At 31.7% G+C, this 115,343-nt stretch carries 106 protein-coding genes (2 of these 106 only partly in view); 82 read left to right on the top strand and 24 right to left on the bottom strand.

What is annotated here, in order from left to right; genetic code table 11:
* The 4 genes from pheS to rny form a co-directional block, all read left to right on the top strand.
* Positions 1-736, top strand: partial view of a phenylalanine--tRNA ligase subunit alpha gene (gene pheS, locus SYO3AOP1_RS08610; RefSeq protein ID WP_012460338.1) — the 3' portion only. Its footprint begins 299 nt before the window's first position; only the last 736 of its 1,035 coding nucleotides appear in the window; its start codon lies beyond the left edge, outside the window; it ends in the stop codon at positions 734-736.
* Positions 733-3,144: a phenylalanine--tRNA ligase subunit beta gene (gene pheT / locus SYO3AOP1_RS08605; protein WP_012460337.1), complete on the top strand. Its 2,412-nt coding sequence runs from the start codon at positions 733-735 to the stop codon at positions 3,142-3,144. Before pheS ends, pheT begins: the two co-directional genes overlap by 4 nt.
* Before the next feature lie 286 nt (positions 3,145-3,430).
* Positions 3,431-3,979 carry a 5-formyltetrahydrofolate cyclo-ligase gene (locus SYO3AOP1_RS08600; protein ID WP_012460336.1) on the top strand — a complete coding sequence of 183 codons (549 nt, stop codon included), beginning with the start codon at positions 3,431-3,433 and terminating at the stop codon, positions 3,977-3,979.
* Between the two features lie 2 nt (positions 3,980-3,981).
* Positions 3,982-5,676 carry a ribonuclease Y gene (rny, locus tag SYO3AOP1_RS08595; protein ID WP_012460335.1) on the top strand — a complete coding sequence of 565 codons (1,695 nt, stop codon included), beginning with the start codon at positions 3,982-3,984 and terminating at the stop codon, positions 5,674-5,676.
* A gap of 425 nt (positions 5,677-6,101) precedes the next feature.
* Here rny and SYO3AOP1_RS08590 read toward each other — a convergent pair whose 3' ends face one another.
* The 10 genes from SYO3AOP1_RS08590 to fabG all read right to left on the bottom strand — a co-directional run bounded on the left by SYO3AOP1_RS08590 (position 6,102) and on the right by fabG (position 14,340).
* Positions 6,102-6,335, bottom strand: a complete 234-nt coding sequence (locus SYO3AOP1_RS08590; RefSeq protein WP_012460334.1) for a hypothetical protein — start codon at positions 6,333-6,335, stop codon at positions 6,102-6,104.
* 54 nt (positions 6,336-6,389) lie between these two features.
* Complete coding sequence (pilO, locus tag SYO3AOP1_RS08585) at positions 6,390-7,070, bottom strand: type 4a pilus biogenesis protein PilO (protein WP_012460333.1); 681 nt, start codon at positions 7,068-7,070, stop codon at positions 6,390-6,392.
* Positions 7,070-7,684, bottom strand: a complete 615-nt coding sequence (locus SYO3AOP1_RS08580; RefSeq protein WP_012460332.1) for a PilN domain-containing protein — start codon at positions 7,682-7,684, stop codon at positions 7,070-7,072. Before SYO3AOP1_RS08580 ends, pilO begins: the two co-directional genes overlap by 1 nt.
* Positions 7,681-8,637 carry a pilus assembly protein PilM gene (locus SYO3AOP1_RS08575; protein ID WP_041674615.1) on the bottom strand — a complete coding sequence of 319 codons (957 nt, stop codon included), beginning with the start codon at positions 8,635-8,637 and terminating at the stop codon, positions 7,681-7,683. Before SYO3AOP1_RS08575 ends, SYO3AOP1_RS08580 begins: the two co-directional genes overlap by 4 nt.
* A 106-nt stretch (positions 8,638-8,743) precedes the next feature.
* Complete coding sequence (gene glmS / locus SYO3AOP1_RS08570) at positions 8,744-10,558, bottom strand: glutamine--fructose-6-phosphate transaminase (isomerizing) (protein WP_012460330.1); 1,815 nt, start codon at positions 10,556-10,558, stop codon at positions 8,744-8,746.
* Positions 10,559-10,590: 32 nt separating this feature from the next.
* Positions 10,591-11,322, bottom strand: coding sequence for a pyridoxine 5'-phosphate synthase (locus SYO3AOP1_RS08565; RefSeq protein ID WP_012460329.1), 732 nt, complete (start codon positions 11,320-11,322; stop codon positions 10,591-10,593).
* A 5-nt stretch (positions 11,323-11,327) separates the two neighbouring features.
* The gene (gene rnc / locus SYO3AOP1_RS08560) at positions 11,328-12,077 is read right to left on the bottom strand and encodes a ribonuclease III (protein WP_012460328.1); all 750 of its coding nucleotides are present in this window, start codon (positions 12,075-12,077) and stop codon (positions 11,328-11,330) included.
* Positions 12,078-12,087: 10 nt separating this feature from the next.
* Complete coding sequence (gene fabF / locus SYO3AOP1_RS08555; RefSeq protein ID WP_012460327.1) at positions 12,088-13,332, bottom strand: beta-ketoacyl-ACP synthase II; 1,245 nt, start codon at positions 13,330-13,332, stop codon at positions 12,088-12,090.
* A gap of 5 nt (positions 13,333-13,337) precedes the next feature.
* Complete coding sequence (gene acpP, locus SYO3AOP1_RS08550) at positions 13,338-13,571, bottom strand: acyl carrier protein (RefSeq protein ID WP_012460326.1); 234 nt, start codon at positions 13,569-13,571, stop codon at positions 13,338-13,340.
* Positions 13,572-13,599: 28 nt separating this feature from the next.
* A complete protein-coding gene (fabG, locus tag SYO3AOP1_RS08545; protein ID WP_012460325.1) occupies positions 13,600-14,340 on the bottom strand; it encodes a 3-oxoacyl-[acyl-carrier-protein] reductase in 741 nt (246 codons plus the stop codon).
* Positions 14,341-14,921: 581 nt separating this feature from the next.
* On the opposite strand from fabG, the gene SYO3AOP1_RS08540 reads away from it, so the two are divergent.
* The 45 genes from SYO3AOP1_RS08540 to SYO3AOP1_RS08315 all read left to right on the top strand — a co-directional run bounded on the left by SYO3AOP1_RS08540 (position 14,922) and on the right by SYO3AOP1_RS08315 (position 63,662).
* The gene (locus tag SYO3AOP1_RS08540; RefSeq protein WP_012460324.1) at positions 14,922-18,251 is read left to right on the top strand and encodes a helicase-related protein; all 3,330 of its coding nucleotides are present in this window, start codon (positions 14,922-14,924) and stop codon (positions 18,249-18,251) included.
* 202 nt (positions 18,252-18,453) lie between these two features.
* Positions 18,454-22,083, top strand: coding sequence for an Eco57I restriction-modification methylase domain-containing protein (locus SYO3AOP1_RS08535; protein ID WP_012460323.1), 3,630 nt, complete (start codon positions 18,454-18,456; stop codon positions 22,081-22,083).
* Between the two features lie 279 nt (positions 22,084-22,362).
* Positions 22,363-22,728: a holo-ACP synthase gene (acpS, locus tag SYO3AOP1_RS08530; RefSeq protein WP_012460322.1), complete on the top strand. Its 366-nt coding sequence runs from the start codon at positions 22,363-22,365 to the stop codon at positions 22,726-22,728.
* A gap of 123 nt (positions 22,729-22,851) precedes the next feature.
* Positions 22,852-23,580, top strand: coding sequence for a FliA/WhiG family RNA polymerase sigma factor (locus SYO3AOP1_RS08525; RefSeq protein WP_012460321.1), 729 nt, complete (start codon positions 22,852-22,854; stop codon positions 23,578-23,580).
* Positions 23,577-24,062: a hypothetical protein gene (locus tag SYO3AOP1_RS08520; protein ID WP_012460320.1), complete on the top strand. Its 486-nt coding sequence runs from the start codon at positions 23,577-23,579 to the stop codon at positions 24,060-24,062. The genes SYO3AOP1_RS08525 and SYO3AOP1_RS08520 overlap by 4 nt, the downstream gene beginning before the upstream one ends.
* Positions 24,063-24,158: 96 nt before the next feature.
* Complete coding sequence (hisA, locus tag SYO3AOP1_RS08515; protein ID WP_012460319.1) at positions 24,159-24,878, top strand: 1-(5-phosphoribosyl)-5-[(5-phosphoribosylamino)methylideneamino]imidazole-4-carboxamide isomerase; 720 nt, start codon at positions 24,159-24,161, stop codon at positions 24,876-24,878.
* Between the two features lies 1 nt (position 24,879).
* Entirely contained in the window at positions 24,880-25,254 is a 375-nt protein-coding gene (locus tag SYO3AOP1_RS08510) for a RidA family protein (RefSeq protein WP_012460318.1), read from the top strand.
* A gap of 253 nt (positions 25,255-25,507) precedes the next feature.
* Entirely contained in the window at positions 25,508-28,942 is a 3,435-nt protein-coding gene (gene rgy, locus SYO3AOP1_RS08505) for a reverse gyrase (protein ID WP_012460317.1), read from the top strand.
* A 56-nt stretch (positions 28,943-28,998) separates the two neighbouring features.
* Positions 28,999-30,651, top strand: coding sequence for a methyl-accepting chemotaxis protein (locus SYO3AOP1_RS09395; RefSeq protein WP_012460316.1), 1,653 nt, complete (start codon positions 28,999-29,001; stop codon positions 30,649-30,651).
* A 436-nt stretch (positions 30,652-31,087) separates the two neighbouring features.
* Positions 31,088-32,110 (top strand): flagellar motor switch protein FliG, encoded by a 1,023-nt coding sequence (fliG, locus tag SYO3AOP1_RS08490; RefSeq protein ID WP_012460314.1) that lies wholly within the window; start codon positions 31,088-31,090, stop codon positions 32,108-32,110.
* A gap of 28 nt (positions 32,111-32,138) precedes the next feature.
* Positions 32,139-33,107 (top strand): FliM/FliN family flagellar motor switch protein, encoded by a 969-nt coding sequence (locus SYO3AOP1_RS08485; protein ID WP_012460313.1) that lies wholly within the window; start codon positions 32,139-32,141, stop codon positions 33,105-33,107.
* Complete coding sequence (gene fliN / locus SYO3AOP1_RS08480; RefSeq protein ID WP_012460312.1) at positions 33,091-33,675, top strand: flagellar motor switch protein FliN; 585 nt, start codon at positions 33,091-33,093, stop codon at positions 33,673-33,675. Before SYO3AOP1_RS08485 ends, fliN begins: the two co-directional genes overlap by 17 nt.
* Before the next feature lie 3 nt (positions 33,676-33,678).
* Positions 33,679-34,389, top strand: a complete 711-nt coding sequence (locus SYO3AOP1_RS08475) for a flagellar hook basal-body protein (RefSeq protein WP_012460311.1) — start codon at positions 33,679-33,681, stop codon at positions 34,387-34,389.
* 21 nt (positions 34,390-34,410) lie between these two features.
* A complete protein-coding gene (flgG, locus tag SYO3AOP1_RS08470) occupies positions 34,411-35,211 on the top strand; it encodes a flagellar basal-body rod protein FlgG (protein ID WP_012460310.1) in 801 nt (266 codons plus the stop codon).
* Between the two features lie 259 nt (positions 35,212-35,470).
* Positions 35,471-35,983 (top strand): flagellar basal body P-ring formation chaperone FlgA, encoded by a 513-nt coding sequence (flgA, locus tag SYO3AOP1_RS08465; protein WP_012460309.1) that lies wholly within the window; start codon positions 35,471-35,473, stop codon positions 35,981-35,983.
* A gap of 4 nt (positions 35,984-35,987) precedes the next feature.
* Positions 35,988-36,659, top strand: coding sequence for a flagellar basal body L-ring protein FlgH (locus tag SYO3AOP1_RS08460; RefSeq protein ID WP_012460308.1), 672 nt, complete (start codon positions 35,988-35,990; stop codon positions 36,657-36,659).
* 436 nt (positions 36,660-37,095) lie between these two features.
* Positions 37,096-38,187: a flagellar basal body P-ring protein FlgI gene (locus SYO3AOP1_RS08455; RefSeq protein WP_012460307.1), complete on the top strand. Its 1,092-nt coding sequence runs from the start codon at positions 37,096-37,098 to the stop codon at positions 38,185-38,187.
* Between the two features lie 13 nt (positions 38,188-38,200).
* Entirely contained in the window at positions 38,201-38,629 is a 429-nt protein-coding gene (locus SYO3AOP1_RS08450; RefSeq protein ID WP_012460306.1) for a rod-binding protein, read from the top strand.
* A 2-nt stretch (positions 38,630-38,631) separates the two neighbouring features.
* On the top strand, positions 38,632-40,713 hold the full coding sequence (flhA, locus tag SYO3AOP1_RS08445) for a flagellar biosynthesis protein FlhA (protein WP_012460305.1): 2,082 nt from the start codon (positions 38,632-38,634) through the stop codon (positions 40,711-40,713).
* Complete coding sequence (gene flhF, locus SYO3AOP1_RS08440) at positions 40,703-41,902, top strand: flagellar biosynthesis protein FlhF (protein WP_012460304.1); 1,200 nt, start codon at positions 40,703-40,705, stop codon at positions 41,900-41,902. Before flhA ends, flhF begins: the two co-directional genes overlap by 11 nt.
* On the top strand, positions 41,902-42,765 hold the full coding sequence (locus SYO3AOP1_RS08435) for a MinD/ParA family protein (RefSeq protein WP_281340739.1): 864 nt from the start codon (positions 41,902-41,904) through the stop codon (positions 42,763-42,765). Before flhF ends, SYO3AOP1_RS08435 begins: the two co-directional genes overlap by 1 nt.
* Positions 42,766-42,994: 229 nt before the next feature.
* Positions 42,995-43,636: a sigma-70 family RNA polymerase sigma factor gene (locus SYO3AOP1_RS08430; RefSeq protein ID WP_012460302.1), complete on the top strand. Its 642-nt coding sequence runs from the start codon at positions 42,995-42,997 to the stop codon at positions 43,634-43,636.
* A 3-nt stretch (positions 43,637-43,639) separates the two neighbouring features.
* Complete coding sequence (locus tag SYO3AOP1_RS08425; protein WP_012460301.1) at positions 43,640-45,025, top strand: hypothetical protein; 1,386 nt, start codon at positions 43,640-43,642, stop codon at positions 45,023-45,025.
* The gene (locus tag SYO3AOP1_RS08420) at positions 45,022-46,959 is read left to right on the top strand and encodes a hypothetical protein (RefSeq protein ID WP_012460300.1); all 1,938 of its coding nucleotides are present in this window, start codon (positions 45,022-45,024) and stop codon (positions 46,957-46,959) included. The genes SYO3AOP1_RS08425 and SYO3AOP1_RS08420 overlap by 4 nt, the downstream gene beginning before the upstream one ends.
* The gene (gene flgB / locus SYO3AOP1_RS08415) at positions 46,959-47,327 is read left to right on the top strand and encodes a flagellar basal body rod protein FlgB (RefSeq protein WP_012460299.1); all 369 of its coding nucleotides are present in this window, start codon (positions 46,959-46,961) and stop codon (positions 47,325-47,327) included. The genes SYO3AOP1_RS08420 and flgB overlap by 1 nt, the downstream gene beginning before the upstream one ends.
* A 13-nt stretch (positions 47,328-47,340) precedes the next feature.
* A complete protein-coding gene (gene flgC / locus SYO3AOP1_RS08410) occupies positions 47,341-47,751 on the top strand; it encodes a flagellar basal body rod protein FlgC (protein ID WP_012460298.1) in 411 nt (136 codons plus the stop codon).
* An 18-nt stretch (positions 47,752-47,769) separates the two neighbouring features.
* The gene (gene fliE, locus SYO3AOP1_RS08405; protein WP_012460297.1) at positions 47,770-48,054 is read left to right on the top strand and encodes a flagellar hook-basal body complex protein FliE; all 285 of its coding nucleotides are present in this window, start codon (positions 47,770-47,772) and stop codon (positions 48,052-48,054) included.
* A 14-nt stretch (positions 48,055-48,068) separates the two neighbouring features.
* Positions 48,069-49,679 carry a flagellar basal-body MS-ring/collar protein FliF gene (fliF, locus tag SYO3AOP1_RS08400; RefSeq protein ID WP_012460296.1) on the top strand — a complete coding sequence of 537 codons (1,611 nt, stop codon included), beginning with the start codon at positions 48,069-48,071 and terminating at the stop codon, positions 49,677-49,679.
* Entirely contained in the window at positions 49,676-50,353 is a 678-nt protein-coding gene (locus tag SYO3AOP1_RS08395) for a FliH/SctL family protein (protein ID WP_012460295.1), read from the top strand. Before fliF ends, SYO3AOP1_RS08395 begins: the two co-directional genes overlap by 4 nt.
* A complete protein-coding gene (locus SYO3AOP1_RS08390) occupies positions 50,313-51,626 on the top strand; it encodes a FliI/YscN family ATPase (protein WP_012460294.1) in 1,314 nt (437 codons plus the stop codon). The genes SYO3AOP1_RS08395 and SYO3AOP1_RS08390 overlap by 41 nt, the downstream gene beginning before the upstream one ends.
* Positions 51,623-52,279 carry a flagellar hook capping FlgD N-terminal domain-containing protein gene (locus tag SYO3AOP1_RS08385; RefSeq protein ID WP_012460293.1) on the top strand — a complete coding sequence of 219 codons (657 nt, stop codon included), beginning with the start codon at positions 51,623-51,625 and terminating at the stop codon, positions 52,277-52,279. The genes SYO3AOP1_RS08390 and SYO3AOP1_RS08385 overlap by 4 nt, the downstream gene beginning before the upstream one ends.
* A 13-nt stretch (positions 52,280-52,292) precedes the next feature.
* The gene (locus SYO3AOP1_RS08380) at positions 52,293-53,534 is read left to right on the top strand and encodes a flagellar hook protein FlgE (protein ID WP_012460292.1); all 1,242 of its coding nucleotides are present in this window, start codon (positions 52,293-52,295) and stop codon (positions 53,532-53,534) included.
* Between the two features lie 41 nt (positions 53,535-53,575).
* Entirely contained in the window at positions 53,576-54,085 is a 510-nt protein-coding gene (locus tag SYO3AOP1_RS08375) for a flagellar basal body-associated FliL family protein (RefSeq protein WP_012460291.1), read from the top strand.
* A gap of 15 nt (positions 54,086-54,100) precedes the next feature.
* Positions 54,101-54,364, top strand: coding sequence for a FliM/FliN family flagellar motor switch protein (locus SYO3AOP1_RS08370; protein WP_012460290.1), 264 nt, complete (start codon positions 54,101-54,103; stop codon positions 54,362-54,364).
* Positions 54,361-54,639: a hypothetical protein gene (locus tag SYO3AOP1_RS08365; RefSeq protein ID WP_012460289.1), complete on the top strand. Its 279-nt coding sequence runs from the start codon at positions 54,361-54,363 to the stop codon at positions 54,637-54,639. Before SYO3AOP1_RS08370 ends, SYO3AOP1_RS08365 begins: the two co-directional genes overlap by 4 nt.
* 455 nt (positions 54,640-55,094) lie before the next feature.
* Positions 55,095-55,913, top strand: coding sequence for a flagellar type III secretion system pore protein FliP (gene fliP, locus SYO3AOP1_RS08360; protein ID WP_281340731.1), 819 nt, complete (start codon positions 55,095-55,097; stop codon positions 55,911-55,913).
* A gap of 14 nt (positions 55,914-55,927) precedes the next feature.
* Entirely contained in the window at positions 55,928-56,197 is a 270-nt protein-coding gene (gene fliQ, locus SYO3AOP1_RS08355; protein WP_012460287.1) for a flagellar biosynthesis protein FliQ, read from the top strand.
* Positions 56,198-56,204: 7 nt separating this feature from the next.
* Positions 56,205-56,978 carry a flagellar biosynthetic protein FliR gene (fliR, locus tag SYO3AOP1_RS08350; protein WP_012460286.1) on the top strand — a complete coding sequence of 258 codons (774 nt, stop codon included), beginning with the start codon at positions 56,205-56,207 and terminating at the stop codon, positions 56,976-56,978.
* A gap of 3 nt (positions 56,979-56,981) precedes the next feature.
* The gene (gene flhB / locus SYO3AOP1_RS08345) at positions 56,982-58,034 is read left to right on the top strand and encodes a flagellar biosynthesis protein FlhB (protein WP_012460285.1); all 1,053 of its coding nucleotides are present in this window, start codon (positions 56,982-56,984) and stop codon (positions 58,032-58,034) included.
* A 39-nt stretch (positions 58,035-58,073) separates the two neighbouring features.
* Complete coding sequence (locus SYO3AOP1_RS08340; protein WP_012460284.1) at positions 58,074-59,489, top strand: hypothetical protein; 1,416 nt, start codon at positions 58,074-58,076, stop codon at positions 59,487-59,489.
* Positions 59,486-59,788: a hypothetical protein gene (locus SYO3AOP1_RS08335; protein WP_012460283.1), complete on the top strand. Its 303-nt coding sequence runs from the start codon at positions 59,486-59,488 to the stop codon at positions 59,786-59,788. Before SYO3AOP1_RS08340 ends, SYO3AOP1_RS08335 begins: the two co-directional genes overlap by 4 nt.
* Positions 59,789-59,805: 17 nt before the next feature.
* Positions 59,806-61,341 carry a glutamine-hydrolyzing GMP synthase gene (gene guaA, locus SYO3AOP1_RS08330; RefSeq protein ID WP_012460282.1) on the top strand — a complete coding sequence of 512 codons (1,536 nt, stop codon included), beginning with the start codon at positions 59,806-59,808 and terminating at the stop codon, positions 61,339-61,341.
* 1 nt (position 61,342) lies between these two features.
* Positions 61,343-62,095, top strand: coding sequence for a patatin-like phospholipase family protein (locus SYO3AOP1_RS08325; protein ID WP_012460281.1), 753 nt, complete (start codon positions 61,343-61,345; stop codon positions 62,093-62,095).
* A 166-nt stretch (positions 62,096-62,261) separates the two neighbouring features.
* Entirely contained in the window at positions 62,262-62,795 is a 534-nt protein-coding gene (locus tag SYO3AOP1_RS08320; RefSeq protein ID WP_012460280.1) for a hypothetical protein, read from the top strand.
* A 249-nt stretch (positions 62,796-63,044) separates the two neighbouring features.
* Entirely contained in the window at positions 63,045-63,662 is a 618-nt protein-coding gene (locus SYO3AOP1_RS08315; protein WP_012460279.1) for a hypothetical protein, read from the top strand.
* Positions 63,663-64,000: 338 nt separating this feature from the next.
* Here the strand turns inward: SYO3AOP1_RS08315 and SYO3AOP1_RS08310 are convergent, their stop codons facing one another.
* A complete protein-coding gene (locus SYO3AOP1_RS08310) occupies positions 64,001-64,678 on the bottom strand; it encodes a site-2 protease family protein (protein ID WP_012460278.1) in 678 nt (225 codons plus the stop codon).
* A 174-nt stretch (positions 64,679-64,852) separates the two neighbouring features.
* On the opposite strand from SYO3AOP1_RS08310, the gene SYO3AOP1_RS08305 reads away from it, so the two are divergent.
* From SYO3AOP1_RS08305 to SYO3AOP1_RS08250, 12 genes are all read left to right on the top strand, one after another.
* The gene (locus SYO3AOP1_RS08305; RefSeq protein ID WP_012460277.1) at positions 64,853-65,293 is read left to right on the top strand and encodes an ATP synthase F0 subunit B; all 441 of its coding nucleotides are present in this window, start codon (positions 64,853-64,855) and stop codon (positions 65,291-65,293) included.
* Positions 65,290-65,832 carry an ATP synthase F0 subunit B gene (locus SYO3AOP1_RS08300; RefSeq protein ID WP_012460276.1) on the top strand — a complete coding sequence of 181 codons (543 nt, stop codon included), beginning with the start codon at positions 65,290-65,292 and terminating at the stop codon, positions 65,830-65,832. The genes SYO3AOP1_RS08305 and SYO3AOP1_RS08300 overlap by 4 nt, the downstream gene beginning before the upstream one ends.
* A 1-nt stretch (position 65,833) precedes the next feature.
* Entirely contained in the window at positions 65,834-66,382 is a 549-nt protein-coding gene (gene atpH, locus SYO3AOP1_RS08295) for an ATP synthase F1 subunit delta (RefSeq protein ID WP_012460275.1), read from the top strand.
* A 22-nt stretch (positions 66,383-66,404) separates the two neighbouring features.
* Positions 66,405-67,919 (top strand): F0F1 ATP synthase subunit alpha, encoded by a 1,515-nt coding sequence (gene atpA, locus SYO3AOP1_RS08290; RefSeq protein ID WP_012460274.1) that lies wholly within the window; start codon positions 66,405-66,407, stop codon positions 67,917-67,919.
* An 11-nt stretch (positions 67,920-67,930) separates the two neighbouring features.
* Positions 67,931-68,806, top strand: a complete 876-nt coding sequence (locus SYO3AOP1_RS08285; RefSeq protein ID WP_012460273.1) for a F0F1 ATP synthase subunit gamma — start codon at positions 67,931-67,933, stop codon at positions 68,804-68,806.
* A 20-nt stretch (positions 68,807-68,826) separates the two neighbouring features.
* Entirely contained in the window at positions 68,827-70,251 is a 1,425-nt protein-coding gene (gene atpD, locus SYO3AOP1_RS08280) for a F0F1 ATP synthase subunit beta (RefSeq protein WP_012460272.1), read from the top strand.
* A 425-nt stretch (positions 70,252-70,676) separates the two neighbouring features.
* Positions 70,677-71,783, top strand: a complete 1,107-nt coding sequence (locus SYO3AOP1_RS08275; protein WP_198001832.1) for a TolC family protein — start codon at positions 70,677-70,679, stop codon at positions 71,781-71,783.
* A gap of 46 nt (positions 71,784-71,829) precedes the next feature.
* On the top strand, positions 71,830-72,036 hold the full coding sequence (locus SYO3AOP1_RS08270; protein ID WP_012460270.1) for a hypothetical protein: 207 nt from the start codon (positions 71,830-71,832) through the stop codon (positions 72,034-72,036).
* Positions 72,037-72,094: 58 nt separating this feature from the next.
* Positions 72,095-73,207 (top strand): redox-regulated ATPase YchF, encoded by a 1,113-nt coding sequence (gene ychF / locus SYO3AOP1_RS08265; RefSeq protein WP_012460269.1) that lies wholly within the window; start codon positions 72,095-72,097, stop codon positions 73,205-73,207.
* Positions 73,208-73,659: 452 nt separating this feature from the next.
* Entirely contained in the window at positions 73,660-74,889 is a 1,230-nt protein-coding gene (locus SYO3AOP1_RS08260) for a TolC family protein (protein WP_012460268.1), read from the top strand.
* Positions 74,886-75,926, top strand: coding sequence for an efflux RND transporter periplasmic adaptor subunit (locus SYO3AOP1_RS08255; RefSeq protein WP_012460267.1), 1,041 nt, complete (start codon positions 74,886-74,888; stop codon positions 75,924-75,926). The genes SYO3AOP1_RS08260 and SYO3AOP1_RS08255 overlap by 4 nt, the downstream gene beginning before the upstream one ends.
* The gene (locus SYO3AOP1_RS08250) at positions 75,923-78,955 is read left to right on the top strand and encodes an efflux RND transporter permease subunit (RefSeq protein WP_012460266.1); all 3,033 of its coding nucleotides are present in this window, start codon (positions 75,923-75,925) and stop codon (positions 78,953-78,955) included. Before SYO3AOP1_RS08255 ends, SYO3AOP1_RS08250 begins: the two co-directional genes overlap by 4 nt.
* 542 nt (positions 78,956-79,497) lie before the next feature.
* Here SYO3AOP1_RS08250 and SYO3AOP1_RS08245 read toward each other — a convergent pair.
* Positions 79,498-80,034: a hypothetical protein gene (locus SYO3AOP1_RS08245; RefSeq protein ID WP_012460265.1), complete on the bottom strand. Its 537-nt coding sequence runs from the start codon at positions 80,032-80,034 to the stop codon at positions 79,498-79,500.
* A gap of 142 nt (positions 80,035-80,176) precedes the next feature.
* On the opposite strand from SYO3AOP1_RS08245, the gene SYO3AOP1_RS08240 reads away from it, so the two are divergent.
* Together SYO3AOP1_RS08240 and xth are read left to right on the top strand one after the other, a co-directional pair.
* Positions 80,177-80,467 (top strand): hypothetical protein, encoded by a 291-nt coding sequence (locus tag SYO3AOP1_RS08240; protein WP_012460264.1) that lies wholly within the window; start codon positions 80,177-80,179, stop codon positions 80,465-80,467.
* On the top strand, positions 80,464-81,258 hold the full coding sequence (xth, locus tag SYO3AOP1_RS08235) for an exodeoxyribonuclease III (RefSeq protein WP_012460263.1): 795 nt from the start codon (positions 80,464-80,466) through the stop codon (positions 81,256-81,258). The genes SYO3AOP1_RS08240 and xth overlap by 4 nt, the downstream gene beginning before the upstream one ends.
* A 34-nt stretch (positions 81,259-81,292) precedes the next feature.
* Here the strand turns inward: xth and SYO3AOP1_RS08230 are convergent, their stop codons facing one another.
* Positions 81,293-84,277, bottom strand: coding sequence for an ATP-dependent Clp protease ATP-binding subunit (locus SYO3AOP1_RS08230; protein ID WP_012460262.1), 2,985 nt, complete (start codon positions 84,275-84,277; stop codon positions 81,293-81,295).
* Positions 84,278-84,440: 163 nt separating this feature from the next.
* Between SYO3AOP1_RS08230 and SYO3AOP1_RS08225 the strand changes: the two genes are divergently transcribed.
* Positions 84,441-84,716 (top strand): hypothetical protein, encoded by a 276-nt coding sequence (locus tag SYO3AOP1_RS08225; protein WP_012460261.1) that lies wholly within the window; start codon positions 84,441-84,443, stop codon positions 84,714-84,716.
* Positions 84,717-84,776: 60 nt separating this feature from the next.
* On the opposite strand, the gene SYO3AOP1_RS08220 is transcribed toward SYO3AOP1_RS08225, so the two are convergent.
* A complete protein-coding gene (locus SYO3AOP1_RS08220; protein WP_012460260.1) occupies positions 84,777-86,867 on the bottom strand; it encodes a TonB-dependent receptor in 2,091 nt (696 codons plus the stop codon).
* Between the two features lie 547 nt (positions 86,868-87,414).
* On the opposite strand from SYO3AOP1_RS08220, the gene SYO3AOP1_RS08215 reads away from it, so the two are divergent.
* The 7 genes from SYO3AOP1_RS08215 (at position 87,415) to hfq (ending at position 96,034) form a co-directional block, all read left to right on the top strand.
* Complete coding sequence (locus SYO3AOP1_RS08215) at positions 87,415-88,125, top strand: 2Fe-2S iron-sulfur cluster-binding protein (protein WP_012460259.1); 711 nt, start codon at positions 87,415-87,417, stop codon at positions 88,123-88,125.
* Positions 88,126-88,603: 478 nt separating this feature from the next.
* Positions 88,604-90,517 (top strand): hypothetical protein, encoded by a 1,914-nt coding sequence (locus SYO3AOP1_RS08210; protein WP_012460258.1) that lies wholly within the window; start codon positions 88,604-88,606, stop codon positions 90,515-90,517.
* A 1-nt stretch (position 90,518) separates the two neighbouring features.
* Positions 90,519-91,007 carry a hypothetical protein gene (locus SYO3AOP1_RS08205; RefSeq protein ID WP_012460257.1) on the top strand — a complete coding sequence of 163 codons (489 nt, stop codon included), beginning with the start codon at positions 90,519-90,521 and terminating at the stop codon, positions 91,005-91,007.
* Positions 91,004-92,920, top strand: a complete 1,917-nt coding sequence (locus tag SYO3AOP1_RS08200; RefSeq protein WP_012460256.1) for a bifunctional diguanylate cyclase/phosphodiesterase — start codon at positions 91,004-91,006, stop codon at positions 92,918-92,920. The genes SYO3AOP1_RS08205 and SYO3AOP1_RS08200 overlap by 4 nt, the downstream gene beginning before the upstream one ends.
* A gap of 161 nt (positions 92,921-93,081) precedes the next feature.
* Positions 93,082-94,815 (top strand): lysine--tRNA ligase, encoded by a 1,734-nt coding sequence (gene lysS / locus SYO3AOP1_RS08195; RefSeq protein ID WP_012460255.1) that lies wholly within the window; start codon positions 93,082-93,084, stop codon positions 94,813-94,815.
* A 2-nt stretch (positions 94,816-94,817) separates the two neighbouring features.
* Positions 94,818-95,765 (top strand): ADP-ribosylglycohydrolase family protein, encoded by a 948-nt coding sequence (locus SYO3AOP1_RS08190; RefSeq protein WP_012460254.1) that lies wholly within the window; start codon positions 94,818-94,820, stop codon positions 95,763-95,765.
* 11 nt (positions 95,766-95,776) lie between these two features.
* Positions 95,777-96,034, top strand: a complete 258-nt coding sequence (gene hfq, locus SYO3AOP1_RS08185; protein WP_012460253.1) for an RNA chaperone Hfq — start codon at positions 95,777-95,779, stop codon at positions 96,032-96,034.
* Positions 96,035-96,381: 347 nt separating this feature from the next.
* On the opposite strand, the gene mnmG is transcribed toward hfq, so the two are convergent.
* Positions 96,382-98,244 carry a tRNA uridine-5-carboxymethylaminomethyl(34) synthesis enzyme MnmG gene (gene mnmG, locus SYO3AOP1_RS08180; protein ID WP_012460252.1) on the bottom strand — a complete coding sequence of 621 codons (1,863 nt, stop codon included), beginning with the start codon at positions 98,242-98,244 and terminating at the stop codon, positions 96,382-96,384.
* A 96-nt stretch (positions 98,245-98,340) separates the two neighbouring features.
* Between mnmG and SYO3AOP1_RS08175 the strand changes: the two genes are divergently transcribed.
* The 3 genes from SYO3AOP1_RS08175 (at position 98,341) to SYO3AOP1_RS08165 (ending at position 100,952) form a co-directional block, all read left to right on the top strand.
* Positions 98,341-98,754 (top strand): hypothetical protein, encoded by a 414-nt coding sequence (locus SYO3AOP1_RS08175; RefSeq protein WP_012460251.1) that lies wholly within the window; start codon positions 98,341-98,343, stop codon positions 98,752-98,754.
* A 3-nt stretch (positions 98,755-98,757) separates the two neighbouring features.
* Entirely contained in the window at positions 98,758-99,777 is a 1,020-nt protein-coding gene (locus SYO3AOP1_RS08170) for an agmatine deiminase family protein (RefSeq protein WP_012460250.1), read from the top strand.
* Positions 99,778-100,316: 539 nt separating this feature from the next.
* Positions 100,317-100,952, top strand: a complete 636-nt coding sequence (locus SYO3AOP1_RS08165) for an SCO family protein (protein ID WP_012460249.1) — start codon at positions 100,317-100,319, stop codon at positions 100,950-100,952.
* Between the two features lie 270 nt (positions 100,953-101,222).
* On the opposite strand, the gene SYO3AOP1_RS08160 is transcribed toward SYO3AOP1_RS08165, so the two are convergent.
* The gene (locus SYO3AOP1_RS08160) at positions 101,223-101,405 is read right to left on the bottom strand and encodes a hypothetical protein (RefSeq protein ID WP_012460248.1); all 183 of its coding nucleotides are present in this window, start codon (positions 101,403-101,405) and stop codon (positions 101,223-101,225) included.
* 58 nt (positions 101,406-101,463) lie between these two features.
* Between SYO3AOP1_RS08160 and SYO3AOP1_RS08155 the strand changes: the two genes are divergently transcribed.
* Both SYO3AOP1_RS08155 and SYO3AOP1_RS09800 read left to right on the top strand, forming a co-directional pair.
* Positions 101,464-102,246: a protoglobin domain-containing protein gene (locus SYO3AOP1_RS08155; RefSeq protein WP_012460247.1), complete on the top strand. Its 783-nt coding sequence runs from the start codon at positions 101,464-101,466 to the stop codon at positions 102,244-102,246.
* Positions 102,239-102,379 (top strand): phosphate-starvation-inducible PsiE family protein, encoded by a 141-nt coding sequence (locus SYO3AOP1_RS09800; RefSeq protein WP_012460246.1) that lies wholly within the window; start codon positions 102,239-102,241, stop codon positions 102,377-102,379. The genes SYO3AOP1_RS08155 and SYO3AOP1_RS09800 overlap by 8 nt, the downstream gene beginning before the upstream one ends.
* A 24-nt stretch (positions 102,380-102,403) precedes the next feature.
* On the opposite strand, the gene SYO3AOP1_RS08150 is transcribed toward SYO3AOP1_RS09800, so the two are convergent.
* Together SYO3AOP1_RS08150 and SYO3AOP1_RS09180 are read right to left on the bottom strand one after the other, a co-directional pair.
* Positions 102,404-103,099, bottom strand: coding sequence for a BsaWI family type II restriction enzyme (locus SYO3AOP1_RS08150; RefSeq protein ID WP_012460245.1), 696 nt, complete (start codon positions 103,097-103,099; stop codon positions 102,404-102,406).
* On the bottom strand, positions 103,074-104,231 hold the full coding sequence (locus SYO3AOP1_RS09180) for a DNA methyltransferase (protein ID WP_012460244.1): 1,158 nt from the start codon (positions 104,229-104,231) through the stop codon (positions 103,074-103,076). Before SYO3AOP1_RS09180 ends, SYO3AOP1_RS08150 begins: the two co-directional genes overlap by 26 nt.
* A 141-nt stretch (positions 104,232-104,372) precedes the next feature.
* Between SYO3AOP1_RS09180 and cysS the strand changes: the two genes are divergently transcribed.
* The 6 genes from cysS (at position 104,373) to SYO3AOP1_RS08115 (ending at position 112,084) form a co-directional block, all read left to right on the top strand.
* Positions 104,373-105,836: a cysteine--tRNA ligase gene (cysS, locus tag SYO3AOP1_RS08140; RefSeq protein WP_012460243.1), complete on the top strand. Its 1,464-nt coding sequence runs from the start codon at positions 104,373-104,375 to the stop codon at positions 105,834-105,836.
* Positions 105,821-106,495 carry a class I SAM-dependent methyltransferase gene (locus SYO3AOP1_RS08135; RefSeq protein ID WP_012460242.1) on the top strand — a complete coding sequence of 225 codons (675 nt, stop codon included), beginning with the start codon at positions 105,821-105,823 and terminating at the stop codon, positions 106,493-106,495. The genes cysS and SYO3AOP1_RS08135 overlap by 16 nt, the downstream gene beginning before the upstream one ends.
* Positions 106,496-106,781: 286 nt before the next feature.
* Positions 106,782-108,680, top strand: a complete 1,899-nt coding sequence (acs, locus tag SYO3AOP1_RS08130) for an acetate--CoA ligase (RefSeq protein WP_012460241.1) — start codon at positions 106,782-106,784, stop codon at positions 108,678-108,680.
* Positions 108,681-108,743: 63 nt separating this feature from the next.
* A complete protein-coding gene (locus tag SYO3AOP1_RS08125) occupies positions 108,744-110,417 on the top strand; it encodes an IS200/IS605 family accessory protein TnpB-related protein (RefSeq protein WP_012460240.1) in 1,674 nt (557 codons plus the stop codon).
* A gap of 10 nt (positions 110,418-110,427) precedes the next feature.
* A complete protein-coding gene (hslU, locus tag SYO3AOP1_RS08120) occupies positions 110,428-111,774 on the top strand; it encodes an ATP-dependent protease ATPase subunit HslU (RefSeq protein ID WP_012460239.1) in 1,347 nt (448 codons plus the stop codon).
* A gap of 13 nt (positions 111,775-111,787) precedes the next feature.
* Positions 111,788-112,084 (top strand): Lrp/AsnC ligand binding domain-containing protein, encoded by a 297-nt coding sequence (locus SYO3AOP1_RS08115; protein ID WP_012460238.1) that lies wholly within the window; start codon positions 111,788-111,790, stop codon positions 112,082-112,084.
* Positions 112,085-112,489: 405 nt separating this feature from the next.
* Here the strand turns inward: SYO3AOP1_RS08115 and SYO3AOP1_RS08110 are convergent, their stop codons facing one another.
* From SYO3AOP1_RS08110 to purT, 6 genes are all read right to left on the bottom strand, one after another.
* Complete coding sequence (locus SYO3AOP1_RS08110; RefSeq protein ID WP_012460237.1) at positions 112,490-112,705, bottom strand: AtpZ/AtpI family protein; 216 nt, start codon at positions 112,703-112,705, stop codon at positions 112,490-112,492.
* Positions 112,698-113,504, bottom strand: coding sequence for a 4-hydroxy-tetrahydrodipicolinate reductase (dapB, locus tag SYO3AOP1_RS08105; RefSeq protein WP_012460236.1), 807 nt, complete (start codon positions 113,502-113,504; stop codon positions 112,698-112,700). The genes SYO3AOP1_RS08110 and dapB overlap by 8 nt, the downstream gene beginning before the upstream one ends.
* Entirely contained in the window at positions 113,497-113,745 is a 249-nt protein-coding gene (locus SYO3AOP1_RS08100) for a hypothetical protein (RefSeq protein WP_012460235.1), read from the bottom strand. The genes dapB and SYO3AOP1_RS08100 overlap by 8 nt, the downstream gene beginning before the upstream one ends.
* A 344-nt stretch (positions 113,746-114,089) precedes the next feature.
* The gene (locus tag SYO3AOP1_RS09795; protein WP_012460234.1) at positions 114,090-114,212 is read right to left on the bottom strand and encodes a hypothetical protein; all 123 of its coding nucleotides are present in this window, start codon (positions 114,210-114,212) and stop codon (positions 114,090-114,092) included.
* A 15-nt stretch (positions 114,213-114,227) separates the two neighbouring features.
* Positions 114,228-114,785, bottom strand: coding sequence for a c-type cytochrome (locus tag SYO3AOP1_RS08095; RefSeq protein ID WP_012460233.1), 558 nt, complete (start codon positions 114,783-114,785; stop codon positions 114,228-114,230).
* Positions 114,786-115,104: 319 nt separating this feature from the next.
* Positions 115,105-115,343 carry the 3' portion of a formate-dependent phosphoribosylglycinamide formyltransferase gene (gene purT, locus SYO3AOP1_RS08090; RefSeq protein ID WP_012460232.1) on the bottom strand. It continues 940 nt past the right edge of the window, so only the last 239 of its 1,179 coding nucleotides appear in the window; the start codon falls outside the window, past its right edge — the gene reads right to left on this strand; the stop codon is at positions 115,105-115,107.

Genomic DNA, 115,343 nt, shown 5'->3' with positions numbered 1-115,343 from the left:
GGCAGAATGGTTTGAGCCTTCTGCTTCTCATCCTGTTTTAACAACGTTAAAAGAGATTACGGAAATCTTTAAATCTATGGGTTTTACCGTAGAAAGCGGTCCGGAAGTTGAATATGAAGATTATAACTTTACAATGTTAAATATTCCGGAGCATCATCCTGCAAGAGATATGCAGGATACTTTTTATACATCTAACGGCATGCTTCTTAGGACTCACACATCGCCAGTTCAGATTAGAAGTATGCTTAAGAAAAAGCCACCTATTGCAATAGTAGCTCCAGGAAGAGTTTATAGAAAGGATATGGACCCAACCCACTCGCCAATGTTCCATCAGATAGAAGGTTTGATGGTCGATAAAAACGTAAGCTTCAAAGATTTAAAAGGTATCTTAAAAATATTCTTAGAAAACATTTTTGGCAAAGATATTCCAATCAGATTTAGACCAAGTTACTTTCCATTTACAGAGCCGTCAGCTGAGGTTGATGTAGGTTGCACTGTTTGCAAAGGTAAAGGATGCAGGGTTTGCAAAAATACAGGATGGCTTGAAATTCTTGGTTGTGGAATGGTTGACCCAAATGTGTTTAAAGCTGTCGGCATAGGCCCAGAGGATTATACCGGCTTTGCTTTTGGACTTGGAATAGAAAGAATAGCAATGCTTAGATATCAAATAACGGACATCAGACTCCTATTTACAAACGACCTAAGATTCAACCTTCAGTTTAGAGGTATAGAATGAAAGTCCCTTACTCGTGGATAAAAGAGTTTATAGATATAGACATTCCAGTCTCAGATGTAGTAGTAAAGCTAAACACTACAGGCATTGAAGCAACTTTTTATAAATTTGGGCAGTATATTCCAAATCTAACGACTGTAAAAGTTTTATCAGTCATAAAACATCCAGAAAAAGATAAGCTTTATATCTGTAAGGTTAGCGATGGCAGTAGAGAATATCAAATCATAACCGGTGCTGATAATGTAAAAGAAAATGATGTTGTAATTCTTGCAAAGGTTGGAGCTTTAATAAAAGGAAGAGAAATAAAGGCAGTATCTTTTGGTTCTTATACTTCAGAAGGAATGCTTCTATCATTGGAAGAGCTTGAGGTAGAAGAAAAATCAGAAGGTATTTTTATATTAGACGAAAACACGCCGGTAGGAGCAGACCCAAATAAGATTCTTGGTCTTGGAGAAGACTATATCTTAGAGATAGAAATTACGCCAAACAGAGGTGATGCGTTAAGTGTTAGAGGGCTTGCAAGAGAGATTGGAGCTATTTTTAATCTAAAAAGAAAAGAAATTCAGCCAAAGCCTGTTTTAACAGACAAAGAAACAGCTATCAATATTGAAACAGACAAAGTTTACAGATACATTGGAACAATTATAAAAAATGTAAAAATTAAAAACTCACCTCTTGATGTTAGATTAAAACTTATCAAATCCGGTATATCTGTAATAAACAACATCGTTGATATTACTAACTATGTATTACTTCAAGAAGGGCAGCCACTGCATGCTTTTGACCTTGATAAGCTTGAAGGTGGTATAACAGTCAGGTATGCGAAAGAGGGTGAAAAAATAATCACCTTGGACGGTCAAGAAAAAGAGTTAAAACCTACCGATGTAGTAATAGCTGACAGTAAAAAAGCCTTAGCTATAGCCGGCGTTATTGGTGGAGAAAACTCCAAGATTGATGAAAATACTAAAAACATCTTGCTTGAGGCAGCAGTTTTTGACCCGGCAAGCGTTAGAAAAACATCAAAAAGACTTGGAATTTTAACAGATTCTTCTTACAGATTTGAAAGAGGTGTAGATGTAGAGCATACATCTAAAGCATCAAACTTTGCTACCCAGTTGATTTTAAACTTAGCCGGCGGAGAAGTTGAAGCTTATAAAGATGTCTACGTTAAACCTTACACACCAAAGACGGTAGTATTAAAGCCGGAGTTTGTAGAAAAAGTTCTTGGTGAAAAAATCAAGGCGTCAGAGATTAAATCTACTTTAGAAAGATTAGAAATACCTACCCAAATTCAAGAAAATCAGATCAACGCTGAAATTCCACCCTTTAGAGCTTATGACTTAGAAAGACCGATCGATTTAATTGAAGAAGTAGCAAGAATTTATGGTTATGACAACTTTACACCAACCTATCCAAGAGTTCCGGTTGAAGCGTATGAAAAATCTTTATACTATGACTTTGATAACAAAGTAAGAACTTACTTTTTAGATAATGGATTTACAGAAGTTTTAAACTACACTTTCACATCAGAAGAAATCTATAATGCTTTAAAACTTCCTATTCCTGAGATTAAAATAACTAACTATATCTTAAAATCCCACAGCATTTTAAGAGATAGGATTGTAGTTAGCCTGCTTGAAAACCTAAAAGAAAACTTAAGATTTGGAAGAAAAGATTTATCTATTTTTGAGCTTTCATCTACATTCTTTAAGGATTTTGAAGAGATAAGAGTAGGATGTTTAGCAGTTGGAAAGCTTGTTGAGGGGTTTAACTACACAGAAAAAGAAAGAAGATTTAGCACAACTCACAGTTGGAACTTTTTAAAGCTAAAAGGTGTAGTAGAAAATCTGCTTAATAAGCTTGGAATCAAAAACTATCAGCTTACAGATGAAAATATAGAAGTATTTTTACATCCATATGGATCTGCAAACATACAGGTCAACGGCTATGACATAGGATTTATTGGAAAAATCCATCCTGAGATAGCACATAAGCTTGAAATACCAAAAGACACTTACGTAGCAGAGTTAAAATTAAGACATGTTCCAAGAGAGATTGAAAAGGAAAGCTTGTTAGATGGATATCTTTTCACATACTATCTTAAAAAAGAGCCGGTAGTATTCCAAGAACTGCCAAAATTCCCATCAGCTTATAGAGACCTTGCCTTTGTAATTGATGAAAGTGTAAAGGTTGGCAAACTTAAAGAAGATATATTAAAAGCTTCTAAATACGTAAAAGAAGTTAAACTTTTTGATGTATATTTCTTATCTGAAAATAAAAAAAGCGTTGCCTTTAACGTTGAGTTTTTCAATCCAGAGAAAAGCTTGTCTGACGAAGAGGTCAATATCATAGTTGAAGAAATTTTAAATAAACTTAAATTAAATTATCCTGATATTAGTTTAAGAACTTAGGAAGGAATCAGGAGCTGAAAGATTTGAAGATAAATTTATTTTATATAAATTACATAAGGCTTACCTGCGGGGTACGATAGGGATGGTGTAGATTTTTCTGGGCTATAGACAAAGAAAAGGGAGGTCTACATTCTGTAAAGACCAGGTAGCTTCTCTACGAAGCTCGAAGGTCTTACAGTGCGACCACCCACTTATTGGGGCTGTGCTCAGAGCATGGCTAACCATCCCGTCGGCTTCTGTGGGGGCCTTTTTCAGCCCTGACCTTCCAAGAAATTGGGAGGTCACATTGAAAGAAGAAATAAGAAAAAAGATACTTACAAAGAGAGAAGTTTATCCAGATTGGGAAGAGGATTCTCTTAAAGTACTAAAAAACCTTCTAACCTTATCATGGTTTTTTGACTATAATGTATTTATGCTCTACTATCCCCACAGAAAAGAAGTTGACACAAAACCTATAATCAACCATCTATTAAATCTTTCTAAAATCGTACTACTTCCAAAAGTTAAAGGACCCGATATTCTACCTATTCAAATTCATGATTTAGAAAATTTGTATATTGGTTACGGCGGAATAAAAGAGCCAAGAGGGAATGTTTATGAAGGAAAAATTGACGTAGTGATCGTCCCGGCTGTAGCCTTTGATATACATGGGTACAGATTAGGCTACGGAAAAGGTTACTATGACAGATTTTTGCCAAAAATTGAACCAGTTATTAAAGTTGGTTTGGCATTTGATTTTCAAATTTTAGACAAAATTCCACATGACCCTCATGATGTTAAAATGGACTATATTATTACACCCACACAAATTTACAAAACAAAAAAGGAGGATTAAAAATGACAGAAATATTAGTTGGTTTATCTTCTGCAATTTTGGCAGGCGGAGCCGGATTTTATGCAAGCAAAATAACAATTGAGAAAAAACTAAAAGAAAAAGAAGAAGAGTACAAAAAAGTATTAGAAAGAAAAGAAGAGATTGAAAAACAAGCAATAACTGAAGCTGAAAGAATCAAAAAAGAAGCTGAAAGAGAAGCTGAAAGAATTTTAAAAGAGATTGAGAAAGAAGCTAAGCTAAAAGCCTCAGAAATAGAAAGGGAGGCTTTAAAGCTTAAAGAACAACAAGAATTCATTATAGAAAAAGAACTTTTAAAGAGAAAGCAAGAGCTTGAAAATGAGCTTAAACAAAAGAGAGAAGAGCTTCAAAACTTGGAAAAACAGCTTTTGATGAGAGAGTCCCAGTTAGAAAAGAGACTTGCAAGAATTGAACATAAAGAAGAGGAAATAACAAAAAGAGAGCAAGAAATACACAAATTAGAAGAAGAGATTAGAGCTTTAGAAAATATTTTAAAAGAAAGAGAAGAAAAGCTAAAAAATGCAGAACAGCAATACATTCTTGAACTTCAAAGAATAGCAAGCATGACAAAAGATGAAGCAAAAGCAGAGCTTATGAAGAAAGTTGAAGAAGAGGCTAAACTTGAAGCTGCTAAATTAATGAGAGAGATAGAAGAAGAGGCAAGAAAACAGGCAGAAAAAGAAGCTAAATGGAACCTTGTGACGGCAATACAAAGATTAGCACCAGAAGTAACAACATCTTATACTGTCTCGGTAGTTGACCTTCCAAGCAATGACATAAAAGGAAGAATCATCGGAAGAGAAGGAAGAAATATAAGAGCTTTTGAGCTTGCAACAGGCGTTGACTTAATCATTGATGATACACCAGATATAGTAACAATATCATCCTTTGACCCATTAAGAAGAGAGATAGCAAAAACAGCTTTAGAAAGACTTATAGCAGATGGAAGAATCCACCCAGGAAGAATTGAAGAAGTTGTTGAAAAAGTGAAAGAAGAAATGGATCAGCATATAAGAAAGCTTGGAGAAGAAACATGTTTAGAACTTGGATTTACTGACGTCCATCCTGAACTTTTCTACTACATTGGAAAATTAAACTACAGAACATCTTATACACAAAACGTACTGCTTCATACAAAAGAGGTTGCATACTTAGCAGGTATGATGGCTGCAATGCTTGGACTTGATGAAAAGAAAGCAAGAAGGGGCGGACTTATGCATGATATAGGAAAAGCAATATCTCATGAAGTTGGAGGTGCCCACTCTAAGGTTGGTGCTGAGATTGCAAAAAGATATGGAGAGCCAGATTATGCAATAAATGCTATCCTTTACCACCATGGAGACGAGCCAGCAAGATACCCGGAAGCTGTATTAGTTGCTGCTGCTGACGCACTTTCTGCTGCAAGACCAGGAGCAAGAAGAGAAGTATTACAATCTTACATAAATAGACTTGAAAAAATAGAGGCTATAGTCAACTCATTTGAAAATGTAGAAAAATCTTTTGCAATTCAAGCAGGTAGAGAAGTTAGAGTTATCGTCAATGCAGAAAAATTATCCGATGAAGAAGCATACTTACTTACAAAAGAAATTGCTAAAAGAATAGAGAATGAGCTTGATTTTCCAGGACAGATAAAAGTCGTAACAATCAGGGAATCAAGATTTGTCGAAGTGGCAAAGTAAAACAGATTAATTTTATTTAATAATATTAGCAAGAAAGTCCCCACCTTACAAAAGGTAGGGGAGGAATTGCTAAAACCGAGACTGTTCTAAAATTTTTGTAAGTTTACCTTTTCTCGTCATCCTGAGGACTTTAGTCTGAAGGATCTCCTCTTTTAAAAATGAGAAATGGAGAAGTGAGAAATGAGAGGTAAGAAAAGAAGGAGATTCTTCGCTTCTCTCAGAATGACAATCAAAAGGTTAATTAATTTTTAAACTTAGTCAAAATTTGGAACACTCTCATACTGGGAATGGCAAAATGACGAATTTCACAAACTTTTTTGTCATCCAATCTTTAGATTTTTTGTTAACGGTTAGAATAAGACTATCAGAACATCCGTTTTAAAGCTGTCTTTTTTAGTATTTTTTCATGTTTTTATTTTCAAAGTTTATTTAACGTTTTTCTCAATCAATTCCTTCGGACTTGTCTTTACTTTTACAAGCTTTGTTCCTTCTGGCGTTTCTACTACCATAAACTTTTCACCATTCTCTTTTTGAATATAACCAACCGTTGCCTCTAATCCTGTAAAAGGTCCTATATCTGGGAGTGGAGGTAAATCCACTTTCCCAGCATAAGAAAATCCTATGTTCAATAATGTTAATAAAATTAAAGTTTTTTTCATAATATATCCTCCATAATTACCTCTCACGTCTTACGTTTCACGTTTTGCTTTAAATCATTCTGGCAAATAATAAATTGCAAGATTCACTACCCCATTTAACATTCCACCCTCTTTTTTTATAGAAACATTCTCTGCACTTATAAATCTTTCAGACTTTGCTATCTCATCTAAAAAGTTTTTTATAGAATTAAAATTTCCAGAAACATTTGCAGTAATGCTGATTTTTTTAAGCTTTATAGCATTTTCTGGAATTTTCTGCTCTTCCTTTTTATCCTTATTTGGCGTAGGATTAAACACCTCTAACCTATCAGTATTTTTATTGTAATATAGGATTACATCTTCTTCTTTTTCAACTTTGAAAGAGTTTAAAGTTAACATACTTTTCTTTGCGCTTAAAGATACAACATCTAAAATATCATCTAAATTTGGTTTTGGCGGGATAATTTTTTTCATTACTTCAAGTTTGTTTTCAATGTTTTTTAGGTTGGCTTTAACCTGTTGTAGTTTTTTTTCTAAGACAAGTTGAATTTGTGGATTTACAGATGATTTTAAAAGCTCCAACTCTTTTTCAAGATTCTGGACATCTTCGCTTAAAGTTTTATACTCATCATATTTTGGGGAAATTAAAATTATGAAGATAAGATATAAAACTGCACCTGTTAACGCAATTAATAAAAAAGCTTTTTGCCATCTTGGAGTTTTTTCCCATTGTTCTTTTATATTCACTAAATCCATTATACTCCCTCTCTTTTTTCTGCAGTTTGATTTTTAAGTTCGAGTGTAAAATTATAGAAAATAATATTTGCTGGTGACGTTTTCTTCTCTGTTGCATTAAAGACGATATCTTTATAAGAACTGCTAAGAGATTTATAGTATCTTGCTATAAGTTCTGGCTTGAGAGAATTTCCAGTAATTTTTCCGGAGTCTTTTGATATTTCAACAGATTCAAGCCATAATCCATCAGGTATTGGTAAAACAACACTATTCAATTTTGGTGTTAAAGATTTTCTTGAATCTGCTAAATATTGAAAAGTTTTAAATCTTAACTCTAACTTATCTTTTTGTTTCTCTTGCTCGGCTATTGCTTTTTTTAGTTGGTTTATTTTGTTTTCTATAGCCTTTAATTTTTCTTTTTCTGCGACAAGTTCTGTTTTTCTTTGATACAGGCTATTAATTTGCAATTCTAAGTAAAAGTAATAAAATAATAAACTCACTATTAAAATAACCGGTAGTAAGATTACGAGAAATTTATTTACATTTTCCAATTTTAAGTATTTTAGACTAATAGATGGTATGGCTACAGCCGATCCTCTTTTTTTCTTTCCTGGATTTAGGTTTATTTTTATCATTCTAACCCTCTATATGCTAAGCTTATTGATGTATTATAAATTTGTATCGGAAAATTACCACTATATTTTATGTTTAATGAAAGAACTGAATCAATATCTTCAAGAATAAACCTTGTACTAAATTTTAACTGTGTATATGCTTTTATTTCTGGATACTTTACAAACAATCCTGAAGTATATATTATTTTTGGTTCTTGTAATGTAAGGAAGAAATAATTTATCTCATTTATTAATCTCATAACTTCTTGCTCTTTTGCGTCTGGATCGAGCATTTCGTAAAGTTTAAAATTCATTTCTATTGGTTGTATTATTACATTATTGTTAGAAAATAACAAATAAGAATCATTTTTATCAAGATGGATCAAACAGATATTTTTTTCTTCCTTGTTCTTATCAACCTTTTCTTTTTGTAAAAATGCCAAGTTTAATAATGCCATTGCTGATGGTTCTATTATATCAACTTCGATCTTAGCATTTTCCGCGACTTCTAATACTCGATTTATTTGTTTATTTTTCGCAATGACAACTACAATATCATAAAAATCTTTATCTTCATGTATTATTGAATAATCGTAAACAGTTTCAGCTTTTAAGTTTTCTATATCTTCTTTAATATTCCATTCTATTGCATCAATCATTTCTTTTTCACTAACTTTTGGGAGTTTTAAATTTTTAATTAAGACCGCTGACACAGGAATGCTAAAATTGGCAATTTTTACATTTAAACCTCTTCTTTCAAGTTCCTGTCTTAAGATAAATCCATCTTGTTCATTATCTCCAGTAAGCTGTATTTCAAATGGCATAATTGAAAATATTAAATCTTCACCATCTTTCTCTAAAATTGACACTCTTGCATAATCTGTATCAAGCTCTATTCCTGTAAACACTTTGTTTTTTTTGGAAATGGGTAAAAACCTATCTAAGGATGGTAATTTAATTTTATCCAATTTCATTTCCTCGAAATTATTATATTTATAATACTATAAATCATTTCGGAAAAATTTTCTTAAAGTTTAAAAAATGAAAGTTAACTGCCTATGTTTTATAACTTATAATTTTTTACTCTACCGTAACAGTTTTTGCTAAGTTTCTTGGTTGGTCAACATCTTTGCCAAGTATAACAGCTATATGGTAGGCAAGTAATTGCAATGGAACTGATAAAACTATTGGATATAGGTTTTCATCTGAAACAGAAGGAATTTTAATAGCTTCATTTGAAAGTTCTTTTATCTCTTTATCTTCTGAATCTGTAAGGGTTATTACGATACCTTTTCTTGCTTTTACTTCTTGAATATTAGAGATCATCTTTTCATATAAGCTATCTTTTGGAGCTAAACATACCACCGGAAGGTTTTCGTCTATCAGTGCAATAGGTCCGTGTTTCATTTCTCCGGCTGGGTATCCTTCTGCATGGATGTAAGAGATTTCTTTAAGTTTTAATGCTCCTTCAAACGCAATAGGATAATTTAAACCTCTACCTAAGAATAGAAAATCCTTAGCATTATGGTATTTATAAGAAATTTCTTCTATGATCTTATCTTCTTTTAAAACTTCGTTTATAAGCACTGGTAAATGGTTTAACTTTTTGTGATACTCTTCAAATTCCGACGCTGTTATATTTCCACTTTCAAGCCCTGATTTTAAAGCAAAAAGTAATAATGTAATTAGCTGAGCTGTAAAAGTTTTTGTTGCTGCAACTCCAATCTCCGGACCGCAGTAGGTGTATAAAACATAATCACTTTCTCTTGATAAAGAACTACCTACCACGTTGACAATAGATAAAACTTTTGCTCCTTTTCTTCTTGCATCGATTGCTGCAAATCTTGTGTCTGCCGTTTCTCCAGATTGGCTGATTGCTATAATCAATGTTTTATCTGAAACCGGAAAGTCTCTGTATCTAAACTCAGAAGCATAATCAACTATAACAGGTATTTTTACATACTTTTCTATCCAGAATTTGCCGACTAATCCTGCATGGTATGATGTTCCACAAGCTATGATCACAATATTTTGAATTTTATCCAACTGCCTAAAAACAGGATTGTCTAAGTTTGAAAAAAATCCTGCAAGCGTATCTGTGATTGTTCTTGGTTGTTCGTATATTTCTTTTAACATGAAGTGTTTATAACCACCTTTTTCAGCAGCAGCTATGTCCCAGTTCACAGTAAATGGCTTTTTTTCTTTTTTATCTCCGTTTATATCGTAAATTTCTACTTTATCTTTTGTTAAAACTGCTATTTCTTCATCATCAAGAGTAATAAATTTCTTAGTGTATTCTAAAATGGCTGGTATGTCGGAAGCTATAAAGTTTTCACCTTCTCCAAGCCCGACGATTAAGGGGCTACCCTTTCTTAGTCCTATTATTTTATCCGGCTCTAAGGTAGAGATAACTCCAATAGCATAAGCTCCTTCAAGCTGTTTTGCCACTTTTAAAACAGTATTTAAAAGATTTCCATCGTATAAATCTTCTATAAGATGTGCGATTACTTCTGTGTCTGTCTGAGATTTAAAAGTATAGCCTTTGTTTATAAGCATTTCTTTTAATGAAGCGTAGTTTTCTATTATTCCGTTGTGAACTACTGCTATAGTTCCACTTTTACTTATATGTGGATGGGCGTTTTCTATAGATGGTGGTCCATGGGTTGCCCATCTTGTGTGTGCTATACCAATCGAACCATTTATATCCTTACCCCATAAATACTCTTGTAAATCCTTTACTTTACCAACCTGCTTTTCAATAATTATCTGTTTTTTATTCTCATCCAAGACAGCAATACCTGCAGAATCATACCCTCTATACTCTAATCTCTGAAGTCCATGAAGTAGCACCGGTACTGCTTTTCTATGTCCTATATAACCAACAATTCCACACATTTACTATTTCCTCCAGGTATCCTCTCACTTTCTCACTCTTTCCTTGCATTTAAGATTATCTCTTTCATCTTTTTTACTGCTTCGTATAATCCCAAGAATACGGCATTTGCAATAATAGAATGTCCTATGTTTAACTCTTCAATTTCTTTTATCTTTGCTATCTCTGAAACATTTTGATATGTTAGACCGTGTCCTGCATACACTTTTAAACCTTTTTCTTTAGCATATTTTGCAGCTTTTTTTATTCTTTCAAGTTCCTTTTCTACATTTTTACCATAAGCATTTGCGTATTCGCCTGTATGTATCTCTATCGCATCAGCACCTACTTCTACAGATGCGTCTATCTGCTCATAGTCTGGGTCTATGAATAGGCTAACTGTAATACCTTGCTGTTTTATTGGCTTAATAAAATCTTTAAGGTAATCTATCATAGAGACAACATCTAATCCGCCTTCTGTAGTAATTTCTTGTCTTTTTTCTGGGACTAAGGTGACGTTGTTTGGCAGTGCTTCTAATGCTATATTTTGCATCTCATAGGTTGGCGCCATTTCTAAGTTTATAGGGATATTTGTGTCTTTTAGTTCACACTTTAATCTAAATAAGTCTTCATCTTGTATGTGTCTTCTATCTTCTCTTAGATGTAATGTTATTTGGTCAGCTCCAGCTTCAATGGCTATTAAAGCTCCTTTTATTGGGTCTGGCTCTGTTGTTTTTCTTGCCTCTCTAAGGGTCGCTATATGGTCTATATTAACTCCAAGTCTCATTTTGCTTACCTTTCTGATTTTAGTTTTTTAAAAGCTTCTTTTGCTGCCTTTGCCTCTGCTTCTTTCTTAGATTTTCCTTTTCCTGTTGTTTTTATCTCTTCAACATGACATTCTACTGTAAATGTTTTATCGTGCTCAGGACCTTCTGATGAGATTAATTTGTATGTTGGTATTTTACCATAAAGTCTTTGGGTTTCTATCTGTAATAGAGATTTATAATCTCTTGGTAGATTTTCCTGCTGTATGTCATTTATGACTATTTCTTTAAAATTTTTGTTGAATATCTCTCTTGGTATATCTAAATTATACTGACAGTCTGTATATATTGCTCCAAAAACTGCTTCAAACACATCACAAAGGAGCGATTCTCTCTCTGCTCCTTTTTGAGATTTTTCACCTTTGCTTATCAAAACGAAATCTTGAAAATATATATTTCTTGCCAATTTTGACAAGTAAGCTTCGCTTACAATAGCAGACCTATACTGAGAAAGTTCTCCTTCTCTTGCATGGGGAAACTGTTTAATGAGAATTTCACTGATGATTAAAGAGATAACCGCATCTCCAAGAAATTCTAAAACTTCATAATCTGGTATTTTTTTATGATATTCAGCTACAAAAGACCTATGAGTTATAGCTGCTAGCAGTAGGGATTTATCTTTAAAAGTATATCCAATAATTTGTTCAAGCTGTTTTACTTTATCTTTAAACTCTCCGACTGATTCGTAATTATCAGCAGATAGATTTCTTTCTTCCATACCATTTTATTTAATCTTCAAAAGCCTTAAATGCTAAGCAGGCATTGGTTCCACCGAATCCAAATGAGTTAGATATTGCAACTTTTACAGAATATTCTATCGCTTTGTTTGGTACATAATCTAAATCACATTCAGGGTCCGGATGTTCGTAGTTTATTGTTGGTGGAATAATTCCATTTTTGATAGTTAAAACGGTTGCAACTGCTTCGACTGCGCCTGCTGCACCAAGAAGATGTCCTATCATTGATTTATTTGAGCTAACTTTTAGTTTGTATGCGTGGTCTTTAAACACTTCTTTTATCGCCAATGTTTCTATTTTGTCGTTTAATGGAGTAGATGTTCCATGAGCATTAATATAATCAACCTCATCTGGGTTGATTCTTGCATCGTTTAGAGCCATTGTTATAACTCTTTTTGCACCGTCTGCATCGGCACATGGAGCTGTGATATGGTAAGCATCACCTGTTAATCCATATCCTACAACTTCTGCATAAATTTTAGCTCCTCTTTTCTTTGCATGTTCTAACTCTTCTAAAACCACTATACCGGCACCTTCACCCATTACAAAGCCATCTCTTTCTAAATCAAATGGTCTTGATGCTTTTTGAGGCTCATCGTTTCTTGTTGATAAAGCTTTCATGTTAGCAAATCCAGCAATTCCAAGTGGTGTAATAGCAGATTCTGTTCCGCCTGCTATCATAATGTCTGCATCGCCTCTTTGAATTATTTTAAATGCATCACCAATGGAATGTGTTCCTGTTGCACATGCTGTTACAACACAAGAGTTGGGACCTTTAAACCCAAACTCTATGGATATATAGCCTGCTGCCATGTTAGAGATTCCAGAAGGGATAAAGAAAGGAGAAACTCTCCTTACTCCTTTTTCCATTACTACCTTCTGTTGTTCTTCAATGTCCCTCAAGCCGCCGATACCGGTTCCGACTATAACACCAGCCTTTGTTAAGTCAATCTTGTCAAGTTCTAATCCAGAGTCTTGTATTGCTTCTTTTGCTGCTATTACAGCAAACTTAACAAAATCACTCATTCTTTTTAGTTCCTTGGAATCTAAAAACTGCTCTGGATTGAGATTTTTAACTTCCCCGGCTATGATTACAGGTAATCCTATAGCAACTGGGTCAAATCTTTTGATTACGTCTATACCGCTAACGCCCGAAACAAGATTTGACCAAAAGTCTTTTACGTTATTACCTATTGGTGTTACAGCCCCTAAACCAGTAACGACGACTCTTCTCATATCTATTACCCTTGTTTTGATTTAATATAGTCTAAAACATCTTTAACAGTTGCAATTTTTTCAGCGTCTTCATCGGGTATTTCAACGCCAAACTCTTCTTCAAAAGCCATGATTAACTCAACTACGTCTAAGGAATCTGCCCCTAAATCATCTACAAATCTTGCTTCAGGTGTGATTTTTTCCATCTCAACACCGAGTTGGTCTGCTATAATCTCTTTTACTCTTTGCTCAACTGACATTTTTATTACCTCCTATATTTAAAATTTTTTAATACATTCCACCGTTTACGTGAATAATTTCACCGGTTATATAACTTGCCAAATCAGATGCTAAAAATAACACAACGTTTGCAACGTCTTCTGGCTTTCCAAATCTGCTTAAAGGTATCTGTTTAAGATACTGAGCTTTAATATCTTCCGGCAGCTCTGCGGTCATATCAGTTTCTATAAAGCCGGGGGCAACTGCGTTAACGGTAATATTTCTTGATGCAAGTTCTTTTGCTAAGGATTTTGTAAATCCTATCAATCCAGCTTTTGTGGCTGCGTAGTTTGCCTGTCCTATATTTCCAATAAAACCAATAATAGAGCTTATATTTATAATCCTTCCGTATCTTTGTTTAATCATTAGTTTTACAACTTGTTGAGTAATTTTAAACGTACCGTTTAGATTTACATTGATAACGCTGTTCCAATCTTCTTCTTTCATTCTGATGAAAAGTGTATCTTTTGTAATTCCTGCGTTGTTAACAAGTATATCAATTTTTCCTTGTGTAAAGCTGTTTATCTCTTCGAAGCTTTTTGAAACATCTCCGGCCAAATCTAAATCTATTCCAAATGCTTTAACGTTATATTCTTTTTCAATATTATTTGCTAAAACTTCAGCTGATTTTCTATCTCTACCAGTAATGATTACATTGGCTCCAAGCTTTGCAAATTCTACTGCAATTGCTTTACCAATACCTCTTGTAGAGCCTGTTATAAGTGCATTTTTACCAGCAAAATTTAGCATTCTAACCTCATTTAATAAAAAATTGTTAATATTTTACCACAAAATGATAAAATTTTAGTCATATTGTGAAATGTTGTGATAGATGACATGTAAAAGACTTTAAAAATACTCGTCACTTCTCACTTTCTAACATCTTTTGAATTTTCAACCGTATATAATATATGTAAAATTTTAATACGTCGGGTGAGAAATTTAACAAAAACATGAGATTTTTCGCCGGCTGTAGAATGACGGAATAGGTTATCCTTCCTTTAATGTTTATCATTCAACCTTTTCCTGTCATCCTGAGGACGTAAGTCCGAAGGATCTCTTTTTTAAAAATTGATGAAAAATGAGATTCTTCGCTGACGCTCAGAATGACAGAATTAGGATGTAAATGAGATTCTTCACAGCCTCAGGATGGCAAGGTAAGAGTAGGAACAATTCATGAATTGCCCTTACAAAAGTAGAGTTCTTTGTATTATAATAAGTGTTTGACAATACATTAAAATAAACATTAAACCGAGCAATTATTTAGTGATTATAACCAAGTCTTAGCAGCAACAAAAATTAATTAGAAAATAATAAAGAGGTTTCCAGCCTTGAGCACATTTATAACCAATCATGGAAACAAAGACCTTAAAAGAAGACTGCAGGAACTTATAGAAATCAGCAGAGAGCTAAAATTTCTCGTTGGGTTCTTTTATTTCTCAGGAATAAAAGAATTCTATGAAACTTTAAAAAATCTCTACGACGAAGGCAAGCTTTCACAGGAGCATATAAAAATCTTAGTTGGATTAAGTGTAGACAAAGACAACTATGGACTCTATGAAGTAGCAACAAAGCTTAAAAGTAAAGACGAGTATTTTCAAGCTTTAATAAACTCTGTAAAGATAGCTTTTACAAGCCAAGAGCTAGATAATGAAGATATACACGAGCAAGTTAATTTTTTTGTAAAACTTTTAGAAGAAAAAATAATAGTCATAAGAAAGACTAGGGAGCCGAATCATTCAAAGCTTTATCTATTTAAAACAAAAGAAATATCAGCACCACATCTTTTTATAACAGGTAGCAGCAACCTAACAAGAGCAGGACTTGTAATCCAAAATGAGTTTAACGTTGAGATAAAAGACTATGGATTTGAAGAAGCAGAAAAGTATTTTGATGATTTATGGAAAGATTCAATAGCATTGTCAGAAGATGATGTGAAAAAGTTAATTAATACTATTAGAAATGAGACTGGGTTAAAAGATGTAGACCCATTTTCAGCTTATGTTTATCTACTAAAAACATACATTGATACTCATAAGACAAAAGACATAAATAAAGACCTTATAGACCTTATGACGAAAAGAGGTTATAAAACATACTCTTATCAGATAGAAGCTGTTTCTCAGGCTATTGCAAACTGTAAATCTCACGGTGGAACGATTTTAGCCGATGTTGTAGGTCTTGGAAAAACCGTTGTTGCATGCATGGTAGCAAAGGCATTAGGAAAAAGAGGTATAGCCATAGCACCACCTCATCTTATTGGACCTGATGACAAATCTACAGGATGGAAAAAGTATTTAGAAGATTTTGAGCTGTATGGCTGGGAAACTTTCTCCGTTGGAAAGTTAGATAAAGCCTTAGAGTTTGTCAGAGAGCATGATAGCATAGAAGTTGTAATAGTTGACGAAGCACACAGATTTAGGAATGAAAATACTCTTAGCTATCATTATCTTAAAGAGATATGCAGAGGGAAAACAGTACTACTTCTAACAGCAACACCTTTTAACAACAGACCTTCTGACATTTTCGCACTTTTAAAACTCTTTACCATACCAAAAAAATCAACCATTGTATTTGACGAAGACCTTAAATCTAAATTTGAAGAGTACGAAAACCTTTTTAATAAACTTTCTTACATAAAAAACCATCATGGCTCTCCAAACAAGAAAAAAAGAGAAAGAGCTTTAAACTACTATAAAGAAATTTTTGGTAAAAATAATGTAGTGGTAGAAATAGACAAAGTAAAAACAGAGACTAAGGAATTAGCAAGACATATAAGGTCAATACTTGAACCGGTAGTAATAAGGAGAAATAGGCTTGATTTAAAGCATTACAAAGAAAAGATTGACCTGCCAGAAGTTAAAGACCCAATAGAGTGGTTCTATAAGCTTACAAAAGAGCAGTCAGAATTTTATGATGAAGTAATATCAGCTTTTAAAGAGGAAGAGCTGGGAGGAAGGTTCAAAGGTGCAATCTATATTCCAATTAAATATGAAAAAGGCATTAAAGATGACGATGAGCCAAAGTTAAAAGAAGAAGAAAGCTTTCTACTTACATATCAAAGAAACCTTTATGACTTTATGAGAAGGCTTTTAGTTAAAAGATTTGAAAGTAGCTTTGGCTCATTCTATGAAAGTATAAAAAGATTTAAAAGCATTCATGAAACAGCTTTAGATTTTATTGAAAAAACAAATAAGTTTATCCTTGATAGAAAACTAATGGAAGATTTAACAGAAAAAGACCCGGATGAGATTTTAAAAGAGCTTGAAAAATATGAGCAAAATTTAAAAGAGCAAAAGACAAACGCTGAATATTACAAAGTTTACGACTTAAGTAAGTTTAAACAAAAAGACAAATTTATAAAAGACATACAAAACGACATAAAGCTGTTTGATGAGTTTTTACAGAAGATGGAAGAATTAAAACTTACGCAAAACGACCCAAAGGTAGATGAGCTTGTAGAAGGTGTTGAAAAGTTTTTAAAAGAAGGTAGAAAAGTTGTCATATTTACAGAATATACAGATACTGCAAAACATTTAGATGAAATACTTAAAAAACATTTTAAAAATAAAGTCTTAGTAGCCTATGGAAGCATAGGAAAAACAACCTTTGAAGAGATAGCAAAAAATTTTGATGCACAGTATAAACATCAAGAAGATAAATATAAAATCCTGCTTACGACGGATAAACTTTCTGAAGGATACAACCTAAACAGAGCAGGAGCGGTTATAAACTACGATATACCGTGGAATCCTGTTAGAGTTATACAAAGAGTTGGAAGAATAAACAGGATAGGCAAAAAAGTATATGATGAGATATACATAGTAAACTTCTTCCCAACAGAACAAGGAGCCGATATAGTAAGGTCAAGACAGATAGCCCAAACAAAGATGTTTATGATTCATAGCATACTTGGAGAAGATGCTAAAATCTTTGACCCATCAGAAGAGCCAGAAGCATCAAAACTCTACAAGAGATTAAACGAATACAGAGAAGATGAAGAAGAAAGCTTCTTTACAAAAGTTAGAGATGAGCTTAGTCAGATAGAAGAAAGCTATCCGGAGGTTATAAAAGAAATACAAAACATGCCTCATAGAGTAAAAACCGCTAAGCAGTCTGACAAAAACGAGCTTATGGTCTTTATAAGAAAAGGCAAAGACTTATTTGTAGGCTATAAAGATTATGCAGAAAGACAACCAAAAACAGTAAGCTTTGAAGAAGTTTATGAGAAGATAAAAGCTACTCCGGAGACAGAAAGATTAAAGATATCAAAGGATTTTTGGACTAATTACAAAATGGTTTTTGATAAAAAAGCATACATAAAAAGAAAACCTAAACCAAGAGCCACAGAAGAAAAAGCTTTTAACCTATTAAACGATTTGAAAAATAGAGACATTGGAGAGTTAAGGTCCTTTGTTTTAGCTTTAATTAAAGATATTGAGGAGTATTCAAGCCTTTCAGAGTATATCTTGCAAAGAATAATCAAGATTGAAAAGCATCTTGATAACATAGAAAAAGTAAAAAAAGAGTTAGAAGAGATTAAAAAAGAGATTGGAGAAGATTTTATAGAGAGAGTAGAAAGTCAGTTAAAATTGTTAGATTTAGAAAATCAAGAAGTTATTATGGCAGTAGAAAATCAGAAGTTTACAGATGAGATGTAGAAGGTGAAAGGTGGAGATTTTTCGCCGATTTGTAGAATGCCACCAGATGAGATCCTTCGGCCTCAGGATGACAAAGAACGACCTAATGGTGTCATTCTGAGCGAAGCGAAGAATCTCTTGTTTTTTATTGATTTTCTCACCAAACGTATATTTAAATGCTATAATATCCTGCATTGAATTAAAAAATTGAGAAAGTCAGCCGATGGATAAGCTTTCAGACCTTGCAAAGGATTTTTCACTTGAAAATTTAGAAAGATACTTATTAGACAAAGGATTTACTGTTGATATAAGCCCAGCTCATTACACTCAAGATATTGAAGAAAAATATAACATATTAGACATAAAAGAAATTGGATACATTAGATTAAAGCAAGATGCAGATTTAGTAGTTTTTGCTATTAAGATTAACAACCTTACAGAAAGGACAAGTAAGAAAAATCAGTTTGATATTGCTAAAAGACTTTTAGAAAGATATCAAAAGTTTTATGGACTATTTGTATTTTATGATGATAATAAAAACTTTAGACTTTCTTTTGTGTTTAAGACTACCCATGGCACAAAGGCAAAGTATAGCCACTACAAAAGATTTACATTTTACGTAAGTCCAAATTTACCAAACAAAACGTTTATAAATCAGCTTAAAGATTGTGATTTTACAGATTTAGACTCTATAAAGCAAGCTTTCAGCGCCCAACCTATCACAAGAGATTTTTACAATGATCTTCAAAACTGGTATTACTATGCACTAGATAAAGTTAAATTTCCTGATGATTATAAATACTCTGATGACCCGGAAAAAGACAGAGAAATCAGAAACGCCCAAAGCTTAATCAGACTTTTAACAAGATTAATGTTTATATGGTTTTTAAAAGAAAAAGGTTTAGTGCCAAATAAGTTATTTGATGAAAAAGAGCTAAAAAACATAGTCAAAGACTTTGGCAAAGGTGATAACTATTACAATGCAATTTTGCAGAATCTATTTTTTGCAACTTTGAATAGACCTATTAAAGAAAGAGGTTGGGCAGAAGATAAAGGCTTTCCTGCAAACAAAAAAGATTTTGGAGTAAAAAGCTTATACAGGTATGAAAATAAGTTTTTGATAAGTAAAGAAGAAGTAATTTCAGAGCTGTTTAAAAATATTCCATTTATAAATGGTGGACTTTTTGACTGTTTGGATAAAGACAAAATTTATATAGACGGATTTTCAAGAAATGAAAAGAAGCAGGCTAAAATCAGTGATGAATTGTTTTTTAGCCAAGAAGAAAAAACAGTTGATTTATCCAAGTATGGTTTAGGCAAAAATGCAAAGGTTAGAGGACTTATTGATATCTTAAAAAGCTATAACTTTACAACAGATGAAGCAACGCCGATAGACCAAGAGATAGCCCTTGACCCAGAGCTGCTTGGAAAAGTATTTGAAAATCTTCTTGCAAGCTATAATCCAGAAACTAATACAACAGCAAGAAAGGCAACAGGCAGCTACTACACGCCAAGAGAGATAGTAGATTACATGGTAGAAGAGAGCTTAAGAGAGTATCTAAAAACAAAAGTGCCAGAAGCAGAAAATATTTTTGATGACCTATTCTCTTATTCTGATAAAGAACCAAACATTTCAGATGATTTAAGAAAAAAACTAATTCAAGCAATAGACCAGATAAAGATAATAGACCCTGCCTGTGGCTCCGGTGCCTTTCCGATGGGCATTCTTCATAAGCTTGTATTTTTACTTCAAAAGCTTGACCCGTCTAATGAAATTTGGAAAGATATTCAATTAGAGAGAACATCCAAGGAAGCAGATGCGGTATTTAGATCAGAAAAAGATAAGCAAGAAAGAGAAAAGCTGTTAGAAGAAATCAATGAAAACTTTGACGAAAGCATAAACTATCCAGACTATGCAAGAAAGCTTTATTTGATAGAAAACTGTATATATGGAGTAGATATACAGCCAATAGCTATACAGATTAGCAAGCTAAGATTTTTTATATCTTTGATATTAGACCAGAAAGTAGATAGAAGTAAACCAAACTTTGGAATTTTAACCTTGCCAAATCTTGAGACCAAGTTTATTTCTGCAAATGCTTTGATTGGACTGGAAAAACCTGCTCAAAAATCTTTAAGAAATCCGGAGATTGAAAAGTTAGAGCAAGAGCTGAAGTTTTTAAGACATAGATATTTTAGAATTAAGTCAAGGGCTGAAAAGATTCAATTACAGAATAAAGATAAAGAGCTGAGAGAGAAGTTAAAGAATGCTTTGATTGGCGATGGTTGGAATGATAAAGTAGCTGAAAAGATAGCTAATTTTGATATTTTTGACCAAAATGCATCTGCTGATTGGTTTGACCCAGAGTGGATGTTTGGAGTAGTTGATAGCTTTGATATTGTGATTGGTAATCCGCCGTATGTAAGACAGGAAAAGATAAAACCAATTAAGCCAATTTTACAAAAACAAAACTACGAAGTCTTTACATCAACAGCAGACCTTTATGTTTATTTCTATGAAAAAGGCTATCATTTGTTAAAAGAGCAAGGAATTTTAGCATACATAACAAGCAACAAATGGATGAGAGCTAAGTATGGAGAGAAGTTAAGAAAGTTTTTAAAAGAAAAGACAGCTATTTTAGAGATTATAGATTTTAGTGGTTATAAAGTTTTTGAGCAAACGGTAGATACTAATATTTTGATTTTTAGAAAGGAAAAGACAAGCAAGGAGCATATTTTTAGGTTTTTAGAGGTTAAAGGTGATATTGAAGATATTGATGAGTATTTGAGACAAGGCAAATCAAAGTTGATTGAGCAAGCTACTGGGAAAGGAGTTGAGTATTTAGATAGTTGGTCTCAGGTAGATACATGGCAAGAGCTTAGAACATGGCAAACGATGTATCAAAGTAAGCTTTCTAATAATGCTTGGACGCTTGGAGATGAAAGTGTTTTGAGTTTAAAAGAAAAAATTGGAAAAGTAGGAAAACCTCTAAAAGAGTGGGACGTAAAGATTTATTTTGGGATTAAAACAGGCTACAACGATGCTTTTATCATAGATACGGAAACACGAAACAGGATTTTGGCAAGTTGTAGGGATGAAGAAGAGAGAAAGAGAACAGAGGAAATTATTAAGCCAGTTTTAAGAGGTAGAGATATTGAGAAATACAGGTATAAATGGGCTGGATTGTGGATTATAGTTATACCTGCTGGTTGGACTAACAAGCATAGAGGAAGAAAAAATCCAGAGGAGTTTTTTAAAGAGAGTTTTTCATCTTTATACAATCATTTTATGAGCTTTTCTAACGTAAAAAACAAAGGTAAGGGGCTTTTTAAACGAGACGATCAAGGTGATTACTGGTGGGAGTTAAGACCTTGCGATTACTACCCAGAATTTGAAAAAGAAAAGATAGTGTGGAAGAGAATAACTAAATCTCCTAAGTTTGCAATAGTTCCTTCGGGATATTATTGTGAAGCAACAACTCACTTTATAACAACAAATGAAGATACCTCCGATATTCGTAAGTATCTCTTGGGTATTTTCAATTCCGAATTTTTTGAATTTGCTTTTTACAAATTCTATATGGGAGGAGGAATAGAAGGCGAAATTAAAGGGGAATTCATAGGAAGATTTCCTCTTCCCCCAATCACAAAAGAAAACCAACCCATAGCAGACCAAATAGTCCAAAAAGTAGACCAAATCCTAACCCTTACCCAATCTGAAGATTATGACACAAACCAAGAAAAACAACAGCATGTAAAAAATCTTGAGCATGAGATAGACCAGCTTGTATATCAGCTTTACAGCCTAACAGAAGAAGAAATAAAGATTATAGAAAATGCATACTTTAGGTGAGAAATTAGGGATTTTCATAGAATTTAAAAAGGAGATCCTTCGGATTTATGTCCTCAGGATGACGGGTATGGTAATGCAAGGAAAGAGATCCTTCGGCTTACAGCCTCAGGATGACAAAGCCACCTTAATCTGTCATTCTGAGCATAAGCGAAGAATCTCCGCCTTTATACTCCTACTCTGTCATTCTGGAGCCGACGAAGAATCTCCTACTTTTATTGAATTTCTCATCCGACGTATAAAGATTATAGAAAATTCGTAAAAACAGGAGAAGCCTAACTAATGGAAATATACATAGGAACCGATATAGTAGAAAACAAAAGAATACAACAAGCCTATGAAAAATACAAAGATAAATTCCTAACAAGGATTTATACACAAAGAGAAATAGAATACTGCCTTAATAAAAAAGAATACATACAATGCCTTTCTGCAAGATTTGCTGCAAAAGAAGCAACCATTAAAGCATACTACCAAGCCTTTAAAGAAATACTTACATTTAAACAAATAGAAATCTTAGGACACAAAAACCAACCTGCAGAAATTTTACTGCATAACATAGAAAACCCTTACAATTTCAAGATAAAACTCTCTCTATCTCACGAAAAAAAATACTCAATCGCTACAGTAATCATATACACTGCATAATTTTAACTGCACTCTTTTTCTACTACATCTTAAATTACAGCATATAATGATTGGCATAGATTTTGCTTATATTTTTATAAAGTAAAAAATTAGTGAAAAAATACTAATTACGGGAGGAATACGATGCAACTAAGAAAAGAGGAAAAAACAAACATAATTAAAGAATTCCTACCTAAAATAAATTACATAGTAAAAGCATTAAAACATCAAAATTTACCGCCAATAGTAGACGAAGAAGACCTTTTTCAAGTTGGAGTATTAGGGCTATATGATGCTCTTGAAAAGTTTGACCCAGCAAAAGGAGTAAAATTCTCAACCTATGCAGAAATCAGAGTAAGAGGATATATCCTCGACCATCTTAGACAGCTTGATTGGATACCAAGAAACATAAGAAATAAAGTAAAAAATCTTGAAAACAAAATCGTAGAACTTGAAACAAAATTAGGAAGAGAAGCAAAGCCAGAAGAGATAGCAGAATATCTCGGTATGAGCCTTGAAGAGTATATGATATATGCAGAAAAAGCAGTTAATAAAATTCTAATATCCTTAGATTCTGATGTTAGTAAAGATGACGATGAAAGCTTGCACCTTTGGGAAGTTATTTCAACAAATGACGATACACCGGAAAAGTATGTAGAAGAAAAACAACTTAAAGAAATTCTTTCTGATATAATAATGAATAAGCTTGATGAAAGAGAAAAATTGATAGTTACGCTTTACTATTATGAAGACTTAAACATGAAAGAGATCGCAGAAATTTTGGGCTGTACAGAATCAAGGGTTTCACAACTTCATACAAAAATTATGTTAAAAATTAGGAAGTTGATTGAGAAATATGTAGGAGGAAGATGATAAGAGACAAAATTGATTTGATGATATACGATGTTGAATCTTTTATCTACTTTGGGCAAAAGAAGATAGATAAGATAGTAAAAGAAGGTAGTATTATATCATTGGAAGATTCAATATTTATTTTAAACAACTTTGCAGAGACTCTAAATAAAATTTCAGAAATCGTTAATAAAATCCCGGAAATAGAAAGTAAAGAAAAAGCTGATGACGTTTGTAATATAGCCCTTAGTGCCCTTGCGTGGATCATTTTTACAATCCCGTCTTTAGAAGTCCATACTCCATTATTTCCGGAGAATTTTACAATTTATGAGAAAGATATAATAGACTTTTTAGCTCAAAGCATGATGGAGCTTGAAAATCTAAAAGAAGATTTAGAAAATCTAAAATCTTTTTCAGTAGATATTGCTAAAAATATCAAAGAAGCGTCTTTATTGTTTGGACATTTATCAAAAACATCAGAAAAAAGCATAAATTTTAATTAGCAATGTGTGATGTGTGATGTGTAAATACTTCCCAGTCTTTACCCACCTCTCACTTATCCACTTACTCACTTTCTCACTTTTAATAAGGAGTATTTGATGACATTAAAAGAGTTTATCATTCCAGCTATTGATATAAAAGGTGGAAAAGTTGTAAGGCTTTATAAAGGTGAGTTTGATAAAGTAAAGGTTTATAACGAAAATCCTATTGATATGGCAAAATATTTTGAGGATGCAGGGGCTGAGCATATTCACGTTGTAGATTTAGACGGTGCATTAGAAGGGCTGCCAAAAAACATAAAAATCTTAGAGAGCATAGTTAGGTCTGTTAATATTCCAATAGAATTTGGTGGAGGGCTTAGAAGTTTTGAAGCTGTTAAAGCTGTTTTAGATTTAGGCGTTGAAAGAGTTGTAATTGGCAGCTTGGCTTATCAAAATCCAGAAGAGTTTTATAAAATAGTTGAAAGCTTTCCAAATAAAGTAATTGTTGGAATAGATGCAAAAGATGGAAAGGTTGCCATTAAAGGCTGGACAGAAAAAACAGAAGTTTCACCATTAGAATTTGCTAAAAAATATGATGATTTAGATATATTTGGATTTTTATTTACAGATGTAAGCAGAGATGGATCAATGATAGGAGCAAACGTAGAAGCAACAGTTGAACTTGCAAAAAATCTAAAACATCCAGTCATTGCATCAGGTGGCGTTGGCAGTTTAGAAGATGTGATAAAGCTTTATGAAAAAAGAGAGTTTGGAATTTTTGGCGTAGTCGTTGGTAAAGCTATATACGAAGGAAAAATAGATCTCAAGGAGATTTAAGATGCAAGCAATATACACAGAAAATGCACCAAAACCAATAGGTCCATATTCTCAAGCTGTTAAGTATGAAAACTTAATATTCTTATCAGGACAAATTGCAATAGACCCAAAAACAAATGAACTTGTAGGCAAAGATGCCGCAGAACAAACAAAAGTCATTATGGAAAATATAAAAGCAATTCTTGAAGAAGCAGGATTAAACTTTAATCATGTAATAAAAACAACGATCTATTTAAAAGATTTAAACGATTTTGCAAAAGTTAATGAAATATATGGTCAATACTTTACTGAGCATAAACCAGCAAGGTCAACGGTAGAAGTCAGCAGACTTCCAAAAGATGCATTAGTAGAGATAGAAATGATTGCCGGATTGTAATAAGAAGCGTTAACATAATACATGGGATATTTAATCTTTACCATTTGAGATGAAATACGCAAAGCTCGTCTAATGAACTGTTATGTACGGGCGATCCGTGAATCGCCCCAACAATTAACACTTTTATACTACTTTTACTTACCTATTTTTAATAATCTTTTATTTCCATCTTTGTTTCCTAAAAGTTTACGATTTGTATATAATTTAATACACAAAACAAAAATTTTAATCAGATCAAAAGAGGTAGAAAATAATGATAGCAAGCATTTTTAAAAACCTCTGTCCTAACTGTGGCGGAGATATTACGTCAGAAAGATTATACAAAGGCTTACCTTGTGATAGATGTTTACCACAAGAGCCAAAAGAAGAAGTTTGTGATGTTTTAAAAAAAGGAAAGTTTAAAATATTATGTGATATTGATGATGAAGTTAGTAATTGGCAAAACTTTTTTAGCAAGCATATAGGTTCTCATCCATGGAGCTTACAGATAACTTGGGCTAAAAGATTTTTTTTAAATTGCTCTTTTGCACTTTTAGCCCCTACCGGCATAGGTAAAACTTCTTTTGGTCTATCAGTTGCATCGTACTTAACACAAAAAAATAAAAAATCTTACATAATCCTTCCAACAAAGCTGTTAGTCAATCAAACTGTAAAAAAACTTACCCAGATATTCAAGCTAAAAGAAGACCAAATCCTATTCTTTGGCGAAGAAAACAAAAAAGAAAAAGAAGCCAAATTAGAAAGACTTAAAGATGGAGATTTTTCTGTACTGATTACAACTTCTATGTTTCTATACAAAAATCATGACAAGATTCCAAAAGATTTTTCTCTTGTGTTTGTTGATGATGTAGATTCCTTCTTAAAAACCGCAAAAAACATAGACAAAGCACTTTATTTACTTGGCTTTGATGAGAAGGATATAAACCTTGCGTTAGAAGTTATCAAACTAAAAGCAAAGCAGAATAAGACAGATGAAGATTGGAACAAAATAAACCAGCTTACAGAAAAGCTTAGAAAGATAGAAGCAAAAAGAAAAGGTGTGCTAATAGTTTCATCGGCAACTTCAAACCCAAAGTCAAATAGAATAAAGCTTTTTAGAGAACTTCTTGGCTTTGAAGTAGGAACTCCAACATTTTACTTGAGAAACATCGTAGATTCTTACGATGATATAGAAAATCACGAATTATCAGAACTTATAAAAAAACTTGGGAAAGGCGGACTTGTATTCATACCTTCTGACAAAAAGAAAGAATATGTTGAAGAAGTTAAAGAATATCTAACAAAAAAAGGAGTTAAGGCTGCTACTTATGAAGAGATTGATGACGAAATCTTAAAGAAATACGAAAATGGAAAGATAGATGTTTTGATTGGCATCTCTTCTTACAGAAACCCATTGGCAAGAGGTATAGACCTTCCTCATGTAATCAGATATGCAATTTTTTATGGCGTTCCAAAAATCGTACTATCATTAAAATTTGAAGCAAATCTAAGTCATCTACTTTGGGCACTTAGTTCTATAAGAGCATACATTTTGAAAAAATTTCCACAGTATGCAATCCAAATTGATAAATGGATAACTCAATTAAAAAAATATCAGTATCTAACAGAAGAATTTTTACAAAACAATCCAAATCTAAAAGAAAAAGTAGACAATCTAAGATTGGAAGTAGGACAGTTTTTAAACTCAGAAGAGATAATAAATCTTTTAAAAGAATCTAACGAAGTTACCCTTAGAAAAGATGAAGATGGATATAAGCTTGTTGTATCTGATGTAACAGGATACTTGCAAGCAAGCGGAAGAACTTCCAGAATGTACAGCGGTGGAATCACGAAAGGATTATCAGTAATTTTGATAGACGATAAAAAAGCCTTTAATCATCTACAAAAGAGAGTCAGATGGTTTAGTGATGATATTGAATTTGTAGATTTTAAGTCAATTGATTTAGCCAAAATTCTTAAAGAGATAGACTCAGACAGAGAAAAGGTAAGAAAGATACTAAAAGGTGAGATTAAGTTTGAGAAAGTAGAAAGCATCTTAAAGCCAGTTTTAATAGTAGTAGAATCTCCAAACAAAGCAAGAACTATAGCAAACTTCTTTGGAAAAGCTGTAAGAAGAAGAGTAAACGACCATGAAATCTTAGAGACATCAATAGATGATAGATACTTAATGATTACTGCCTCCTTAGGTCATATTCTCGACCTTAATAAAGAGCTTGGATATTATGGAGTTTTTGTGAAAGACCATATTGTGCCAGTTTATGAATCAATTGAAGGAAAGGAAGAAATCATAGAAAGCATCAGGTCTGTAAGCTTTGAGAGTTTAGAAGTATACGTTGCATCAGACCCGGACACAGAAGGCGAAAAGATAGGATGGGATGTTGAACTACTTTTAAAACCTTACGTTAAAAATATTCAAAGAATGGAATTTCATGAAGTAACAAAAAAAGCAATCATTAATGCAATCAAAAACCCAAGAGATTTTGATGAAAATTTAGTAAAAGCACAAATAGTTAGAAGAGTGGCGGACAGATGGGTTGGGTTTGAATACTCTCAGCTACTGCAAAAAGCTTTTGGTAAAAATTGGCTTTCGGCAGGTAGAGTTCAAACACCTGTACTTGGATGGATTATAGAAAGAGAAAAAGAAAGAAAGCAAAAAATTTACAGAATAACAATCACACTTCAGCAAGACAGTAAAAAGCTTGAATTGGACATAGACTATCAAAACAAGCAAGATGCAGAAAATATCTTTAATAATTTAAACAACATTGAAATTATTGTAAAGGAAGTTAAAGAAGAAGATAAAAATCCTCTTCCACCATACAGAACAGACACAATGCTAAAAGATGCGAGCGATAGATACAGATTTTCACTCCCAAAAACAATGGAATTAGCACAAGACCTATTTGAGCTTGGATATATTACATACCATAGAACAGATTCAACAAGAGTTTCTGATGTTGGTATAGCTTTAGCAAGAGAGTATATAGAAGAAGCATTTGGAAAGGATTATTTCCAGGCGAGAGTTTGGGGAGAAGGTGGAGCTCATGAATGTATAAGACCAACAAGAGCAATGGAAACAGAAGAGCTAAAATCCATGATTTTAAGCGGTCAGTACGAAGGTTTAACCTTTGACCATATAAAGCTTTACGACCTTATCTTTAAACGTTTCATAGCTTCTCAAATGAGAGCTGTTAAATTTAAAGCGAAAGATGTAATCATAAAAGGCTTTGGATTTGAATTAGAAAAAGTTTTACATACAGATATTATTCAAGATGGATGGAATAAAATATTACCGGCCGAACTTCATCCAGATTTAGAGGGAATAATTGATATAAGTAATAATAAACAATTTAAAATCATGCCAAAGGCATTTCCATTTACCCATGGGGAACTTGTATTTAGAATGAAAGAAAGAGGCATCGGAAGACCTTCCACATATGCAACAATCATTGCTAAACTTCTTGAAAGAAAATATGTAATAGAAAAGAAAGGTTTACTATTTCCAACTTCTATGGGTATAAAAGTTTATCAGTATTTAAACAGCTTAAAGCATGTAAGAGAGTTTTTATCAGAGGAGTTTACAAGAAAATTAGAAGAGCTTATGGATGAGGTAGAAATTGGCGAAAAAGATTATCAAGCTATACTTTTTGAATTGTTTGAAAAAATTAAAATAAGACGTGATAACTGATACGTTAGATTGTAGTAAAATAATCGAATCTTTAAAATGCTTAAGAGGGTAATGCCATGGGAATTAGGGGTAAATTAGCTATTAGGCTAATTATATTTTCAACGATTTTAACAATTTTAACTGCTGTAATGCTTGGATTGGCTACACGGTCTATTGGATTAAATCAGTCAATACATGAAGCAAAATCGATAGCAGAAGCTGTAAGAATCGGATTAAACACGTACATGCTTACAGGAACCATGGATAGAAGAGATAATTTAATCAAAGACATGAAAAAAATCAATGATGACATAAAAGATATTTATGTTTTGAGAGGAGAATCTGTTATTAAACAATTTGGACCGCCAAAGAATAATGAAAAGCCAAAAGATGAAATTGATAAGAGAGTCTTACGGGAGGGCAAATCTTATGATTCTATTATGGAAAGTTTAGGTAACGCAGAATATAGAGTAACCATTCCTTATATCGCAAAAGATTATGGAACTATAAATTGTATGAACTGTCATTTAGTTAAAGAAGGTGAAGTTCTTGGTGCAATAACAATAAAATTTGATATATCAAAGTTTCAAATATATGGTGCTTTTATAAGTTTATTTGGAATTGTAATTTTTCTATTTATTACAGTTATAGGTATTGGATACATATATAAGTTTTTTAATAAATATGTTGATGGTTTATCTAAACTTAGAGAATCTATGAAATTTGCTTCAATTGGTGATTTTACACAGAAAATAAACATAAAATTAAAGGATGAAGTTGGAGAAACTATAGAACGTTATAACTCTTTATTAGAAGCTCTTAATAAAAGTTTTGGTTTTATTAAAACAGGGATGAAAAAATTATCGGAAGGCAATTTAAGCTTTCGCGTAGAAGAAAAGATGGAAGGGGGTTTTGAAGAAATAAGACAAAGCTTTAATAACTCTTTGGAAAGCTTAAGTAAAGTAATTGGCAGTTCTGTTTCATCATTTAATAAAGTTGAAAATAGTCTTATTACTTCTATTGATAAATTCAACGGTATATCCAAAAATATGAAAAATCAAGAACAATTTGTTATTGAAGTAAGAGATAATTTTAAATCATATACACAGAATTTAGAGAGCATTATAGAGAAAATTACAACGATAAGAGAATTATCTAAGAAAGCTCTACTGAGTATAACTCAAGGTTCAGAGCGGATGGAACAATTTTTAGCCACAAGTAATGAAATAAAAGATATAGGTTATGAGATTTCTTCTTTTGTTGAAGGTATTATAGAAATTTCAGAGCAGACAAATCTCTTAGCACTAAATGCTGCAATAGAAGCAGCAAGAGCAGGAGAAATGGGAAGGGGTTTCGCTGTAGTAGCTGATGAAATAAGAAAATTATCAGAAAAAACTCAAAACAGTGCAGGTTTAATTCAAAAATCCGTTAGAAATGTTCAAAAAATTATAGATGAAACATTGACAGCAACTAATGAATTATCTATAAACTTTAGCGATATTAAGAACAGCTATTCAGAAATTTACAATGCTCTTGACCCTCTTTTATCTACAATTCAGTCCCAAATATCAATTGTAGAAAAGATTATGCATAAATTGGATGATCTTGCAAAGATGTTTACTGAAAATACTGATCAAATATCAAAATTAGCTAAAGAGTATGAAGAAATAATTAGAGAATTAAAAGTTGTGGAAGAAGAAATGAAAAAATTTAAAATAAAAGGTAGATAGAAATGATCGAACCTTCTGTATTTAATCAAATGGAAGAGAAGGGAAGTGAGTTATTGATAAGAATTCTTATCCCTTTATGGATTATACTTTCAATAAGTGTAACTATTTGGAGCTATAAATCTACAAGAGCAAGAATTTTTTGGAAAAACTTATATAAAAGTATATTTCCTCCAAGGGATAAAAATAAAAAAAACAGAGAAAAATGGTTCAGAAAGTAAATATTTTATAAGTTAGAATAATATATAACTTGAGTGAGAAATTAGCGATTTTTATAGAATTTAGATAAGGAGATCCTTCGGACTTACATCCTCAGGATGACAAGGAACAATCTAATTTCGTCATTCTGAGCGTAAGCGAAGAATCTCATACTTTTACTGAATTTCTCATCGAAATACATTTTATAAGTCAAAAAATATAACTTTAATGGAGGCTAAAGTTGGCTGAGGAAAAAAGTAAATTAACGGGATTAGAAAAAGCAGCCATATTATTATCTATATTACCAGAAGAAAAGAATGTAAAAATTTTTAAACATCTTAAACAAACTGAACTTGAGAAGATTATCAAAGCATTACTCACATTAGAAGAGCCGACAAAAGAAAATATTAAATCAGTTATTCAAGAAGCATATAAAAATTTATCAGAGGCAGTACCTTTAAAACTTCTTCCGGATAATATAAAAAAGATATTGGAAAAAGCGCTACCTCCAGAAAAAGTTAAAGAACTGTTTGAAGGCTTAGTAATGGCTGAAGAAGGGAAAGCAGTTTTCCAAGAAATTGAAAAACTTCCTGCAAAGGTAGTAGCAAATATAATTAAAAATGAGCATCCTCAAGTTATTGCTTTAATATTAACACAGCTAAAACCACAAAAGGCAGCAGAAATAATCCAATACTTACCAAGAAGACAGGGCATTTCTAACATTCAAGAAGAAGTTATAAAAAGAATTGCATCCTTAGAAAAAGTTTCATCTAATATGATTAAAACCGTTGCTGATTCTTTAGAAGAGGAGCTTTATACAATAGGAGCTGGAAAAGAAGAAATGTTAAGTGGAATTGATGTTTCAGCCGAAATAGTAAACAACTTACCAAAAGATTTAGCTCAAGAAATACTTGATGAAATAAGAAAAGAAGCACCCTCTCTTGCAGACAATATCGAAGAGCGTATGTTTAAATTTGAGGATATTATTAAACTTGATAATAGAGCTATTATGGAAATTCTCAAAGCTGTTGATAAAAATGACCTACTTATTGCTCTTAAAGGTGCTCCACAAGAAATTATTGATAAATTTACTGCTAATATGTCAAAAAGAGCTGCTCAAATGTTTTTGGAAGATATGGAAGTGCTTGGTCCTGTTAAAAAATCTGATGTTGAAAATGCAAGGAAAAAGATTATACAGGCTATTAAAAATCTCATACAGTCTGGCGTTATTGAATACGGAGCAGGTGGTGAAGAAATGCTATAATTAGAATAAGTCAAAAGAGGTGATAGGGATGTCTGACTTTTTATCTCAGGATGAGATAGATGCATTAATAGGTGGAGGTAAATCTTCCGCAACTGCAGAAGAAAAAATAAAAGAAAAGCTATTTGATTTTAATAGACTTGAGAAAATTCAAAAAGGCGGATTTCAAGGATTAGAAGTTTTATTTGAAAAGTGGGTGAAAATCTTTAGAGAAGAAATTAGGACTGAATTTCCTGTGGTAAACATGGTCTCTAAAGGTAAAATAGTAACAATGAGATTTGGAGACTTTATTGGAAAAATTCCACTACCAGCATCATATACAATTTTTAATATGAAGCCTTTGAAAGACTCGTCACTTTTGATTATAGACTCTCGTGTTGTTTTTAACTTAGTAAGTGCTTTGTTTGGTGGAGGAGCAAGACCTTTTAAAATTGAAGGAAGAGAATTTACAAAGCTTGAAATCAGAATAATTGAAAAATTAGTAGACATTGTTTTAGGAAGTTTTGAAAAGATATGGAAAGATGTATATCCTATAGAAATTGAAAGAAAGAGTATAGAGTTTAATCCAATTTTGGTAAGAATAGTATCTCATGCAGAAAAAGTTATTGTAGCAGAAATTATGATAGATATTGAGGGTTTAGAGGTACCTTTAACGTTTGCATTTCCACAGATGCTGTTTTTACCCATCAAAGATATTCTTTTTACTGATACATTCGGCTCTGAAGTATCACCTGAATGGAGAAAAGAGCTTATTAAAAAGTTATTAAAAGTAAACCTTAAACTAATATTGGAATTAGATAAATTTAGTGTCTTAGTAAAAGAATTTTTAAACTACGATGTTGGAACAGAGATAATATTAAACAAAAAACAATCTGAAGAATTGGACTTAAAAGTTGAAGATAAGGTTAAATTTAAAGCAAGCTTAGGTAAATTAGACAAAAAATTCGCTGCAATGATAACAAAAGTAATTAAGGAGAACGATGATGGAGGAAATGGATAAACAAGAAAATAAACCTGAAGATAACCAAGAAGATTTAGCAGCCGCTTGGTCTGAAATGTTAAACCAAGACGAGAAAAAAGAAGAATCTCAAGAAGACTTGTTGGCTCAGTGGTCTGAAATGTTAAATGAAAGTGGGAAAAAGGAAGGGTCGCAGGAAGACTTGGCAGCTCAGTGGTCTGAAATGTTGCATGAAGAAAAAAGTGAATCTGTTGACGCAAATACTCATCAAACGCCGTTAAAAGAATCAGAAAAAAAAGAAAGCTTTACAAAAGAAGAATTTAGTCCAGAAATTTTAAATAAACTTGATATTCTTTTAGATATTCCTATTACAATTACAGTAGAAGTAGGCTCAAAATCTATGTCTATAGAAGAGATTTTAAAACTTGCTCCAAGTTCTGTAATAGATTTAGACAAATATTTAAATGAACCTATAGATTTAAAAGTAAATGGTGTTCTTGTTGCAAAAGGAGAACTTTACCAGGTAGATGATAATTTTGCAATAAAGATAACTGAAATTTTGACGAAAGAAGAAAGGGTAAGACTTGTTTCAAGTCAAATAAGAGGTTAAAAAATGGCAATAAATTTTCAACCAATTTATATTCTTGCTTCAGGTGGAGAAAGAGCTACAGAGCAGCTTGATACAACTACAAACAATATAGCTAACAGCAATACGCCCGGCTTTAAAAAACTTCTCGTTAGAGAAATGAGTCAAAAGATACCTGAAAATAAAGGAAAAGTTGGAGATCTTCTCGTTTTCCCACGTTTTATGGATAGCTCGGTTTTAAACTTTCAAGGACCTTTAATTAAAACAGAAAACAATTTAGACTTAGCGATTGTAAGAGATGGATTTTTTACGGTTGAAAGTGCTATAGGAAGATACTACACAAGAAATGGTCATTTTTCAATAAATCAGGAAGGCTATTTGGTAGATGTAAACGGTGCTTATGTTTTAGATGAGAATTTTAGAAGAATTCAAATTCAGGATAGCAAATTTCAAATAACGCCTAAAGGTGAGATTTATCAAAATGGACAGATTACAGGAAAAATAAGAGTAGTTAATTTGCAAAATTTACAAGCTGTAGGAAACTCATACTATCAAGGACAAGAACAACAAATAACCAACTTTGAGATAAAACAAGGATATCTTGAAGGAGCAAACCTAAACATTGTTAAAGAAATGGTTGAAATGATTAACAATCATAGAAGATTTGATATATACATGAATCTTGCAAAATATCTTGATATGTTAGAAGGTAAAGTTAACGAGATTGGAAAAGCATAAAAAGTTAAGGAGGTTATTAAAATGTTAAGAGCATTATGGACATCAGCGTCGGGGATGGAAGCACAACAGACAAATTTAGATGTGATTTCTCACAACATAGCTAACGTGAATACAGTTGGATTTAAAAGAAGTAGAGCTAATTTCGAAGATTTGATCTATCAAGATGTGAGAGACCCGGGTGTTTTAAGCTCAACTCAGAATAGAGTCCCGGCAGGGATTCAGATAGGTTTAGGTGTGAAAGTGTCTGATGTTGCAAAAATGTTTTCTCAGGGAAGTTTGATGAAAACAGATAATCCTTTAGATGTTGCGATACAAGGTGAAGGATTTTTCAAAATAGAAATGCCTGATGGAAGCGAAGCTTTTACAAGGGCTGGAAATTTCCAAATAGATAACGAAGGATATATAGTAAATCCAGAAGGGTACAGATTAAGTCCAAACATACAAATTTCAGCTCCAGAAACAGTTTTAAATATTTCTATAAGTCCAAATGGAAAAGTTATTGTAGTTAGAAATAGCGGTGGACAACAGACAACAGAAGAAGTTGGAAATATAAAGCTTTACAAATTCATAAACCCAGCAGGACTTAAAGCAATAGGAGGAAATTTATTTAAGTATACAGAAGCTTCCGGACAGCCTATAGAAGGAGACCCAAATACTGATGCTTTTGGAAAGCTTACACAAGGATTTTTAGAAATGTCTAACGTAAATATAGTGGAAGAGATGGTAAATCTAATAGTAGCACAAAGAGCTTACGAAGTTAACTCGAAAGGTATTATTACAGCAGATGAAATGCTTAAGACTGTAAGTACATTGAAAAGTTAATAATTTTTAGATTAATACTTTGGGTGAGAAATTAGCGGTTTTCATAGAATTTAAAAAGGAGATCCTTCGGACTTACGTCCTCAGGATGACAGGAAAAGGTTGATTGACAAGCATCATAGAATTCGTCATTCTGAGCGTCAGCGAAGAATCTCCTATTTTTTATTGAATTTATTACCTGACGTATATTTAGATTAATGAATAATTACTTTGATGAGAAATTAATAATTTTTATAAGATTGAATAAATTAAGGATAAAAAATTGAGCGCAAAACTTTGGAACATAATTTTATTGCTTGTTTTACTTACAATTTTTTATGTAAAAGCCGGTGAAAGGCTTGAAAAAGCTAAAAATATGGCTTTAGAGTATGCAAAGGAAAATTTTAAAGATGTTGAGATAATAGATGTAGTTAAAATACCACAGAGTTATGAAGAGAAGTTAAGTAAAGATTTTAATAAAGTTGAGTGTAAAAGCAAAGGAAAAAGTAGTATTTATCTATATTTAGATTGTACTTATTTGAAAGATGAAGAAATAGTCGCAACTATCCCTATCACATTTAGAATATCAGCTACTACAAAATGGGCAGTTGTAAAAAATCAAAAAGTTAGCATAGTTTATTTAAATAAAAACATAAAAATACAAATGCTTGGTGTAGCTCTTGAAAACGGTAAAGAAGGGGATTACATTAAAGTTAAAAATATATCTACAGGCAAAGAATTGGTAGGAAAAGTTATCTCTAATGATACTGTTTTGATAGAAGCAAGCAGGGAGTAAAAAAATGAAAAGATTAATACTATTATTCGGAATAATAGGTTTTATCACAGCAGGATGTGCTAAAAAAACAGAGTACGGAAAGCCATTTAACCCAAATCCACCAGAGATAGAGCAAGAAAAGGTCGTAAGAACACCCGGCTCTTTATACACAGGCAGCTATAACAATTTATTTTCCGATTCTAAAGCTTTCACGGTTGGAGATGTTATAACAATAAAAGTTGTTGAAAACATAGCTGGACAGACTGCTTCTAATACAAATACACAAGAGCAACAGAAGATGGATTTAAACGTTCCATCGCCAAAGCTAATGGGTAAAGATTTAATAAATAAAACTCCAATAGCCGGCATAACAGAGCAAAACTCAGATACCCATAAAGGATCTGCATCTACAAACAGAAAATCAACTCTAATAGCAACAATTTCTGCAAGAGTTACAAAGGTTTATCCAAACGGAAATTTATTTATAGTGGGGAAAAAGGTTGTTAAAGTTAACGATGATTATCAAACACTTGTAATTTCAGGTATTGTAAAGCCTACCGATATAATGCAAGATAACTCTGTAGATTCTTCAAGAATTTCGGATATGTATGTAGAGTATAATGGAGAAGGTTATATGGCAGATAGCTCAAGACCGGGTTGGTTAGCACAATTCTTAAAAAGAATCTGGCCGTTTTAAGATAATCCTTATAAGTGGCAGTCACATTAAAAATAATATAAAATAACTTTTATACCTTGGGTGAGAAATTAGCGGTTTTTGTAAAATTTAAAAATGAGATCCTTCGGACTTACGTCCTCAGGATGACAGAAAAAGGTTGATTGATAAACATTAGAAAAGGACAACCTTATTTGTCATTCTGAGCGAAGCGAAGAATCTCATGTTTTTGTTGAATTTTTTACCCGATGTATTAAAAATAATTTAAAATAACTTTTATAAAAAGTAAAAAATTCTTTTAAATTGAATAAATGAAAGTGAAAGAGTAGGGGCGATTCATGAATCGCCCTTACGAAAGTAATGTTATCTTTCTAAAGCTGGTGAAGAATCTCCTATTTTTATTGAATTTTTTACCTTACATATCTTTTCAAATATGATGATTATTAGGAGAATTAAAGGGATGTGGAAAAAAGTTTTAATTGCTATAGTTTTTATAACAAGCTTTTCTTTTGCCGCTGAAGTCAAAATCCGGGATGAAGTATATGTTGAAGGCTTTAGACCAAACTATCTTACTGGCTATGGTATAGTTGTTGGTTTAAATGGAACTGGTGATGGGACTACAAGCAGATACACATTAATCAGTATAGCCAATATGTTAAGAAAGCTTGGAATTTACATAGACCCTGCTCAAGTAAGAACAAAAAACGCTGCTGCAGTTATGGTTACTGCAAATTTACCACCATTTGCTAAGCCCGGGATGGCAATAGATGTTCAAGTAGCATCAATCGGTGATGCAAAAGATATCGTCAACGGTCTATTAATAAGAACGCCTCTTTATGGACCGGATGGGAAGATTTACGCCTTTGCACAAGGACCTGTATCAACCGGCGGTGGCTTTTTAGAATCAAATAAAGGTGGAAAGGTTCAAAAAGGATTTCCAACCGCAGGCATTATTCCAAACGGTGCAATCGTTGAAGAAGAGCTACCATTTGACTTTAATTCTATGACAGAGGTGACCTTAAGTCTTAAAAATCCAAGCTTTTCAAAAGCTCAAGAAATTGTAAACGTAATAAATCAAAAATATCCAGGATTAGCAGTTGTTCAAGACCCTACTTCAATAAAAGTTAGACTGCCACAAACAAAAAATAAAACAGAATTTTTAGCAGAGATTTTAGACTTAAAAATAAAAACCGATAAAGACAATATACCAACTATAGTATTTTATGAAAAAACAGGAACTGTAATCATGAGTGGAGATGTAGCCATAGATACTCCTGTTTACGTATCGCATGGAAGTATTTATGTTACAGTAGAAAAAACGCCTGTAATCTCACAACCACCACCTTTATCCGGTGGTCAAACAGTAGTGACCGAAGGAGTAACTACTAAAGTTCAAGAAGAAAAAGGTAGAATTATATCCATAGAATCAGCAAAGCTTTCTGATTTAGTAAAAGCATTGAATGATTTAGGAGTTTCTCCATACGATTTAATAGCAATACTGCAAGCCATAAAAGCTGCAGGTAAATTACACGCAGAAATAAAAGTAATGTAAGGGGGAGATTGAAATGTTTAAAGACCTTCCACCGTTAGAAGATTTGATAAAAGAGCTAAAAGATATAAAAGATGTAGGTATAAAATCTCAAAAGCATAACAACAATAGCTTTGATAAATCTCTGCAGACATATTTAAACCAACCAAAACAAGATGTAATAAAGCCTATAAAATCGTACTTTGACTTAAAATCTATACAAGAATCAAAAACACCGGAGGAAGTTGCAAATACATTTCAAACAATCTTCTTTGAAATGATGCTTAAAGAGATGAAAAACGGCCTTTTTGAATTTTCATCTTCAGATTTTGGAAATAAGATGTATATGGATATGTTTTTTATGCAGCTTGCTCAGGTAATGGCAGATTCTAACCAAATTGGACTTAAAGACTATATACTTAATGCTATTAGTAATTACACTAAAAACTCAAAACCAGAAGGTTAAAATTGGATAGAGTTTTACCTATTTTTGACAAAATAAACCAAAATTCAGATGCAATAATTATTGTTTTTATACTTATAATTCTTGGTTCTTTAGTTTTACCGGTTCCGCCGTTATTGCTTGATATACTTCTTACAATGAGTATCAGTTTTTCCATGCTAATTTTAATGGCTACGGTTTATGTTGATAGTCCTTTAAAAATATCTTCTTTTCCTTCTTTACTTTTGCTTGCAACACTATTTAGATTATCTTTAAACGTTGCATCAACAAGAAGAATTTTACTGCATGGACACGAAGGACCAGATGCAGCAGGTCACGTTATACAGTCTTTCGGGCAGTTTGTCGTTGGTGGTAGTTATGTAGTTGGTATTATAGTGTTTTTAGTGCTTGTAATCATCAACTTTATTGTTATCACAAAAGGTACAGAAAGAATTTCAGAAGTGGCTGCAAGATTTACACTCGATGCTATGCCGGGTAAACAGATGAGTATAGATGCAGACTTAAATAGCGGTCTTATAGATGAGAAAGAAGCTCAAAGAAGACGTCAAGAAATTCAAAGAGAAGCAGATTTTTATGGGGCAATGGATGGTGCAACTAAGTTTATTCGTGGCGATGCTATAGCTGCAATAATCATTACCTTTATAAATATGATTGGTGGAATCATAATTGGAATGGTTCAAAAAGGAATGGATTTCCAATCGGCATTACAAAACTTTACGATTTTAACTATAGGTGATGGATTGGTGTCCCAAATACCGGCTCTTATCACGTCAACAGCTGCAGGTTTAATGGTTACCCGTGCTGCTTCAGAAACAAACCTTGGTAAAGAAATATTTACACAGCTAACAAGCATTCCAAAAGCCTTATGGATGGCGTCAGGTGCTGTGTTTACTATGGGAATCGTTCCGGGTATGCCAACTTTACCATTTTTAATACTTTCGGCAATTCTTGGATTTTCAGGATACATAATGTATCTAACACTTAAAGAGAGAGAAAAAACAGAAAAAGAAGAAAAAGCGAAAGAAGTTATTAAACAGTTAGAAGAAGAGCAACCAGAAAGCTATATATCTCCACCGGAAGTTTTAACTTTTGAGATAGGATACAGATTAATCAAATTAGTTGATGAATCACAAGGTGGTGAGCTTATTAAAAGAATAAAAAATTTAAGAAAACAATTAAGCAAAGAGCTTGGACTGATAGTTCCACCTGTACATATCAAAGATAATTTAGAATTAAAGCCAAATGAGTATAGAGTTTTAATTAAAGGTGTAGAAGTAGCAAGGTACGAAGTAGACCCGGATAAACATCTTGCATTAGATACAGGTTCTATTAGAGAAAAAGTGGAAGGTGTTTCAACAAAAGACCCGGCCTTTGGATTAAATGCTTTATGGATAGATGAAGCCAACAAAGACAGGGCAAAACTAAACGGATACACAGTAGTAGATGTGCCTACCGTAATAGTTACTCATTTATCAGAAATAATTAAAAGATACTCTTACGAAATACTTACAAGAATGCAGGTTAAAGAAATCATTGATAATATTGCAAAAAGTTATCCTATAATAAAGGATATTGTTCCATCACAAGTTCCTTTAAATATACTTCATAAAGTTCTTCAAAATCTTTTAAAAGAAGGAATTCCAATCACAGATATCATTACTATTGTAGAGGCATTAGCGGATAGTATAAATAAAACACAAGACCCGGATATCTTAACTGAATACGTTCGGGGAGCATTAAGCAGAATGATTACTTCAATGTTTGCCAAAAACGGACAACTTACAGCATTAATACTTGGAAATAAAACTCAAGAATATTTAATAAATTTACTTAAAGAGAATGATTGGCAGATGCCACCATTAAATCCTGTTTTTGTTCAAAAGTTGATAACAGAAATATCCAAACATTTAGAAAACTTTATTATTCAGGGCGCAACCCCTGTATTATTAACATCTCCAAATATAAGAAGATATATCAAGCAAATTATTGAAAACTATATACCTAACTTACAAGTTTTGTCTTATTCAGAGATTGATAGTAAAATAAAATTAAATATTATTGGAGTTGTGGAAGTAGATGGAACCTAAAATAAAAATCTTTGAAGGCTATGATTTAAACAAATTGATGCACCAAATAAAAGAAAATTTAGGTGAGGAGTTTAAAATTCTATATCAAAATGAGATAAAAGAAAAAACAAAAATTCCTTTTTTTAAGAAAACAAAATATATCCTCATAGTTGAACCAATAGAAAATAAAATTTCTTTTGAGGATATCTTATCTGAAAATCTAGAAGAGGAAAACAAAAAAGAAGAAGTACAAGTTTATAATCCATTTAAAGCAGAAAATAAACAGGAAATTGTTGAAAAAACTGAATCTGTTATAAAAACTACAGTTCATAATGATTTAAATCAAAAACTAAACATAAAAGAAGAGTATTACGATAATAATATAACATACAAAGAAATCACAGAAGAATTTACAGGAAAAGCTTTAGACTTAATTAATTTACTGATTCAAAAAGACGTTGAGTTAGATGTTGCTAAAGAAATTGTAAGAAATGCTTGTGGATTAGAAATGGGTTCAAATAAGTTAGATTTAAAACACTTTACATATAGAGAATCTCTTATAGAAGGTATTGAAAAAAGCTTTATTTTTAAAGGAGATATTTTTAAAGATTCTGACAGAAGGAGAGTTGTAGCTTTTTTGGGACCAACCGGTGTTGGAAAGACAACAAATCTATTTAAAGTAGCTTCAAAGCTTATTTTAGAAGAGAACAAAAAGGTTGCTGTTGTATCGATAGACACATTTAAAGCAGGAGCAGGAGATCAAGCAAGAAGCTACTGCAACATACTTGGAATACCTTTCCAAATATTATCCGACCCTAAAAAGTTAAGAGAAACTGTAGATGATTTAGATTTTGTAGATGTTATACTAATAGATACTGTAGGAAGAAGCCATTACGACCATTGGAAGCTTGGGGAAATAAAGGAAACTTTACGCTTGATTGATGAAATAGAGTATATGATGGTGGTAAGCTGCAACTGGAAAAATAAAGAAAGTTATAATTTAATTCAAAAATATAGAAAATTCTTTAATATCAGTTATCTGTTTTTTACAAAAATTGATGAAACAGCTTATCCTGGTACGATATTAAATTTAGCATATAAAACTAAACTTCCGTTAACATACATCAGCACAGGTCAGAATGTTCCAGAAGATTTAAAAATTATTACTCCTGAAAGACTTGCTTCATATCTGCTTATGGAGAATGAATGATGGAGCAGCAGTTAAAACAATTAAAAGAACTTGTTAATAAAGCAGGTCCTGAAATTATACAAATGAAAAAAAATCCAAAATTTTTATGCGTGTCAAGCGGTAAAGGTGGAGTAGGAAAAACAAATTTTTCAATAAACTTGGCTTATATACTGGCAAACCATTTTAACAAAAAAGTTCTTCTGATAGATGCTGATATTGGGCTTGGCAACATTCACGTCATATTAAACATACCGTTGATAAAATCTTTAAAAGAATTTTTTGAAGGTAAAGATATAGAAGAGAACATAATAAAAGTTAAAAACTTTGATTTAATACCAGGGTTTTCTGGTATAGACAATATAAGCGATATAGAAAACATAGATTTAAATCATTTGATAAAGAGATTAGACGAAATATCCGGAGAATATGACTACATCATAATAGATACAGCTGCAGGGATTGGTAAAGAAGTAATAAACTTTATCTTTCCTTCAGACAAAACATATATCATAACAACACCTGAACCTACAGCCCTTACCGATGCTTATAGTCTAATAAAATCTGTCTTTAAAATTTATGGCTATTCTAATTTTAAAATAGTAATTAACATGTGTAGAAGTAAAGAAGAAGGACTAGAAACTTTTGAAAGACTTTCAAATTCTTGTAAAAGATTTCTAAATTTAGAATTAAATCTTGCAGGAATATTACCATTTTCTGAAAATCTTAAGAAGAGTGTTATATCAAGAACATTAATTTCTGAAAGTTATAAAACAGACTCCTTTACAAAAAATTTAATTGAAATTGCAAAAAAAGAAACGGGAGAAGATATCAAAAGAGAAAATAAAGAAAGCTTCTTTAAAAAACTGTTTTCTTTTATTAAATAATTAAGTGAATAAGCAGGAAAGCCTTTGGGTGAGAAATTAGTGGTTTTTATAGAATTTAAGAGGAGATCCTTCGGACTAAAGCCTCAGGATGACATTCAAAGGGTGAATGATAAACATTAAAGGAAGAATAATCTTATTTGTCATTCTGAGCGTTAGCGAAGAATCTCCTACTTTTACCCAATTTCTCACCTGACATATAAATAAGTAAATAAGTAAGAAAGAGGCGGATGTGAACTTAAGTAAAGAGCAAAAAAAGCAAATAGTTGAAGAATATATTGGCTTAGTTAAAAAAGTTGCTTCAAAAATATTTTATAGATTGCCGGATTGTGAGATAGAATTTGATGATTTGGTGCAAACCGGCATTGTAGGGCTATTAAAAGCTCTTGAAAATTACAATGAAGATAAAGGTAAATTTTCAACCTATGCATACATCAGAATCAGAGGAGAAATTCTTGATTTTCTAAGACAGCAAGATATTATGCCAAAAACGGAAAAAGATAAAATCACCATAGAGTATGCAGATAAACTTGGAGATGAGCTTCCTATTTCTAAAAATGCAATAATGCTGAGTTTAGATAAAATTATTTCTGAAGATGGAGAAGAATTTTCTTTTATAGATTTATTTGCATCTAAATCTAAAACACCTGAAGAAGAGTATGCACAAAAAGAATTATTAGAAAAAATCTCAGAGGCTATTGATAAATACTTAGATGATATTGAAAAGAAGATAATTCAATATTTATACTTTGAAGAAAAAGATCCGAAAGAGATATCGGAAATTATGAATATAAGCCTTGGGAGGATTTCACAATTAAAATCAAGAGCAGTGGAAAAATTAAAAAAAATTCTGTATGATAATATAGAGGGTTAAAAAATGAAAAATTTAATGCAACCATATATAGAAGGCTTAGGAATAATAAGAGGCAGCAGCAATAAAAAGAAAAAGCAAAATCTAGAAAAAAATATTTTCGATGATATTATTTCTAAATCTATAGATAAAAAAGAAGCAGTTAAAAAGAATAGAGACGTAAAAAACAAAGATAAAGACTTAGAAACAGTCTCAAGTTTAAATATAGCCTTAAGTCATAATGCAGTTAATAATAATGTAGAAAATTTAAAGAATGTTAAAAGTGAAGAAAATAAAATTAAAACCGGCTTAGAAGTTAATAGTTCCACCATTAATAAAAATTCTTATAAAAATCAACTAACTATCACTAAATTCATAGAGTCTATAGTAAATGTAGAAAACTCAAGAAAATTTAAAAACGATAAGGCTTTAGACAAATCCAGCTTAGAAATAAGTAATACTCTAACTGTTAATGAAAATTTAAACAAGCAAATAAATCAAATTAAAGACTTTAAATTGGCTATGGGAAGCTTAGAAATCAGACAACAGAAGATAGAAAGCATTATAAAATCTAATCAATTTCAAGATAAAATAAGTTTGCAAATGAAAAATACTAAACAAGGCATTAAAAGGGAAAATTTAAATGTTATTGAAGAAGAAAACTTACCGAACTTAAAAAGTCCTTTAAAAAAATTAAATAAGATGAATAATCTTGCAATAGATAAAACTAACATACCTTTAGATGATAAAAATAAATCAAATAGTGACGTAAATAATAAATTACAAAAAGATGTCATTTATAATCTTCTAAAGAAAAAAGAAGAATTTGACAAACTTACATCAAAAATTGAAGATAAAAAAACTGGAGAGTTAAAAGAGTTTAATATTCTTAAGTCAAATAAAGAGCCTGAACTTGAAATATCTATTAATAATTTTAATGAAAACTTGAGAGCGGAAGGCTTGCAAAATTCCAATGAAGTTAATTTTTATACTAACAAAAATAATGATGGAAACAATCTGGTTGCTACAAATTATAATGATAACCTACCTCAATCAGTAAATATCAACATTTCAAATTCTAACGATAGCAATTCAAACTATCAAAACAATCAAAACGATAACAATTTTAATAAAAATATGAATGGGCAAAATCAAAATAACAACTCCTTTGTATTCTCATACAATCAGACAAATATATCTGCTAATTTAGCATCAAATGCTTTAAACCTTGTTATTAACACAAAAGACGTTATTTTAGATGATATTACAATTCTTCAAATACAACAAATATTGAAAGATAATGGATTTAAACACCATAATATAACAATCAAAGATAAAGAAAAAGTTTTAAAACTATACGAATATAAAGCAATTAATAATTCTAACACTTCCGGGATAAACCTTGCGGTATGAAAGAAATTTTTATCAAGAAATATGCGTTTATTATTAATATTGTATTTTTAATAAATCTACTTTTTTATTCTCAATCTTTCTCAAAGGAAAATCCAAGAGATTTTATAAATAAAGCCTTGAAAGAATACAATGTAGGTTCTTATTATAGTGCGTTAGAAAATATATCAAAAGCTTTATCTATAGCAGATAAAAAATCAAAAGACTACAGACAAGTATTGTTGCTATCTGCTAAGATTTATCTAAGTATTGGTCAAAAGACCGGAATAAAACAATATTTATGGAATTCAGTATATTTTTTGAATTGGTATATAGCATTTGGCGGAGAAGCTAACAAAGATTATTACTATACTAAAGGTTTAGTTTATGAAAGATTAGGATTTTATGAAAGAGCCCTTAACAATTACAAAATAGCTTTATTTTCCAGCAATAGCAGTAATTTAACTAATAAAATCATTCTCGGTATAATGAGAACTTCTATATTGCTTGGAAACATAGACAATATCACAAAATATATAATTTACTTAACACCATTAGAATCTAAAGAAAGTAAGGAACTATCTTTTATAATGGGAATGAGAGCCTTTTACCTAAAAGATTACAAAACTGCTTTTGAATACTTTAAAGACACAATTACAAACTTTGAAGATTATTTATTAGACAACCCGGAGTTTTATTACACTGTAGCCGAAACTGCTTACAGATTAAAGAATTACAATCTTGCAAAAAGTATTTTTAGAAAAATCATTTCATATGTAAAAAATGATGATGTAATAAGAAAATCTTATTTGAGACTTGGTGATATTGCATCAATTGAAAATGACAAAATGGAAGCTTTTCAAAATTATCTTGTAGTAATAAATAGATTTCCAGAAACTCAAGAGAATACAGTCGCCAGACTAAAAATACTTGCATTAGGATTAAAGTATCCAGAGTTAGAAAATAAAATTAAATCCATAAAACAGCTTGAAGACCCAATAAGATTTATAGTTAGAACCTTAATATCAAACAGAACCAATTATATTGGCAAATATGCTCTTGGTAATTTTGGAGTTTTGGTTTTTCAAAATCCAACAGATTTTTTATTTAATAGGTTATCCTATGAGCTATCGTTAATATATCCTGCTAACTTTACTTACGAACAAGCTGAATATATTGCCAATCTATGGACAAAATATCTTTTAAAACTCTCTCCAGATAAATTAAGAATGTTATATCTGTCAAATCCAAAATTTTTTAAAGATATATTTGATAGAGATGTTTTAGATAAAATTTTGACCAGTCTTTCTGATGAAAAAGATATAAAACAAAAGATCGATTTACTAAAATCCATGGCCGAAAAGTATCAGGAGGATAAATACTATATTGATCTTGCCAAAGCCTTTATCAGCGATAAAAAATATAATTATGCCTTAGATACCTTGGAGAAAGTAAAAAATAAAAATTGTGATTATTATATTTTCACAATTGTTGCAAAATCTAATATGAAAATGGGCTATAAAGAGGAGCTAAATTCAATTCAAAATAAATGCGATATGGAAAATTTACCATTTTATATAGCTTTTGATTATTATTATTCTATAAATAATTATGAGAAACTTACAAAGTTAATCGATAAAAATAAAACTCAATTTATAGAAATGTATGAAAAAAACGAAATATTTAATAACAAAATTAATTTTCTAATAGAGAGTTTATTTAAAATGAAAAAGTATAATGAAGTCGCAAACATCTTAGATAAAATAGATTTTAAAAAATTAAAGAAAGAAAATATCTGCAAATCTGCAAGCATGACCATCATCTCTAAAATAAAAACAAAGAAAACAGAAAACATAGAGTTGTATTATAATTATTTAGCAAGCTGTAATGATGAATTATCAATTATTGCAAGAGAAATATACGAAAGTTCTAAAGTATTACAGGAGGTGGGAAGATAATGTTTGATGAATTGGATAAAATTAATACAATGTCTTCTTTCTATTTTGAAAGGACTAAAGTCATCCAGGGAAACATAGCCAATGCAAACACTCCTTTTTATAAACCGGTAGATTTAACCTTTGAAGAAGTTTTGAATTACCAAACAGTTTTAAAAACAACAGATGAAAGACATATTCAGCCAGAACCTAATAATTTTATAAAAATTAAGCCTTATCAAAACGGTATCATTACAGGATATGACCAAAATAAAGTCAATGTCGAAGAAGAAATGGCTAAACTTGCAGAAAGCTCAATAATGTATAAATCTCTTGTTGAAGTTATGAAAAAAGAACTATCAAAGATGAAATTAGCTATATCAGGAAAATAAGGAGGGATAAAAGATGCTTTTTAAAGGACTTGAAATATCTGTATCCGGTATGCAAGCTGAGAGAGTTAGAATAGATTTAGCTGCAAGCAACCTTGCAAATGTAAATTCTACTCATACTGAAAATGGACAACCTTATAGAAGAAAGGTGCCGGTTTTTGAAGCAGTTTTAGATGCTCAATCTCAAATTCCTGTTTATAAAGTTAGAGTTAAAGATATTCAAGAAGACCCATCGCCGTTTAAATTAAAATTTGACCCGAACAATCCTGATGCCGGACCTGATGGCTATGTTAGACTTCCAAACGTTGACCCAATTAGAGAAATGGTTGACATGATGACTGCGATGAGAACCTATGAAGCAAATTTAACAGCATTCAATACACATAAAGATATGTTAATAAAAAGCTTAGAAATAATTAGAGTATAAAAGTAATGGAGGACTGACATGAGAATTGAAGGACTAAATGGATTGCTACTAAAGTTAGATGTAGAAAAAAAAGAAGAAAGTAATACATCTTTTTCAGATTTGCTTCAAAACTTTATAAAAGATGTTAACAATGATTTGATTAATGCTAAAAATATAGAACAAGACTTATCACTTGGTAAAATCCAAAACATCCAAGATGCGATGTATCAGATAGAAAAAGCCGATATTTCATTTAGACTCTTAACAGAAATTAGAAATAAAGCTTTAGAAAGTTATCAAGAAATTATGAGAATGCAAGTCTAATGGAGTAAAGTCTCTTGGCTATAAATAAAGAAGTAATAATAAACAAAATAAAAGAAATATTTCAGGATAAAGCTAAGCAAAAATACATTATTGGTGGTCTTGTAGGATTATTTTTAATTATTCTTATAGCAATACTGATTACAAAGAATTTGCATAAAGAAGATTATGCTGTTTTATATTCAGGTTTAGCTCCGGATGATGCCGGCAATATTCTTACTGCTTTATCACAAGAAAACATACCTTATAAATTAGAAGGCAATGGAACTATAATCATGGTTCCAAAAGATAAAGTTTATGATGCTCGTTTAAAGTTGGCTGCAAAGGGATTGCCTTCCGGAAAAGTTGTAGGATTTGAGATTTTTGAAGAACCAAAGCTCGGAACAACGCAATTTCAAGAAAACGTTAACTATATAAGAGCAGTAGAAGGGGAATTAACAAGAACGATCAAACAGTTAGATGCTGTGATGGATGCAAAGGTAAATATAGCCCTTCCTAAGGATTCTATTTTTGTCAGGCAAGAAGACGAAGCAAAAGCATCTGTAATTATAAAACTCTGGCCAGACAAAGACTTAACAAAAGAGCAAATTAAAGCTATTGTATTTTTAGTTTCTCGTGCTGTACCGAACTTAAAACCAGAAAATGTAACAGTTGTAGATAATAGAGGTAGGGTTCTTTCTGATTTAATAGATGAAGAATCAGCCAACGAATCCGGAGACAAAACCGTTGACTTAAAAAGAAAATTAGAAAGGCAGCTTGAAAAAGATATTCAGTCTATGCTTGCTAAGGTAGTAGGTCCGGAGAGAGTAGTAGTTAAAGCCAGCGTAGAGCTTGAAACAGGAAAAGTTCATCAAAAAGATGAAATCTATGACCCGGATAAAGTAGCGGTAGTTAGCGAGAGAAAAATTAAGGAATCGGAAACAGAAGAATCTCAAACAATAAACGCACCACCTGGTACACCAACAAACGTTCCCCCTGTAATGAATACGCCTGTAATGGGTGGGGGAGGAAAGAAAAAAGAAAAGAGTGATATAACAACAAATTACGATGTTTCTAAATCAATGATAGAAACACAAAAACCACTGTTTACTATTAAAAAAGTAAGCGTTGGTGTTATGATTGATGGAAAGTATAAAGAAATTAAAGATAAGGATGGCAATATAATAAAACAATTTGAGCCAAGAAGTCAGCAAGAACTACAATCCTATGAAAATTTAATCAAAAGTGCTATAGGATTTGACCCAAACAGAGGAGATCAAGTTACCGTAATCAGCGTTCCATTTGAAGCTACCTCCACGCAGGAAGAAGTATCTACTAAACAGCAAAATTTAATAATGTATGTAATTGCAGGAATATTACTTTTACTTATACTAGGTTTATTAGCGTTTATTTTTATCAAAAAGAAAAAACAGAAAAAAGAAGAAATTATTACTGCTACTACTCTTTCAGCACCATTAGCCGGGGTTGCTGCTGAAGCATTAGCAAAAAAATATGAAGAAGAAAAAAGTTTAGTGTCGGAAATAGAAAAATTACCTGAATATCTAAAAATATTAGAAATAGCCGAAGAAAATCCTCAAATGATAGCTAATATCATAACAAAATGGATTAAAGAAGATGCTAAAAAATGAAGCTGAATTTAACTGATTTTACTCAGCTTAAAAATATTTCTGAAAAATTAGAAGAAAAAGAAAATGACAATAATTTAGAGAAAGAAATTGAAATTTTAAAAAATCAAATTAATCAATTATTAAAACAAATTGAAATAGAGAAGGAGAATGCTTATAAAAAGGGCTTTGAAGATGCTACAAAGTCCTTGGAAGAAAAGTATAAAAATATATTAGAACAAAAAATAAAAGAAATAGAAGCAAGCTTTAATGACAAATCCAGCGCCGAAATTAAACAAGCTCAAGATACTATTGAGAAAATACAAAATAGCTTAAAACAGCATTATCAAATATATTTAGCAAAAATATCGGAAATAATCTCTGACAGTATAGCAGAAATTTTAGAATTTCTGTACATTTATGAAAAAGACCCCGAAAAAGTTGCTGAAAAAATAAATGAGATATTAGAAGAGCTAAGGGAATTTAAAGTATTAAAAATTAAAGTCAGTAAAGACCAAAATTTGGAATTATTACAAAAATTTCTATCTAATGTATCTTTAGAAATAGATGAAAAATTAGAAGGAAATGATTTTATTATTGAGTTTGATAATGGAAAAATAGAAAATAAATTTAGAGAAAAAATAGAGATTGTAAAAGATGAAATTAAAAGAGAGATTAAAAAACTATCCGAAATATAAAGCAATTGGGAAAGTAAAAAAAGTTATAGGCAATACTATAGAAGCAATTATTCCAAAAGTTAGCATTGGAGACAAGTGCATAATAGATAAATCTATAGAATCAGAAGTAATTGGATTTAAAGACGGTACAGTATTGTTAATGAGTTATGAAAATTTGGATGGCATAAAAATTAATAGCCCTGTAGAGGTTTGCTATACAAAGCCGTCTGTCCTTGTAGGCTTGGATTTGCTTGGAACTATTGTAGACCCTTTTGGAAGACCTTTAAATAAAGAAAAAATTAACTATTCCAATAGCTATTATCTTAAACTTGAAACTATAAATCCTTTAGAAAGAGAAAGAGTTACAGAAGTCTTAGATTTAGGAGTTAGAGCAGTAAACGCTTTATTTACCATCGGAAAAGGGCAAAGAATGGGAATTCTCTCTGGTGCAGGTGTTGGAAAAAGCACCCTCTTAGGAATGATTTCAAGGTTTACAGAAAGCGATGTAAACGTAATAGCTTTGATAGGTGAAAGAGGCAGAGAAGTCAGAGAGTTTATTGAAGATAGCTTAAAAGAAGAAGGGTTAAAAAAATCTGTGGTTGTAGTAGCTACTTCCGATATGCCGCCTTTAGCAAAAATAAGAGCAGTTATGACTTCTCTTGCTATAGCGAGATACTTTTCAAATATTGGTAAGAATGTACTTTATCTTTTAGACTCCTTAACAAGAGTAGCTATGGCGCAAAGAGAAATAGGACTATCTGCAGGAGAACCGCCAACAACAAAAGGATACACTCCATCAGTGTTTACACTTCTACCAAGAATTATAGAGCAAGCTGGAAATTTTAAAAATAAAGGAAGTATTACAGGAATATACACAGTTTTGGTTGAAGGTGATGAAATTCAAAATGACCCAATAGCAGATGCTGCTATTTCATTTTTAGATGGTCATATTGTATTATCAAGACAAATTGCAAATAAAAGAATTTATCCCGCTATTGATATTCTAAAAAGTATAAGTAGATTAATGCCCCAGCTTGTTAATGACGAAATAATGTTATACCAATCAAAAATTATAAGCTTAGAGGCAAAGTATAGAGAAATGGAAGACATGATAAACTTGGGACTTTATAAAGAAGGGTCTTCCAAAGAAGTAGATTTAGCAATTAAAATGCATCCGGTTATAGAAGAATTTATTAAACAAGATATAAACGAAAGGATTGATTTTAAAAAAAGTATTGATGATTTAAAAAATGTGTTAAACTATTTTAAAAACATAGGGGGTGAATTAAGATGATAGACACCTCATTAACAACGTTTCCAGATTCAGCTACGTCCAATAAACCAAAGGTTGTTGATGCTAATTATGATAACTCTAAGATGAGTCAGAATGATTTTCTTAAAGTACTTCTTGCAGACTTAAAGTGGCAAGACCCAATGAACGCTAAGGATATCTCGGATTTCATAGACAACAGTGTTAAACTTAGGCAGATGGAATCTTTAGACAGTATACAAAAATTAGTAGATACACTTTCAACGTTTACAAACAGCATAGTAAACGCATCTTCAATGATAGGTAAAAAAGTTAAGTATGAAGGAAATCAGACTTATATATCACAAGGTCAATCAAACATTGAATTTAAATTAAATGCTCCAGCACAAAATGTCAAAGTTTCATTAGTAGATTCTAACGGCAATATAGTTGAGCAAAAAGAATTTACAAATTTAAATGGAAATACTACGTATCCTTTATCAATAGAAAATCAAAATTTAACAGATGGTTATTATAAAGTATTAGTATCAGCCAAAGATTCTGCCGGAAACGATGTCCAAGCAACTATTTACTCAACGGGAATTGTAAATGGTATATTAAAAGATAATAGTAGTTTAAGTGCGAAGATTAATAATGTCAATGTGTCCTTAGATAAAATACTGGAAATAAGTATGTAAAGGAGGGATAGCCATGCTACAGTCATTTTATACAGCAATAACCGGATTAAACGGAAATCAGCAATGGTTAAATGTGATATCTGATAATATTGCCAATGTTAATACAATTGGTTTTAAATCAGAAAGAGTTACTTTTGAAGATTTAGTTGCTCATAGCTTAACAACTTTTGCTAACAATACACCTAAAAATACAGAAATTGGTGGCGGGTCTTTCGTTGCCCTTACTACAAAAGACTTTTCACAAGGATCTTTTATGAATACAAACTCTCCAACAGACCTTGCATTAGATGGAGAAGGATTTTTTATGGTTAAAGATAACCAAGGAACTGTTTACTATACAAGGGCAGGACAGTTTAGATTGGATGCTAACGGAGATTTAGTAAACGTTGACGGAATGAAATTACAAGGATGGACACTTGATAATAATGGTAATATTGCAGGAGCTTTAGATAAAATAAACGTTCCTTATGCTATTAATCCAACGATAACAACAAAAATAAATCTTGTTGAACCAACAAATTTAGACTCAAGATCAAATGTTATATCTGCAACTTTTGATCCAACAAATTCAACTACATTCAATTATGTAAATTCAATGACTATTTATGATTCTCTTGGAAATCCACATACTTTATCTTTCTATTTTCAAAAAACGAATGAAAGTTCGACAGGAAGCACTTGGAAAGTTTATGCGTATAAGGATAACGATTTAACAACACAAGTAGGAAGTTCAACTTTAAACTTTGATACAAATGGAAATTTAACATCAGGTTCTCCGTTTACATTATCTTTAACTTTATCAAATGGAGCAACTTCTCCACAGGTAATTTCTGTTGATGTTTCAAAAATAAAACAAGTAGCTTCAGATTTTATATTCTATGCAAATCAAGATGGTTTTGCTAAAGGAGATTTGCTTGGAGTTGCTGTTACTGAAGATGGTATTGTAAAAGGTATGTATTCAAACGGAAATGTTAAAAATATTGCAAGGCTTGCAGTAGCAACATTTAAAGATAAAGAAATGCTTGTTAGAAAAGGTAATAACTTATATTTACCAAATACCCAAACATTTACTCCAATTATCACACCTGGAGGAATTTTGAGTAAAGTAAGAAGCGGATTCTTGGAACTTTCAAACGTTGACATTTCAAGAGAGTTTATCAACCTTATTACTGCACAAAGAGCTTATCAAGCTAATGCAAGAGTTATTACTACAGATGATCAAATACTTCAAGAAGCAATGAATATCAAGAGATAAAAATCATGACAACTTCACACATCACAATAAAGAGGTAGGTAATGGCTGAGGAGAAGGAAAATCAAGAACAGCAGCAGGAAGAAAAAGGTGGCGGGAAGAAGAAGTTAATCATCATATTAATCCCTGTTTTATTATTAGTATTGGGTGGAGGAGGTTTTTTTGCATATAAAACTTTCTTTGCAAAAGAAGAGAAAGAAAAACCACCGGAGAAAATTGCAAATGAAATAAAAAAAGCTGAAGAGCAAGGAGTAGAGTTAGAAGTTGGAACTTTTGTAGCAAACTTGGCTGATAAAGATGCGGATAGATATATAAAAGTTACTATAATTATGGAAGTTCAAGATGAGAAAGTAAAGGAAGAAGCTACAAAAAGGATGCCTCAGATAAAAGATGCAATTAATACGCTATTATTCACAAAAACAAGCGGAGAACTAAAATCACCGGAAGGAATTGAAAAACTTAAAGAAGAGATAATCAGAAGAACAAATGCTATTTTACCTCTTGGTGGAGTTAAAGATGTTTACTTTACAGAATTCATAATACAAACAAGCTAAACTGGAGAATATATTATGCATAAGGATATGGAAGTAGATGAGATATATAAAAAAATTAGCTTGATAAAAAATATAAATATACCTATTGTAATAGAATTGGCAAGTTTAAAAAAGAATTTTGAGTTTTTGCTTAACTTAAAAGAAGGTGATATTATAGATCTTGAAAAGAATATTGAGGATTTTGTAAATATATATTTTTTAAATGAAAAAGTAGGATTTGGTGAACTTGTTAACGTAAATGAAAAGTACGGAGTAAGATTAGTAGATTTAATAAAATGATAGATTTTTCAATAATTTTTAAGTTAATTTTATCTTTGTTAATAGTAATCGGAACATTATATGGACTTTTATATTTTCTTAAAAAATATTCAATACCATTTAGTAAGGCTAACCAAGAAGATATAAAAATCAGAGATGTTAAATTTATTTCCAAGGACATAGGCTTAATTACAATTGAGTTTGATAATAAAATATTTTTATTAGCATTTCAAAATGGTAAAATAGAAAAAATCAGCGAAAAAGAAACTACTCAAAATCTTGAGGATAAAGAATAGATTATGAATAGATTAAATAATACGTCGGGTGAGAAATTCAGTAAAAGTAGGAGATTCTTCACCGGCTTCAGAATGACAAATGAGGTTATCCTTTCTCTGATATTTATCTACCAACTTTTGACTGTCATCCTGAGGACTTTAGTCCGAAGGATCCCCTTATCTAAATTTAAAAAATCTCTAATTTCTCACCCCAAAGTATAGAGTATAGACTATGAATAGATTAAAAAATAAAAATCTTATGAGATGCATCAGGTGAGAAATTGGGAATTTTTATAGAACCAAAACAGAAATCCTTAGGACACTGTCCTCTATATGACATGACAGACAGGAAAGTTAAAAGTAAAAGATACACATTTCTAAAGCCGGCAAAGATTTTTATTCCTTGGCATTACTATGTCATTCTGAGCATAGCAAAGAATCTACTCTTTTTTTATTCAAAAAAAACATTAAAATATATGATCTTTCAGCTTAATAATCTCGATATAACAAACAAAATAATGGTTCATTCTGAAACCAAAAAAGAATCTGATGATATTTTAAATTTCTCATGCAATGTATATCTCATAATATCTATAATCATTGTTTTAACGCTTTTAAACTTTTCCTTTTCTTATGCTGATACATTTTCAGAGACCTTGGCTGGATTTAACCGTTTAGATACAACCCTAAAAATTTTATTACTAATCACTATCATAAGCATAGCACCGGCATTATTGATAAGCGTGACTGCCTTTGTAAGAATTGTTATAGTATTATCATTGTTAAGACATGCTCTTGGTATTCCAACGGCACCACCAAACCAAGTAATAGTAGGTCTTGCACTTTTTTTAACCATCTTTGTAATGAAGCCAACTTTTGACAAAATAAATGAAGTTAGTATTTCTCCATATCTAAAAAAACAGATATCTGATATACAAGCAATAGAAAACGCAAAAGAGCCTTTAAAAGAGTTTATGCTAAAAAACACAAGAAAAGAAGATTTAAAACTATTTTTAGATTTAGCCAATGAAAAACCATTATCTCCAAAGGATATCAGCATTTCAACCTTGATTCCGGCTTTCATGATAAGCGAAATCAAAACTGCCTTTGAAATTGTTTTTATAATATATTTACCATTTCTTGTTATAGATTTTATAGTTGCAAGCATCTTGATGTCCATGGGTATGATGATGATACCGCCGATGTTTATATCATTACCTTTTAAGCTTATGCTGTTTGTCCTTGCAGATGGCTTTGAACTTTTAGTCAAAGCTCTTGTTAGCAGTTATAAGTAGTGAGAGGTGCAATCATGACGATAGATATGGCAGTTAATTTAACATCTGACATGTTTAAAATTACTATTTTAGTTGCCGGTCCGGTAATTCTAATAACCTTTATTGTTGGACTTTTGATTAGCATATTTCAAGCTGCAACACAGATAAACGAAATGACTATAACATTTGTTCCAAAAATCATCGCGGCGGTGATAGGTTTAATCATTTTTGGCTCATGGATGACAACAAAATTAGTTGATTATACAAAAGAAGTATTGATGATGATCTTAAAGATTGTACAATGAGTGAAAAATGGTACTAATAACACCCGACCAAGCTACAACAGTTGCACTAATATTTTCAAGAATAATTGCGTTTTTTATGGCTTTTCCGCTTATTTCATCTCCAATAATTCCTCACAACGTAAAAGTTTTATTAGTCGTTTCTTTTGCTTACTTTACAATGCTAAATTTCAATATAAAGTTAGAAATAAAAGAATACGATTTGTTAGTATTCCTTACACTAATTCTAAAAGAAGTTTTTATTGGTTTTTCCTTAGGAATAATAGTTAATATATTTATTGGAGCTTTTTCTTACGCTGCAGAAATAATTAGCTATCTCATGGGGCTAACAGTTTTAAATATGTTTAACCCAGCTTTTGGTCAAACTTCTGTGTTATCCGGATATTTTCTTTTTTTATTTTATTTCTTGTTTTTTATATCCGGAGCTTATCAAATTTTTATAGGAGCTTTGTTTAAAAGCTTTGAAGTGATTCCTCTTTCTTCTTTTAATATAAATAACGGAGTGTTTGAATTTATCATCAAAAAAAGTTCAGATATTTTTTTACTGTCTTTTCAGATGGCATTCCCGTTTATTTTAGTCTTACTTGTATTTAATATAGTTTTGGCATTGATAAATAGATTGATCCCTCAAATAAACGTTTTTATGGTTGGACTTCCGGCACAGATTTTTATTGGATTTGTCATACTCATATTTGCAAGTTCATTAATAATAAGCGTAGGTCTTAACTTTATTGATAAAATGACAAATTATTATTTAACTTTAATGGAAATTTTTAGCAGGTAAAACATGGCTAAAGACCCACGTAAAACCGAAAAAGCAACCCCGAAACGAAAGCAGAAAGCCAGAGAAGAAGGACAAGTTCTCAAAAGTATGGACGTATCTATTTCTGCATCATTGTTTGTCATTTTTATTGTCTTGATATTTTATTTACCTTTTGCATACAAATATCTTCTTGGATACTTTAAATATACGTTTTCAAATCCATTATATCTAATTTCAGAAAATGGGAGAATGTTTATTTGGTTTACACTCAAAATATTAGCAATCTTGATACTGCCTGTAATTCTTATTCTTTTTGTGGTTGCGATCGCATCAAATGTTATGCAGTTTGGATTTCTATTTACACTGAAACCTCTTACTCCAAAGCTTGATAAATTAAATGTTATTTCTGGGATAAAAAGAATATTCTCTTTGACTGTTTTATTTGAGCTAATTAAAAATCTTGCCAAACTAACTGTAGCATTGTTTTTATCTTATTTCCTTGTAAAGTATCTATTAAATGACTTTTTAGTTTACATGACAGGCTCTATTAACAATCAAATTTATGTTTTGAGTAAAACGATTATTATCCTTGTAATGTCGTTTGCTTTTTTATCTGTACCAATAGCCATCGCCGATTTTCTTTATAGGAGATATGAATACGAAGAAAACCTTAAAATGACAAAAGATGAAGTTAAAGAAGAAAGAAAATCCTACGAAGGAAACCTGTTAGTCAAGAGAGAGATTAGAAAAAGAATGAGACAACTTGCACTAAAAAGAATGATTGCAGAAGTTCCAAAAGCAGACGTTGTAATCACAAACCCAGAACACTATGCTGTTGCATTAAAGTATGAAAGAGGAAAAATGCATGCACCAAAAGTATTAGCAAAAGGACAAGATTTAATAGCCCAAAAGATTAAAGAAGTAGCAAAAGAACATGACGTTAAAATAGTAGAAGATCCACCATTAGCAAGAACATTATACAGTAGTTGTGAAATTGGAGATTATATTCCAGAAAATCTCTATGAGGCAGTAGCAAAAATATTAGCAGAAATTTATAAATTTAAAAAAGTGGTATAATAATGATATATAAATGTTTTTTTTTAATGTGGAGGCATTATGAATCTTAAAACAATAAAAACACTTTTTTTATTTATTTTACTTATAATTAATATCTCTTTTGCACAAGTAAGTATTAAACCTGGCGAAATATCATACATAGAAGTTCAGTATAACAATATATTGGTAGCTGGGGAAACTTACAATATAACCCTAAAATTCACAGATGCTTTTGGAAACCCATCTAACAATTTTGGTCTTGCATCAAAGATAAAAGTAGTATCTAACGGTCTTGAAATTAGTAAATCTGAGATTTATCCGGGGGATATAAAAAACGGAGAAACCGTTATTACAGTTAAAGGGAAAAAAGCTGGTTTTTATAACTTAACATTCTTTTTAGATGAAAAACCATTGATTCTTAAAGTTTTACCACTTGAGGCCTTAACATCATCTATGAATTTTAGAGTAATAAACAATAAAGCAGAAACAGCAGTAATAGAATCTAAGGATAGTTATTTACCCGGTTATACGTATGAAATAAGAATAAGCTTTTTTGATAGAGAAGGAAATCCAGTATTAGAAAAATCACATATCAACCAAACATTCCTTATTAATGCCAATGGAAGTGCTAAAGAAGTAAATATAAATGATTTTAATGGAAATGTGTACAAATTTGATATACTACCTTTTACAGTTGAAGATTTTAACATTGTTGTCCAGGATAAATCTAATAAAAACATCTTAGCATCAAAAGCTATAAAGCCTGAGATACAAACCATAGGAAAAATTGAGGTAATTGCTCCATCAGAAACCGAAGCCGGAAAACCATTTGCTATAGAAATAAAAGTTTATGATACTCAAGGCAGATTAATAAAAGTATACGACAAAATCGGTAAAGATATAAAGCTAAAAGTTAACGGCTCTGGAAGAATAATTCCTGATATAATTCCAAAAGAAGCGTTTGTTGAAGGCGTAGCCCAAATTCAAGTTATTTATACAAAAAGTGAAACAATCAATATAGAGCCTGTAATTCTTGGATTGAATACAAGTATTGATGTAGAAAAAAAGGCTCAAAAGGAAGAGAAAAAAATAGTAGAGCAACCTAAAAAGGAACAAGAATTGCCAACAGAAAAAAAACCTGAACAAATACCGAAGAAAAAAGAAAAGAAAACCACCACCATAAAATTAAAATTTCCATTAGAACTTGGAATAATTAACAAAGTAAACCTAATTTCTTCAAAAGAAAGTAATTATATATATAAGATTTACTTTTCAAAGAGAAATTTAGAGTATGAAGTAAGAAACTATGAAAAAGATATTTTTATAGGAAAAGAAAATATAGGAAAACTAAACTTCGTTGAAGATAAAGACCATAACATAGTTTTAAATATATCTTTGAAAGATGATTATACAGCAGAAGCTTCATTGTTAAAGGATTCAAAAAATACTATTGAAGTTAAGGTTGTAGAAAAATGATAGAAAAGATAATCCTAATTCCTATTATTCTTAATCTTGTCAATCAGCCAAAAGAGACAATCGAAAATGAAAATGTTATAGAAATTCCTATATATAAGCAGGAAATTTCCATTCCGATTTCTAAAAAGAAAAAGAATTCTTACGTGTCAAGAAAAAGAAAAAATTTAAATTATAAGGTAAATGTTTATAAAGATTCTAATTATCTTCATATAAAAATTTCTATACCAAGAAAATATCTAAAATCTAATCAAACAATAAAACTGCCGCCGAAAAAAGTTGATGTAGAAATAGAAGAATAAAATATAAAGGAGTTAAGATGCATCGAGGAATAGTAATTTTAGATTTTGGTTCTCAATATACCCAGTTAATAGCAAGAAGGATAAGAGAGTTAAATGTCTACAGCGAGATTTTGCCGTTTAACGCATCAGTAGAAGAGATACTAAAACATAATCCAAAAGGAATAATATTTTCTGGTGGTCCTGCTTCTGTTTATGAACCTGATGCACCTAAGCCAGATGAAAAAGTTTATGATTTAGGGTTGCCTATTCTTGGAATTTGTTATGGACTTCAGCTTATAACACATCATTTTGGTGGAGAAGTAATAAAAGCTGATAAGCATGAGTATGGTAAAGCCGAGTTAGAAGTTTTAGATCATGAAGACCTTTTTTATAATATCCCACACTATACACAAGTTTGGATGAGTCATGCAGATAAAGTAATAAAACTACCAGAAGGTTTCGAAGTAATCGGCAGAACGTTCAACGCACCTTTTGCGGCCGTAAGAAACAAAGAAAAGAAAATTTGGGGCGTTCAGTTTCATCCGGAAGTAAGCCATACACTTCTTGGTAAAGAAATGCTGAAAAACTTTGCAGTCAGAATTTGTAAATGTAAACAAGATTGGACTATGGGCAATTTCTTAATGGAAAAACAGGTTGAAATAAGAAAAATGGTAGGTGACAAAAAAGCAATCTGTGCTTTGTCTGGTGGAGTTGATTCGTCCGTTGCTGCGGTTTTGGTTCATAATGCGATTGGAGATAATTTAACTTGCATCTTTGTTGACAATGGACTTTTGAGAAAAGGTGAAAGAGAACAGGTAGAAAAAACATTTAGAGACAATTTCCATATTTCATTGATAGTAGTAGATGCAAAAGATAGGTTTTTAAAGGCATTAAAAGGAATCACAGACCCAGAGCAAAAGAGAAAGATAATCGGTAATCTTTTTATAGAAGTCTTTGAAGAAGAAGCGAAAAAATTAAAAGATGTGGAATACTTAGTTCAAGGCACATTGTATCCGGACGTTATAGAAAGCGTATCAGTTAAAGGGCCATCAGCAGTTATTAAAACTCACCATAACGTTGGCGGATTGCCGGAAAGAATGAACTTAAAGCTTATAGAACCGCTAAGAGAGTTATTCAAAGATGAAGTAAGAGAGCTTGGCAAAGAGCTTGGATTGCCAGAAGAGATTATTTATAGACAACCATTTCCAGGACCAGGTTTGGCTATAAGGGTAATTGGTGAAGTAAATGAAAATGATTTAAATATTTTAAGAGAAGCAGATGCAATAGTTTTAGAAGAAATAAAAAAAGCAGGACTTTATAAAGATTTATGGCAATCTTTTGCAGTTTTACTGCCAATTTATACAGTCGGAGTAATGGGTGATTATAGAACATACGAAAAAGTCATAGCAATAAGAGCAGTAGAAAGTACGGACGGAATGACAGCTGACTGGGCAAGGCTACCGTATGATTTACTTGACACGATGATGAGACGAATAATTAACGAAGTAAAAGGTGTCAATAGAGTAGTTTATGATATCTCTTCAAAGCCACCTGCAACCATAGAATGGGAATAATTTGAAAATAGGAATAGCATTATCCGGCGGTGCAGTAAGAGGACTCGCTCATATTGGAGTTTTAAAAGCCTTAGAAGAGCTTGACATTAAGCCAGATATAGTCTCTGGAGTTAGTGCTGGCTCTATCATTGGTTCTTTTTACTGTGCCGGATATTCTCCCAAAGAGATGGAAGAGATTGCTTTAAAAACCAATTTAAACAGCTTCATACTTCCTTCTATTTCTAAAAAAGCTCTCTTTAGCTTAGATAAATTAGAAAGCTTTTTGGAAAAGTACATTGGGAAGATAAATATTGAAGATTTAAAAATTCCTCTAATAATCGCAGCAACAAATTTAAATAAAGCAACCATAGAATATTTTCAAAGTGGAAGTTTAATAAAAACAGTTAAGGCTTCTTGCAGTATTCCAGTTATGTTTAAACCTGTTAAGATTGATAAATATTTCTATGTTGACGGGGGTGTTATGAATAACCTTCCGGTAGAATCTTTAAGAGAAAAAGTAGATTTTGCAATAGGTGTGGAAGTAAATCCATTTTTAGAAGAAGAAAAAGATTTTAATAATATAATTTCAATAGGAATAAGAAGTTTTTATCTTGCCATAAGGTCTAACACTGAAACAAGCAAAAAGCTTTGCGATTTAGTTATCCAGCCAATAGAACTTGTTAATATTCCATTGTTTGCTACTTGGAAAGCAAAAGAGGCGATAGAAATAGGTTATACTTTTGCAAAAGAGTTAATTAAAGAGCAAATAAGATAAATATATATATAAATGTATAACAAACGTTTTAATCCTTACCTATTTACCTCTAAACAAATACTTTAATCATTTGAAATTATAAATGTATCGATTTTTTAAATCATTTAATTGTGTTAGAATATTACTATACTTGAGCCATCTTTCATATTTTAGGAGGGAAATATTAATGTTGATTAATCGTATTAAAATATTATTATCGTTAATATTTGTCTTTTATTCAACGTATGCATCAGCACAGATAAAAGTTGAATCGGGTAATATATCTTATTTTCAAGTAAACTATAAGAAAACTGTTAGAGCCGGGGAAGAAACCACCATTACTATTACTGCCAAAGACCCTTTTGATAACGATGTTACAGATTTTTCAGGAAAAGTTATATTAAAAATTAATAATAAAGATGAAGTTATTACTTTTTCAAGTGGTGTTGGAAGTTTAAAATTCTATTCTGAAACGGTAGGAAAATACAATTTTAAAATTTATTTAGAAAATGAGCCATTTAAGATAAAAGATTCTTATACATCTGGTTTTCTAAATGAATTTAGTATTTACGTTTTAAACAATAAAATTTCTAAAATTGAAATCATAACTTCTCCTGAATTTTTACCTGAGTATGAAAAAGAATTCTCTATAGTTGCGTATGATAAATATGGGAATTTAGTTAATGATACTTCTCATGGTGAACAATCCCTAATAATTTAAACTAATGGAAGCTTTAAAACTATCATAAGAAACAAAGGACTTGAAAATGGAAGGAAAACAATAAAATTTATTCCTTCTGAATTACACGATATAAAAATAGAGGTTTTCGATGAAAATAAATCTTTACTTGGGTCGAAAACTTTAGCTTTTGTTAGACAAATTCCAAAATATATAAAAATTGCAATGCCGGAGAAAACAAGAGCCGGTGAAGAGTTTGAAGTAAAACTTAGCGTTTATGACTAAAACGGTTTGTTAATAAAAGTCTATGATAAGATAGGAAAACCTGTAAAATTAACTCACAATGGTTCAGGAAGACTAATACCAGATATAGTATACCCTCAGCAATTTTCTAAAGGTATAGCTATAGTAAAGCTGATTTATACAAAAAATGAGCAAATTAAAATTACACCTACAATTGAAGGATATGAAAAAATATCTTATAGCGAAGGGCCAAAAGAACCAGCACAAGAAACTCCAAAAGAAGAAAAAGCACCGGAGATAGTAAAAAAACCAGAAACAAAAGAGAAAATTATTCCGGATAAAATAGTTAGAGCTAAAGAGCCAGACAAAATTTTAAATCTTTTTATACCTAAAAACATTGGAAAGCTTGAGAACGTTGAAACATCGAAAGAAGAAAACGGAATTAAAATCTTAAAGTTAGTTATTTCCAATAGAAATAGAGATATAGAAGTTATAAAAGTAAGCAGAAATATAGAAGTTAACGGAAGAGAAATCGGAAGTTTATCTTTATATGAAAATCAAGAAGGTGAAATTGAGATAGAAATAAAAACTCTACCAAATTACACTGTAAATCCTGTGTTAGATAAAAGCCAAAATTTAATTAAATTAGAAATATATAAAGATTAAAAGTTAGATAATGCCGGGAAAGTTGACATCAAGAATTTGTATTTTTTTAATTTTTTCGACATTGATGAACGATAGAAACTTATTCTCAAAATAAGAAGTCGAGCATGTTTTAAATTTTTTTTTTCGAGTTTTGGAATGAATATGTAGATATAACTTTGCCTTTTTCCTATCATCTTTATGGCTCTGCTCCGAAGACTCTCCTTTTCCTCTTTTAAGAAGAAAAGACGAGGAATTGAGAAATATGAGGTAAGAAAGGAAGAAGATTTTTCGCTTTAGCTACAGAATAACAATCAAAAAGCTAATTAATTTTTAGACTTAGTCAAAATTTGAAAGCACTCTTATTGAATTAAAATACTAATCAAATAACTGTATATAGGAAATATTATTTTATTCAAAACACCTAACATTAAAAGTAGGATTAAAACAAAAAACCCATATTGCTCGTATGGTGCAACTTTTTCATATATACGATTAGGTAATAAGTTTAATAAAATATGTCCGCCATCTAATGGTGGAATTGGCAGTAAATTAAATATTCCAATAATAAGATTTGTCATCACAGCATACTTAAAGAAAATAACCAAAGGAACAACTATAGCTTCAATCAGATTACTAGGTACAAAAGATGCTAAGAATGTTAAAAATCCTTCGTTCCTAAATATCCAATATAAAAGACTAAAAAAAATTGCGAGAAGAAAGTTAGCTCCCGGTCCGGCAAAAGATGTAATTACTAAACCTTGCTTAAAATTAACTTTTCTGAAGTTATATGGATTTATCGGAACAGGTTTTGCCCAGCCAAACAAAAACGGAGAATTAATCAAAATCAAAAGTCCGGGAACTAACAAAGAGCCAAATATATCAATATGAGGTATTGGATTTAAAGTCAGTCTTCCTTCTAATTTTGCAGTATTATCTCCTAACTTGTAAGCAACATACCCATGAGCCACTTCATGAAAGATAACTGCAGTAAGTAAAGCTGGTATCATAAAAATCACATCAACTATATTAAAGCTCATAATCAGCCTCGTTAAATTTAGTTAAATACTAATTTTATCATAATATACATGTGATCTTTCGGACTAAATTCCTATAATATGCTTTTCTTTTTTGAATTATCAAAAACTTTTTGAAATATTGATTATTTTCTGATATGATAATATACAAAATTTTTTAATATAAAGGAGGAATTTATGCACGTAGGGATAGCCTTAGATTACACACTTTTTATTCAACTTATAATATTCCTTGTTTTCATGGTTATCATGAAAAAAATCTATCTCAACCCATACTTAGATGCTTTTCAAGAAAGAGAGAACACAGTTAAAGCCTTGATAGAAGAAGCTAATAAAAACAATCAGCAGGCTCAAGCAATACTTGAAGAGGTAGAAAAACTCTTAAATAAAGCAAAAGAAGAAAGTAAAAAAATCTTAGAACAAGCACATCACGAAACAAATCAGATAGTAGCTGATATTTTGAGAAAAGCCCAAGAGGAAGCAGAAAAAGAAATCCAAGAAGCTAAAAAGGATATAGATAGAGTTGTTGAGATAGAGATGAAAGCTCTTGATACAACTATAAATAAAGTAGCTGAAAAAATAGCTAATAAGATATTGCTCAAGGAGAAGGCGGCATGAAAAAAGTAGTATTATTTACTTTGTTAATAACTGGTTTATCTTTTGCAGGAGAGCAAAAAGAAGCTAATGAAAGCATGATTTTATTTTGGAAAGCGGTAAATACAGTTATCTTACTTGGGTTAGTTTACTACTTCGGCGGAAAGCATATCAAGAAGTTTTTAAATGGCAGAAGAGAAAATGTTGCAAATATGGTTTTAGAAGCACAGAAGATGAGAGAAGATAGCCAAAAAGCTTTAGAAGATGCTAAAAGAAAGTTAGAAGAAGCAAAATATAAACTTGAAGAAAGTATAAAAATATCAAAAGAAACAGCAGAGAGAGAAAGAGAGCATGCTATTATGCAAGCTAACGAAATAGCAGAAAGAATTAAAATGCAAGCCAAAGAAACAATCAATATAGAAATAAGAAAGGCAGAAGCAAAATTAAAGAAATATGCAGCAGAAAAAGCATTAGAAGTATCTAAATCTTTAATAGAGTCTTCAATAAATCCTCAAACGAGCAATGAATTAATTAAAAAGACAATAAAAGGTTTGGAGGCATAAAATGAAGATAGATAAAAAATATTTCAGAAAAGTAGTCAATGAAATAATTGCTAAAACTGATAAGTCTGAAGAAAATCTTTTAAAGATTTCAAGCATTCTTGACATTCTTAACAAGCTCTTTAAAGAAAATCAAACATTTAGAAACATCGTTTTAAATCCAAAAGCTTCCATGGAAGACAAAGAAAAATTAATGGAAAAAGTTTTGTCTGCTCTTGGTGTAGATGCGGAAATTTCAAAATTACTTATAAAAATCGTTAAAGACAAAAAAGCGAATATTTTTAAAGAGTTAAACAAAGTGTTTAAGTTTGAAGTTGAAAAATTCTTTGGAACTGTTCAAGGTGAGATTATTTCAGCTTACAAAATAGATGAAGCATTATTAAATGAAATTAAATCTGTTATAGAGTCCAAGATAGGTAAAAAGGTAGAGTTTACAGTTAAAGAAGATAACAGTTTGATAGGTGGAGCTGTAATAAAAGCAGGAACCTACATTATTGATACATCTGTTAAGTCTTACTTAAAACGTTTAGAAAGTACATTATCAAGATTTTAATATAAAAGGAGGTTAAAGATAGATGTCTGTAATAAGAGCTGATGAAGTATTAGAAAGTTTAAACAAACAAATTGAGGAATTTCAAGTAAGTGCAAACTTAGAAGAGGTCGGAACGGTTATCCAAGTTGGTGACGGTGTTGCTCGTATCTACGGTCTTGAAAAGGCTATGATGGGTGAGATGCTTGAGTTTGAAAGTGGAATCGTTGGCGTTGTGTTCAACCTTGAAGAGGACAACGTTGGTGCGGTTTTACTTGGTTCAGACGTAGCCGTTAGAGAGGGTAGCATAGTTAAAAGAACTGGAAAAATCCTGTCTGTTCCAGTAGGAAAAGGCTTGCTTGGAAGAGTTGTTGATGGACTTGGAAATCCAATTGATGGAAAAGGACCATTAACAGATATAGCATATTATTCTCCGGTTGAAAAAATTGCTCCGGGGGTTGTAAAAAGAAAATCTGTTCACGAGCCACTCCAAACCGGTATTAAAGCTATTGACGCGATGATTCCAATCGGAAGAGGACAAAGGGAGCTTATCATTGGTGATAGAGCAACAGGTAAAACAACAATCGCAATAGATACAATCCTAAACCAAAAGGGTCAAGGAGTATACTGTATTTACGTTGCAATCGGTCAAAAGAGGGCTAACGTAGTTCATATAGTTGAAACATTACAAAAACACGGTGCTATGGAATATACAACTGTAGTTGCTGCTACATCTTCAGACCCAGCAACAATGCAATACATAGCTCCGTTTGTAGGATGTACAATTGGTGAATATTTCAGAGACAATGGAATGCATGCATTAGTTATTTATGACGACTTGACAAAGCATGCTTACGCATACAGACAGTTATCATTGCTATTAAGAAGACCACCAGGAAGGGAAGCTTATCCAGGTGACGTTTTCTACTTACATTCAAGATTGCTAGAAAGAGCTGCAAAACTAAATGATGAGCTTGGGGCAGGTTCTTTAACAGCATTGCCTATCATTGAAACTCAAGCAGGTGACGTTGCAGCTTACATTCCTACAAACGTTATTTCTATTACGGACGGTCAGATATTCTTGGAAGCAGACCTTTTCTATAAAGGTATCAGACCTGCTATTAACGCCGGTATCTCTGTATCAAGGGTTGGTGGTGCAGCACAAATTAAAGCTATGAAGCAAGTTGCAGGTACATTAAGACTTGACCTTGCACAATACAGAGAACTTGAGGCATTCGTTCAGTTTGCTTCTGAACTTGATAAAGCTACACAGGCACAAATTGCAAGAGGACAAAGAATGGTTGAGCTTTTAAAACAACCACCAAACCAACCTGTTCCGGTTGAAAAACAAGTTGCGATTATATATGTAGCCGGACAAGGATATTTAGACGATGTTTCGGTTAATGCAATACAAAAATTTGAAAAAGAATTTTATGTATTCTTAGATACAGAAAAACCGGATATCTTGGAAGCAATCAGAAGAGAAAAAGCATTAACAGATGATATAAAAGCTAAACTTGATGCTGCTGTTAAAGAATTCAAACAAAAGGTAGCATTCTAAGGAGATAAACGATGGCTAAGTTATCACCAAGAGATATTAAAAGAAAAATAAACGGTATAAAAAATACTCAAAGAATTACAAAAGCGATGAAGGCAGTTTCTGCTGCCAAATTAAGAAAGGCACAAGCACTCTTATACGCAACAAGACCATACTCAAATAAACTCTATGAGTTGATAGAAGACTTAGCTGTTTATATTGACAGAGAATCTCATCCACTTCTTGAAAAAAGGGAAGAAAAAAGCGTAGATTTGGTAATTATAACGGCAGATAGAGGGTTGGCTGGTGCATTTAACTCAAATGTTATAAAAACCGCTTGGAGAGAGATTCAAAGGTTAAAAAGTGAAGGCAAAGAAGTTAGCCTTCTCCTAATTGGTAGAAAAGGGGTTAATTTTTACAAAAATAAAGGTTTTAACATAATAGAAGCTTATGAGGATATTTACAGAGACCAAGTAAATTTAACTTACACTGCAAAAGTTGGTGGAATTCTTGCATCAAGATTTATAGACAAAAAATCCGATGCTGTTTATCTAATTAATAATGAACTAATTACTTCTTCTACATATGAGACAAAGATTAGAAAATTACTACCACTTGAATCTACTGCTTCTTCAAAGAAATTAGAAGAAGTATCAGTGTACAACATAGAACCATCAAAAGAAGAAGTTTTAAGCTCCTTACTACAAAGATATATAAATTATCAATTATTTAGAGCTTTGGTAGAATCATCCACTGCCGAACATTCTGCAAGAATGCTTGCGATGGATAATGCTACGAAAAACGCAGGCGAAGCAATCAGAAAATGGACAATTATATTTAACAAAGCAAGACAAGAGGCAATCACTACTGAACTTATTGATATTATTAATGCTGCAGAAGCAATTAAGTAAAAAACTAAGGAGGAATATAAATGGCTAAAGGAAAAGTTATTCAAATAGTTGGACCGGTTGTAGACGTTGAATTCACAGAAGGCGAATTACCGGCTATAAGAAACGCATTAAAAGTACAAAGAACTGCTATTGATGATACTGGAAAAGAATATGTAGAAGATTTATATCTTGAAGTTGCTCAACATCTTGGAGATAACAGAGTAAGAACAGTTGCATATGGTCCTACCGATGGTCTTGTTAGAGGTGTTGAAGTAGAAGATTTAGGTTCTCCTATTAAAGTACCTGTAGGAAAGGCATCTCTTGGAAGAATCTTTAACGTTGTAGGACAGCCAATTGACGAAGCTGGACCGGTTAACGCAGAAGAGTATTGGCCAATATTCAGAGAAGCTCCTTCTTTTGAAGAACAGTCAACAAAAGTTGAACAGTTTGAAACAGGTATTAAAGTTATAGACTTACTCGTTCCACTAATTAAAGGTGGTAAAGTTGGATTATTCGGTGGTGCGGGCGTTGGTAAAACAGTTCTTATGCAGGAATTAATTCACAATATCGCTAAGTTCCACTCTGGATACTCTGTTGTTGTTGGTGTTGGTGAAAGAACAAGGGAAGGAAATGACCTATGGATGGAGATGAAAGAATCAGGCGTTTTACCATACACAGCTATGGTATATGGTCAGATGAACGAGCCACCGGGAGTTAGATTTAGGGTAGCTCAAACAGGTCTAACAATGGCTGAATATTTCAGAGATGTTGAGAAACAAGACGTTCTTATTTTTATAGACAACATATTTAGATTTGTTCAAGCAGGTGCGGAAGTTTCAACACTTCTTGGAAGATTGCCGTCTGCGGTTGGTTATCAGCCAACTCTTGGCACCGACGTTGGTGAAGTTCAAGAAAGAATTGCTTCTACAAAGAATGGTTCTATTACTTCTATTCAAGCAGTTTATGTACCGGCTGACGACATCACAGACCCAGCTCCAGCATCTATTTTCGCACACTTAGATGCTACTATTGTTCTCCAAAGAAGATTAACAGAGCTTGGAATTTATCCGGCTATTGACCCGCTTGAATCTACATCAAGAGCATTAGCTCCAGAATACATTGGAGAAGAACATTATTATGTAGCAAGAGAAACTCAAAGAATTCTCCAAAGATACAAAGAATTACAAGAAATAATCGCAATCCTTGGCATGGAAGAGCTTTCTGAAGAAGATAAAGCAATCGTTGGTAGAGCAAGAAGATTACAAAGATTCTTAGCTCAAAGATTCCACGTTGCAGAACAGTTTACAGGTCAGCCGGGTTCTTATGTTAAGAAGGAAGAAACTATCAGGTCATTTAAAGAAGTTGTTGAAGGTAAATGGGACCACTTACCAGAGCAAGCATTCTACATGGTTGGTGGCATAGAAGAAGCTAAAGAAAAAGCTGAAAAATTAGGCGTTAAAGTTTAACTAAAATTATAGACTCGGGACTCAAATCCCGGGTTTTAAAAATTATTCTTAAATTATTTAATCTATATCAAGTGTTCAAATAAACTGTAAATTAAAATATTTTAAAGAAAAGGGGATCCTTCGGACTTATGTCCTCAGGATGACAGCGAAAAGTTGAATGATAAGCATCAGAGGAAGGATAATCTTATTCGTCATTCTGAGCGTAAGCGAAGAATCTCCTACTTTAATTAAATTTCTCACGCGACGTATCAAACTATTTTAAATAAATCGTAATTAAACCTCTTACATATAATCTTTTAGGCTTTTACATTGATTTGAATTTTTAAAATTTTTCCTTTATTCTTATAATATGATAATTAAAATATTTAAACTTTTAAAATAAAACGAGATTTTTAATGAAGTTGAACATTTTTCTTTTAACTTTGTTGCTCATTTTTAAATTTTCTTTTGCTGAAACTGTAGACCAGCTTATAGAATTAGCTTTAAAAAATAATCCACAGTTAAAAAAGATAGAAAAAGAATTAAAAGTTTTGGAAAGTAAGGTTCATGTTGCAGATAAACTTCCAAACCCATCTTTTTCATTAAGTTTTAGCGATGGAGGCAAAATCACTGTAAGACAATATTTGCCATGGTATGATAAACTCAAAATAAACAAACAAATAGAAGAAAAAAACTACGAAGCACAAATTTATGTATACAAATTAGAAAAGAATAAGATTGTCAGACAAATAAAAGAAAATGCTTATTATGTATGGCTTTATAGAGAGAAAATAAAAACCCTTAATGGTCTTGAAAATTTATTAAAAGACATAATGAATAGAACAAGAGATGAAGATAGATTAAAAATCTTATTATCAAACATCATTTTAGAAAAAATAAACTATCATTCGAATCTTAATAAAAAGATTCAAGAGTTAAAAACAGTTGTAAATTCTGAGTTTAGTGATGTTGAAATAGACTTAAATGAAAATAAAGATTTTTCTATAGATGAAGCTATTTCTAAGGTAGAAACAGCTAGCCCATTGATTAAAAATTTAGAGAATAAATTAGAAAGAGATAGACTGTCTTATAAATTGTCAAGAGAAATATATTATCCAGATGTTACACTTTCTTTAGATTATAAAGCAAAAGAAGATATAAAGAATGCTTTTTCTATGGGCGTTGGTTTAAATGTTTATCTGCCATTTTGGAGAACATTATCTCAAGAGCAATCAGTATTGGCTCAGAAACTATTTGTAATATCTCAACAAGAACAAAAATTAGAACTTCTAATCAATTTAAAATATATTTTATCTATAAACTATGAAGATTATTTATCTGCTAAAGAGAGGTTAAGGATTTTAAAAGATTTTAGTATCAACTACGAAAACAGTCTAAAAAAAGCAATTAATGAATATGCTCAAAACGTTAGTAATTTTCAAAACTTTTATGTTATCTTTAATGAATACAAAAATTATAAGATGTCTATCTTGGAACAAGTTTTGAATGTCTATCTATCAATAGCAAGAATAGAAGAACTAACTTCAGATTAGTTAATCTATGATATAATTGATATTTTAAAGCATCTTCGAGGTTACGATGGAAAAAATTTTAGAAGCTTGTGGAACATTGGTACATTCAGAAGAATATCCGATTTTTTACCATGATAAATCAAGAGAGATTTGGATAACAGGATACAAAGATGGGAAAAAATTTGATTTGTTTATAAAGAAACTTTATGACGGAACATTAAAACTGATATACGAAATACCTGAAGAAAGAAAGGTTGCACTTTTTTTTAGATGAAGATAAGTTAATTAACCGTTTAAAAAACAATATTTGAAAAAGAGGTGGTAGAAGATAAATGAAAATGAATGTCGGTATAGTAGGATTACCTAATGTTGGAAAATCCACAATTTTTAATGCCCTTACAGAAACAGCAAAGGCAGGAGTTGCTAACTATCCATTTTGCACCATAGACCCAAACGTTGGAATAGTTAACGTTCCTGATGAAAGACTTTATAAAATTGCAGAGCTGGAAAAAAGTAAAAACATAGTTCCTGCAACGATAGAATTTGTAGATATAGCAGGTCTTGTTAGAGGAGCAAGCAAAGGAGAAGGCTTAGGTAATCAATTTTTAGCAAACATAAGACAAGTATCAGCTATTGCACACGTCGTTAGATGTTTTGATGATCCGGATATTATTCACGTAGAAGGTTCTGTAAATCCTGTAAGAGATGCTGAAATAATTGAAACAGAACTAATATTAGCAGATTTACAATCAATAGAAAAAAGATATGAAAGGTCAGCGAAAGCTGCAAAAACAGGAAATAAAGAAGCTAAATTTGAAGTTCAAGTCTTAGAAAAAGCTAAAGCTATTTTAGAGGATTTAAAACCACTTAGAACAAATCTTGATAAATTTGAAGAAGAAGAGATACAGTGGCTTACAAAAACACTTTATCCAATAACAATAAAACCGCTTATGTATGTTGCAAACATTCCAGAAGAAGATTTGCCGGAAGGGGAAGGAAACGTATATTTACAGCAACTTAAAGAAAAAGCAAAACAAGAAAATGCACCAGTGGTAGTTTTATGTGGAAAAGTTGAGCAAGAATTAATAGAACTTCCGAAAGAAGAAAGACAGGAATTTTTAAACGCCCTTGGCTTAAAAGAACCAGGATTAAACAGAATGATTAAAACAGGCTATGCACTTCTTGATCTGATTACTTACTTTACAGCAGGAGAAAAAGAAGCAAGAGCATGGACGATTAAAAGAGGGACAAAAGCACCCCAAGCAGCAGGAGAAATTCACTCAGACATAGAAAGAGGTTTTATTGCGGCAGAAGTGATAAATTATGATGACTATATTAAAATTGGCTCAATGCAAAAAGCAAAAGAGCTTGGAATGGTAAGAATAGAAGGAAAAGAGTATGTTGTTAAAGACGGCGATATTATGTATTTCAGATTCAATGTTTAAACGTGATAGGTGAGAGGTGAGAGACTGAAATGCTAACAATTCTCACCATTTCACTATACAGATTTTCATCTTATATTTTTTAGAATTGATAATGAATTTCATAACATTGCTTATTTATCTTTCTTTCAAGACGCATTCTTAATTGAGAATGCTTGGAAAAATCAACATCATCATTTTGCAGCCGGCGAAGAATCTCCTTTTTCAACCCTCTTCCTTTCAAGTAACAATAAAAGAGGGGATCCTTCGGACTTATGTCCTCAGGATGACAGCGAAAAGTTGAATGATAAGCATCAGAGGAAGGATAACCTTATTCGTCATTCTGAGCGTAAGCGAAGAATCTCATACTATTATTAAATTTCTCACCCGACGTATTATTAAAAAATTTTAATGATTTTATCATTCGTGCTTGTATATAATTATCTGATTAAAATTAATGATTAACAAGGATAACTATGAAAAAATTTATAACTGTAATAACTGCATGTATTGGTTTTAATGTATCTTTTAGCTTAGCCGAAGATGTTAATCAAAAAATAACTATAAACGATGCGATCAAGATAATAAAAGAAAACAACTACGATGTAAAAATTGCATCTTATGAAGTTAAAAAAGTCGAAGGTCAATATATTCAGACAAAATTTTATCAAAATCCAACCTTATCAGTAAATTATACAGGTCTTGTGTTTGGTAAGAACATTGTGTACGATACCGGAAATACGATGTTATCCATAAGAGTAGACCAGCCTTTTGAACTTGGTGGAAAAAGAGAAAACAGAATCAAATCTGCTTTCTATCAATTACAATCCGTTAACTATCAAAAAGAAGATACTACAAGGAGCGTAATTTTAAACTTCTTATCTGTTTACTTTCAAACGTTGTCTGATAAAAGTTATTATGAGTATTTAAAGCAGGATTTAGATGATTATGAAAAAATGCTTCAAATCCAAGAAAAGAAACAAAAAGCCGGTTTTTTAAGTCTAATAGACTATATGAAGCTCCAGTTGTACAAAAATGAGCTGGAAAACAGTAAATTACAAGCAGAAAGTACTTATAAAAAAGATTTGCAGGAGATTAAATTTTATCTAAATGGAAATTATGAGCCAGTATCTGTAAATATAGATACTAAAGAACCAAATCTTGATGATTTAGTTCAAAAAGCAACAGAAAAAAGAGAGAGTATAAAAGCATTTCAAGAACAGTTAAACTCAGTAGAACATCAGATTAAATTAATTAAAGTATACTCAATACCGGATGTAAGCCTTGGTGTTGAGTATGACAGCTTTGGAACTCAGTATAAGCCGGGCGTAGGTTTTGGATTTTCTTTAAACCTACCAACCTTTGATAAAAGAAAAGGTGACCTTATTACTGCCATAGCTTTGAAAGAACAAACGTTGGTAGCTCTTTCAAAGGAAAAAGACAGAATAAGAAAAGAGATATCACAAGCTTATGAAGATTATCAAGTTAGCAAAAAAATATACAACTCATACTTAGAAAAAAAGAAAGTTATGGATGATTTGTTAGAAAGGACAAAGAAAGCCTACTCTATAGGTGGTATTTCTACCCTTGATTTCTTAGACACGCTACGGACCTACAAATCTTTTATGAATGCTTATCTACAATCATACTATCAATTTCTAAATAATTATTCATCATTAAAAATACTTTCAGGAGAAGACTTATGATAAGCAGGGTTTTCCTTTATATGATTGTTTTAACTTCTTTTGTTTTATTCTCTTGTAATGAAAAAAGTAAAAGCTCTGATAATGAAAAAAATACAAAAAAGCAAATTCAAACAGTGGAAGTAGTTTATCAAGAAGTACCAGATTACATTGAAGCAACAGGGTTAGTACAGCCAGATAAAGATGGTACTGTAAAAATAACCTCCAAATTGCCAGGAATAATTCAATCGATCAATGTTCAGGTTGGAGATTATGTTAAAAAAGGTCAAGTCTTGGCATCTGTAAAAGCACCAGACACAACAGATTTATACTCACAGAAAGTAGCCTTGTCTGTTCAACTGTCTCAAGCAGAAAGAATTTACAAACTAAAAAAAGAGTTGTACGAAGTTGGAGCAATTCCAAAAGCAGAGTTGATGGATGCTGAAACAAATTACAATGTACTAAAAGCACAGCTGAAAGGCATTGAAGAAAAGATGAAACTTTTAGGTGGAACTCTTGGTTCAAGTGTTATCACTTCTCCAATTGATGGAATTGTGTATCAGATAAACAGTCATGTTGGAGATTCTGTTGACCAAACAACTGAAATATTAAGCTTAGTTAATCCAAACAAAATAATGGTAGTTGCATTAGTTCAGGATAAAGACGTGTTTAAACTTAAAGAAGGTGACGATGTTGATTTTTCTATTGATTTATTCCAGGATAAAAAATTTCAAGGAGTTGTTAAATACATAAGCGACGTTGTAGACCCGGATACTAAAAAAATTAAAGTATTTATAGAACCAAAAGAAAAAGAAGCACTAAAAATAAATATGTTTTTCAATATAAGAATATACACAGGCAAACAGACCCATGCAGTTATCCCGCAAAAAGCATTGATATACAAAGATGGTAAATTTTACGTCTATGTAGAAGAAAATGGAAAGCTAATCAAAAAAGAGGTTAAATTTATCAAAGAACTTGAAAATAACAAAGTATCCGTTGACGGTTTAAATCAAGGTGAAAAGGTTGTTGTTGACCCTTTGTTGGAGGAACATACGTGAAAAAATGGGTAAACTTTGTAGCTGATAATGCTTTAATATTCTTTATTTTTGGCTTTATAATTACAACTGTATCATTATTCTTTGTAAAAAATTTAAACATTGAAGCATTTCCGGACCCGTCTCCACCCGTTATAGAGATTGTGACTATATATCCCGGCAAATCAGCGGAAGAGATAGAAAGACAAGTAACAATTCCATTAGAAATATCCTTAGCCGGAATGAGAGGACTAAAAAGAATAAATACTATTTCTTTATATGGTTTATCTGATATTAAATGCTCGTTTTCTTATGATGTTACTTATAGAGAAGCAAGACAAGAGGTAATAAACAGGCTTGCAAACGCAGATTTACCGCCGGGAGTCTCTCCAAGTATAATTCCAAACCCAATCGGTGAAGTTTTAAGATATGCAGTTATAGGAAATAAAAATCTTATTGACCTTAGAACCATTCAGGATTGGACAGTTGCAAGATACCTTAAAACTGCTGAAGGTGTAGAAGATGTAGCAAGCTATGGTGGTTTTATAAAAGCATACACTGTCGAAGTTAAACCGGAAAATTTGATTAAATACAATGTTTCTTTATCTGATATAGTTCAAGCAATATCTAACTCTAACGTAAACTCTGGCGGAAGGGCAATAGATTTTGGCTCTCAATACTTTCTCATAAGAGGAGTTGGTCTTATAAAAAACTTAGATGATATAGGAAATATTGTTGTTGCTTATAAAAACAATACACCTATTCTTGTGAAGAATATAGCAGAAGTTAAGGTCGGAAATATTCCAAGAACCGGTATAGTTGGACTAAACAACTATAACGATATAGTTATGGGGGTAGTAGTTTTAAGAAGAGATGCTAAAAGCATACCTTCTATAAAGTCTATTAGAGAAAAAATTCAAGAATTGAATCGGCATATTCTTCCAAAAGATGTAAAAATTGTTCCTATTTACGAAAGAGGTAAATTGATCGATACAGTAGTCCATAAAGTGGCAGAGATTGCTTTGGTAGGAATTGCTTTAGTATTTCTGTCTGTTTTTATTTTTCTTGGAGATTTAAGAACTGCGTTCTTAGTTTCTGCAATCGTGCCTATGTCTTTGATAATAGCCCTTGGAGTTATGGCTATAAGAGGTGAATCTGCTAACTTTCTATCTATTGCAGCAATAGACTTTGGTATCTTGGCTGATATTTCTCTATTATTTGTAGAAAGCTATCTTGCAAACTCTACAAAGTTTGGTGTAGGAAGAAGGGCTTTGATGAGCGCAACAGATGACGTTGGTAAGTTTTTGCTTTTATCAATAGCTATAATTGGCATATCATTTATTCCTGTATTTTTAATGGAAGGTGCAGAAAAACGCATATTCTCTCCAATGGTTAAAACTTACCTATATGCCATAACAGCGGTTATTTTCCTTACATTTACATTTTTAATAGCAGCATTAGTCTTATTTATAAAATCTCCAAAGCACGAAACTAAATTTGTAGCTATTTTAGAACATTTCTACGAAAAATTATTACAGGGTTTGATAAAAGTCAAAATCAAAACCATTAGTTTGGTGCTTATAATCATAACAGTTATTACTCTACTGCTAATAAAAAACCTTGGAATTCAATTTATACCAAAGATGGATGAAGGTAATATATACATTCGCATAATCTTTCCATACTCAATTTCACTGTCTCAAACTTATGAGAATGCAAAAAAAGTTAGAGATACTTTAATTAAATATCCGGAGATTAAGACAATAGAGTTCCAAGTTGGAAGACCAGAAGATGGAACTGACCCAACGGGACCTTTTAACTCAGAATATTTCATAGACTTAAAGCCATACGATGAATGGAAAAATTTCCATACCAAGGAAGAGCTTGAAAATGCCATCAGAAGAGATTTAAAAAATTTGTTTCCAAACGCAGATATAAACGTGTCTCAATATATAGAGGATAACTTAGAGGAAGTTTTAACCGGTGTAAAAGGTGAGAATGCCGTCAAGATTTTTGGAGATGATCTATATAAGTTAGAAAGCTTAGCTGAGGAAGTTGAAAAAAGAATTGCTACTATACCTGGCATAGTAGATGTCGGTATTTTCAGAGAGATAGGTCAGCCAAACTTAGTAATAGAAGCAGATAGAGAAAAATTAGCTTTATATGGTTTGTCCGTTGAAGAGTTAATGGATACTGTTTCTGCAGCTCTTGGAGGAAAAGAAGCAACCCAAGTTATAGAAGGAGATAAAAGATTTTCTTTAATTGTGGTCCTACCCGAACAGATAAGACAGAATGTTTCCAACATTGGAGATATTCCGGTAGCTCTTCCTAATGGATCTTATGTAAAACTTTCTTCTGTAGCTAATATTAAATTTGATACCGGAGCTTCTTTCATTTATAGAGAAAACTACAAAAGATACATACCGATTAAGTTTAGCGTTATCTCCGGGGACTTGGCAGGTACAGTAGCAAAAGCACAAGAAAAAGTACAAGATATAAAACTACCAGAAGGGTACTTTATAGAATGGGCAGGACAGTTTAAAAGCTTAGTAGAAGCTCTGCATAGATTAGTTATTTCAGGATTAGTAGCAGTATTTGCATTATTTATTTTCCTTTATATAGTAAATCGATCAATCAGAAATACACTGATTTCAATGCTGGGCATACTTTTTGCATTCTTTGGAGGGTCATTAAGCTTGTTTGCTACTGGTTATCCAATAAGCTTATCTGCAATAGTTGGGTTTGTGTCAATCTTAGGGATTTCCATATTAAACATTTCTTTTATTATGGCATCTTATAAGATGCATATTCTTAATGGAATTAGCGTAGATGAATCAGCAAAATTAGCTTCGAAAGAGAAGTTTAGGGCGGTTCTTTTAAGCAGCTTTACAGCATCCTTAGGACTGCTCCCGACAGCATTATCTCAAGGTATAGGTAGTCAAATCCAAAAACCATTAGCTATAGTTGTAGTAGGTGGCATGCTAATATCTGGATTATTAATAATTTTAATCATTCCGCCACTTTTAAAGTACAGTGAAGTTAAAGAAGTTTAAAAAAATTTATATGAGATTCCTTTCTCGGCTGTAGATTGTTAGAAGGTGATGAATGTTGGAGCAATTCATGAATTGCTCGTACGCAATAGTTAAGGGGTAAGAATTATTCTAAAGTTTTTATCCATCTTTTTGAAAGTCATCCATCAGCAAAGTGAAGAATTTCATAGTTTTTATTTTTTTATATTTTCTCAATCTAATATGACCTGTACAAATAAATGAGGATGTTCTAAAATTCCTGTAGTATAATATATGCATAAAATGAGTTTACCTTTACTGGTTATCCGACAGCGAAGTGAAGGATCTCATGCTTTGATGGTTTTCTAAAGGAATAAATAAAAAAGGAGATTCTTCAACTTACAGCCTTAGGATGACAGGCAAAAGTAATAATATATCATTCTAAAGCTACAGCGAAAAATCTCAATAGTTCTTTTTGAAATCTATTATACATATTCCCATATTTCTTTTAACTTATACACCTTCTGATCGGTCATTCTGAGCGTAAGCGAAGAATCTCATATTTTTTGAATTTCTCGCTCACTGTATTATCTCAAAAATACAAATTTACATTTTTGATTTTCATAATCCCTATCTTCCCATTTAACACTTTTTACCCCTGTCTCTAACTCTCTTACGAATCCTTCTATGAATCCCCATGCATACCAGCATACACTATGCTCAATCGGTCCAAGTCCTCTTGGTTTTAAAGCTCCCTCATAAAATACACAATTACAAATATAAGCTTCGTTACTATTTCTTTCTATTTTATATGCAAAACCAAAAGCATTTAAAGATTTTTCAAGTAAATCTTCCCACTCTTCCTTTGGATGCTTTTCCATTAGAGATTTGGCAACTTCCCTTCCAAGTTGTCTAATTATTGCATATCCACCTTTCTGACCAAACATGTTTTGAACTTCATCTGCAAAAGCAAAAACAATATCTCTTCCAGTACAGTTTTCTTTGTTTTTCTCGTTAGCTAATCTCAGTACATTATTTACAGCATTTTCTCCAATAATACATTTAGTCAAATCTATAAAAGTATCAATAACTTCCTGATTTATCTCGCCTTTTATCTCTACCATGGTAATCTACCTCCGAAAATTATTCCGTAATATTATTTACATAATTCTGTTAAGAAATTTTTAAAAACAAATAAATATTTCTTAAAAACTTTTTATAAGTGGTATAATTTAAATCATAATGGCAATTTTAGGAGGCATAGAGATGGTTGAATTTATACTTCAAAATGTTTTGGCAGTAGGATTACTATTTTTCTTAATCGTAGGTCTTGCTTTGGCATGGAATATTAAACCTATGAGGTATGGGTTAATTACTGCAATAATCATTGTCATTACGATTGCAGGTTTGGTAAATTATGGTGGGCTTACAGTTGAAAAAATGATTGCTAAGTCTGGATACATTGCTTTATTTTTAGTTTGGTTGACTGTTTTGATAGTCTTTGTAGTTGGCATGTATAGGCTTTGGAAAAATTATGGAAATGGTGAAGCAGAATGAAAATTTGTACGTTTAATGTTAATTCTATAAAAGCACGAAAAGATTTGGTTATTGAATGGTTAAATCATAGAAACAACGATATAGATGTTTTATGTTTTCAAGAGATTAAGGTAGAAGATAAAAACTTTCCTTCTGAAGATTTTAAAAAGCTTGGTTATGTATATCAAGATATTTCTGGACAAAAAGGATATAACGGAGTTGCTACTTTATCTAAGCTTGAAATTTCTCATTATCAAAAAGGTTTAAATCACGAATACTTTGATGTTCAAAAAAGGGTTTTAATTGATAAAATCATAGAAAAGGAAATTTTTGTGATTAACACATATGCTCCACATGGAGATTTGAGAGGTGGAGAGAAATATTATTACAAATTGGATTGGTATAAGCATTTTATTAACTTTCTAAAGGAAAATTTTGATTTTGAAAATCAAAAGATAATGTTACTTGGAGACTTGAATATTGCATTAGAAGATATAGATGTTTACGACCCTGTACTACTGACAGATTCAATCGGAACCATGCCGGAAGAACGAGAACTTTTAAGACAGCTTTTAAATCTTGGCTTGATAGATACATTTAGATACTTATATCCAAACAAGCAACAATTTACATGGTGGGATTATATAGGTGGTGCTATTTGGAGAAATGAAGGAATGAGAATAGATTACATATTAGTATCAAAACCGTTTTTGCAGTATGTAAAAAATGTTGAAGTTGATTTGTGGCCAAGAAGAAGAAGGTCGCCAAAACCTTCTGACCATGCTCCTGTAATCTTAGATCTTGAAATATAATATCCCCGAGCCATCAAGACCCGGGGCTGTAAAACTAACTTTGTTTTACAGTAAATACTAAATTTTCACCGGTTTCATCAGCATCTACTATAACGGTGTCGCCTTCTTTAACTTCTCTTCTAAGTATTTTTTCTGATAATGGTGTTTCAAGGTATTTTTGTATAGCTCTTCTCATAGGTCTTGCACCATAAAGTGGGTCATAACCAAGCTTCATCAATACTTCTTTAGCCTTATCTGTAAGCTCAACTTTAATATTTCTATCATGCAATCTCTTATTAAGAGCATTTACCATTAAGTCTATTATTTGTATGATATCTTTCTTGAATAATGGCTTAAATACAATTATTTCATCTATTCTGTTTAAAAATTCTGGTCTGAAGTAGTTTTTAACTTCTTCAAGAACTCTCTTCTTAGCGATTTCAAACTCTTTCTCAATAACCTCTTCCGGAGCATCTACCGGTATAAGTGTTAAGTATTGGCTACCGATGTTAGAAGTCATTATGATTACAGTGTTTCTAAAGTTTACAGTTCTACCTTGAGAGTCTGTAAGTCTTCCATCATCAAGTACTTGTAAGAATAAGTCAAATACTCTTGGATGAGCTTTTTCTATCTCGTCAAGTAGAATAACACTGTAGGGTCTTCTTCTTACTGCTTCTGTAAGCTTTCCACCTTCTTCATATCCTACGTATCCTGGAGGTGCACCGATTAATTTTGCAATAGAATGCTCTTCTTTAAATTCTGACATATCTAATCTGATTAACGCATCTTCATCGTCAAATAAAAGTTCTGCTAATGTTTTTGCAAGCTCTGTTTTACCTACACCTGTTGGTCCTAAGAACATAAATGATGCAAGTGGTTTTCTTGGGTCTGATAATCCTGCTCTTGCTCTTCTAATAGCTTCTGCAACTAGTTTAACTGCATGTTCTTGGTCTATTAAACGTTTATGCATTTCTTCTTCTAAGTGAAGCAGTCTTTCCATCTCTTCTTCTTTCATCTTAGATATAGGAATTCCGGTCCATTCTGCTATAACTTCTGCAACATCATCTTCTGTAACAACTACAGACTCAGCAAGTTTTTGTTGTAGAGCTTTTATCTCTTTTTCTATTTGAGCTTTTTTAATCTTGTATTCAGCTTCTTTTTCATAATCGCCTTTTTGGCTGTAGAACTCTATCTGCTTTTCAATTTCTTCAAGCTGTCTTTGTAATTCTTCAAGTTTTGTTCTTTCGTTTGAAGATTTAGTTTTTAAATCTTTAAGTTGTTTTTCAAGATTTGCTTTTTCTATTTTTAGTTTTGCTTCTTTCTCATAATCTCCATCTAAGGAAGCCTGTATTATCTGTTCGTCTAACATTTTGATTTTTCTTTCAAGTTCAATAACTTCTGGAGATGCATAGACAAGCTTTAGTTTTTTTCTTGCACATGCTTGGTCAAGGGCATCAATCGCTTTATCCGGGAATTTTCTTGCCGGTATGTATCTGCCGGTTAATTTTGCTGCTGCTTCTATTGCTTTATCACTTATTTTTACGTTGTGATGTTTTTCAAGTTTTGGTCTTAAAGCTTTTAGTATTTCTATTGTTGTATCAATATCCGGCTCTTCTACATATACAGGCTGAAATCTTCTTTCTAATGCTGGGTCTTTTTCTATATATTTTCTGTACTCGTCAAGTGTCGTTGCACCTATAACTCTAATTTCTCCTCTTGCAAGGGCTGGTTTTAGAAGTTGTCCTGCATCAGAAGCGCCTTCTCCTTTACCCGCTCCAACGATTGTGTGTAATTCGTCTATAAATAGTATGATGTTAGGGTCTTTTTTTAGCTCATCGATAAGAGATTTCATTCTCTCTTCAAATTCACCTCTGTACTTTGTGCCTGCAACAAGACCGCCAAGGTCAAGAGATAACACCTTTTTATTTTGAAGCTCCTCCGGAACTTCTTTGTTTACTATTTTTTGTGCTAAACCTTCTACAATAGCTGTTTTACCAACTCCAGCCTCTCCAATCAATACTGGGTTGTTTTTAGTTCTTCTGAGTAAGATTTCTATAACTTGTTGAATTTCTCTCTCTCTTCCAATTACCGGGTCTAATTTTCCTTCTTTTGCTAATTTTGTTAAATCAACAGTAAATCTCTCTAATGCAGATTTTTCCTCTTCTGCCATTTCTTGCTGAATATTTTTCTCGTCCATTGCTTTCTTTCCTCCTTCTTTTTTCTCAAAATTTAATATTTCATCTAAAATTTTACCAGCTATTGTGTCTTTACTATCTACCAAAGATGTTGCTATATGAACAATGCCAACTGTATTAGAGCCACTGTTAAATGCAATTTTTTCAGCATTTTCTAAAACTTTAATAAGCTTTGATGAATATACTTTTGAAGTTTTTGAGCCTGTGACATTTTCAATGATTTTTTCTACAAATCTATCCTTAGAAAATCCAAGGTCTTCGATTTGTTTGATTAATGAATGGTTTTCTATAATCTTATATAGGAATGACAAAAGATTTATATCACCGGATAAAAATTTATCAGCAGTGTTAGAATCCGTTAGCTGAGCTAATTGAGATTTTAATGAGTTTAAATTAGACTCAAGCTGTTTTTCGTATATGGTCAATCTTTCAAGCTCTAACCTACTTCCACCACCAAAGAAAAATTCCCTTTCATAAGATAAATCTCTTTTTAATCTCTCTTTTTGAGCCTTTACATTTCTAAGCTCTTTGTATATTTCAAGAGCTTGATTTCTTGCTTGTGTTAACTGGGATTGTAAATTCTTTAAATAATTTGAATAGTCCTCTACAGCTTTATTTATTTGAGAGTAAATGTCATTTAAGTATGATGTAATATTCTCTTTTAAAGCTTTCTTATCAATACCTCTCTTTTCAAGAATCTTTAAAAGTGGTGAATCATCTTTAGATATTAACGCCAAAAGTAAATGGTCTGTATCAACCATTGAGTCATTGTTTTTAAATGCGATACTTTTAGCCTGTTCTAACAAATTTTTTGCTTTTCTTTCTAATAAATTTTCACTAAACATTTTAAATCCTCCATTGTAAAATAATTTTAGTGTAGTATTGTTAAATTAACATAATACATAATGCTAAAATTTTCAATAGTCTTTTGATTTGTGAAAAACATCATTTAAAATTTTATTTTTATGTAGTAATTTTAAAAATAAAATTAAAACAAGGATTGCAAGAATGCAACAGGACATAAAACAACTTACAGTTATACTTGACGGTGTAGATGTATCAGACCCGGCACAGGAAAAAATTGCAAGCGATAAATTTATTGAAGAGATGAAAAAGAACGATTATCTCCCAACGGACAACTATGTTGCTTTAAGAGATAAGAAGATGAGTAATATAAGAGGAAAAAGAATATCAACCCAAGAAGATGTTGAGATCTATGCTTACTCTCAAGTAAAAAGGATTGGTGATAAGGTTCAAACGGTCGTTGTTATGAAGATTGTATAAAAATAAGGGAGCTTAAAGCTCCCTTGAAGACAAAGAGGTTGTTCAAGCAGCAGCAGGAAATTAAAATCTGTAAGAAACGTTTGCGTAAATAAATCTTCCGGGTTCTGGGATTTTGACAGGATTTCCTGATAAAGAAATTCCTCTAAATGGGTCTCTTACATAAGATAGATAGTTATAGTAGAATTTATCAAATACGTTATCAACACCAACACCAACAAATAGTCTATTTGCATATGTATATCCTGCTTTAACGTTTACTATAAACCAGCTGCCGGTTTCTTGCTCTTTTAAATCTGAGTCAACTTTTGATTGTTTTGCAGAGTATATACCTTCTATTAGTCCGTAGAAAGTTCTATCATCGTATTTAACAGCCAATCTTGCTTTTAATGGTGGAATTTCTGCTAAATCGCTGTCTGTGTATAATCCTTTTTTGTCTGTTTTTTTACCAATTTGATAAGCAAGCCCAAGCTCTGTTGAGATTTTGTCGTTTATAGCAACAAATCCGTTAATATCTCCACCATAAATCGCAGCGTTTATGTTTTCATAGGTTATGTAAGTTTTGCCACTATCTGAATACTGACGTAAATAAATATAATCCTGCAGCATGCTATAAAAGATATTGCCTTTAATTCCAACATTATTCATTGGAAATGCTTCAAACCCTGCATCTATTTCATTATTTCTTGTTGGCTTTAAATCTGGATTACCATACCATGGTGCCATACCGCTTAAAGATATAAATCTCTCCTCTGGGTCTGGAACTCTTACAGTGCTACCAAATCCTACGTATACATTATCTTTTTTATTGATATTGTATTTTGCAATAGCATAACCTGATACGTAGTTATCTGTGTTAGAGAATTTGTAGCCATTTTTTTTAATAAATAAATCTCTGTTAGTATTAGCTGTCATAGAATTTGGGTCTGCTTTTGAATACGTATAATCGTATCTTAAGCCGCCGGAGATAGTCCATTTTTCTATATCTTTACTGCTTTTTACAAACAATCCAATGTCTTTAATATCAACATCCGGTATCATACCATCGTTGTAGTTAGGTGTCGATGTAAATGCATTTTGAATATTATCCGCTTTCCAATTTCTTAAATATGTATCAATCCCAACTGTCATGTTAAGTCCAAAAAGATTTAAATCTTTTGAAAGTTTAGTTCCAAACATTTTTGACTCAGCATAAGTTTTCATAGAATATGGATAATTTCCTGCTGTAGTTCTAAAAGAATCTCTCATATCATGTTTTACTTCATTATAGTAGATGCTAAAATTAAGACCAATATCTTTAAGTTTAAAATCTGTGTTAAATCTGTTTGTTCTGTCATACAAAGCATCCATTTTTAAAGCCGGATATAATACATTTCTTGCATTTTCAAAAGCATAAGAAAGTTTAATCTCTGCATTATCGTTTGGAGTAATCAATAACTTTGTCCATACTCTGTCTATATTAAATGCTTTGTCGTTAATGTATTGGGATTTATACTTTCCTGCTGTTGGTCCAGCTGGTGTAGAATAGACTGCATACTCTGTAACCTTTTTACCCTCTCCGCTTTCATAAGGCTTAGAGTATTGATTTGATGCACCAACTAAAACCTTGATAAACTTATTTCCAACATTTCCCCATACGTAGCCAGTCCTATAGCTCCAACTTCCATAGGTTCCCCCTATCTCTCCCCCGATTCCTTCCTTAGGGTCTTTTGTTTTTACGTTTACAACCGCAGCAAGAGAACCTGCATTTTCAACATCAAATGGACCTTCTTTTATGGTTATATTCTCAATCTGAGGAGATGAAACGTGAAAAGAAGGGGGGTCCATTCTGTTTGGACATGCACCATAGATTTTAGAACCATCGATCAATACATTAATGTTATCTTTTGCAAATCCTCTAATGTATAAATCATTTGCAATTCCTGCCTTTCTCATGTACCAAACTTCTGGATAAAACTCTGATAAAATCTCTCCAAGGTCAATCTGTCTTGTAACTTTAGCCTCTTCTTGTGTAAGTTCTTTTTTTGTGCTTACTTCTTCCTCAGCTTTTTTCTCTTCAACTGTAACTTTTTCAATTCTAATGCCTTCTACTGCATGTGAATAACTTAACATCACGTAAGTAGATAATAAAACCATTGATGCAAGCTTTTTCATGTCTTCCTCCTGTTTATGATTAATATAAGTTTTAGAATTTTAATATAATTATATGTTAAAATCAAGATACAAATTTAACATTTTAACTTATGAGCCGGGTGAGAAATTCAATAAAAGTATGAGATTCTTCGCACGGCTTTAGAATGACGCCATTGGATCGTTCTTTGTCATCCAGCACCGAAGTGAAGGTCTCCTCTTTTAACGTCTTTTTAATATAGAAGAAGACAAAAAGGTCGGAGATTCTTCGCTAATGCTCAGAATGACACCATTGGGTTGTCCTTTGTCATCCTGAGGACGTAAGTCCGAAGGATCTCCTTTTTTAATGTCTTTAATAGCTAAGAAGGCAAAAGGAGATTCTTCACAGGCTTTAGAATGACGGAGTAGTGACATAATGATAGCATGTTAAATCTTAAAAATTTTTTAGCAGCACTCTTGTGAGAGGTGAGAAGTTAATAAAATTTCTCTTATTTCACTCTCTCACTTTAATCATAGAAAATGATTTAAAATTTTGTTAAATTTAAAACAAAACAGTTAAAGAGGTTCCTATATGATTATTAAGATAAACAGAAATGGTAATTATCAGACTTATGAGATAAATAACATTGAAGATAGAACTACTATTTTAGAAGTTTTGGAGCAAATTAAAAATTATCAGGATTCGAGTTTATCATACAGAGCCCAATGTAGAGCTTCCATTTGCGGAACTTGCGCAGTAAAAGTTAATAATCAAACAGTCTTAGCATGTAAAACAAAAGTAAAGGATTTAGCGGTTAATGATGAAATAGTGATAGAGCCTTTATCCAACATGCCTGTTATAAAAGATTTGGTTGTGGACCATGATGAATTTTTAAATAAATTAAAAAAAGCCAAGGCATGGTTTATTCCAAAAGAACCTTTTGAAAAGGTTTATCCTGAGGATTTGGCAACGTATGATAGAGAAACAGATTGTATTTTGTGCGGAATTTGTTATAGTGTTTGTCCGGCTTTTGCAAATGATAAAGATTTTGGCGGTCCTATAAACTTTGTTAAAATTTTTAGATTTTGGAAAGATAAAAACGATGCGTTAAATGATGGAAGAATACAAATAGCCGCTGAAAATAATATAACTTCATGCATACATTGTAAATACTGCACTTTTTCATGTCCAAAACAAATTCCAGTAGAAGGAGACATCTTACAATTAGAATTCTATGGAAAGCAAAAAGGTATAATCAAAAAGCAAGAAGACTTTGGATTTAACTTTGGATTTGGATTTTAGTAAAGCGTTAAAGGTAAGATGTAAGACTTAATATATTTAACTCTCCCTCTCTTCTGATTTTTTCTGCTTTTCGCTCATAACGTATCTTACTATAATGTTATTACAAAAATCTAATTAAACATCACAAAACATTTATGTTAAAATTCAAATGTGCAAAAACATGTCGGGTGAGAAATTCAATAAAAGTATGATATTCTTCGCACGGCTTCAGAACAACAAATAAAGCCACCATTTAACTGATGCTTATCATTCAACCTTTTCCTATCATCTTGAAGACTTTAGTCCAAAGGATCTCCTCTTTTAAAGAAAGTGAGTAAGTGAGTAAGTGAGAGGTAAAAAGGCGGAGATTCTTCGCTTACGCTCAGAATGACAGGTAAGATAATATCTTTATCAAAATTTTCTTGAAACAACCTCAAAAATGAATATGTTAAAATTTTAATATTTAGCAAATTAAGAAAAAATACTAATAGGACAGGTCATGATTATCAACAAAAATAAAAGATTAATAATAACTTCTATGTTAGCTTTAAACTCTTTTACCGTCTTTGGACAAGAAAATATATCAACATTATTATCTACATATGAAGAATCTATGGACTTAACCAATAAAACAAGAGTTGAAAGCCTTGGTCATTATATCCTCATTACAAGAAAAGAAATTGAAATGATGCAGGCTAACAAACTTTCAGATATACTTAAATCATTAAAGCTACACACATTTATACAAAATAGTTTTGGAGTTTACCAATTAACATCAGCCGGTGGAGGAGTTGGAGTTACAACTTCATACAGATTGTTTATAAACGACCATGAAGTAAGCTCATTGCATACAGATAATCCATTCCTTATATACGACAACTATCCATTAGATAGTATAGACCATATAGAGATTTGTATGGGGGCAGGTGCTGTTAGAATTGGAAATGAACCATCAATAATATTGATTAAACTATACACAAAACAGCCCGACAGAGAAAATGCCTCCGTATTTAAAACATTTGTATCAACAACAAAAGATTATGGATTTAGCTTTACAGATGCAAGAAAGCCAAAAGAAAATTTTTCTTATTTAGTAAGCGTATATCAAGGATATGATAATCTTAAAACTCAACATTTAAACAACACTCCATTAGATAGAGATAATTTTAGACAGCATGCATTTTTTCAATTTAACTACTATGATACATCTATAGATATAGGTTTTTCTCGTGTAAAAAGGGATGCTTATATGGGGCTTGCAGTAGATAGAACTCCAGATTTTTCTAAAACAAGCTCGGAAGATGCTTATATATCAATAACTCAGTATTTGCTTGATGACAAATCATTAAAACTAAATTTTGCCTACGATGAAAACAGAAGAAAAGGAGAGTTTGAAAATAACGGCTTGTATTTACCAGCCTTAGGATTTCCATATTATATGGGTGTAAATTATTACTATGAAAACAGAAATCTTAAAAAATATACATTTTATATATCAAAAGAGTTTAAAACAGATAGAAATGTATTACTCATAGGAAGCTCTGCAAAGTTTAAGAAAAATGATATATCAGATATTTATCCTTCAGCTTTAAGAGATAAATACAAGTTCAAAAATCAAAACTTATACACTGTTTTCGTAGAAAACCAATTTAATATAAATGAAAAGAATCTTTTATTTATAAGTTTAAAATATGACCATTATGATAGAGATGGTGGATTAGAAGAACTTAATAAGTTTATCTCTAGATTAGGTTTTATATCTTACATAAATAACGACCTTTATATCAAAGGATTTTTAACAAAAACTTATGTTCCCCCTTCTTTTTACGAAATTGAAAGCAGTCAAGACCCAAAAAATTTAAAATCAGAAGATGTAAAAGGTGGCAGTTTAGAATTAAACTATGAGAAAAATAAGAATAAATTTCAATTATTTTACGGATATATTACAATGGAAAAGCTTATTGGTTTTAGACAGTTTGGAACCTATAACTCAGATAAATCAATAAAATCTAATCTGTTTGCTTTTGATTATGAACGCAGGGTAGACGCAAATAAAAAATTTAACTTTTCTGCTTACAAAAATTTTATTAATTTTAACTCAACCAAATTAAGTCCAACATTTGGATGGTATGTTAGATATTTACAATCTGTAGATAAGTTTGACCTTTTTGGAGAGCTAATATATAGAGAGGGCTTTACTGTATCTGATGGCAGCAAGGTAAGCCAAAGCTACAACTTAAACACCGGTATAATTTATCATCATTCGTCAAATCTAAGCATAAAACTAAAAGGAGAAAACTTGTTAAACAGCTCTATGAAATCTGTTTTTTCACCAATACCATCTATGCTTCCAGCAAGTGTGTTTAACGCATATGATAGAAAAATTTTAATTACTATAGAAAAGGTATTTTGACATGAAACTTTTAAGAGTTTTGTTGTTCTTATTAGTTCTTGTAATTCCAGCATTCTCGCAGCCTAATCCAGATTATATTGAAGTTAGACTCATTGAAAAAATTCTTATAGACATGGCTAATAAACAACCTGTTAATGTTTGTGTTATAAACTACGATGTAAACAAAATACTAAACTATTCAAAATATCTTAGAATAACAAACTGTGAAAATGCAGATTTTATGATAATAGGAAAAGATACTGAAGAAATAAACTATAATAAACCAGCTATAGTGTTTGATGAAGATTTGATTAAAAAAGTTAAAAACGCTGTGGGCGCTTTATACTGGAAAAAAGGCAGGCCTCAGCTTATCTTCATAAAAAACAGACTTGATAAGTATAAAATTCAACTTCCAAGTGAATATAAAGGATATTTGGTAGATGAATCTGTTTTATCTAAAATATTAAACAGTTCAAATATTAAAGATATATATCTTGCTTGGGAAAGATGAATTTTATAAGAGTATTTTTTAGAGAAATCCAAAGATACTCTGTTTTATTATTATTTGTTATATTTTCTATTCTTTCTTTTTTACTTGTCTTTATTTCTTTACCTTTAATTGAAAATATAACCTACAAGTATATTATAAAAAAGGACCTTGAAAAAGAAGATCAAATTTCAGCCAATATAATTAAAAAGCTAACGAATTATCAAGAAGACATAAGTCTAATAGAAAAAATTTCTACTAATAAAACTTTTTTTAAAATTGCATCAGATATGTTGGAAGTTTTACTTACAGAAAATACAAGTTATGTATATGCTATATATTTTAATAATGGAAAATCCTTTATACTCATAGATGTCTCCAAAAAAGACCGAATGAAAACCAACGATTTATTTGAATTTCTGCAAGAGGAAACTCCGGTAATTAAAAAAGCGTTAGAAAGTGGACAATATCAATATTTAATTCATACTTCTGTAAAAACAATAGGTCTTACATTTTATAAACCTTTTAAAGACAAGAAGAACATAGATTATTTGCTTGTTATAGATTACAGCATAGAGAAAATATCCTACATATCTCAATTGATAAGCGTCTTAAAAACTTTCATTCTTTTATTTATATTTGCTGGCCTTGTTATAATAAACGTAATTATATTTTTAGCTTTAAAAGCGTCATATTATAAACAAAGAAGTTTTACCGATAATCTAACAGGTTTATACAACAGAAATTATTTACAACACATAATGGATTTTAAATATATTATTGCTTTGATAGACATCGATTATTTCAAAAAAATTAATGATACTTACGGGCATGCCATAGGTGATAAAGTTCTAAAAAGCGTTGCAAACACCATGAAGAAACTAACAAGAGAAGAGGATATTTTTATAAGATATGGCGGTGAAGAATTTTTATTATTAGCAAAAGTAGACAGAAAACAAGATATTCAAGTCATGTTAAATCTTTTTGAAAGAATAAGGTCTAATATTGAAAAATTAAAAATTCCTATAACTGATGGAGATTATATAAAGACAACAATTTCTATCGGTGTTTATTTAAATACAAATAAAGATAAAAATATAAATGAAGCTATTAAGAAAGCTGACGTTGCTTTATATAAAGCAAAATCTAAAGGCAGAAATAGAATAGAAATCTACGATGAAGAAAAGGAAGCTGAGAAAAAACTTATAACTGTAGTTGAAGTAAAAGATGCAATAGAAGAAAACCGTCTTTTATGTTATTATCAACCAATAGTAGACCTAAAAGTTAACAACATATCTCACTACGAAGCTCTTGTAAGAATTATAGATAAAAATGGCAACGTTGTACCACCATTCAATTTCTTAAATGTAATAGAAAATACATTCATCTATACAAAGCTAACAAAAGCTGTAATTGATTATAACTATAATATTTTGAAAAAACATAAAAACCTTAAAGTTAGTATCAATCTAAAACAGGCGGATGTATTAAATAGGTCAATAGTAGATTATCTCTTATCAATATCGAAAGAGAAAGACATAACAGAAAGAATGCTTATAGAGATTGTCGAAACAGAAGACCTGTTAGCTTATGAGGAATCTTTAGAAATAATAAAGCAGCTTAAAGAAGCAGGATATTCAATATGCTTAGATGATTTTGGCTCTGGATACTCTAACTTCGTGTATCTATTGAGATTAAACGTTGATTATTTAAAGATTGATGCGAATCTGATAAAAAATATAGTAAATGATGATGTATCTTACGAAGTAGTTAGAATGATAGCTCAGTTTTGTAAAAAGATGAAGATTAAAACAATTGCAGAATATGTTGAAAATGAAGAAATTTTGGGAATAATAAAAGAACTTGACATTGATTATGGTCAAGGATATCTATTCTCAAAACCAAAGCCAATAGAAGAGATAATAGATAATGAGTAATAAGAAAGTGAAAGATAAAAGTAAAGGATAAAAAGAGATTCTTCTCCGGCTGCAGAATAACAGGCAAGACAGCATCTTTATTAAAAACTTTTTGAGACACTCTCCCTCAACATATTGAGTTATAATTATTAGATATCAATTTTAGAAGGAGTATAAAATAGATGGCAGAAGGGATTTTAGAAAGCAGATTAGAAAAAATTAGAAAATTAACAGAAGAAGGAAAAAATCCTTACCCACATAAATTTAGCATTACAACAGACCTAAAATCTGTTAGAGAAGGACTTGAATTTGAGCCCGAAGATAAAGAGTACATCATAAAAGGAAAAATAAAAAGGGTATCTAAAAAGGAAAACGATTATTTTATAAGATTTGAAGATTTAAACGGACATTACGAAATTCAAGTAATCTTTCCACAAAAAGAAAAACTATCTCCAAATACAGTAGCATCATTCAAAGGAAAATTAAAAAGAATTGACGGAAAGCTTACACTTTTAGCTGAAGAAGTTTTATTTGAAGAAGCAGGAGAAGATGTATCAACAATAAAAAATAGATATGACAAAGACCCGGAGAAAAAGCAAGTTGCAGTAGCCGGTAGGCTAATAGCACTCAGAGACCAAGGAAAAGCTGCTTTTGGACATATCCAAGATTCGGACGGAAAACTGCAGGTATACTTTAACGCTGACATTCTTGGAGAAGAAAATTATAAAAAAGCAATGGACTTAATAGATATTGGAGATATTATTGGCGTAGAAGGTCATCTATTTAGAACTATGACAGGTGAGCTTACAGTAGAAGTTCATAACTATGAAATATTAGCAAAATCTTTAAGACCACTTCCGGAAAAATGGCACGGACTAAAAGATACTGAGTACAGATACAGATACAGATACTTAGATTTAATAGCAAATCAAAGAACGAGAGAAATCTTTAAAATAAGGTCTAAGGCAATAAAAAGTTTGAGAGAGTTTTTAGAAAGTAAAGGATTTATAGAAGTAGAAACGCCAATACTTCAACCTGTAGCATCAGGAGCTATGGCAAAACCTTTTATTACATATCACAACGCACTTGATATGAATCTGTATCTAAGAATTGCACCAGAGCTTTATTTGAAAATGCTTGTAGTTGGTGGATTTAATAGAGTTTTTGAGATAGGAAGAAATTTCAGAAATGAAGGGATAGATACAACGCACAACCCAGAATTTACGATGGTTGAGTTTTACGCAGCATACTTAGACTATAACGACTTGATGGCATTGACAGAAGAGCTGTTTAGAAAAATACTTCTTGATACAGTTGGAACGTTAAAAATAACATGGGAAGGCCAAGAGCTTGATTTTGAAAAACCATTTAGAAAAGTAGCATTTTTTGATGCATTAAAACAAAAAACAGGAAAAGATAAAGAATTTTTCTTAGATTTTGAAAAAGCAAGAAATTTTGCAAAAGAGGTAGGAATACCAAAAGCAGATACATTAACCCATGTGAAAATTCTTGATAAACTTTTTGAACATTTTGTTGAAGAAGACCTTATCCAGCCTACATTTGTAATAGATTTTCCAAAGATACTATCACCACTTGCAAAAACACACAGAAACGACCCAGATTTAGTAGAAAGATTTGAGCTTATCATAAATAAAAAAGAGCTTGCAAACGCTTATACAGAGCTAAATGACCCTATGGACCAAAGAGAAAGATTCATCCAACAAATCAGAGAAAAAGAGATGGGCGATGAGGAAGCAATGGACATTGATGAAACATTCTTAACAGCTTTAGAGTATGGTTTACCACCTACAGCAGGTGAAGGAATTGGAATAGACAGACTTGTAATGATGCTTACAGACAATTACTCAATCAGAGAAGTAATCCTATTTCCAACTCTTAGACCAGAAGGACAGTAAAAATGGAAGAAAAAATAATAGGAACTCTCTTGGGCGCCGCAATAGGTGATAGTCTTGGAATGATGGTAGAAGAACTACCTGTTGATGAAGTTATAGAGTTTTATGGCGAGCCTGTAAAAGATTTGCTTATTCCACATCCATCCTCCCCATCATACTTTTTAAGACCGGGAGAAAACACAAGTGAATTTGAAATCATAAAATTGATAGTAGAAGCTATCGTTGAAAGAAAGTTTATAGATACTAAATATATAATTGAAAAATACATTCAATGGCTTGAAAAAGACCAAGTCCATACCTACATTGACCCAACCTTTTTACTTGCTATAGAATCCATAAAAGAAGGAACTGAACCTCCACTAACAGGGTCTGCAATAGACCACTCTCTCGTTGCTATACCTGCTGGAATGTATTATTACAAAGACCCATATCAAGCCTCAGAAGTAGCAAAAGCATTAACAATAATAACATCAAGGAATGAGATTGTTTTAGATGTATCATCAGCTTTAGCCGTAGCAATTGGAGAGCTTATTCAAAGTAGATTTTATTTAGAGGATGAATATGAATACTTTATAAAACTTTTAGAAAAATTCGTTCATAAATCTGAAACCAAAAAATATCTTCATAAAGTATTAGACCTTTTAAAGAAAGAAGCAGATTATGAGACAGCCATAAACGAGCTTGGAAATGGTAGCTACTGCTTAGAAAGTTTTTCACAAGCTCTATTTATCTTTTTAAAAACACCGTCAGACGTAGAAACTACAATCATTAAAGCTGCAAACTCTTATGGATACTACGGCGGTGATACAGACAGTATTTCATTAATCGCAGGAGCTTTTGCAGGTGCATATAACGGTGAAGAGCAAATTCCAGAAAGATGGAAAAATCAACTAATGGATTATAATTATATTGTAGAATTAGCAAAGAAATTTTTAGAAGTTATACCAATCTAAGGAGGAAAATTATGGCAAAAGAAAAAAAGGGAAGACTGCAAGAGAAGTTTTTAAATACAATTAGAAAAGAAAAAGTTAGATGTGATGTTTATTTGGTAAACGGTGTTAAGTTAGAAGGAAAAATAAAGTATTTTGATAATTTTGTAATTCTTTTAAAAGAAGGACCAAGACAAGTTTTAGTCTATAAACATGCGATAACTACAATATCACCTAAAAAAGAAATAGAGTTTGAATACGACCAAGAAGAAATAGAAGATGCAGAAGAGTAATTGCAACCTAAGAGTACTTTAAAATTTTAACTAAGTCTAAAAATTAATTAACCTTATTAATTGCTATTATGAAGCCGTGCGAAGAATCTCCTTTTTACCCTCTACCCTATTAAAAAGACATCGAAAGATGAGATCCTTCGGACTAAAGTCCTCAGGATGACAAAGGACAATCCAATGGTGTCATTCTGAGCGAAGCGAAGAATCTCATATTTTTCTTTTCAAGTCAAAAGATCAAAAGAGGAGATCCTTCAGACTTATGTCACCAGGATGACACGGAAAGGTAAACTTACGAGAATTTTGGAACAGCTTCATGTATAATTCAATTAAAAATTTGTTCATAAATCTTTTTATCCAGTTTTTCTTTTTTCTCTCATCTTCTCTATATGAACCAATAATGCAGTAATTGCTGCAGGAGTAATTCCTTCTAATCTTGAAGCTTGTCCAAGGGTCATTGGTTTAAATTTAGTTAGTTTTTGAACTATCTCTTTTCTCAATCCTGCCACTTGGCTATAATCTATATCTTCCGGAATTTTTATACCTTCTAAGTATTTCATTTTTTCATTTAATTTTTCCTCTCTTTCAAGATAACCATCATATTTAACATTAATTTCTATCTCTTCTTGTATGTAATCGCTTTCTGGAACGGCAATTCCCATCTCTTTTAGCTTTTGAATATCAACTTCCGGTTTTTGTAAGTAAGTAAAAATAGAGACTTTTTTATCTCCATCTTTGATAAATGTTTCTTTGTATATGTTTATCCAATTCTTAATTTCTTCTTCTGTTTCTTTGACAAATTTATACTCTTCTTCATTAAGCATTCCTATGTTGTAAGCTTTTTGATATAGTCTTAAAATTGCGTTGTCTTGTCTTAGATGTAATCTGTATTCTGAACGTGAAGTGAAGAGTCTGTATGGTTCAATTACACCTTTTGTTGTAAGGTCATCTATCATAACGCCGATGTATGCTTCATCTCTTCTAATTATAAATGGCTCATCTTTGCCAAGGGCTCTTAAAGCTGCGTTAATTCCGGCTACTATTCCTTGACCCGCAGCTTCTTCATAACCCGTTGTTCCGTTAAAGTTTCCTGCGTGATAAAGTCCTCTAATTCTTTTTGTTTCTAAGGTTGGATAAAGTTCTGTTGGCATTACAATATCATACTCTATGGCATATGCCGGCTTTAGCAAGACCACATTTTCAAGTCCTGGTATGCTTCTATACATCTGCCATTGAATTTCTTCAGACAGTGATGTACTTAAACCGTTTGGATATATACTAATTCCATCTCTTGTTTCCGGTTCTAACCATACAGTATGCCTGTCTTTACCTTCAAATTTTACGATTTTATCTTCTACGGATGGACAGTATCTTGGTCCAATACCTGTGATGGCTCCGCCATAAAGTGCTGTTCTATGTAGATTTTCCTTTATGATTCTGTGAGTTTCCGGTGTTGTGTATGTAATATAACATGGTATTTGGTCTTTTTCTTTAAACCAGTAAGAACCTTTTGGCTCAGTCCAGAAAGAAAATTTAGGTGGTGGATTGTCTCCCGGCGCTTCTTCAAGTATTGAAAAGTTTATTGTATTTTTGTCAAGTCTTGCGGGCGTACCTGTTTTAAATCTAAATAATTCAAAGCCAGCTCTTTTATAAAATTCAGGAAGCTTTGTAGATGGTTTTTCTTCCATCCTTCCTGCCGGAAATCGTTTATCTCCTATATGTATAAGACCGTTTAAAAAAGTTCCGGTTGTAACAACTACTGCTTTTGTTTTTATTTTTAAACCCTTATCTGTGATAACTCCATCAACTTCGTTTTTATTTTCTTTTAAAACTATGTCAATAACTTCATCTTCTATGACTGTAAGATTTTCTGTGTTATTAGTTTTATTAACCATATATTTTCTGTATTCTTCCTTATCTGCTTGAGCCCTTGGAGACCTTACAGCAGGTCCTTTTCTTGTATTTAAAACTTTAAATTGAATACCCGTTTGGTCTATGGCTTTTGCCATTTCACCACCAAGAGCATCAACTTCTCTAACTACAATTCCCTTAGCTATTCCGCCAATCGACGGATTACATGGCATTAATCCGATTTTTTCTTTATCGATCGTAATTAAGGCAGTTTTTGTCCCAAGCTTTGCAGAAGCTAAAGCAGCCTCAATGCCTGCATGACCACCACCAATCACAACTACATCATACTCTATATCGTAAACCAATTGAAACCTCCTATTAACTTGTTAAGCTTTTGTAATTCTGTTAAAATTATATCAAAATAATTTATGCTATTTTAAGTAGTTTGAAAGGAGTTTATCATGAAAAAAATTATTTTTTTATTTGGATTATTAACATCTTTAATCTTATCTTCTTGTGCTTCTAATGAAATTGTTATCCAGCCTAATGCACCTGTTAGTTTTGTAGCTAAAACAGAAAGAAAAGGAGATTATAGCTTTATCGTTCCTTCAAACTTCCAGTTGATTGAAAATGAATCTCTTGTATTTGAAAGTGAAAACATCTATCGAGCATATCTCATTTACAAAGGTGAAGGGTATATTCAAGATTTAGTTAATTTTTACGACAGAGAAATGCCAAAAGCCGGTTGGAGAAAAATTTCTGCTTTAATCGGCAAAGATGCAATTTTAGCATTTCAAAAGGATAATCAGATAATAGTAATTAAAATTCAATATGGATTAACAAACACATATCTTAGAATGCTTTTGACGAGGTAAAAATTGAGAAAGCTATGCATGCCCCCGGAGTGGAGTAAACATAAAGGAACTTGGTTATCTTATCCACATAACCCCGACACATTTTTTGAGAAAATAGATAACGTAAGAGATAAATACACAGATATGGTAAAGCTTTTGTCCGAATGTGAAGAAGTTCATATAAATGTAAATGACGAAGAAATGGAAGATGATGTACTATCAAGATTAAAAGATAAAAAAGCAAATTTAAACAATGTGTTCATACACAGATTCCCTACTAACGACGCATGGTGTAGAGACCATGGAGCTATTTTCGTTTTAGATAGAAATGAAAACAAACTTGTTGCGCTTGATTTTAAGTTTAATGCTTGGGGTGGAAAATATCCATATGAATTAGACAATGAACTCCCTAAGAAAATGGCTGAATATCTAAATGTTGAAAGAATAGAAATAGATATGGTTTTAGAAGGTGGCTCCATTGATGTAAACGGAAATGGCTTACTGCTTACTACCGAATCTTGTCTTTTAAATCCAAATAGAAATCCAAACATGTCAAAAGAAGAGATTGAAGAAAATTTAAAGTATTACTTTGGCGTTGAAAAAATACTATGGCTTAAAGAAGGTATAGTTGGTGATGATACTGACGGGCATATAGACGATATAACGAGATTTATAAATGAAAATACTGTAATAACTGTAGTTGAAGAGAATCCAAATGATGAAAACTATCCTATTTTAAAAGAAAATTACGAAATGCTAAAAACATTTACAGATATAAAAGGAAACAAATTAAACATAATCACGCTACCAATGCCAGACCCTGTTTATTACAAAGGAGATAGACTCCCGGCAAGCTATGCCAATTTTTATATATCAAATAAATATGTTATTGTTCCAATCTTTAACTGCGATAAAGATAAAATAGCTTTAGAAATAATACAATCAGTTTTTCCAGACAGAATGGTTGTTGGAATAGATGCTTCTGATATAGTCGTTGGACTTGGCACGTTTCATTGCTTGACTCAACAGATTCCATATGTGTAATATGATGAGAATGTTAGGCAAAGTTTATATGTTTTGCCGGTGATGTGCTAAAGCTGAAGGTTAGTAACAATCTTAAAACCTCTGTGCTTAAAAATTAACCAAGCGATAAATGTTTAAGGTCTTATAACTACTTTTGAGGGTGCTACAATTTTTTTAAGTTGTAGAATGTATTCTGAGGACTTTAGTCCGAAGGATCTCGTTTTTTTCTTTGTCACCCAGTAGCAAAGTGAAGGATCTCCTCTTTTAATGTTATTTGAAAGGAATAAAAAGAAAAATGGAGATTCTTCGCCAGCTTCAGAATGACATTGTAGGCAAAAAGGTTGAGATTCCTCTCACGGCTGCAAAACGACAGAAAAATAGCATTCTTATTACAAATGCAAAATGATAGTATGCCAAATTTTAGGAATTTTTTAGAATATTCTCATTATGACTGTTAATATATTAAACTCTTATGCATGTTAAAATTAGGTTTGAAATTAACACAAAAATTACATATAATTTTTTATGATTTAAATCAATAAAATTTTGGAGGTGTTTTTATGAAGAAGGTTTTGATGTTTATTTTAGCTATGATGTTTAGCATTTCTTCCTTTGCTTATACATTGCAAGGTAGCACAAAAAACTATCCAAAGAAGTTGACTGAAGTTGAAAATCTTGTTAACGAAGAAGGCAAACCTACAAAACTATATGATTTTAAAGGAAAGGTTGTTATTTTGTACTTTGGCTTTTCTAATTGTAAATATGTTTGTCCAACAGTAAATGCAGCGTTAAAACAGGTTGCAGAAAAGTTAAATGAAAAAGGTTTGAAAGGTAAGTATCAAATTGTATTTATTACAGTAGACCCAAAAAGAGATGACCCTAAAACATTAAAAGAATATAAAAAGACAAGGACATTGGATGAATTTACTTTTTTAACCGGTAAACCAGAAGACCTAAAGAAAGCTTGGGACGCTTACGGAATCGAAGTAAAAGAAGTTGAAAAAGCTACTGATGAACATGCGATGCACGAACATATGCACATGCACGGTGGACAAGGTAAAATGAAAATGATAACTCATACACCGGTTAAGACAATCATCATAGATAAAAATGGTAATATGGTTGAGGAATATTTAGGAATTTATTTACCAGTTGATAAAATTGTTGAAGATGTTGAATATTTAATTAAACAATAACTGCTGAGAGTGTTACAAATTCTTGTAAGGTTACCTTTCCGTGTCATCCTGAGGCTGTAAGCCGAAGGATCTCCTCTTTTGATTTTTTGACTTGAAAAGAAAAATAAGAGATTCTTCGCTTCGCTCAGAATGACGATGTAGATTTTCGGAACAGCCTTATAACCGCTCAGACATCGCTGGCTATTTATTTGTTATCCTGAGGCTTTAAAGCCGAAGGATCTTCTCTTTAAATGTCACACATCACCCTTTGTAAACCTCGTTATTTATTCTTTAGCCATCATCCGGTAAAGATTCGTCATAACCCCATTTTTCATTTATTTCCGTCCTTTCTCTTTCTTCCCAGCAGTTAGCACAGAAAAACAAACCTTCTATGTTAGGGTCTTCTTTTAGATTTTTCTTTGAACCACACTTGAAGCATTCTTTTTCTTCAATAAATTTCTTTTCTTCTTGCATAATTTCACCTGTAAAATGTATAATTACAATAAATTATTCCTACCGAGGAAATTTTGTAATGATAGAAAACATAGAACAGATAAAGAAAGATTTTGATTTTACCCAAGAAGACGTAGAAAGAATAAAGAAGCTAAAACCAATTTTAGAAAAATACCCGGATGAATTTATAAGTAGATTCTATTTTTTTATCTCCAGATTTCCTGATTACAATCAATTTTTAAAAAACGAAGACATAATTAAAAGACATAAATCAAAGCTAAAAAATTGGTTTTTGGATCTATTTAATGGAAATTATGATGAAAGCTACTTTTCAAAGCTATATAAAATTGGAGAAGTTCACGTAAAAATAGGGCTTCCAACCCATTACGTTAATGCTGCATTTAATTTTGTAAGAAGGTTTATCATAGAAAAAATAGATATAGAAATTCAAGATAAAAATGAAAGAAATCTTTATGTTACATCTATTGGAAAGCTTCTTGATATAAATCTTGACGTTTTGACGTTAGCTTACAGAGAGGAAGAGTTAATTAAGTATGGAGCTTTGTCTAAATATGTGAAAATTTTACTTATTTTTGCAAGAAGATTTTCTGAAATTATTGATTTTTTTATACTTGGTGCATTGGTCGTAGTTGCTTTATTTGTATTTGTTTTATTTGGGTTTGATATCTATAAAGTTTTATTTAACATAATTCCTTTTGAAGAGGGGATAGTTACTTTACTTGGTAGTTTACTTATACTTTGGGCTGTAGCGGAATTAATGAACGAAGAAATAAAGCACTTTAAAGGTGCAGGGTTTGCAATAACGGTTTTTTGTAAGTATTGCTTTAGCTGCAATGATTAGAAAACTTTTAATTGCTTCTTTATCAGAAAGTGGAGAAAAGAAAGCCATAGAGCTTGCAGCTTACAGCTTTGTTATTTTGGTTCTTGGCATAGTCTATTGGCTTATAAAGAAAAATAAACAGCAAGAAATTTAGATATGCTAAAATTTTATAAACATCTTATACATCTTTTTTGTTTTTATAAATCAAGATATGAAGCACTTCTGCAAAATTTTCCATATTCTTTACTTTTTCACTTTCTTCTATTGGTTGTGTTGTTATAACAAATGTACCGTCAGTGTCTGTTTCAGCAATAGCTCGCCCCTTTTTAGCTGGTTTCTTAACAACGAGATCGCCATCCTCATCCAAAGTTATGAAAAGTACTTTTATATTCTTTGTTACAGGGCTACTTTGAAGTTTTAACTTCCAATATCCTGTTTGTGCTATACGTTCTCTTAAAGTTGTCTTTGAAGAAATTATAGCCAAAGCTTTACAGTTTTTAGGATCATATATTATCAAATCAACATCTGGTAAATGCATTCCAAATTCACCATAATCAATAAGAATACTTCTTTTTACATTTCCTAAACATTCGTTTAAATTTGAATCCTTTTTCTCTAAATGTTTCCCAAATATAACATTTAAGTTTAATTTCTTTACTTCCTCACTTATCAGTTCTAAAATAACTTTTTCTAACATATTACCTTTAAAAGGTTTCCAAGATTGTTCTATATCTTTTACAATTCCTCTTAAACTCTCTTCATACATGCTTTTTGCTTCTTTTAGGATTTCTGATAAAGCTGCTACACCTCTTATCTTGATTTGTTCCGTTATATATTTCCCAATATGTTCAATCTTTTTTCTTCGCTCTTTCATAATATTTCCAATTTACCTTTAAGTCTTTTGGAATTCTTTTTTTATCTGACTTTCTAACTATTATAAGATGTTTAAATCCCCTTAAATAGAAATTATGTTGTAATGCTTTACTATGCCAGAAAGGTGTGTTTGAATATTGATTTTTTCTTGCAACACATATAACATCAACAGGTTCAAAATGTTTAACTAATCTCTCGTAAACTTTAAAACCAACAGGAATATATACACCTTTAGCCCACTGATCGCCAATCAGCCAAGCAAGGATTTTTCCATCTTTTAAAATTCTATGACACTCAATCATAACTTTTTCAAGCTCATCATAAAACCTTTCTTCGCTTGCTGGGATATGTCCTATATTCAGAGGGTGGTCGTTGTATCTTATATTATCTCCATATGGTGAGTCAATAAAAACCATATCCACAGAGTTATCTTCTAATGGAATATTTCTTGCATCAGCTTGGATTATATCTGACCTTGTTGGAACTATATCGAAAGCAACTACACGACGTCTTTCTTCTTTGCAAACATCAATGGTTGTTCCAGAGCCAGCCATTGGATCGCAAACAAGATCGCCCGGATAAGTATATCTATAAATCAAATTATATATGATAAAAGCAGGGGTAACTCCAGCGTATTTATTGTTTCCTTTTGGCGTATCTCCATAGCTTTGCTTTGGATAATCCCATAACGTTGTTGAAAATATAGGCGGGCGATAAAACTCGTCTATTAATTCAGATTTCTTGCAAGGGTCTAATGTATATTGTTTACCATCTAAAATTAAGTTTAAAACTTTTACCCCCTTTTCTGTAAAGATATCTCTCCAAGAGACTCCGAGTTTTGCAAGAGTCTTTTTTAAATTTCCTACACTTTTTAATTGTCCAATTGGTTCAACCTTTACATAGTATGGATACTTGCCATCGAAAAGACTTAAAGAAGGATCATATATTCCCTCGCTCTTAGCGATAAATGTTCCCCATAATACATCTGTGTCCAAATTATACAAAAAAACAAAATCGCCTTCCTTTACTGCAAAAACTTTGTGTGCATAAGTTTTATTAGTTGCAAAAATAAGATTATCCAGCAGTTCACGCTCGCTTTTTGTAGTACATGCAAATATAAATCCATGCTTCAAATCTATTCAATACCTCCAAAATTATTATTATCAGTAAAGCAATGCATATTACAATATTATACCATTTATACACCCTTCAAAGTAAGCCAAATTTCTGTTAGATATGCTAAAATTTTATAAACATCTTACACGGAGTAAACCATGAGTCTAAAGATATACAACACATTAACCGGAAAAAAGGAAGATTTTGCACCTATAAAACCTGGGGAAGTTAAAATTTACACCTGTGGTGTGACTGTTTATGATTATAACCATGTAGGTCATGGTAGAAGTTTAATCGTTTTTGATATGATTAGAAGATATTTAAGATATCTTGGATATAATGTAATTTTTGTAAGAAACTTTACCGATGTTGATGACAAAATCATCAACAGAGCAAAAAATGAGTGTTTACCCTTTAGTGTTATTTCAGATAAATTTATAAAAGAATACTTTGATGATGCAGAAAAATTTAGGATAGAACCAGCTGACATAGAGCCAAGAGTTACAACGCATATTCCTGATATTATAAATTTCATTCAAAAGCTTGTTGATGCTGGTTATGCATATGAAGCTGATGGAGATGTTTATTTTTCTGTAAGAAAGTTTAAAGAGTATGGAAAGCTTTCTAAAAGAAGTATAGATGAGCTTTTGGCTGGTGCAAGAATTGAGCCGGGAGAAAAAAAGAAAGACCCGCTTGATTTTGCATTATGGAAGTCAGCAAAAGCAGGAGAGCCTTACTGGGAATCTCCATGGGGTAAAGGAAGACCTGGTTGGCATACAGAATGCTGTGCAATGATATTTAAACATCTTGGAGAAACAATTGATATACACGGCGGTGGTTTAGATTTAACTTTTCCACACCATGAAAACGAGATAGCACAAGCAGAAGCTTTAACAGGAAAACCATTTGCAAGATACTGGATTCATAACGGCTTAGTCACTGTAAACGGACAAAAAATGTCAAAATCTCTCGGAAATTATATAAAACTTAAAGAGATTTATTCCAAATACGAGCCAGACATTTTAAGACTATTAGTTTTATCTGTTCATTATAGAAGTCCATTAGATTTTTCTTGGGATAAAATGGAAGAGACTAAAAAAGCTTATGAAAGGCTTAAAAATGCAATTGAGGAAGCAGAAGTTTTAAATAAACTTCCAATAGATGAAAACTTTGAAGGAGATTTATATAATGCCATCCAAAAAGCACAATCTGGTTTTTACTCAGCGATGAGTGATGACTTTAACACACCAGAAGCCCTTGCATCTTTATTTGGTCTTGTAAGAGAGATGAATATTTTAAGAGATAAAGCTATTAAACATGGTGGAATCTCTAAGAAAGCAATAGAATCTTACAAAGAAGCAGCGAAAACGCTTCACGATATAGGAAGAGATATATTCGGACTGTTTGACAGCCTACAACCATGCATAAAACAAGAAGAAGTTAAAGTTAAAGAAAAAGAAGAAAGTATAAACGAAGATTTAATTCAAGTACTGATAGAAGCAAGAGAAAAAGCAAGGAAGGAAAAACAGTTTACGATTGCAGACTTAATAAGAGATAAGCTAGCTGAAAAAGGAATAATCTTAGAAGATGCACCATTTGGAACAAAATGGAAAAAAGCGTAGTAGAGAAGATATTTGATAGTGCTCATAAGTCTTACGACAGTTTTTTAAATTTTGCTACATTTGGACTGATTAATAAATGGCAAAACCAATTAATTTCAGCTACAGACTTAAAAGGGCGTATTTTGGATATTGGAACAGGAACGGGAGAAATAGTTAGAAAGCTTAGAGAAAAAGACAAGGAATGTTTTATCTATGCAGTTGATTTGTCTTTTAATATGCTAAAAACTGCTAAAAATAAAGTCTTTGACGAAAAAATACTTTACATTAGGACTAACGCGTTAAAGCTTCCTTTTAAAAACTCGTCTTTAGACAACATCTTCTTTTCTCTTGTATTTAGACATTTGCCAAGAGAAGAGATAACCAAAGAACTTAGAAGAGTTTTAAAACAATACGGTACAGTCTCTATTCTTGAAATCGGAAAACCAGAAAGTAATATTTTTTATAAATTTATCCATTTTTTTGCAGATAGATTGTTTAGACCAATAGGAAGGCTTATCTTTTCAAAAGAAGAGTGGGATTATTTTGTAGAATCCATAGAAAATGCTATGAAAATATCCGAAATAAAACCTTTTTTTAATAAACATGGATTTAATGTTAAGTTTTTAGAAAAGAGATTTTTTGGATTAATTCATCTGATAGTTTTGGAAAAAATAGAATGAAAAATTATTGACTTTCTTGAAATCAAGAAGTAATTTAATACAGAACCTTATACCTTGGGTGAAAATTAGTAATTTTTATAAAATTTTAAAAAAGGAGATCCTTTGGACTTACGTCCTCGGGATGACAGTCAAAGATTGATTGATAAGCATTGGAGTAAGGATAGCCTTGTTCTGTTATTATGTAGCTAAACGAAGAATCTCATATTGTTTTATTGAATATTGAATTTCTCACTATACAATTGAATAGTAATTAATAATAGATTTTAATAATCTAAGGAGGGTAAAAATGGAAAATTTAGAAACAGTTCATTTACAAGTAAAGGATATTTATTATCCACCGGAGGAGATTAAAAAAGAGTGTATAGTTCAAAACTACGAAGAGATGTATAAAAAATCTATTGAAAATCCTGATGAATTTTGGTCTGAAGTTGCAAATGAACTATTTTGGTATCAAAAGTGGGATAAGGTTTTAGAGTGGAATTTTCCTTATGCTAAATGGTTTGTTGGCGGGAAAACAAACATCACATACAACTGTCTTGATAGACATGTTTTAAACGGAAAAAGAAATAAAGTAGCTTATATTTACGTTGATGAAGACGAAAACGAAAAAAAAATAACCTATGGCGAGCTTTTGGAGCTTGTTAATAGACTTGCAAATGGCTTGAAATCCCTTGGTGTTGGCAAAGGGGATAGAGTTTCTATTTATATGCCAAATACTATTGAAGCAATAGCAAGTATGCTTGCTTGTGCAAGGATTGGAGCTATACATAGTGTAGTTTTTGCAGGATTTAGCGAAGGGGCATTGAAATTAAGAATCAATGATGCAAAAGCAAAAGTAGTAATAACAGCAACCTACACAAAAAGAAGGGGTAAAAAAATACCATTACTTCCAACTGTAAAAGATGCAATTAAAGAGCTTGATTTTGTTAAAAAAGTTATTGTCTGGGACAGGGATAATGAGCTTTCTGAAGAGGAATACGGTAGCCATTATATAAACTTTCAAAAATTAATCAAGTCAAGCAGCCCTGTTTGTGACCCAGAAGTCATGGATGCGGAAGACCCATTGTTTATTCTTTATACATCAGGAACAACAGGAAAACCAAAGGGTGTTCTTCATACAACTGGCGGTTATATGGTAAACACGTATCTAACAACAAAAACAGTATTTAATATAAAAGAAGATACAATTTATTGGTGTACAGCAGACATTGGATGGATTACAGGCCATAGCTATATTGTCTATGGACCGCTTGCGAACGGTACAACGTCAGTAATAATGGAGGGCGTTCCGGTATATCCACATCCTGGCATTTGGTGGGAGTACGTTGAAAAATACAGAGTAAACGTATTCTATACAGCACCTACAGCCATTAGAATGCTTATGAGATTTGGAGATGAAATTCCGGCAAAATATGATTTATCATCGTTAAAAATACTTGGTTCTGTTGGTGAGCCAATCAATCCAGAAGCTTGGATTTGGTATTATAAAAACATCGGAAAAGAAAAAGCTGCTGTAGTTGACACATGGTGGCAGACAGAAACAGGTGCACACATGATAACAACACTTCCATGTTATCCTGCAAAGCCGGGTAAAGCAGGAAAGCCATTGTTTGGTGTGGTTCCGGCAGTAGTTGATAAAGAAGGTAATGAGCTTCCACCTAACACAGTAGGGCATTTAGTGATAAAGAAACCATGGCCATCTATGCTTAGAACATGTTGGGGAGAGCCGGAAAGATATGAAAAATACTGGAAAGAAATTCCTGGCGGTGTTTATTCAGCAGGAGACCTTGCTTCCGTAGATGAAGATGGATATATTATGATTCTTGGACGTGCTGATGACGTTTTAAGCGTTGCAGGACACAGAATAGGTAATGCAGAGGTTGAATCTGCAATCGTTGAACATCCTGCAGTTGCAGAAGCGGCTGTAATTGGAAAGCCTAACGAAATTAAAGGTGAATCGATTAAGGCATTTGTCATACTAAAGGAAGGATATTCACCATCACAAGAATTAATAATTGAAATCAAAGAAACAGTTAAAGATGTCCTTGGTGCTATAGCTGTTCCGGACGAAGTAGAATTTGTTGATAAACTACCAAAAACAAGAAGTGGTAAAATAATGAGGAGAGTTTTAAGAGCCAGAGAATTAGGTCAAGAGCTTGGAGACATATCAACACTTGAAGATTAGGAGGTTCACAACAGTTGCTATTTTCTGTAAAAAAGTGTAAAGTAAAATGGTAGAGATTGAGAAATGATAACACTTCAATGTCTGCTTGAATTTCAAAATACGCAAGATAAAAAAGCTGTATTAGATTTAATGCGTAGATTTTCATCTGCTATGAGATATGCATATCAAAGATTGTTAGAAGGCAAGAAAAGAAAAGATTTGAAAAAATATTTATCAAAACTATTTAACATAAACACAAGATATTCAGATGATGCTATATTTTTAGCACAGTCAACAATCACGTCATGTAAAGAAAGACATCAAAATCCAAAGAAACTTATATTTGGTTCAAGAAAATTATTTGAGCAATTAAAGAGAAATCATTTAACAGGAAAAAGAAGAAAAAAGTTAAAAGCAAGATGGAAAGAAAGCAGGCAGGGAAATTTATATTCAAGAGGAGATAAATCAAAGCAAGGAAATCTAAATTTAAGATTTCAGCGGATTAATAATGAGCTTTACTTGAGAATAAACACAGGAGATAGACAATATATCTACGCAAGAGTAATTAGAAGCGTTAAAAGGGAAAAAGATAAATGGATAGATTTTGTGTTTATGTTAGAAAATGCATATCAGACAGATGAATGGTTTGCGTATAGTGTTAGATTAAAAACAAAAAACAGCAAAATATACGCTTTTATATCCATAGAAGAGAAAATACCACCTATTACAATCAAAAGAGACAATGGTATTATAGGCATAGATGTAAACGCATATCCATTTCATCTTGCACTATCTTTTACAAGTAAAGATGGCAATTTAGAGAAATATCAAAGCATTAGTTTAAATGAATTATTAGATGTTAGCTCAGAAAAAAGACAATACTTAGAATGGCAGATAGCACACAAGATAATAAAGATAGCAAAAAAAGAGAATAAAGCTATCGCTATCGAAAATTTAAATAAACTACCAAAAGGTAAAAGAGGAGATGGATTTGCAAAGTTAAGAATTAGATTACAGAAATGGAGCTATAAAAGATTATTAGACAAAATAGAAATATTAGCAAAAAGAAACGGGATAGAAATAAGAAAAGTCAATCCTGCATATACATCAGCAATAGGAAAACTAAAATACTCGCCACAATACAACATAGATAAAGATATAGCAGGAGCTTACGTAATAGCAAGGAGAGGGTTGGGATTTAAAGAGAAATTACCAAAGAATTACAAAGAACTTTTAAATGATACTGATTTTCTATCATACACTATAGCAAAAATTGAAGATAACATTAAAAAACTAAAACAAAAACTAAAAGAAGAGAAAAACGAATACAAGAGAAATAAACTAAAAAGCACATTAGCAAAATTAAGAAAAAACCTAAAAATACTACAACAACACGTCTCACTTCTCACATCTCACGTCTCACGTTTAGAAAGTGGAAAGAGCGAGTCATCTTCCCAACAACCTGTCAACCAATGGAAGGAACAGGTGAGGGGCTTACTTACAGGTAGACATAAAAGCTGGCAAGTTCTTTCCATAGCCTTAGCCTTCTGCTGTTTTGAAAGATCGTATAGAGATCTTTCTCCTTTGAAGCGTGTAATCGTTTCAAAGGATTGGACAGTAGTGGCTAATAGGTTAGCTCCTGTACTTGGTACAGGGACTATGACACTTCCAAAATACCGCCTGTTGGGGTCGGAAGTGTCTGAAATGGCGGAATACAAATACCCCAACCCAAGCTGTAGTTTTATACAGTTTGGTTGACCAGGTCAGATTGGAAATAGACAAAGAGCTTACACCTAAACAGATAGTTGAGGAGCTAAATAAATACATAGTTGGTCAGTATGAAGCCAAAAAGGCAGTTGCAGTAGCGCTTAGAAATAGATGGAGAAGGCAAAAATTACCAGAAGATCTAAGAGATGAAGTAATTCCAAAAAATATACTTATGATAGGACCTACAGGAGTAGGTAAAACTGAAATTGCAAGGAGACTGGCAAATTTAGTAAAAGCACCATTTATAAAAGTAGAAGCAACAAAATTTACAGAAGTTGGATACGTTGGAAGAGATGTTGAATCTATCATAAGAGAGCTTGTTGACGTATCTTTCAAGATGGTAAAAGCTGAAAAGATGGAAGAAGTAAGAGAAAAGGCAAAAGCTATAGCAGAAGAAAAGATATTAGACTATTTAGTGCCTAAAAAACCAAAAAGGTATGGAACACTTATTGAGGAAGAGGAAGAATCGCCGGCAAGAGAAAAATTTAGAGAAATGCTAAAAAACGGTCAATTGGATGATAAAGTTGTAGAAATAGATGTAGAAGAAAAAGTCTCAGCGGTTGTTGGAGGTGTAGTTGTTCCGGGTCTTGAAGATATTGAAAGCCAGCTAAAAGAATTATTTTCAAATTTAGGACCATCAAAAAGAAAAAAAAGAAGATTGACGGTCAAGGAAGCGTTGAAAATTATAGAAAACGAAGAAGCAGAAAAACTTATAGATATGGATGAAGTCCAAACCTTAGCAGTAAAAAGAGCAGAAAACTTAGGAATAGTATTTATTGATGAAATTGATAAAGTGGCAGCAAGAGGATCATCAAAAAGCGGTCCTGATGTATCAAGAGAAGGAGTGCAAAGAGATTTACTTCCAATAGTAGAAGGAACTGTTGTTTCAACAAAATACGGACCAGTCAAAACAGACCATATTTTATTTATAGCAGCAGGAGCATTTCATTTAGCAAAACCTTCAGATTTAATTCCAGAATTACAAGGAAGATTTCCAATAAGAGTAGAGCTCAAAGCACTTACAAAAGATGATTTTGTCAAAATTTTAACAGAACCAAAAAATGCATTGATAAAACAGTATATAGCTTTAATGTCTACAGAAGGTGTTGAACTTGAATTTACAGAAGATGCAATTCAAGAAATAGCACAAATAGCAGAAGAAGTAAACGAAAGAACAGAAAACATTGGAGCAAGAAGACTTCATACAATATTAGAAAGAATAATGGAAGATTACTCATTTAATGCACCAGATTTAAAAGGACAGAAAATTGTGATAGATAGTAAATTAGTTAGAGAAAAACTTGGTAATGTGATTACAAATGAAGATTTAACAAGATATATATTATAATAGGAGAGAGATTATGAAAGAAATGGAAATGCCAATAGCTTTTGAAGAGCTTTTAAAAGATATAGAAATAAAAAATGCAGCATCTGCCTATGTTTTAATTGAAGCAAATCCACCAGAAATACCAAATATTTTAAAAGCATTGTCAACAATAGAAAATGTAAAATCCGCAGATGTAGTAACCGGCATATACGACATAATCGTTTATGTTGTAGGTGAAGACCAAAACGAAATAGGAAGAATTGTTATAAAGGATATCAACCCAATTCCAGGTGTTAAAAAAGCTACAACTTGTATGGTAGTTAAGTTATAGTAATAGAAGTTAACCTTAGGTAATACGTCAGGTGAGAAATTCAATAAAAATAGCAGATTCTTCATTCGGCTGCAGAATGACAAATAAGCAAGAGGGTGTTCTAAAATTTTTTAAGTTATAGAATGTATATGTAGATATAACTTTCCCTTTGACTGTCATCCTGAGGACTTTAGTCCGAAGGATCTCCTCTTTTAAAAATTGAGGAAAAAGGAGATTCTTCGCTTCGCTCAGAATGACAATCAAAAAGTTAATTAATTTTTAGATTTAGTTGAAATTTTAAAGCATTCTCAATAAGTAAAAATCAAATAATTCTCACAAACACAGAATAATATTATGATCTTTTACAATTTCAAATCTTAAAAATCTTCTTGCATCACCCTTTAATTAGCAACGATTTTATACTTTTTATTCTCTGTTTTCTTTCTCTTCACTTTCAATATACTTTTTTGCATCAGTGTACATATTTTTAAATCCAGCCATAAGACCAAGAAAAAAGAAAATTATAGTTAGGTAAGGTGATGTACCAAAATATTTATCTAAAAAATAACCTATGGCAACCCCTACTATTACACCAGAAACTAAATGTAAACCTATTGTTAAAAAAGATAAATTTTTACTCATTTAATCCTAAAACATCTTGCATATCATAAAGACCATTTGGCTTGCCTACAATCCATTTCGCAGCTTCTAATGCACCTTTAGCAAATATGTCTCTTGAAGTAGCTCTATGAGTTAATTCTATTCTCTCACCCATTGTAGCAAAGATAACTGTATGTTCGCCTACAACATCACCACCTCTAAGAGCAAACACTCCAATCTCTTTATTACTTCTTTCACCTGTCAAACCTTGCCTACCATAAACTACTTTTTCTATTCCTGTTGCTTTCTTTAAAATATCCACAATCTTAACCGCTGTGCCAGATGGGGCATCTTTTTTATATCTATGATGCATCTCTATAACTTCAATATCAAAACCTTTATCTCTTAATGTTTTAGCTGCTTGTTCTACAAGTTTAAATAATAAATTCACACCTATGCTCATATTGGGAGCTAAAACAATTGGCATATCTTGAGAAAGCTGTTTTATTTCTTCCAATTCTTTTTCATTAAATCCTGTTGTTCCTATTACTGCATATTTTTTGTTCTTATCTGCTGCTAAAATTCTTAAATGCCCTAAAACAGCCTCAGTATTGTTTGCAAAATCAATCAAAACATCAAAAGCATCAATTACTTGAGAAACATCAGAAACAACAGGAGCTTTTACATCCTTGTTGATTATTTCGCCGACTGTTGAATGCAAGTGGGCACAATCGGGATTCTCTATACCTGCAACGATATTTACATCTTTATCCTCTGAAGCCAATTCTGCAATCTTTCTTCCCATCCTTCCCATAATACCAGAGATTGCTATATTAACCATTTACCTCTCCTTGACCAAATATTACTTTTGAAAATTCATTTAACAATTCATTGGCTTGATGTGGTGGAACTATTGATGGTGCTAAAGCTACATCTACACCGGGTTTAAATAGCTTTGTTTTTATAAGATTTTCAATTTCTTCCATGTCTTGAGCTGTAATGTTTTCATTAAAGACATCCTGTGGATCTTGGTCCGTTATAAAAAATCCTGCAAAAACAAATGCGTAAGCTTTTTTTTCCATAATAAATATTCTCCTTATATTTTTAAATGTTATAACTCAGTCAAATTTCAACATAATAAATACATCAGATGAGAAATTGGGTAAAAGTATAAAATTCCTCGTCGGCTGCAGAATTACATATAATGCAACCATTAATGCACGATGTCTACGAGCAATTTATGAATTGGCCTTTTTCCACTTTTTGTCATCCTGAGGACGTAAGTCCGAAGGATCCCATTATCTATATTCCATAAAAATTATAATTTCTAGTCCAATGTGTTCCGAATTAGTTATAATCAATTAATTAAAATTAACCTCCCAACCTCTTTTAACTCAAGAGATTGGGAATGAAGCCTAAAATTTGCTTATTTTTCTTCTTTTGTACCCATTTTATACATTATAGAACCCCATAAGAAAACCAACTGAGTTAACATTAAAACTAATAAAATAACTTCTGCACTTGGAATTCCACCAAATGTCATTTCCATGATTCACACCTCCTATTAGTGTTTTAAAATAAATTCGGCTAATGCTCCTTTTTCTTCCTTAGATAATTTCTTTGTAATTTCTAAATTTGGTTTCATTACAGCTTCTTTTGCAGGGTCTACAATTGCTTTTCCTTCACCGTTTAAGAATTTAACTAACCCATCTTTATTTCCTTTATATGCAGATGCAATTTTGTTTAATCCTGGTCCAACAGTATCTGCGTTTGGTTGATGGCATGCAGTACAGCCTTTAGATTTAAATATTGCTTCACCGTCTACTTTAGCTGTTTGTTGTTTAGCTTCTTCCTTAGGTTTAGCTGACTCTTGCTTTTTCTCTACTTTTTTCTCCTCTGGTTTTTGTTCTTGTGACTTAGCTTCTTCTTTTACTTCTTGCTTAGTTTCTGTAGCTTGTTGTGATTGCTGTTCTTGTTGTGCAGGTTGTTGTGGTTGCTGTGCTTGTTGTTGAGGAGCAGGTTGTGCTTCTCCAGTTGCTGGAGCCTCTTCTTTCTTTTGGCAAGATGTTAATACTATTGCCGAGGATAATAAAGCTGCCATTAATAACTTTGATTTTTTCATTTATTTTTTTCCTCCAAACTTTATCCAAACTTTTATAGAATAATAATAATACTTTTTAATAATTTTATCAACTATAAAATGAGAGTGATTTAAAATTTTAACTAAGTCTAAAAATTAATTAACCTTCATCATTTTGAGAATAATAAAAGAATCTCCTTCTTTATTTCCCTATGGTGCCATTCTGAGCGAAGCGAAAAATCTTCTTCCTTTCTAACTTTTAAAAGAAGAAATCCTTCATACTAAAGTCCTCAGAAATGACGAGCAAAGATACATTTTGCATACACCTTTCACAGCTTACAAAAATTTTAGAACAGTCTCACTATAAAATTACTTTCATACTTTCAGCTGCAAGTTTTGCTTTTTTCCTTGCATCTTCTATATTTTCTCCTACTGCTAAAGCAACGCCCATTCTTCTTTTTGGTCTTGTGGTAGGCTTTCCAAAAATTCTAACTTTAGTTCCTGGAATGCTTAAAGCCTCTTCAAGTCCTTTATACTTTGGAGCTACGCCATAATCAGATGCATGGAAACAGTAAGAAGCTCCTGGGGATAGGAGTTTTA

Origin of the sequence: Sulfurihydrogenibium sp. YO3AOP1, assembly GCF_000020325.1 — a bacterium.
GTDB lineage: Bacteria > Aquificota > Aquificia > Aquificales > Hydrogenothermaceae > Sulfurihydrogenibium.
This window is presented reverse-complemented; position numbering and strand designations above follow the sequence as displayed.

What these genes read in the sequence shown, in the direction of transcription:
- pheT (WP_012460337.1), top strand. Translation starts at nt 733, where the DNA reads ATGAAAGTCCCTTACTCGTGGATAAAAGAGTTTATAGATATAGACATT.
- rny (WP_012460335.1), top strand. Translation starts at nt 3,982, where the DNA reads ATGACAGAAATATTAGTTGGTTTATCTTCTGCAATTTTGGCAGGCGGA.
- SYO3AOP1_RS08590 (WP_012460334.1), bottom strand. Translation starts at nt 6,335, where the DNA reads ATGAAAAAAACTTTAATTTTATTAACATTATTGAACATAGGATTTTCT.
- pilO (WP_012460333.1), bottom strand. Translation starts at nt 7,070, where the DNA reads ATGGATTTAGTGAATATAAAAGAACAATGGGAAAAAACTCCAAGATGG.
- SYO3AOP1_RS08580 (WP_012460332.1), bottom strand. Translation starts at nt 7,684, where the DNA reads ATGATAAAAATAAACCTAAATCCAGGAAAGAAAAAAAGAGGATCGGCT.
- SYO3AOP1_RS08575 (WP_041674615.1), bottom strand. Translation starts at nt 8,637, where the DNA reads ATGAAATTGGATAAAATTAAATTACCATCCTTAGATAGGTTTTTACCC.
- glmS (WP_012460330.1), bottom strand. Translation starts at nt 10,558, where the DNA reads ATGTGTGGAATTGTTGGTTATATAGGACATAGAAAAGCAGTACCGGTG.
- SYO3AOP1_RS08565 (WP_012460329.1), bottom strand. Translation starts at nt 11,322, where the DNA reads ATGAGACTTGGAGTTAATATAGACCATATAGCGACCCTTAGAGAGGCA.
- rnc (WP_012460328.1), bottom strand. Translation starts at nt 12,077, where the DNA reads ATGGAAGAAAGAAATCTATCTGCTGATAATTACGAATCAGTCGGAGAG.
- fabF (WP_012460327.1), bottom strand. Translation starts at nt 13,332, where the DNA reads ATGAGAAGAGTCGTCGTTACTGGTTTAGGGGCTGTAACACCAATAGGT.
- acpP (WP_012460326.1), bottom strand. Translation starts at nt 13,571, where the DNA reads ATGTCAGTTGAGCAAAGAGTAAAAGAGATTATAGCAGACCAACTCGGT.
- fabG (WP_012460325.1), bottom strand. Translation starts at nt 14,340, where the DNA reads ATGCTAAATTTTGCTGGTAAAAATGCACTTATAACAGGCTCTACAAGA.
- SYO3AOP1_RS08535 (WP_012460323.1), top strand. Translation starts at nt 18,454, where the DNA reads ATGGATAAGCTTTCAGACCTTGCAAAGGATTTTTCACTTGAAAATTTA.
- acpS (WP_012460322.1), top strand. Translation starts at nt 22,363, where the DNA reads ATGGAAATATACATAGGAACCGATATAGTAGAAAACAAAAGAATACAA.
- SYO3AOP1_RS08525 (WP_012460321.1), top strand. Translation starts at nt 22,852, where the DNA reads ATGCAACTAAGAAAAGAGGAAAAAACAAACATAATTAAAGAATTCCTA.
- SYO3AOP1_RS08520 (WP_012460320.1), top strand. Translation starts at nt 23,577, where the DNA reads ATGATAAGAGACAAAATTGATTTGATGATATACGATGTTGAATCTTTT.
- hisA (WP_012460319.1), top strand. Translation starts at nt 24,159, where the DNA reads ATGACATTAAAAGAGTTTATCATTCCAGCTATTGATATAAAAGGTGGA.
- SYO3AOP1_RS08510 (WP_012460318.1), top strand. Translation starts at nt 24,880, where the DNA reads ATGCAAGCAATATACACAGAAAATGCACCAAAACCAATAGGTCCATAT.
- rgy (WP_012460317.1), top strand. Translation starts at nt 25,508, where the DNA reads ATGATAGCAAGCATTTTTAAAAACCTCTGTCCTAACTGTGGCGGAGAT.
- SYO3AOP1_RS09395 (WP_012460316.1), top strand. Translation starts at nt 28,999, where the DNA reads ATGGGAATTAGGGGTAAATTAGCTATTAGGCTAATTATATTTTCAACG.
- SYO3AOP1_RS08485 (WP_012460313.1), top strand. Translation starts at nt 32,139, where the DNA reads ATGTCTGACTTTTTATCTCAGGATGAGATAGATGCATTAATAGGTGGA.
- fliN (WP_012460312.1), top strand. Translation starts at nt 33,091, where the DNA reads ATGGAGGAAATGGATAAACAAGAAAATAAACCTGAAGATAACCAAGAA.
- SYO3AOP1_RS08475 (WP_012460311.1), top strand. Translation starts at nt 33,679, where the DNA reads ATGGCAATAAATTTTCAACCAATTTATATTCTTGCTTCAGGTGGAGAA.
- flgG (WP_012460310.1), top strand. Translation starts at nt 34,411, where the DNA reads ATGTTAAGAGCATTATGGACATCAGCGTCGGGGATGGAAGCACAACAG.
- SYO3AOP1_RS08460 (WP_012460308.1), top strand. Translation starts at nt 35,988, where the DNA reads ATGAAAAGATTAATACTATTATTCGGAATAATAGGTTTTATCACAGCA.
- SYO3AOP1_RS08455 (WP_012460307.1), top strand. Translation starts at nt 37,096, where the DNA reads ATGTGGAAAAAAGTTTTAATTGCTATAGTTTTTATAACAAGCTTTTCT.
- SYO3AOP1_RS08450 (WP_012460306.1), top strand. Translation starts at nt 38,201, where the DNA reads ATGTTTAAAGACCTTCCACCGTTAGAAGATTTGATAAAAGAGCTAAAA.
- flhF (WP_012460304.1), top strand. Translation starts at nt 40,703, where the DNA reads ATGGAACCTAAAATAAAAATCTTTGAAGGCTATGATTTAAACAAATTG.
- SYO3AOP1_RS08435 (WP_281340739.1), top strand. Translation starts at nt 41,902, where the DNA reads ATGGAGCAGCAGTTAAAACAATTAAAAGAACTTGTTAATAAAGCAGGT.
- SYO3AOP1_RS08425 (WP_012460301.1), top strand. Translation starts at nt 43,640, where the DNA reads ATGAAAAATTTAATGCAACCATATATAGAAGGCTTAGGAATAATAAGA.
- SYO3AOP1_RS08420 (WP_012460300.1), top strand. Translation starts at nt 45,022, where the DNA reads ATGAAAGAAATTTTTATCAAGAAATATGCGTTTATTATTAATATTGTA.
- flgB (WP_012460299.1), top strand. Translation starts at nt 46,959, where the DNA reads ATGTTTGATGAATTGGATAAAATTAATACAATGTCTTCTTTCTATTTT.
- flgC (WP_012460298.1), top strand. Translation starts at nt 47,341, where the DNA reads ATGCTTTTTAAAGGACTTGAAATATCTGTATCCGGTATGCAAGCTGAG.
- fliE (WP_012460297.1), top strand. Translation starts at nt 47,770, where the DNA reads ATGAGAATTGAAGGACTAAATGGATTGCTACTAAAGTTAGATGTAGAA.
- SYO3AOP1_RS08395 (WP_012460295.1), top strand. Translation starts at nt 49,676, where the DNA reads ATGAAGCTGAATTTAACTGATTTTACTCAGCTTAAAAATATTTCTGAA.
- SYO3AOP1_RS08390 (WP_012460294.1), top strand. Translation starts at nt 50,313, where the DNA reads ATGAAATTAAAAGAGAGATTAAAAAACTATCCGAAATATAAAGCAATT.
- SYO3AOP1_RS08385 (WP_012460293.1), top strand. Translation starts at nt 51,623, where the DNA reads ATGATAGACACCTCATTAACAACGTTTCCAGATTCAGCTACGTCCAAT.
- SYO3AOP1_RS08380 (WP_012460292.1), top strand. Translation starts at nt 52,293, where the DNA reads ATGCTACAGTCATTTTATACAGCAATAACCGGATTAAACGGAAATCAG.
- SYO3AOP1_RS08375 (WP_012460291.1), top strand. Translation starts at nt 53,576, where the DNA reads ATGGCTGAGGAGAAGGAAAATCAAGAACAGCAGCAGGAAGAAAAAGGT.
- SYO3AOP1_RS08370 (WP_012460290.1), top strand. Translation starts at nt 54,101, where the DNA reads ATGCATAAGGATATGGAAGTAGATGAGATATATAAAAAAATTAGCTTG.
- SYO3AOP1_RS08365 (WP_012460289.1), top strand. Translation starts at nt 54,361, where the DNA reads ATGATAGATTTTTCAATAATTTTTAAGTTAATTTTATCTTTGTTAATA.
- fliP (WP_281340731.1), top strand. Translation starts at nt 55,095, where the DNA reads ATGATCTTTCAGCTTAATAATCTCGATATAACAAACAAAATAATGGTT.
- fliQ (WP_012460287.1), top strand. Translation starts at nt 55,928, where the DNA reads ATGACGATAGATATGGCAGTTAATTTAACATCTGACATGTTTAAAATT.
- fliR (WP_012460286.1), top strand. Translation starts at nt 56,205, where the DNA reads ATGGTACTAATAACACCCGACCAAGCTACAACAGTTGCACTAATATTT.
- flhB (WP_012460285.1), top strand. Translation starts at nt 56,982, where the DNA reads ATGGCTAAAGACCCACGTAAAACCGAAAAAGCAACCCCGAAACGAAAG.
- SYO3AOP1_RS08340 (WP_012460284.1), top strand. Translation starts at nt 58,074, where the DNA reads ATGAATCTTAAAACAATAAAAACACTTTTTTTATTTATTTTACTTATA.
- SYO3AOP1_RS08335 (WP_012460283.1), top strand. Translation starts at nt 59,486, where the DNA reads ATGATAGAAAAGATAATCCTAATTCCTATTATTCTTAATCTTGTCAAT.
- guaA (WP_012460282.1), top strand. Translation starts at nt 59,806, where the DNA reads ATGCATCGAGGAATAGTAATTTTAGATTTTGGTTCTCAATATACCCAG.
- SYO3AOP1_RS08320 (WP_012460280.1), top strand. Translation starts at nt 62,262, where the DNA reads ATGTTGATTAATCGTATTAAAATATTATTATCGTTAATATTTGTCTTT.
- SYO3AOP1_RS08310 (WP_012460278.1), bottom strand. Translation starts at nt 64,678, where the DNA reads ATGAGCTTTAATATAGTTGATGTGATTTTTATGATACCAGCTTTACTT.
- SYO3AOP1_RS08305 (WP_012460277.1), top strand. Translation starts at nt 64,853, where the DNA reads ATGCACGTAGGGATAGCCTTAGATTACACACTTTTTATTCAACTTATA.
- SYO3AOP1_RS08300 (WP_012460276.1), top strand. Translation starts at nt 65,290, where the DNA reads ATGAAAAAAGTAGTATTATTTACTTTGTTAATAACTGGTTTATCTTTT.
- atpH (WP_012460275.1), top strand. Translation starts at nt 65,834, where the DNA reads ATGAAGATAGATAAAAAATATTTCAGAAAAGTAGTCAATGAAATAATT.
- atpA (WP_012460274.1), top strand. Translation starts at nt 66,405, where the DNA reads ATGTCTGTAATAAGAGCTGATGAAGTATTAGAAAGTTTAAACAAACAA.
- SYO3AOP1_RS08285 (WP_012460273.1), top strand. Translation starts at nt 67,931, where the DNA reads ATGGCTAAGTTATCACCAAGAGATATTAAAAGAAAAATAAACGGTATA.
- atpD (WP_012460272.1), top strand. Translation starts at nt 68,827, where the DNA reads ATGGCTAAAGGAAAAGTTATTCAAATAGTTGGACCGGTTGTAGACGTT.
- SYO3AOP1_RS08270 (WP_012460270.1), top strand. Translation starts at nt 71,830, where the DNA reads ATGGAAAAAATTTTAGAAGCTTGTGGAACATTGGTACATTCAGAAGAA.
- ychF (WP_012460269.1), top strand. Translation starts at nt 72,095, where the DNA reads ATGAAAATGAATGTCGGTATAGTAGGATTACCTAATGTTGGAAAATCC.
- SYO3AOP1_RS08260 (WP_012460268.1), top strand. Translation starts at nt 73,660, where the DNA reads ATGAAAAAATTTATAACTGTAATAACTGCATGTATTGGTTTTAATGTA.
- SYO3AOP1_RS08255 (WP_012460267.1), top strand. Translation starts at nt 74,886, where the DNA reads ATGATAAGCAGGGTTTTCCTTTATATGATTGTTTTAACTTCTTTTGTT.
- SYO3AOP1_RS08245 (WP_012460265.1), bottom strand. Translation starts at nt 80,034, where the DNA reads ATGGTAGAGATAAAAGGCGAGATAAATCAGGAAGTTATTGATACTTTT.
- SYO3AOP1_RS08240 (WP_012460264.1), top strand. Translation starts at nt 80,177, where the DNA reads ATGGTTGAATTTATACTTCAAAATGTTTTGGCAGTAGGATTACTATTT.
- xth (WP_012460263.1), top strand. Translation starts at nt 80,464, where the DNA reads ATGAAAATTTGTACGTTTAATGTTAATTCTATAAAAGCACGAAAAGAT.
- SYO3AOP1_RS08230 (WP_012460262.1), bottom strand. Translation starts at nt 84,277, where the DNA reads ATGTTTAGTGAAAATTTATTAGAAAGAAAAGCAAAAAATTTGTTAGAA.
- SYO3AOP1_RS08225 (WP_012460261.1), top strand. Translation starts at nt 84,441, where the DNA reads ATGCAACAGGACATAAAACAACTTACAGTTATACTTGACGGTGTAGAT.
- SYO3AOP1_RS08220 (WP_012460260.1), bottom strand. Translation starts at nt 86,867, where the DNA reads ATGAAAAAGCTTGCATCAATGGTTTTATTATCTACTTACGTGATGTTA.
- SYO3AOP1_RS08215 (WP_012460259.1), top strand. Translation starts at nt 87,415, where the DNA reads ATGATTATTAAGATAAACAGAAATGGTAATTATCAGACTTATGAGATA.
- SYO3AOP1_RS08210 (WP_012460258.1), top strand. Translation starts at nt 88,604, where the DNA reads ATGATTATCAACAAAAATAAAAGATTAATAATAACTTCTATGTTAGCT.
- SYO3AOP1_RS08205 (WP_012460257.1), top strand. Translation starts at nt 90,519, where the DNA reads ATGAAACTTTTAAGAGTTTTGTTGTTCTTATTAGTTCTTGTAATTCCA.
- SYO3AOP1_RS08200 (WP_012460256.1), top strand. Translation starts at nt 91,004, where the DNA reads ATGAATTTTATAAGAGTATTTTTTAGAGAAATCCAAAGATACTCTGTT.
- lysS (WP_012460255.1), top strand. Translation starts at nt 93,082, where the DNA reads ATGGCAGAAGGGATTTTAGAAAGCAGATTAGAAAAAATTAGAAAATTA.
- SYO3AOP1_RS08190 (WP_012460254.1), top strand. Translation starts at nt 94,818, where the DNA reads ATGGAAGAAAAAATAATAGGAACTCTCTTGGGCGCCGCAATAGGTGAT.
- hfq (WP_012460253.1), top strand. Translation starts at nt 95,777, where the DNA reads ATGGCAAAAGAAAAAAAGGGAAGACTGCAAGAGAAGTTTTTAAATACA.
- SYO3AOP1_RS08175 (WP_012460251.1), top strand. Translation starts at nt 98,341, where the DNA reads ATGAAAAAAATTATTTTTTTATTTGGATTATTAACATCTTTAATCTTA.
- SYO3AOP1_RS08165 (WP_012460249.1), top strand. Translation starts at nt 100,317, where the DNA reads ATGAAGAAGGTTTTGATGTTTATTTTAGCTATGATGTTTAGCATTTCT.
- SYO3AOP1_RS08160 (WP_012460248.1), bottom strand. Translation starts at nt 101,405, where the DNA reads ATGCAAGAAGAAAAGAAATTTATTGAAGAAAAAGAATGCTTCAAGTGT.
- SYO3AOP1_RS08155 (WP_012460247.1), top strand. Translation starts at nt 101,464, where the DNA reads ATGATAGAAAACATAGAACAGATAAAGAAAGATTTTGATTTTACCCAA.
- SYO3AOP1_RS09800 (WP_012460246.1), top strand. Translation starts at nt 102,239, where the DNA reads ATGATTAGAAAACTTTTAATTGCTTCTTTATCAGAAAGTGGAGAAAAG.
- SYO3AOP1_RS08150 (WP_012460245.1), bottom strand. Translation starts at nt 103,099, where the DNA reads ATGAAAGAGCGAAGAAAAAAGATTGAACATATTGGGAAATATATAACG.
- cysS (WP_012460243.1), top strand. Translation starts at nt 104,373, where the DNA reads ATGAGTCTAAAGATATACAACACATTAACCGGAAAAAAGGAAGATTTT.
- SYO3AOP1_RS08135 (WP_012460242.1), top strand. Translation starts at nt 105,821, where the DNA reads ATGGAAAAAAGCGTAGTAGAGAAGATATTTGATAGTGCTCATAAGTCT.
- acs (WP_012460241.1), top strand. Translation starts at nt 106,782, where the DNA reads ATGGAAAATTTAGAAACAGTTCATTTACAAGTAAAGGATATTTATTAT.
- SYO3AOP1_RS08125 (WP_012460240.1), top strand. Translation starts at nt 108,744, where the DNA reads ATGATAACACTTCAATGTCTGCTTGAATTTCAAAATACGCAAGATAAA.
- SYO3AOP1_RS08115 (WP_012460238.1), top strand. Translation starts at nt 111,788, where the DNA reads ATGAAAGAAATGGAAATGCCAATAGCTTTTGAAGAGCTTTTAAAAGAT.
- SYO3AOP1_RS08110 (WP_012460237.1), bottom strand. Translation starts at nt 112,705, where the DNA reads ATGAGTAAAAATTTATCTTTTTTAACAATAGGTTTACATTTAGTTTCT.
- dapB (WP_012460236.1), bottom strand. Translation starts at nt 113,504, where the DNA reads ATGGTTAATATAGCAATCTCTGGTATTATGGGAAGGATGGGAAGAAAG.
- SYO3AOP1_RS08100 (WP_012460235.1), bottom strand. Translation starts at nt 113,745, where the DNA reads ATGGAAAAAAAAGCTTACGCATTTGTTTTTGCAGGATTTTTTATAACG.
- SYO3AOP1_RS09795 (WP_012460234.1), bottom strand. Translation starts at nt 114,212, where the DNA reads ATGGAAATGACATTTGGTGGAATTCCAAGTGCAGAAGTTATTTTATTA.
- SYO3AOP1_RS08095 (WP_012460233.1), bottom strand. Translation starts at nt 114,785, where the DNA reads ATGAAAAAATCAAAGTTATTAATGGCAGCTTTATTATCCTCGGCAATA.